The 109,221-nt window shown below is 67.3% G+C and carries 117 protein-coding genes, 3 tRNA genes and 1 pseudogene (2 of these 121 cut by a window edge); 68 read left to right on the top strand and 53 right to left on the bottom strand.

Annotation, left to right across the window (positions count from 1 at the left end; genetic code table 11):
• Together LRA89_RS07905 and LRA89_RS07900 are read right to left on the bottom strand one after the other, a co-directional pair.
• Positions 1-3,029 carry the 5' portion of an NAD-glutamate dehydrogenase domain-containing protein gene (locus tag LRA89_RS07905; RefSeq protein ID WP_230769712.1) on the bottom strand. 1,585 nt of this gene lie to the left of the window's left edge, so only the first 3,029 of its 4,614 coding nucleotides appear in the window; the start codon lies at positions 3,027-3,029; its stop codon lies beyond the left edge, outside the window.
• A 162-nt stretch (positions 3,030-3,191) separates the two neighbouring features.
• Positions 3,192-4,397, bottom strand: a complete 1,206-nt coding sequence (locus LRA89_RS07900; RefSeq protein ID WP_230769711.1) for a PAS domain-containing protein — start codon at positions 4,395-4,397, stop codon at positions 3,192-3,194.
• Positions 4,398-4,562: 165 nt separating this feature from the next.
• Here LRA89_RS07900 and LRA89_RS07895 point away from each other — a divergent pair.
• From LRA89_RS07895 to LRA89_RS07890, 3 genes and pseudogenes are all read left to right on the top strand, one after another.
• Positions 4,563-4,638: transfer RNA gene (locus LRA89_RS07895), tRNA-Thr, on the top strand.
• A gap of 65 nt (positions 4,639-4,703) precedes the next feature.
• Positions 4,704-4,973 (top strand): annotated as a pseudogene (locus LRA89_RS20610) (DUF6538 domain-containing protein); the annotation flags it as partial.
• A gap of 231 nt (positions 4,974-5,204) precedes the next feature.
• Positions 5,205-6,176: a site-specific integrase gene (locus LRA89_RS07890; RefSeq protein ID WP_230769710.1), complete on the top strand. Its 972-nt coding sequence runs from the start codon at positions 5,205-5,207 to the stop codon at positions 6,174-6,176.
• A gap of 527 nt (positions 6,177-6,703) precedes the next feature.
• Here LRA89_RS07890 and LRA89_RS07885 read toward each other — a convergent pair.
• The gene (locus tag LRA89_RS07885; RefSeq protein ID WP_230769709.1) at positions 6,704-7,294 is read right to left on the bottom strand and encodes a recombinase family protein; all 591 of its coding nucleotides are present in this window, start codon (positions 7,292-7,294) and stop codon (positions 6,704-6,706) included.
• A 104-nt stretch (positions 7,295-7,398) separates the two neighbouring features.
• Here LRA89_RS07885 and LRA89_RS07880 point away from each other — a divergent pair, with 104 nt between their 5' ends.
• The gene (locus tag LRA89_RS07880) at positions 7,399-7,602 is read left to right on the top strand and encodes a hypothetical protein (RefSeq protein WP_230769708.1); all 204 of its coding nucleotides are present in this window, start codon (positions 7,399-7,401) and stop codon (positions 7,600-7,602) included.
• A 7-nt stretch (positions 7,603-7,609) separates the two neighbouring features.
• Here LRA89_RS07880 and LRA89_RS07875 read toward each other — a convergent pair whose 3' ends face one another.
• From LRA89_RS07875 to LRA89_RS07865, 3 genes are all read right to left on the bottom strand, one after another.
• Positions 7,610-7,999, bottom strand: a complete 390-nt coding sequence (locus LRA89_RS07875) for a hypothetical protein (protein WP_230769707.1) — start codon at positions 7,997-7,999, stop codon at positions 7,610-7,612.
• Positions 8,000-8,006: 7 nt separating this feature from the next.
• On the bottom strand, positions 8,007-8,288 hold the full coding sequence (locus tag LRA89_RS07870; protein WP_230769706.1) for a hypothetical protein: 282 nt from the start codon (positions 8,286-8,288) through the stop codon (positions 8,007-8,009).
• Between the two features lie 322 nt (positions 8,289-8,610).
• A complete protein-coding gene (locus LRA89_RS07865; RefSeq protein ID WP_230769705.1) occupies positions 8,611-10,575 on the bottom strand; it encodes a glycoside hydrolase family 127 protein in 1,965 nt (654 codons plus the stop codon).
• A gap of 367 nt (positions 10,576-10,942) precedes the next feature.
• Here LRA89_RS07865 and LRA89_RS07860 point away from each other — a divergent pair, with 367 nt between their 5' ends.
• Both LRA89_RS07860 and LRA89_RS07855 read left to right on the top strand, forming a co-directional pair.
• Positions 10,943-11,464 carry a hypothetical protein gene (locus LRA89_RS07860; RefSeq protein WP_230769704.1) on the top strand — a complete coding sequence of 174 codons (522 nt, stop codon included), beginning with the start codon at positions 10,943-10,945 and terminating at the stop codon, positions 11,462-11,464.
• Positions 11,461-11,994 carry a hypothetical protein gene (locus LRA89_RS07855; protein WP_230769703.1) on the top strand — a complete coding sequence of 178 codons (534 nt, stop codon included), beginning with the start codon at positions 11,461-11,463 and terminating at the stop codon, positions 11,992-11,994. The genes LRA89_RS07860 and LRA89_RS07855 overlap by 4 nt, the downstream gene beginning before the upstream one ends.
• Before the next feature lie 315 nt (positions 11,995-12,309).
• On the opposite strand, the gene LRA89_RS07850 is transcribed toward LRA89_RS07855, so the two are convergent.
• The 3 genes from LRA89_RS07850 to LRA89_RS07840 all read right to left on the bottom strand — a co-directional run bounded on the left by LRA89_RS07850 (position 12,310) and on the right by LRA89_RS07840 (position 16,149).
• A complete protein-coding gene (locus LRA89_RS07850; RefSeq protein WP_230769702.1) occupies positions 12,310-13,092 on the bottom strand; it encodes a formate/nitrite transporter family protein in 783 nt (260 codons plus the stop codon).
• A gap of 118 nt (positions 13,093-13,210) precedes the next feature.
• Positions 13,211-15,001: an IlvD/Edd family dehydratase gene (locus LRA89_RS07845; protein WP_230769701.1), complete on the bottom strand. Its 1,791-nt coding sequence runs from the start codon at positions 14,999-15,001 to the stop codon at positions 13,211-13,213.
• A gap of 17 nt (positions 15,002-15,018) precedes the next feature.
• Positions 15,019-16,149: an aldose epimerase family protein gene (locus LRA89_RS07840; protein ID WP_230769700.1), complete on the bottom strand. Its 1,131-nt coding sequence runs from the start codon at positions 16,147-16,149 to the stop codon at positions 15,019-15,021.
• Positions 16,150-16,285: 136 nt separating this feature from the next.
• Between LRA89_RS07840 and LRA89_RS07835 the strand changes: the two genes are divergently transcribed.
• Together LRA89_RS07835 and araD1 are read left to right on the top strand one after the other, a co-directional pair.
• Entirely contained in the window at positions 16,286-17,602 is a 1,317-nt protein-coding gene (locus tag LRA89_RS07835; protein ID WP_230769699.1) for a sugar MFS transporter, read from the top strand.
• Between the two features lie 11 nt (positions 17,603-17,613).
• Positions 17,614-18,600 (top strand): AraD1 family protein, encoded by a 987-nt coding sequence (gene araD1, locus LRA89_RS07830; RefSeq protein WP_230769698.1) that lies wholly within the window; start codon positions 17,614-17,616, stop codon positions 18,598-18,600.
• A 117-nt stretch (positions 18,601-18,717) separates the two neighbouring features.
• On the opposite strand, the gene LRA89_RS07825 is transcribed toward araD1, so the two are convergent.
• Positions 18,718-19,176: an NUDIX domain-containing protein gene (locus LRA89_RS07825; protein ID WP_055758901.1), complete on the bottom strand. Its 459-nt coding sequence runs from the start codon at positions 19,174-19,176 to the stop codon at positions 18,718-18,720.
• Positions 19,177-19,280: 104 nt separating this feature from the next.
• Here LRA89_RS07825 and LRA89_RS07820 point away from each other — a divergent pair, with 104 nt between their 5' ends.
• Together LRA89_RS07820 and LRA89_RS07815 are read left to right on the top strand one after the other, a co-directional pair.
• A complete protein-coding gene (locus LRA89_RS07820) occupies positions 19,281-19,670 on the top strand; it encodes an HIRAN domain-containing protein (RefSeq protein ID WP_230769697.1) in 390 nt (129 codons plus the stop codon).
• Positions 19,671-19,711: 41 nt separating this feature from the next.
• Entirely contained in the window at positions 19,712-20,479 is a 768-nt protein-coding gene (locus LRA89_RS07815) for an SDR family oxidoreductase (RefSeq protein ID WP_230769696.1), read from the top strand.
• Positions 20,480-20,482: 3 nt separating this feature from the next.
• On the opposite strand, the gene LRA89_RS07810 is transcribed toward LRA89_RS07815, so the two are convergent.
• Positions 20,483-20,770 (bottom strand): 4a-hydroxytetrahydrobiopterin dehydratase, encoded by a 288-nt coding sequence (locus LRA89_RS07810; RefSeq protein ID WP_230769695.1) that lies wholly within the window; start codon positions 20,768-20,770, stop codon positions 20,483-20,485.
• Between the two features lie 47 nt (positions 20,771-20,817).
• Here LRA89_RS07810 and LRA89_RS07805 point away from each other — a divergent pair, with 47 nt between their 5' ends.
• The 3 genes from LRA89_RS07805 to LRA89_RS07795 are packed head-to-tail and all read left to right on the top strand — an operon-like array spanning position 20,818 to position 22,408.
• Positions 20,818-21,213, top strand: coding sequence for a metallopeptidase family protein (locus LRA89_RS07805; protein ID WP_230769694.1), 396 nt, complete (start codon positions 20,818-20,820; stop codon positions 21,211-21,213).
• Positions 21,210-21,776, top strand: coding sequence for a heme ABC exporter ATP-binding protein CcmA (gene ccmA / locus LRA89_RS07800; RefSeq protein ID WP_056498126.1), 567 nt, complete (start codon positions 21,210-21,212; stop codon positions 21,774-21,776). Before LRA89_RS07805 ends, ccmA begins: the two co-directional genes overlap by 4 nt.
• On the top strand, positions 21,773-22,408 hold the full coding sequence (locus LRA89_RS07795; RefSeq protein ID WP_230769693.1) for a heme exporter protein CcmB: 636 nt from the start codon (positions 21,773-21,775) through the stop codon (positions 22,406-22,408). Before ccmA ends, LRA89_RS07795 begins: the two co-directional genes overlap by 4 nt.
• A 121-nt stretch (positions 22,409-22,529) precedes the next feature.
• Here LRA89_RS07795 and LRA89_RS07790 read toward each other — a convergent pair whose 3' ends face one another.
• The 10 genes from LRA89_RS07790 to coxB form a co-directional block, all read right to left on the bottom strand.
• Positions 22,530-23,399 (bottom strand): class I SAM-dependent methyltransferase, encoded by an 870-nt coding sequence (locus LRA89_RS07790; protein WP_230769692.1) that lies wholly within the window; start codon positions 23,397-23,399, stop codon positions 22,530-22,532.
• Positions 23,399-24,793: a threonine synthase gene (thrC, locus tag LRA89_RS07785; protein WP_230769691.1), complete on the bottom strand. Its 1,395-nt coding sequence runs from the start codon at positions 24,791-24,793 to the stop codon at positions 23,399-23,401. Before thrC ends, LRA89_RS07790 begins: the two co-directional genes overlap by 1 nt.
• An 11-nt stretch (positions 24,794-24,804) precedes the next feature.
• Positions 24,805-25,413 carry an SURF1 family protein gene (locus LRA89_RS07780; protein WP_230769690.1) on the bottom strand — a complete coding sequence of 203 codons (609 nt, stop codon included), beginning with the start codon at positions 25,411-25,413 and terminating at the stop codon, positions 24,805-24,807.
• Complete coding sequence (locus tag LRA89_RS07775; protein ID WP_230769689.1) at positions 25,410-25,772, bottom strand: DUF983 domain-containing protein; 363 nt, start codon at positions 25,770-25,772, stop codon at positions 25,410-25,412. The genes LRA89_RS07780 and LRA89_RS07775 overlap by 4 nt, the downstream gene beginning before the upstream one ends.
• 5 nt (positions 25,773-25,777) lie before the next feature.
• Complete coding sequence (locus tag LRA89_RS07770) at positions 25,778-26,692, bottom strand: cytochrome c oxidase subunit 3 (protein WP_055760412.1); 915 nt, start codon at positions 26,690-26,692, stop codon at positions 25,778-25,780.
• Positions 26,693-26,743: 51 nt separating this feature from the next.
• Complete coding sequence (locus tag LRA89_RS07765) at positions 26,744-27,277, bottom strand: cytochrome c oxidase assembly protein (RefSeq protein WP_055758935.1); 534 nt, start codon at positions 27,275-27,277, stop codon at positions 26,744-26,746.
• A complete protein-coding gene (locus tag LRA89_RS20470) occupies positions 27,274-27,405 on the bottom strand; it encodes a hypothetical protein (protein ID WP_268795721.1) in 132 nt (43 codons plus the stop codon). The genes LRA89_RS07765 and LRA89_RS20470 overlap by 4 nt, the downstream gene beginning before the upstream one ends.
• A complete protein-coding gene (locus tag LRA89_RS07760; protein ID WP_230769688.1) occupies positions 27,405-28,301 on the bottom strand; it encodes a heme o synthase in 897 nt (298 codons plus the stop codon). The genes LRA89_RS20470 and LRA89_RS07760 overlap by 1 nt, the downstream gene beginning before the upstream one ends.
• A 549-nt stretch (positions 28,302-28,850) precedes the next feature.
• The gene (gene ctaD / locus LRA89_RS07755) at positions 28,851-30,500 is read right to left on the bottom strand and encodes a cytochrome c oxidase subunit I (RefSeq protein ID WP_055758941.1); all 1,650 of its coding nucleotides are present in this window, start codon (positions 30,498-30,500) and stop codon (positions 28,851-28,853) included.
• Between the two features lies 1 nt (position 30,501).
• Positions 30,502-31,683 (bottom strand): cytochrome c oxidase subunit II, encoded by a 1,182-nt coding sequence (gene coxB, locus LRA89_RS07750; protein ID WP_230769687.1) that lies wholly within the window; start codon positions 31,681-31,683, stop codon positions 30,502-30,504.
• A 212-nt stretch (positions 31,684-31,895) separates the two neighbouring features.
• On the opposite strand from coxB, the gene pyrE reads away from it, so the two are divergent.
• From pyrE to LRA89_RS07710, 8 genes are read left to right on the top strand one after another with little or no spacing between them, the layout of a single operon-like run.
• Positions 31,896-32,477 carry an orotate phosphoribosyltransferase gene (gene pyrE / locus LRA89_RS07745; protein WP_230769686.1) on the top strand — a complete coding sequence of 194 codons (582 nt, stop codon included), beginning with the start codon at positions 31,896-31,898 and terminating at the stop codon, positions 32,475-32,477.
• The gene (locus LRA89_RS07740; RefSeq protein ID WP_230769685.1) at positions 32,474-33,202 is read left to right on the top strand and encodes a pyridoxine 5'-phosphate synthase; all 729 of its coding nucleotides are present in this window, start codon (positions 32,474-32,476) and stop codon (positions 33,200-33,202) included. The genes pyrE and LRA89_RS07740 overlap by 4 nt, the downstream gene beginning before the upstream one ends.
• A 10-nt stretch (positions 33,203-33,212) precedes the next feature.
• The gene (acpS, locus tag LRA89_RS07735) at positions 33,213-33,614 is read left to right on the top strand and encodes a holo-ACP synthase (protein ID WP_230769684.1); all 402 of its coding nucleotides are present in this window, start codon (positions 33,213-33,215) and stop codon (positions 33,612-33,614) included.
• Between the two features lie 11 nt (positions 33,615-33,625).
• A complete protein-coding gene (lepB, locus tag LRA89_RS07730; protein WP_230769683.1) occupies positions 33,626-34,567 on the top strand; it encodes a signal peptidase I in 942 nt (313 codons plus the stop codon).
• Positions 34,564-35,202 (top strand): maleylacetoacetate isomerase, encoded by a 639-nt coding sequence (maiA, locus tag LRA89_RS07725; RefSeq protein ID WP_230769682.1) that lies wholly within the window; start codon positions 34,564-34,566, stop codon positions 35,200-35,202. The genes lepB and maiA overlap by 4 nt, the downstream gene beginning before the upstream one ends.
• A 42-nt stretch (positions 35,203-35,244) precedes the next feature.
• Positions 35,245-36,165 carry a hypothetical protein gene (locus LRA89_RS07720; protein WP_055758962.1) on the top strand — a complete coding sequence of 307 codons (921 nt, stop codon included), beginning with the start codon at positions 35,245-35,247 and terminating at the stop codon, positions 36,163-36,165.
• Entirely contained in the window at positions 36,162-36,677 is a 516-nt protein-coding gene (locus LRA89_RS07715) for a DUF2141 domain-containing protein (RefSeq protein WP_230769681.1), read from the top strand. The genes LRA89_RS07720 and LRA89_RS07715 overlap by 4 nt, the downstream gene beginning before the upstream one ends.
• A gap of 12 nt (positions 36,678-36,689) precedes the next feature.
• A complete protein-coding gene (locus LRA89_RS07710) occupies positions 36,690-37,886 on the top strand; it encodes a glycosyltransferase (protein ID WP_230769680.1) in 1,197 nt (398 codons plus the stop codon).
• A gap of 166 nt (positions 37,887-38,052) precedes the next feature.
• Here LRA89_RS07710 and LRA89_RS07705 read toward each other — a convergent pair whose 3' ends face one another.
• Positions 38,053-39,189 (bottom strand): GGDEF domain-containing protein, encoded by a 1,137-nt coding sequence (locus LRA89_RS07705; RefSeq protein WP_230769679.1) that lies wholly within the window; start codon positions 39,187-39,189, stop codon positions 38,053-38,055.
• Between the two features lie 73 nt (positions 39,190-39,262).
• Positions 39,263-41,854 carry an aminopeptidase N gene (pepN, locus tag LRA89_RS07700; RefSeq protein ID WP_230769772.1) on the bottom strand — a complete coding sequence of 864 codons (2,592 nt, stop codon included), beginning with the start codon at positions 41,852-41,854 and terminating at the stop codon, positions 39,263-39,265.
• Positions 41,855-41,955: 101 nt separating this feature from the next.
• On the opposite strand from pepN, the gene LRA89_RS07695 reads away from it, so the two are divergent.
• The 3 genes from LRA89_RS07695 to LRA89_RS07685 all read left to right on the top strand — a co-directional run bounded on the left by LRA89_RS07695 (position 41,956) and on the right by LRA89_RS07685 (position 46,417).
• A complete protein-coding gene (locus LRA89_RS07695) occupies positions 41,956-43,647 on the top strand; it encodes a M20/M25/M40 family metallo-hydrolase (protein ID WP_230769678.1) in 1,692 nt (563 codons plus the stop codon).
• A 154-nt stretch (positions 43,648-43,801) separates the two neighbouring features.
• Positions 43,802-45,418: a M28 family peptidase gene (locus tag LRA89_RS07690; RefSeq protein ID WP_230769677.1), complete on the top strand. Its 1,617-nt coding sequence runs from the start codon at positions 43,802-43,804 to the stop codon at positions 45,416-45,418.
• Between the two features lie 171 nt (positions 45,419-45,589).
• A complete protein-coding gene (locus LRA89_RS07685) occupies positions 45,590-46,417 on the top strand; it encodes an NAD(P)-dependent oxidoreductase (protein ID WP_230769676.1) in 828 nt (275 codons plus the stop codon).
• Here the strand turns inward: LRA89_RS07685 and LRA89_RS07680 are convergent.
• The 3 genes from LRA89_RS07680 to LRA89_RS07670 form a co-directional block, all read right to left on the bottom strand.
• A complete protein-coding gene (locus LRA89_RS07680) occupies positions 46,327-47,244 on the bottom strand; it encodes a DMT family transporter (protein WP_230769675.1) in 918 nt (305 codons plus the stop codon). The two genes, LRA89_RS07685 and LRA89_RS07680, sit on opposite strands and share 91 nt — an antisense overlap.
• On the bottom strand, positions 47,241-48,242 hold the full coding sequence (locus tag LRA89_RS07675) for a threonine aldolase family protein (protein ID WP_230769674.1): 1,002 nt from the start codon (positions 48,240-48,242) through the stop codon (positions 47,241-47,243). Before LRA89_RS07675 ends, LRA89_RS07680 begins: the two co-directional genes overlap by 4 nt.
• Positions 48,243-48,617: 375 nt before the next feature.
• Positions 48,618-50,882 carry a transglycosylase domain-containing protein gene (locus LRA89_RS07670; RefSeq protein ID WP_230769673.1) on the bottom strand — a complete coding sequence of 755 codons (2,265 nt, stop codon included), beginning with the start codon at positions 50,880-50,882 and terminating at the stop codon, positions 48,618-48,620.
• A gap of 136 nt (positions 50,883-51,018) precedes the next feature.
• Between LRA89_RS07670 and LRA89_RS07665 the strand changes: the two genes are divergently transcribed.
• Positions 51,019-51,381 carry a DUF4440 domain-containing protein gene (locus LRA89_RS07665; protein ID WP_230769672.1) on the top strand — a complete coding sequence of 121 codons (363 nt, stop codon included), beginning with the start codon at positions 51,019-51,021 and terminating at the stop codon, positions 51,379-51,381.
• A 433-nt stretch (positions 51,382-51,814) separates the two neighbouring features.
• On the opposite strand, the gene LRA89_RS07660 is transcribed toward LRA89_RS07665, so the two are convergent.
• Positions 51,815-52,381: an HNH endonuclease gene (locus tag LRA89_RS07660; protein ID WP_230769671.1), complete on the bottom strand. Its 567-nt coding sequence runs from the start codon at positions 52,379-52,381 to the stop codon at positions 51,815-51,817.
• A 77-nt stretch (positions 52,382-52,458) separates the two neighbouring features.
• On the opposite strand from LRA89_RS07660, the gene gluQRS reads away from it, so the two are divergent.
• From gluQRS to egtD, 5 genes are read left to right on the top strand one after another with little or no spacing between them, the layout of a single operon-like run.
• Complete coding sequence (gene gluQRS / locus LRA89_RS07655; protein ID WP_230769670.1) at positions 52,459-53,331, top strand: tRNA glutamyl-Q(34) synthetase GluQRS; 873 nt, start codon at positions 52,459-52,461, stop codon at positions 53,329-53,331.
• A 10-nt stretch (positions 53,332-53,341) separates the two neighbouring features.
• Positions 53,342-53,569 carry a twin transmembrane helix small protein gene (locus LRA89_RS07650; protein ID WP_055758999.1) on the top strand — a complete coding sequence of 76 codons (228 nt, stop codon included), beginning with the start codon at positions 53,342-53,344 and terminating at the stop codon, positions 53,567-53,569.
• A complete protein-coding gene (locus LRA89_RS07645; RefSeq protein ID WP_230769669.1) occupies positions 53,569-54,135 on the top strand; it encodes a cob(I)yrinic acid a,c-diamide adenosyltransferase in 567 nt (188 codons plus the stop codon). The genes LRA89_RS07650 and LRA89_RS07645 overlap by 1 nt, the downstream gene beginning before the upstream one ends.
• 18 nt (positions 54,136-54,153) lie before the next feature.
• Complete coding sequence (gene egtB, locus LRA89_RS07640; protein ID WP_230769668.1) at positions 54,154-55,416, top strand: ergothioneine biosynthesis protein EgtB; 1,263 nt, start codon at positions 54,154-54,156, stop codon at positions 55,414-55,416.
• Positions 55,416-56,390, top strand: a complete 975-nt coding sequence (gene egtD / locus LRA89_RS07635; protein ID WP_230769667.1) for an L-histidine N(alpha)-methyltransferase — start codon at positions 55,416-55,418, stop codon at positions 56,388-56,390. Before egtB ends, egtD begins: the two co-directional genes overlap by 1 nt.
• A gap of 89 nt (positions 56,391-56,479) precedes the next feature.
• Here egtD and LRA89_RS07630 read toward each other — a convergent pair whose 3' ends face one another.
• Positions 56,480-57,565 carry a DUF1176 domain-containing protein gene (locus tag LRA89_RS07630; RefSeq protein ID WP_230769666.1) on the bottom strand — a complete coding sequence of 362 codons (1,086 nt, stop codon included), beginning with the start codon at positions 57,563-57,565 and terminating at the stop codon, positions 56,480-56,482.
• Between the two features lie 82 nt (positions 57,566-57,647).
• Here LRA89_RS07630 and LRA89_RS07625 point away from each other — a divergent pair, with 82 nt between their 5' ends.
• The 3 genes from LRA89_RS07625 to LRA89_RS07615 all read left to right on the top strand — a co-directional run bounded on the left by LRA89_RS07625 (position 57,648) and on the right by LRA89_RS07615 (position 59,190).
• Complete coding sequence (locus LRA89_RS07625; protein WP_230769665.1) at positions 57,648-58,517, top strand: 3-hydroxyacyl-CoA dehydrogenase NAD-binding domain-containing protein; 870 nt, start codon at positions 57,648-57,650, stop codon at positions 58,515-58,517.
• 65 nt (positions 58,518-58,582) lie between these two features.
• The gene (locus LRA89_RS07620; RefSeq protein WP_230769664.1) at positions 58,583-58,993 is read left to right on the top strand and encodes a hypothetical protein; all 411 of its coding nucleotides are present in this window, start codon (positions 58,583-58,585) and stop codon (positions 58,991-58,993) included.
• A complete protein-coding gene (locus tag LRA89_RS07615; protein WP_230769663.1) occupies positions 58,990-59,190 on the top strand; it encodes a helix-turn-helix transcriptional regulator in 201 nt (66 codons plus the stop codon). Before LRA89_RS07620 ends, LRA89_RS07615 begins: the two co-directional genes overlap by 4 nt.
• 185 nt (positions 59,191-59,375) lie before the next feature.
• Here the strand turns inward: LRA89_RS07615 and LRA89_RS07610 are convergent, their stop codons facing one another.
• The 3 genes from LRA89_RS07610 to LRA89_RS07600 form a co-directional block, all read right to left on the bottom strand.
• A complete protein-coding gene (locus LRA89_RS07610) occupies positions 59,376-59,678 on the bottom strand; it encodes a YggT family protein (RefSeq protein WP_055759019.1) in 303 nt (100 codons plus the stop codon).
• 58 nt (positions 59,679-59,736) lie between these two features.
• Positions 59,737-60,633: an acetylglutamate kinase gene (gene argB / locus LRA89_RS07605; protein ID WP_055759021.1), complete on the bottom strand. Its 897-nt coding sequence runs from the start codon at positions 60,631-60,633 to the stop codon at positions 59,737-59,739.
• 257 nt (positions 60,634-60,890) lie between these two features.
• Positions 60,891-61,544 (bottom strand): queuosine precursor transporter, encoded by a 654-nt coding sequence (locus LRA89_RS07600; RefSeq protein WP_230769662.1) that lies wholly within the window; start codon positions 61,542-61,544, stop codon positions 60,891-60,893.
• Between the two features lie 137 nt (positions 61,545-61,681).
• Between LRA89_RS07600 and LRA89_RS07595 the strand changes: the two genes are divergently transcribed.
• A complete protein-coding gene (locus tag LRA89_RS07595; RefSeq protein ID WP_230769661.1) occupies positions 61,682-62,944 on the top strand; it encodes a NupC/NupG family nucleoside CNT transporter in 1,263 nt (420 codons plus the stop codon).
• Between the two features lie 84 nt (positions 62,945-63,028).
• On the top strand, positions 63,029-63,436 hold the full coding sequence (locus LRA89_RS07590) for an Hpt domain-containing protein (protein WP_230769660.1): 408 nt from the start codon (positions 63,029-63,031) through the stop codon (positions 63,434-63,436).
• Positions 63,437-63,485: 49 nt separating this feature from the next.
• On the opposite strand, the gene bfr is transcribed toward LRA89_RS07590, so the two are convergent.
• The 4 genes from bfr to purL form a co-directional block, all read right to left on the bottom strand.
• On the bottom strand, positions 63,486-63,977 hold the full coding sequence (gene bfr / locus LRA89_RS07585) for a bacterioferritin (protein ID WP_055759029.1): 492 nt from the start codon (positions 63,975-63,977) through the stop codon (positions 63,486-63,488).
• Between the two features lie 104 nt (positions 63,978-64,081).
• Positions 64,082-64,252 (bottom strand): (2Fe-2S)-binding protein, encoded by a 171-nt coding sequence (locus LRA89_RS07580; protein WP_055759032.1) that lies wholly within the window; start codon positions 64,250-64,252, stop codon positions 64,082-64,084.
• A gap of 82 nt (positions 64,253-64,334) precedes the next feature.
• The gene (locus LRA89_RS07575) at positions 64,335-65,555 is read right to left on the bottom strand and encodes a DUF418 domain-containing protein (RefSeq protein ID WP_230769659.1); all 1,221 of its coding nucleotides are present in this window, start codon (positions 65,553-65,555) and stop codon (positions 64,335-64,337) included.
• Positions 65,548-67,770 carry a phosphoribosylformylglycinamidine synthase subunit PurL gene (gene purL, locus LRA89_RS07570; protein WP_230769658.1) on the bottom strand — a complete coding sequence of 741 codons (2,223 nt, stop codon included), beginning with the start codon at positions 67,768-67,770 and terminating at the stop codon, positions 65,548-65,550. The genes LRA89_RS07575 and purL overlap by 8 nt, the downstream gene beginning before the upstream one ends.
• Positions 67,771-68,048: 278 nt before the next feature.
• Between purL and LRA89_RS07565 the strand changes: the two genes are divergently transcribed.
• Entirely contained in the window at positions 68,049-68,285 is a 237-nt protein-coding gene (locus tag LRA89_RS07565; RefSeq protein WP_230769657.1) for a hypothetical protein, read from the top strand.
• A gap of 59 nt (positions 68,286-68,344) precedes the next feature.
• Here the strand turns inward: LRA89_RS07565 and LRA89_RS07560 are convergent, their stop codons facing one another.
• From LRA89_RS07560 to aroQ, 6 genes are all read right to left on the bottom strand, one after another.
• Complete coding sequence (locus LRA89_RS07560; protein WP_230769656.1) at positions 68,345-68,620, bottom strand: hypothetical protein; 276 nt, start codon at positions 68,618-68,620, stop codon at positions 68,345-68,347.
• A 13-nt stretch (positions 68,621-68,633) separates the two neighbouring features.
• Positions 68,634-70,229 carry a phospholipase D-like domain-containing protein gene (locus LRA89_RS07555; RefSeq protein WP_230769655.1) on the bottom strand — a complete coding sequence of 532 codons (1,596 nt, stop codon included), beginning with the start codon at positions 70,227-70,229 and terminating at the stop codon, positions 68,634-68,636.
• A gap of 198 nt (positions 70,230-70,427) precedes the next feature.
• Positions 70,428-70,763, bottom strand: coding sequence for an arsenate reductase (glutaredoxin) (gene arsC / locus LRA89_RS07550; RefSeq protein ID WP_230769654.1), 336 nt, complete (start codon positions 70,761-70,763; stop codon positions 70,428-70,430).
• A 272-nt stretch (positions 70,764-71,035) separates the two neighbouring features.
• Complete coding sequence (gene accC, locus LRA89_RS07545) at positions 71,036-72,388, bottom strand: acetyl-CoA carboxylase biotin carboxylase subunit (protein WP_230769653.1); 1,353 nt, start codon at positions 72,386-72,388, stop codon at positions 71,036-71,038.
• A 1-nt stretch (position 72,389) separates the two neighbouring features.
• Positions 72,390-72,902 (bottom strand): acetyl-CoA carboxylase biotin carboxyl carrier protein, encoded by a 513-nt coding sequence (accB, locus tag LRA89_RS07540; protein ID WP_230769652.1) that lies wholly within the window; start codon positions 72,900-72,902, stop codon positions 72,390-72,392.
• A 38-nt stretch (positions 72,903-72,940) separates the two neighbouring features.
• Complete coding sequence (gene aroQ, locus LRA89_RS07535) at positions 72,941-73,387, bottom strand: type II 3-dehydroquinate dehydratase (RefSeq protein WP_230769651.1); 447 nt, start codon at positions 73,385-73,387, stop codon at positions 72,941-72,943.
• 111 nt (positions 73,388-73,498) lie between these two features.
• Here aroQ and thiS point away from each other — a divergent pair, with 111 nt between their 5' ends.
• The gene (gene thiS, locus LRA89_RS07525; RefSeq protein ID WP_082448216.1) at positions 73,499-74,503 is read left to right on the top strand and encodes a sulfur carrier protein ThiS; all 1,005 of its coding nucleotides are present in this window, start codon (positions 73,499-73,501) and stop codon (positions 74,501-74,503) included.
• Positions 74,504-74,592: 89 nt separating this feature from the next.
• Positions 74,593-74,775, top strand: a complete 183-nt coding sequence (locus LRA89_RS07520) for a CsbD family protein (protein WP_055759057.1) — start codon at positions 74,593-74,595, stop codon at positions 74,773-74,775.
• A gap of 88 nt (positions 74,776-74,863) precedes the next feature.
• Here the strand turns inward: LRA89_RS07520 and LRA89_RS07515 are convergent, their stop codons facing one another.
• Positions 74,864-76,516, bottom strand: coding sequence for a thiamine pyrophosphate-binding protein (locus LRA89_RS07515; protein ID WP_230769650.1), 1,653 nt, complete (start codon positions 76,514-76,516; stop codon positions 74,864-74,866).
• 125 nt (positions 76,517-76,641) lie between these two features.
• Here LRA89_RS07515 and LRA89_RS07510 point away from each other — a divergent pair, with 125 nt between their 5' ends.
• The 10 genes from LRA89_RS07510 to grxD all read left to right on the top strand — a co-directional run bounded on the left by LRA89_RS07510 (position 76,642) and on the right by grxD (position 83,389).
• Positions 76,642-77,343: a CoA transferase subunit A gene (locus tag LRA89_RS07510; protein ID WP_230769649.1), complete on the top strand. Its 702-nt coding sequence runs from the start codon at positions 76,642-76,644 to the stop codon at positions 77,341-77,343.
• Positions 77,344-77,483: 140 nt separating this feature from the next.
• Positions 77,484-78,374 carry an HAD family acid phosphatase gene (locus tag LRA89_RS07505; protein ID WP_230769648.1) on the top strand — a complete coding sequence of 297 codons (891 nt, stop codon included), beginning with the start codon at positions 77,484-77,486 and terminating at the stop codon, positions 78,372-78,374.
• Positions 78,375-78,380: 6 nt separating this feature from the next.
• Positions 78,381-79,016 (top strand): CoA transferase subunit B, encoded by a 636-nt coding sequence (locus tag LRA89_RS07500; protein WP_230769647.1) that lies wholly within the window; start codon positions 78,381-78,383, stop codon positions 79,014-79,016.
• A 429-nt stretch (positions 79,017-79,445) separates the two neighbouring features.
• Entirely contained in the window at positions 79,446-80,891 is a 1,446-nt protein-coding gene (gene leuC / locus LRA89_RS07495; RefSeq protein WP_230769646.1) for a 3-isopropylmalate dehydratase large subunit, read from the top strand.
• Complete coding sequence (locus LRA89_RS20465) at positions 80,888-81,010, top strand: hypothetical protein (RefSeq protein WP_268795720.1); 123 nt, start codon at positions 80,888-80,890, stop codon at positions 81,008-81,010. Before leuC ends, LRA89_RS20465 begins: the two co-directional genes overlap by 4 nt.
• A 38-nt stretch (positions 81,011-81,048) precedes the next feature.
• Positions 81,049-81,837 (top strand): N-acyl homoserine lactonase family protein, encoded by a 789-nt coding sequence (locus LRA89_RS07490; RefSeq protein ID WP_443024948.1) that lies wholly within the window; start codon positions 81,049-81,051, stop codon positions 81,835-81,837.
• Positions 81,837-82,427 carry a 3-isopropylmalate dehydratase small subunit gene (leuD, locus tag LRA89_RS07485; protein ID WP_230769644.1) on the top strand — a complete coding sequence of 197 codons (591 nt, stop codon included), beginning with the start codon at positions 81,837-81,839 and terminating at the stop codon, positions 82,425-82,427. The genes LRA89_RS07490 and leuD overlap by 1 nt, the downstream gene beginning before the upstream one ends.
• A gap of 65 nt (positions 82,428-82,492) precedes the next feature.
• Positions 82,493-82,816 (top strand): DUF1476 domain-containing protein, encoded by a 324-nt coding sequence (locus LRA89_RS07480; RefSeq protein WP_230769643.1) that lies wholly within the window; start codon positions 82,493-82,495, stop codon positions 82,814-82,816.
• 1 nt (position 82,817) lies between these two features.
• Positions 82,818-83,054, top strand: a complete 237-nt coding sequence (locus LRA89_RS07475) for a BolA/IbaG family iron-sulfur metabolism protein (protein WP_056498062.1) — start codon at positions 82,818-82,820, stop codon at positions 83,052-83,054.
• A gap of 11 nt (positions 83,055-83,065) precedes the next feature.
• Positions 83,066-83,389: a Grx4 family monothiol glutaredoxin gene (grxD, locus tag LRA89_RS07470; RefSeq protein WP_230769642.1), complete on the top strand. Its 324-nt coding sequence runs from the start codon at positions 83,066-83,068 to the stop codon at positions 83,387-83,389.
• Between the two features lie 273 nt (positions 83,390-83,662).
• Here grxD and chrA read toward each other — a convergent pair whose 3' ends face one another.
• Positions 83,663-84,835 (bottom strand): chromate efflux transporter, encoded by a 1,173-nt coding sequence (chrA, locus tag LRA89_RS07465; protein WP_230769641.1) that lies wholly within the window; start codon positions 84,833-84,835, stop codon positions 83,663-83,665.
• A gap of 180 nt (positions 84,836-85,015) precedes the next feature.
• Between chrA and LRA89_RS07460 the strand changes: the two genes are divergently transcribed.
• From LRA89_RS07460 to nadA, 5 genes are all read left to right on the top strand, one after another.
• Positions 85,016-85,384, top strand: coding sequence for a BlaI/MecI/CopY family transcriptional regulator (locus LRA89_RS07460; protein ID WP_055759085.1), 369 nt, complete (start codon positions 85,016-85,018; stop codon positions 85,382-85,384).
• Entirely contained in the window at positions 85,381-87,012 is a 1,632-nt protein-coding gene (locus LRA89_RS07455; protein ID WP_055759088.1) for a M56 family metallopeptidase, read from the top strand. Before LRA89_RS07460 ends, LRA89_RS07455 begins: the two co-directional genes overlap by 4 nt.
• Positions 87,013-87,138: 126 nt before the next feature.
• A complete protein-coding gene (locus LRA89_RS07450) occupies positions 87,139-87,996 on the top strand; it encodes an MBL fold metallo-hydrolase (RefSeq protein WP_230769640.1) in 858 nt (285 codons plus the stop codon).
• A complete protein-coding gene (locus tag LRA89_RS07445) occupies positions 87,981-88,697 on the top strand; it encodes a DUF4230 domain-containing protein (RefSeq protein WP_230769639.1) in 717 nt (238 codons plus the stop codon). Before LRA89_RS07450 ends, LRA89_RS07445 begins: the two co-directional genes overlap by 16 nt.
• Positions 88,698-88,743: 46 nt before the next feature.
• Positions 88,744-89,745: a quinolinate synthase NadA gene (gene nadA, locus LRA89_RS07440; RefSeq protein ID WP_230769638.1), complete on the top strand. Its 1,002-nt coding sequence runs from the start codon at positions 88,744-88,746 to the stop codon at positions 89,743-89,745.
• A 226-nt stretch (positions 89,746-89,971) separates the two neighbouring features.
• Here the strand turns inward: nadA and LRA89_RS07435 are convergent, their stop codons facing one another.
• Positions 89,972-90,541, bottom strand: coding sequence for a hypothetical protein (locus tag LRA89_RS07435; RefSeq protein WP_230769637.1), 570 nt, complete (start codon positions 90,539-90,541; stop codon positions 89,972-89,974).
• 102 nt (positions 90,542-90,643) lie between these two features.
• On the opposite strand from LRA89_RS07435, the gene LRA89_RS07430 reads away from it, so the two are divergent.
• From LRA89_RS07430 to LRA89_RS07405, 6 genes are all read left to right on the top strand, one after another.
• Entirely contained in the window at positions 90,644-92,323 is a 1,680-nt protein-coding gene (locus LRA89_RS07430; RefSeq protein WP_230769636.1) for a DEAD/DEAH box helicase, read from the top strand.
• A gap of 462 nt (positions 92,324-92,785) precedes the next feature.
• On the top strand, positions 92,786-94,489 hold the full coding sequence (gene rpsA, locus LRA89_RS07425; RefSeq protein WP_055759105.1) for a 30S ribosomal protein S1: 1,704 nt from the start codon (positions 92,786-92,788) through the stop codon (positions 94,487-94,489).
• Between the two features lie 182 nt (positions 94,490-94,671).
• Entirely contained in the window at positions 94,672-94,953 is a 282-nt protein-coding gene (locus tag LRA89_RS07420) for an integration host factor subunit beta (protein WP_055760438.1), read from the top strand.
• A gap of 277 nt (positions 94,954-95,230) precedes the next feature.
• Positions 95,231-95,316 (top strand) — tRNA-Leu (locus tag LRA89_RS07415).
• Positions 95,317-95,372: 56 nt separating this feature from the next.
• Positions 95,373-96,761, top strand: coding sequence for an ABC transporter substrate-binding protein (locus tag LRA89_RS07410; RefSeq protein WP_230769635.1), 1,389 nt, complete (start codon positions 95,373-95,375; stop codon positions 96,759-96,761).
• Between the two features lie 5 nt (positions 96,762-96,766).
• The gene (locus tag LRA89_RS07405; RefSeq protein ID WP_230769634.1) at positions 96,767-97,192 is read left to right on the top strand and encodes a DUF4112 domain-containing protein; all 426 of its coding nucleotides are present in this window, start codon (positions 96,767-96,769) and stop codon (positions 97,190-97,192) included.
• Here the strand turns inward: LRA89_RS07405 and LRA89_RS07400 are convergent, their stop codons facing one another.
• The 6 genes from LRA89_RS07400 to aroA all read right to left on the bottom strand — a co-directional run bounded on the left by LRA89_RS07400 (position 97,193) and on the right by aroA (position 102,147).
• On the bottom strand, positions 97,193-97,912 hold the full coding sequence (locus tag LRA89_RS07400; protein ID WP_230769633.1) for a ribonuclease T2: 720 nt from the start codon (positions 97,910-97,912) through the stop codon (positions 97,193-97,195).
• Positions 97,909-98,343, bottom strand: a complete 435-nt coding sequence (locus LRA89_RS07395; RefSeq protein ID WP_230769632.1) for a hypothetical protein — start codon at positions 98,341-98,343, stop codon at positions 97,909-97,911. The genes LRA89_RS07400 and LRA89_RS07395 overlap by 4 nt, the downstream gene beginning before the upstream one ends.
• A 37-nt stretch (positions 98,344-98,380) precedes the next feature.
• Positions 98,381-99,223, bottom strand: coding sequence for a carboxylating nicotinate-nucleotide diphosphorylase (gene nadC, locus LRA89_RS07390; RefSeq protein WP_230769631.1), 843 nt, complete (start codon positions 99,221-99,223; stop codon positions 98,381-98,383).
• A complete protein-coding gene (locus tag LRA89_RS07385) occupies positions 99,220-99,669 on the bottom strand; it encodes a hypothetical protein (RefSeq protein WP_230769630.1) in 450 nt (149 codons plus the stop codon). Before LRA89_RS07385 ends, nadC begins: the two co-directional genes overlap by 4 nt.
• 526 nt (positions 99,670-100,195) lie before the next feature.
• A complete protein-coding gene (locus tag LRA89_RS07380) occupies positions 100,196-100,819 on the bottom strand; it encodes a (d)CMP kinase (RefSeq protein ID WP_055759120.1) in 624 nt (207 codons plus the stop codon).
• Positions 100,816-102,147 carry a 3-phosphoshikimate 1-carboxyvinyltransferase gene (gene aroA / locus LRA89_RS07375; protein WP_230769629.1) on the bottom strand — a complete coding sequence of 444 codons (1,332 nt, stop codon included), beginning with the start codon at positions 102,145-102,147 and terminating at the stop codon, positions 100,816-100,818. The genes LRA89_RS07380 and aroA overlap by 4 nt, the downstream gene beginning before the upstream one ends.
• Positions 102,148-102,251: 104 nt before the next feature.
• Here aroA and LRA89_RS07370 point away from each other — a divergent pair, with 104 nt between their 5' ends.
• The 4 genes from LRA89_RS07370 to LRA89_RS07355 all read left to right on the top strand — a co-directional run bounded on the left by LRA89_RS07370 (position 102,252) and on the right by LRA89_RS07355 (position 103,942).
• Positions 102,252-102,575 (top strand): TIGR02300 family protein, encoded by a 324-nt coding sequence (locus tag LRA89_RS07370; protein ID WP_056498048.1) that lies wholly within the window; start codon positions 102,252-102,254, stop codon positions 102,573-102,575.
• 122 nt (positions 102,576-102,697) lie between these two features.
• A tRNA-Ala gene (locus LRA89_RS07365) sits at positions 102,698-102,773 on the top strand.
• Positions 102,774-103,005: 232 nt separating this feature from the next.
• Complete coding sequence (locus LRA89_RS07360; RefSeq protein ID WP_230769628.1) at positions 103,006-103,707, top strand: Crp/Fnr family transcriptional regulator; 702 nt, start codon at positions 103,006-103,008, stop codon at positions 103,705-103,707.
• An 82-nt stretch (positions 103,708-103,789) separates the two neighbouring features.
• The gene (locus LRA89_RS07355) at positions 103,790-103,942 is read left to right on the top strand and encodes a hypothetical protein (RefSeq protein WP_230769627.1); all 153 of its coding nucleotides are present in this window, start codon (positions 103,790-103,792) and stop codon (positions 103,940-103,942) included.
• Positions 103,943-103,954: 12 nt separating this feature from the next.
• Here LRA89_RS07355 and LRA89_RS07350 read toward each other — a convergent pair whose 3' ends face one another.
• On the bottom strand, positions 103,955-105,250 hold the full coding sequence (locus tag LRA89_RS07350) for an MFS transporter (protein ID WP_230769626.1): 1,296 nt from the start codon (positions 105,248-105,250) through the stop codon (positions 103,955-103,957).
• Between the two features lie 129 nt (positions 105,251-105,379).
• Here LRA89_RS07350 and pgsA point away from each other — a divergent pair, with 129 nt between their 5' ends.
• From pgsA to LRA89_RS07335, 3 genes are read left to right on the top strand one after another with little or no spacing between them, the layout of a single operon-like run.
• The gene (gene pgsA / locus LRA89_RS07345; RefSeq protein ID WP_055759134.1) at positions 105,380-105,946 is read left to right on the top strand and encodes a CDP-diacylglycerol--glycerol-3-phosphate 3-phosphatidyltransferase; all 567 of its coding nucleotides are present in this window, start codon (positions 105,380-105,382) and stop codon (positions 105,944-105,946) included.
• Positions 105,946-106,203 carry a molybdopterin converting factor subunit 1 gene (gene moaD / locus LRA89_RS07340; RefSeq protein WP_230769625.1) on the top strand — a complete coding sequence of 86 codons (258 nt, stop codon included), beginning with the start codon at positions 105,946-105,948 and terminating at the stop codon, positions 106,201-106,203. The genes pgsA and moaD overlap by 1 nt, the downstream gene beginning before the upstream one ends.
• Positions 106,200-106,637 (top strand): molybdenum cofactor biosynthesis protein MoaE, encoded by a 438-nt coding sequence (locus tag LRA89_RS07335; protein ID WP_230769624.1) that lies wholly within the window; start codon positions 106,200-106,202, stop codon positions 106,635-106,637. Before moaD ends, LRA89_RS07335 begins: the two co-directional genes overlap by 4 nt.
• 51 nt (positions 106,638-106,688) lie before the next feature.
• Here LRA89_RS07335 and LRA89_RS07330 read toward each other — a convergent pair whose 3' ends face one another.
• Complete coding sequence (locus LRA89_RS07330) at positions 106,689-107,381, bottom strand: fasciclin domain-containing protein (RefSeq protein ID WP_230769623.1); 693 nt, start codon at positions 107,379-107,381, stop codon at positions 106,689-106,691.
• 106 nt (positions 107,382-107,487) lie between these two features.
• Complete coding sequence (locus LRA89_RS07325) at positions 107,488-108,390, bottom strand: hydrogen peroxide-inducible genes activator (RefSeq protein WP_230769622.1); 903 nt, start codon at positions 108,388-108,390, stop codon at positions 107,488-107,490.
• A 129-nt stretch (positions 108,391-108,519) separates the two neighbouring features.
• Here LRA89_RS07325 and LRA89_RS07320 point away from each other — a divergent pair, with 129 nt between their 5' ends.
• Both LRA89_RS07320 and LRA89_RS07315 read left to right on the top strand, forming a co-directional pair.
• On the top strand, positions 108,520-109,062 hold the full coding sequence (locus LRA89_RS07320) for a peroxiredoxin (protein ID WP_055759148.1): 543 nt from the start codon (positions 108,520-108,522) through the stop codon (positions 109,060-109,062).
• Between the two features lie 108 nt (positions 109,063-109,170).
• On the top strand, positions 109,171-109,221 hold the beginning of the coding sequence (locus tag LRA89_RS07315; protein ID WP_230769621.1) for a carboxymuconolactone decarboxylase family protein. It continues 471 nt past the right edge of the window; only the first 51 of its 522 coding nucleotides appear in the window; its start codon is at positions 109,171-109,173; the stop codon falls past the right edge of the window.

The raw sequence follows: 109,221 nt of genomic DNA, 5'->3' as shown, positions 1-109,221 counted from the left end.
CGCTCGCTCACCCCCAGCATCGCGCGGACGGGGTCGGTGAGGGGGATCGTCTTGGCGGTGCGCGGGAACACGCCGCCGCCCTCCGAGATCAGCGAGGGATCGTAATCGGCCCAGCTCGACCGGGGCAACTGAAACAGCCGGTCGCGCTCGGTCCAGCTTGCCGCCGCATCGGGCGCGGGGTCGAGGAAGATGTGGCGATGGTCGAACGCCGCCTTCAGCCGGATCGCCTTCGACAACAGCATGCCGTTGCCGAACACGTCGCCCGACATGTCGCCGCAGCCGACCACGTCGATCGGCTGGGTCTGCACATCGGTGCCGAGTTCGAGGAAGTGGCGCTGGACCGAGATCCATCCGCCCTTGGCGGTGATGCCCATCGCCTTGTGGTCATAGCCGACGCTGCCACCGCTGGCGAAGGCGTCGCCCAGCCAGAAGCCGCGTTCGAGCGCCAGCGCGTTGGCGACGTCGCTGAACGTCGCGGTGCCCTTGTCGGCGGCGACGACGAAATAGGGGTCCTCGCCGTCGAGGATCGTCACCTGCTCAGGATGCACCACCTTGCCGTCGACGATGTTGTCGGTGATCGACAACAGGGTGCGGATGAAGATGCGGTAGCTCTCGGTCCCCTCCGCCATCCATGCGTCGCGGTTGGCGGGGGCGGGGAGTTGCTTTGGGTAGAAACCGCCCTTGGCCCCGGTCGGCACGATCACCGCGTTCTTGACGCGCTGCGCCTTCATCAGCCCGAGGATTTCGGTGCGGAAATCATCGCGCCGGTCGGACCAGCGCAGGCCGCCGCGCGCGACCGGGCCGGCGCGCAGGTGGATGCCCTCGACCCGGGGGCTGTAGACGAAGACCTCGCGCCACGGCAGCGGCTTGGGCAGGCCCGGCACCTTCGCACTGTCGAGCTTGAAGGCGAGCGCTTCGGCGGCGGCGGGGGCGAAGGCGTTGGTGCGCAGCGTGGCGGCGACGACGCCGCGATAGCTGCGCAGGATACGGTCGTCGTCGATCGCCGAGACGGCGTCGAGCCCGGCCTCGATCGCGGCATCGGCAGCGTCGATCGCTGCCTCACGATCGGTCCGCGACGGATCATGCGCGGCGTTGAACCGCTCGATCAGCGCGGTGGCGACTCCGGGCGCGCGGCGCAGCGCATCGACCACGGTGGCGAGGCTGTAGCTGACCCCGGTCTGGCGCAGATAGCGGAACCATGCGCGCAGCAGCACGACGGCGGCGGGCGCGATGCCGGCCTCGACGGTCAGGCGGTTGAAGGCGTCGTTCTCGGCGCGGTTCTCCAGCACCGCCTCGATCGCATGTTCGACCGTGGTGTAATCGAACTTCGGTTGCCCGCCCGAGGTCAACGCGACCTCGAAGTCATGGATATAGCTCTTTTCGTCGTCCTCCAGCCGGGTCGGCAGTTCCTCGACCACGCGGAAGCCGAAATTCTCGAACACCGGCACCGCATCCGACAGCGCCAGCGCGCCGCCGCGACGATAGACCTTGATGCGCAACGCCTGCCCCTCGCCGCCGATGATGCGGACCGATCGCTTGTCCGAATCGGTCAGCCCGGCCACGCGGACGATGTCGCGCGCCGCTTCCTCAGGAAGATTCGAATTGCGGTAGTTGGCGGGAAAGGCGTTGGCGAAGCGCAGCGCCATGCGCGTCGCCCCTTCGGGCACGCGCTCGGCCAGCGCCGCCTCCACCGCCGGGCGCCAGCCGCGCACCATGCGTTCGATCCGCCGGTCGAGGTCAGCGGCATCGGGCATCCGCCCATCCTGCCGCAGGTCGAGGACGTAGCGCAGCAGCGCCGCCTCGCCATCCTCCATCGCGATCGACCAGTTGAGGATCGCCGCATTCGCCGCCTGCGCCAGCATGTCGCCGATCGCGAGGCGGCGCTGCGTCGTCACATCGTCGCGCCCCAGCCAGACGAAGGCGAACAGATGCCGCCCCAGCGCCGATCGGATCAGCACGAGCCGCGAGCGCGGCCGGTCGGCGACCGACATGGCGGTCAGCGCCAGTTGTTCGAGCGATTCGGGATGCAGCGCGGTGGTCAGGTCGTGCGGCAGCGTCGAGATGGCGTGCGCCAGCGCCTTGCCGGCATGGCCCTGCGGATCGAAGCCGAACTTGGCGCGCAGCGCGGTGAGGTTGCGGCGAAGCACCGGCACGTCGGCGGGTTCGGCCTGGAGCGCGGCGCTGGTCCAGAGGCCACCGTGGATCGACAGGCCGGTGACGCGATCGCCGTCGCGAACGGGCACGAGGACCAGGTCGATCGGCGCGCGGCGGTGGACGGTCGAGATGCAGTTCGACTTGAGCAGCAGCGGCTGGACGTTGCCGGCGTCGAACCATTCGATCGCGCGTTGGCGCGAGGTGTCCGCCAGCAGCGGCACGTCGAGCCGCGCGCGCGACAGCCCGAGCCGGTCGGACACCACCCCGTCGCGCGACCAGCGTTCATGCGCCAGTTGCGTCAGATTGCCGGCAAGGAACCAGCCGAGCAGCGCGGCATCCTCGGCGGTGTCGGCACTTGCGGTCAGCCGGGCGGCATCGCCCTGCATCGCCGCCTGCATCGCCCGCCAGTCGATGACGGCGGCACGGACATGGTCGAGGTTACGTTCGATCTCGGCGATCAGCGCATGGCGGACGCGGGCGTCGGCGCGCTCCATCTCGATATAGATCATCGATTCGCGGCGGCCGTCGCCATCGATGCCGGTCAGTGTGCCGGCGGCATCACGGGTGACGCTGACCACCGGGTGAAGGATGCGGTCGATCGCGATATTGTGCGCGGCGATCGTCCCCGCGATCGAATCGACCAGGAACGGCATGTCGTCGTTGACCACCGCCAGCCGCATCCGCCGGGCGTCACCCCGGGTCAGCGTCTCCAGCGCGACGCTGACCGTGCCGGGCGAGCGGTGCGCGGCGGTGGCTGCCACGAACTGCGCCGCATCGCTCCGCGCGGCGGCGTCCAGGCCTTCGAGTTCGCCGGGCAGGGCGCTGTCGACCAGCAGCGTTTCCAGCGGGCGGGCGAGCTTGGCTTTTGGTGTCATGCGCGCGCTATGCGCCGTCGCAATGTCAGGCTCAACCCTTGTGGCAGTCGCGAACAAAATGTCGCGTTGCGGTAATTATAGTACGTAGGTGCTCGTCGTACCCGCCTGGAGGCGCGTGGCCGCCATGCACCGGAGGTCAGGCAATTCAAACGGATAGCGGTATCAGGCGGCGAGCTGGGCGATTGCGCGGGTCAGCGTCGCCGGATCGCCGTCGACCCGGCCGAGAACCGCGACCGATCCGCTGCCGGCGGCCCGCGCGAGCAGCAGCACGAACTCGTTGTCGCCCGGCGCAATCGGTACCGTCGCGACCGCCTGCGCCATACGGGCATGGTCGGCGGGTGAGGGCGACGGGCCGGCGTCGGCGATCACGTTTGCCGCCGCGAGCAGCGCGGGCAGGCCGCCGGGGTGTATCGCGACCCAGTCGCCAAACGTCCCTTGCGTTACGCCCTGGCGCTGTGCGGCCCCGAACAGCGCGACATGATCCGCCAGCCGTGCGCCGCCGAACACCAGCCGCACGACCGATTCGACGGGCGTGTCGGTTGCAGGCGGCATGCCTGCGTCGTCGAGCAACGCGGCGAAGGCGGCGGGTTCCTGCCCGGCGGCGATCATCAGGTCATAGGCCTGCGACAGCGCCTCGACCAGCGCTCCGGGCGCGCCGTTGCCGGCCAGCCGCGCACTGTCGGCGGCGGTGCGGGCGGTGGCGAGCCGGTCGGCCAAGGTATCGGTATCGGTCCGTAGCTCGCTCAGTCCCGCGCTCGGCCCATCGGCCCAGACGGCGGCGCCGGGCGTGGGACGCGGCGTGACCCGGCGCGATTCCTCCAGCTCGGCGAGCAACTGCGACTGGGTGGCCGCATCGACGACCTCCTTCCAGTTGATGACGCCGTACAGATAGTCGATCGCCTCGCCATCCGACGAAAACGGCATCAGGATGCCACGATACATCATCGGAAAGCCGCGCGTGCCGGTGAATTCGGCCTCGAAGCCGATCGGCGCGCGATTGGCGATGATCTGCAGGTAGTGATCGGTCAGCCGCGACAGCAACGAGCGCGCCGGCACCTCGCTCAACCGCGTGATCGAATCACTGGCGCCGCATTCGGTGCGCAGCGCATGGCCGAGAAAGCGGATCGCCGGGTCAGCCACGCCCGCCGTGAAATCGAGCAGCACGCTGTACGGGCCGAAATCGGCGATGCCGGCCGGATCGAGATCGGCGATCGCGGGGCAGTTCTGACCGCGCAGCAGCGCGATCCAGTGATTATAGGCGCGCACCTGCATCCGGCGTTCGTCGGTGCCGATCGCGACCGTCTCGCCGCCGATGCCGTCGCGATCGTCCTCGCCCCGCTGTTCGCCCGGTCCGCGCGCCATGTCCATCTCACCGTCCCCATGGGCGAAACCTGCCCGATCCAGCCCCTTGTGCGCCCTCCGTGGTAAACGAGCCGTAAAGCCGGGGGCGGCCCGCCAAAACATGCACGAACCGCTTGCCAGCCGCCGCCGGCCTTGGTAAGCGCCGCCGCCTGGACGCCAACCGCGTCCCACGCCGCTTTAGCTCAGTTGGTAGAGCATCGCATTCGTAATGCGGGGGTCACAGGTTCGAGTCCTGTAAGCGGCACCACCATACAGAAATCGGTAGAAAACCAATCGTTTAGGCCACAGTCTCGTTCTGACTGTAGCCCACCGGTGTTGCCCAAGACGATCACCAACCGTCAGGCAAGTGTCTTAGATCATACGAAAAGTGATGAGGCCAACTGTAGCCCACGGGTGTCGCCTAAAAAACTGCCATGCGGCTTGTGGCGTCGAGGCTCAGTCTATCAGTATCGAACGCGCGTTCCGGCTGACTTGCTCGATATCGTTGGCAAATCCCGGATAAATCGGTCGCTAAATACAGCCTCTCTCACTGTTGCCAGACGATCCGTAAAAGCGACTGCCTACGAGATTGAGAGGCAGTTTGAGGCTTTGCGGGGAATCAGCGGGGTGGCAGCGGGTCAGGACCAGCCAGCCAGTGCTGCACCGTCGATCAACCCCCATCCATTTCTTCCAAATCTGCATGGGTCCGGCAGTTTGACGTTCGCGGAGGTTTGCGAGCGGTATCTGACTGATCCGACGATCAGTAGGACAGCAAAGAGCGCAATCGTTTATCGCTCTACGTTCGCTACGATCACGGCTATCGTGGGTGGCGACATGGCGTTTGCCGCTATTTCGCGGGATGCGTGTCGAGGCGTGCTGGCGGTGCTTCGAAAGCTGCCGCCAAATGCGAGGAAGCGCTGGCCGGATTTATCGCCGCGTGAGGTCGCCGCGCAGGCCGAGAAGCAGGGCGTCGAAGCCATGAGCGTCGCCAACATCAACGAATACATGAACAAGCTATCCAGCCTGTTCAACTGGGCAGTTAAAGAAGAGCTTATCCATCGCAATCCCGCATGTGGGTTGCGGATCGTCGAGACGCAGATGGCGCGCGACAAACGACTTCCTTTCGCGATGTGGCAGCTACAGCGCATCTTCGACGCACCTGTCTACCGGGGGTGTCGAAACGATGAGAACGGATACGCATGTCAGGGGAAGAACCGGCCCCGAAGAGCCAGATTTTGGATACCTTTGATCGCGCTATGGGGTGGGCTCCGACAAGGCGAAATATGTCAGATGCTGACAAGCGATGTGCGCGAAATCGACGGCATTTTATGCTTTGTAGTGTCGGCGACAGAGGGAGATGGCAAAAGGTTAAAGACTGCGGCGAGCTATCGCGTCGTGCCTGTCCATCCCGAACTTCTGCGGATTGGCCTTGCCAAATATGTCGATGATCGTCGTCGAGCAAAAGACGAACGGTTGTTTCCCGATCTTTCGGAGGATTCGTTGGGTTTATATTCAGGAAAGTTTTCGAAGTGGTTCGCGAGATTTCTAATATCGTGCGATGCGATTAGCGATAGGACATGCTTTCATGCTTTCAGACATCGATTTCGAGATGGGTTGCGTGAAGCTAAGATCGACCGTGATGTCGCGCTAACTCTTGGTGGTTGGACTACATCTCCAGGTGCGGGCGCGGTCGCTGATTCCTATGGGCAAGGTTATAGCCCAAAGCTGCTCTACGGAGCCATTTCGACGATCACGTATCCGGGCCTTGATCTTTCTCATCTCCATACGCAGCCCATAGATGGCTGACGGGTCAGCCATCTACAGTTGGCCTCATCACTTTTCGTATGATCTAAGACACTTGCCTGACGGTTGGTGATCGTCTTGGGCAACACCGGTGGGCTACAGTCAGAACGAGACTGTGGCCTAAACGATTGGTTTTCTACCGATTTCTGTATGGTGGTGCCGCTTACAGGATGGAGCGGCGTGGCAAGGTATCCGCACTGAGGCGACTGGGGAGGCAGGAGACGGTCAGTGATGGCTGAAGCATTGTCCGAGCCATCGCGGTTTTCCCCGTCCCGATGCTGGTCAAGCGATACGGCCAAGCCTGTGCTATTGGTCATGTGGTGGAGGCTCCGCGATTGTGATTGAGCATGATGGGCGGTGCGACGACGACGGGACGGACGAGCCCTGCCCAATATGCCGGGGCGAGGTGTCACCCGAGTTCGTCGAGCGTATTAAGGCGGCAGCGGCGCAACCCGGTCAGGTGATGACCATCGCCGAGTTCAATGTGTGGTTGAGGGCCTCAACAGGGGGCTAACGGCTCTCCACTGAGATCAAGCGGCTTGCGCCATTTGCTGCTTGAGGCGGTGGACGGTCGCGACACCGACCCTGAGCTTCTTGGCCGTGGCGTTGATGCTGACGCCCTTAGTGAGGGAGCGTTTGATACGCTCAACCTTCTCAGGGTCGAGGGGCGGTCGCCCAGACCGCTTGGTGGTGCGGCTGAGCCCCGCCATGATCCTGCTGCGGATGAGTTCGCGCTCGAAGTCGGCGAACACGCTGAGCATGCCGAACATGGCGCGTCCGCTGGGCGTCGAAGTGTCGAGCGCCTGCTGGTGGAGGTAGAGGTCCACCCCCTTTGCGTTGATCTCAGTGAGGAAGCCGACGAGATTCTGAAGGGAACGTCCGAGCCGGTCCACGGCCCAGCTTGCCACCATGTCGATCTCCCGGCGTGCCACGGCCTTCATCAAGGCATCATAGCCGGGGCGCTTGTCGCGGCCTTTGGCACCGGAGATGCCGTGGTCGGTGAACTCAGCCGTGATCTCCCAGCCGTTGCGCTCAGCGACGGCGACAAGCTCGCGGCGCTGGTTCTCGGTGGTCTGGGAGTCCTGCGAGACACGGGTGTAGATGGCGATGCGCTTGGTCATTCCAGAAGGACTCGCTCCAGTTCTGGAATGCGTCAAGTAGTTCATTTAGTTCGACTATTTCTTGTTTCGGTGAAAGCATCGAGCCTCATTGAACAGGAGGTCATATGGCGCGCACGCCCATCTTGAACGCGAACCGGATCGTCATCGGCTATATCGAGGAGCAGGGTGGCGGGAAGCAGAAGGCGCTCGACCGCAACGCCATGCTGCTGGGCTATTACGACCCGAGCACCAACAGCACGCTCAACGCCAATCGCATGAAGGTCGGCACGGGCAACCAGTTGTCGGCGCTCATTGAACGAGCGCGGTGAAGGCGCGTCACTCGTCGAGATAGCAATGCTCTACTCGAAATGTGCGTGTCATGCTCTGCGGGGAGGAAGGGTTGTTCGCGGTGATATGTAGGCTGCGCAGGCATCGCCCCACCTCCCGGATGAGGTCACCTTCAAGGCACGCTACGAGTTTTCGACCACCATACCTGTCGTCGATTCCGAGCCATGCGCGGTCATAGGGCCGGTTCTCGATTTGAAGCGACACGCCAGCATCGACTTCGAAGTTCAGGGCCTGCTCCTGAGCCTCGCTCGTAAGCAGTAGGCTCAACGCGAATGCCTCTCCGGCGCTGATGTGTCGCGTCTTGGTCCAACTGCCAACCGCGCGATATAGGGTAATGGCGATGCGTTCACCGGCGAGCTTCATCTCAATGATGTCCATAGCCGCCTCAGTGAACCGTTTTACAATGGCTGCGGGCGGCGGTGATGAGCATGCCTTGCTCCGAGACGATGAGGTAGGCATTGCGGCGCTTCTCACACGCCTTGAACACGGCTGAGCCGAGTTCATTGTTAATATCGACCAGCGCTGTCTTGGTGAAGATGAGACTGTCGATACCATGTCGGGACGACCGGCGCTCGCCGTAGTGAAGTAAGGCCGATACCACGGCTTCAGTGAGGGCACGCTGCTGCAAGCGCTGAGTAAAATGCTTGGTTCGAGTAATGCCATCCATGGGAACGATCTCCTTTGATGGCTGTGCATTCTATGCATATTTGAGCGCCGGTCAAAAGCGGCAAAATCTCCTTCAACCCTAAGCGCCAGCACGGAAATCTATTGAAAGTGTCAGGTTCAGAAAGTGTGTCAGGTAAGCCATCGAGCCACTTCTTCTCGAACCAGAGCAGGATGGTATCACGTCGGCATTGCTATGTGACCGACTACGCCACCACCCGGCACAGCACCTTGTCGGACACGCTGAGAGGCAGGCGCTGGATAAGGGCGAGCCTATCGTCGCGCCTCATGGGGAGCCATTGAGTGCAGACGATAGGGTCCCCACATCACGCGGCTTCGCCGCTCCCGCCCAGTTTCCAGTAGGTCGCATAGCGTTCGTGCGCGATGCGGTGGTAGGGGATCAGCCGCACCGGCGCGCCGTCGGCGGCGGGGATCGTGAATTCCAGCGCCCCCGGGCCGGGGCGGATCGCCGCGACCAGTGCGTCGGGATTGCCGGCAAGGACCGGGACCGCGACCGGCGTGTCGTTATACTCGCCATATCTGCGTTCGCTGACGATGATGTCCGCGCCGGGCGCAAGACCCTGCCGCCCGAGCGCCCCGGCCAGCACCAGCGGGCCATGGGTGAAGGCGACGATGTCGGGCGCGGTCGGCGCGACATGGACGGCGGAGCGCAGGACCAGGCGCAGTTCGACCTCGTCGCCTTTGCGCCACGTCCGCTGCACGTCGATATAGCGGCCGGGCGTGATCGAGCGGACGGTTTCGACGCCGTTGACCAGCACGGTGGCGGTGGCGCTCCATTGCGGATGGCGCAGTTTCAGCGTGGCATCGACCGGGCGGGGCGAGGACCAGCGCAGTCGCGTGTCGGCGGTATCGGGAAACTGCGTGACCTGCGTCACGACCGCGTCCTTCGCTTGCCAGCGCACCGTCGAGGGGATGAACAGGTTCACATAGAGTGCGTCGTCACCCTGGAAATAGATCGAGTCGCGATATTTGACATGGTTTTCCATGCCGGTGCCGGTGCAGCACCAGAACGAGTCCTCCGGCGTGTGATAGAGCTTCATGTAGCCCGGCCGCGCGCCCTGGAAATAGGTCGCCATGCCGCTGTCGGGGTCCTGCGAGGCGAGGATGCCGTTATAGAGCGTGCGTTCGTAATAATCGGCATAGGCCACCTGCGGATCGTGCAGGAACAGCGCGCGGGTGAGGCGCAGCATGTTGTGCTGGCAACAGGTTTCCGATGCCTTGGCCGAAAAGACATGGTCGGCGATGTCGGCGGCGGCGAAGAAATGTTCGTTGTCGCCATGCCCGCCGGTCACGAACGACCGGGTCTGCGCGACGGTGCGCCAGAAGAAGGTCGCGGCGCTGGCATACTCGGCCTTGCCGGTCACTTCCCACAGGCGGTGATAGCCGATGATCTTGGGGATCTGCGTGTTGGCGTGCAGCCCGTCGAGATGATCGCGCTCCTTCGCCAGCGGCGCGAGGATCGCCTTTTGCGCGAAGCGTTCGGCGGTGGTGCGATAGTCGGCGTTGCCGGTCATGACATAGAGGTCGGCGAAGATCTCGCTCATGCCGCCGTGTTCGGTTTCCAGCATCGTTTCGACCTGCGCATCGCCCATCGGCCGGGTGGCGACGACTGCCCAGTCGGCGAAGCGCAACAGCACCGCGCGGGCGCCTGCGCTGTCGGCCAGCAGCGCGGCGTCACGCAGGCCGGCATAGAGTTTGTGCAGCGTGTACCACGGCACGCCGGTGATCGGATCGCCGCGCAGATGGGCGGCGATCAGTGCCGCGCCGCCCGGAAAGGCGCAGACGAGGCCGGAGTTCGCCGCCTGCTGGCACGCCGCCAGCTCGCGCGCGATATGGTCGATCCGGCGGCGATAGTCGGTGTCGCCGGTCGAGCGCCACGCCAGCGCGCAGCCCGACAGATAATGGCCCAGCGTATGGCCATGGCAGTTGATTTCGGCCCACGCCGGTTCGGATTCCCAGCCGCCATAGACCGGTGCCTTGGGGGCGAGGCCCGCGTTCCTGCGGAAATTGTGGAGCATCCGGTCGGGCACGAGCGACCGGAGATAGGCTTCGGTCTTGTGCTGCGCGTGGAGGAACGGGCTGTCGGCCAGCGTCACGTCGGCGAGGTCGAATGGCCGTAGCTTCGCCACCGGACCCTGCATCGTTGCGGGAGGTGGCGCTGCGACGGCCTGCCCGGCGGTGGTCAGAAGCGGACCGGCGGCCAGCGCGCCGCTCCCCGCATGCTTCAGGAACGCGCGACGTGACGCGCCAGTGCAGCAGGAGTCGGCCAATCCACTATCCTTCACCCAAGTATGTTATTTTGTCCGACTAATATCATGCCACGCTTCCCGGCAAAAGATGGCGAACGACCGGTGGCGTCGGAGCCGCCGAACGGTCCCAAGCCGGATCGGCATTCGGCTCTTCCGGTGCAGTCCGTCGTCGAAAACACCACCTTCCTTCGTCACCCCGGACGTGTTCCGGGGTCCACCTGGCCGCGAACGCTGTCGCAAGTGCTTCGAACGGCATCGATCGCTGCACCGTGGACCCCGGAACGAGTCCGGGGTGACGGAAATGGTCTTTGCTGGCGTCACGGCCGGCTGAATGTCGATCGGCCCTAAGCGGTTGAGGGGGCGGGACGCTTCGCCCATAAGGGCCGCCATGCGTATCCTGTTGCCCTTCGCTCCGCTCGTCCTGCTCGCCGCCTGCGTGCCGCCCGCCGCGCCGCCGGCGGCGATGCCCGATCCCGTTCCGCCGGTACGCCCCGTGGCGGTCGTCGCGCCGCCGCCCGCCGCCGGCGACTGGCGCGATGATGCGGTGACGCCGGGCGACTGGCAGTATCGTGGTCTGGGCAACGGATCGGTCGCGACCTATGGCGCGCGCGGCGGTGCTACCCTTGCGACGCTGCGCTGCGACGCGGGCGCCGGTCAGGTGACGCTGATGCTGGCGAGCAGCCGTCCCGCCCCCGGCACGATCGCGATCCGCACGTCGAGCACCCAGCGCAGCATGGCCGTGCGGCCGGTCGCGGGTGGCGTGGCGCTGACGCTGCCCGCCGGCGACCGGCTGCTCGATGCGATCGGGTTCAGCCGGGGCCGGTTCGTGATCGAAGGGGCGGGCGTCGGGCGGCTGGTGCTGCCGGCATGGGCCGAGATCCTGCGCGTGACCGAGGACTGCCGCCGGTGAAGGCCGGCGCGGCGACGGCGCTGGCGCTGCTGCTCGCCGCCTGTTCGGTCGAGCCGACGCCCGCGCCATCGCCGACGCCGACCCCTGTCGCGACGCCGACCGTCATCGCCAGCCCGCGACCGCTGGCTCCCGGCGAATTGCCTACGCCCGAACTCGACGGTGCGGCACCGCTTGCCGGCACCTGGCGGTTTCAGGCATCCGCCAGCGGCAGCGCCGCGCGCTACGACAGCGGCGAGGCGCTTCGCTTCGCGGTCCGCTGCGACCCGCAGGCGCGGCGAATCGTCTTCGTGGCGGCGGGGGAGGGCAGCGCGATCCGCCTGTTCACGCCCGATGCCGCCGCGACCTTCCCGGCCAAGCGGATCGACGGCGCGCTGGAGGCGGCGGTGACGACCGGACAAACATTCCTCGACGCGCTGGCCAAGGCGCGGACGATCGGAGTCGGCGGTGGCGACGGCCCGATCGGGCGGCTGCCCGGCGACCGGTCGATCGGCGATGTCGTGGCGCGCTGCCGTCCCGGCGGCGAGCGATGATCGGTGCAGCATGCGCGTAATTCAAGGCTTGTAACCATCGCGGCGATGGCACACATTCGGGTCGCGCTACCAGTCGGGGCGTAACGGCTTTAACTAGCGAAAGGAGGTGATCCGATGTCTCATGGTTCAGCAGTGGGTTCGGTTCAGTTCGTTCGGGAGACGCGCCGCTAGGCACAACGGATCGTGCGGGGAGTATCCTCTCCCAGCCAACGCACGGTTCGGCCACATGCGGCTCGCATGGTCTCCCGGGCTGGAACTTCCGGCCGCTGACCATGCTTGAGGTCGTCGGGTGTTGAGAGACCCCGGCGGCCTCTTTCATGTCGGCGTACCCTGACGCAGCTTGCGATGCCCCGCCGCCAGCACGATCGCGACCAGCGATCCGCCGAGAATGTTGCCGAGCGTCGCCAGCGCGACGTTGAACGCCGCCGCGCCGATCGGCACCGCCTGTGGATCGATGCCCCAGGCGATCGGCAACAGCGACATGTTCGCCACCGAATGTTCGAAACCGCCCGCGACGAACAGCGCGACCGGCCCGATCACGGCCGCGATCTTGCCGCCGATCGACTTGGCACCCGTCGCCATCCATACGCCAAGACACACCAGCATGTTGGCGAGCATGCCCGAGGCGATCAGCTCGACCCAGTCCTTGCCGAGCTTGGTGGTCGCGGTCTTGAGCGCCGCCGCGCCGACCGCGCCGTCGATCGCTTGCGGCCCGCCCGCCGCCACGAACAAGGCGGCGACCGCGATGCTGCCGACCAGATTGGCGATCCACACCACGCTCCAGTCGCGCAGCGTCTCGCCGATGGAAAGCCGGTCCTGCGCGGCAGGCAGCACCAGCATGGTATTGCCGGTGAACAACTGTGTCCCCGTCACCATCACCAGCATCAGCCCGACCGAAAAGGCGATGCCCGACAGCAACTGCACCGCGCCGCCGGGCGTGCCACCGGCCTGCGCCACCAGATAGCCGATACCGCCGAAACCGATCTGCGCCCCCGCCGCAATCCCGAGCAGCGCCATCGCGCCGAGCGGCGGCCGGGTCTTGGCCAGCATCGCATCGTCGATCGTGTCGGCCAGTTCGGCGGCGGTGGCATCGGCCATGGCGGTTCCTCTCACATCGTTATGCAAGGGAAACGACGCTGCACGGCGGTGGGTCCTTAAACCAAAAACGGCGCGGTTCGTGTCGAACCGCGCCGCCTGTGTTCGCTCGAAGCCGCGTTTAGTGATTATCGCGCGGCAGGCCCTGCGTCTGGGCGATGCGCTGATAGGCTTCGGCCCCTTCCAGAATCGCGCCGGTCGACATCTGGCCGACCACCGACCGCTGGATTTCCTGCCACGGCGTCTGCGATGCGGGATAGCGATACCCGCCAGCAGCTTCCAGCTCCTGGCGGCGAACCGCCAGTTCCTCGTCCGACAGCAGCACGTCGGCGCTGCCCTTGCCCAGATCGATCCGCACCCGGTCGCCGGTGCGCAGCAGCGCGAGGCCACCGCCCGCCGCCGCTTCGGGCGAGGCGTTCAGGATCGACGGGCTGCCCGACGTCCCCGACTGCCGCCCGTCGCCGATGCAGGGCAGGGCATGGACGCCTTCGGTGATGAGATACGCCGGCGGCCGCATGTTCACGACCTCCGCCGCGCCGGGATAACCGATCGGCCCGGCACCGCGCATGAACATCAAGGTCTCGGGCGTGATGCCGAGCGCGGGATCGTCGATCCGGTGGTGATAATCCTCCGGCCCGTCGAACACGACCGCCGGCCCCTCGAATGCTTCGGGGTCGTTCGGGTTGGAGAGGTAGCGCTGGCGGAATTCGGGGCCGATCACGCTGGTCTTCATCACCGCCGCGTCGAACAGATTGCCCTTCAGGACGATGAACCCGGCCTCTTCCTTGAGCGGCTGGCCGAACGGGCGGATGACCTTTTCATCCTCGATGGTGGCCGACCGGCAATTCTCGCCGATCGTCTTGCCGTTCACCGTCATCGCATCCTCGGCGATCAGCCCTTGGCCCATCAACTGGTTGATGACCGCCGGCACGCCACCCGCGCGGTAATAATCCTCGCCCAGATATTCGCCGGCGGGTTGCAGGTTCACCAGCAGCGGGATCTTGTGCCCCTGTTCCTGCCAGTCCTCGATCGGCAGGTCGATGCCGGTGTGCCGGGCGAGCGCCGCCAGATGGATCGGCGCGTTGGTCGATCCGCCGATCGCCGAATTGACCTTGATCGCGTTGTGGAATGCGTCGCGCGTCAGGATGTCGGAGGGTTTCAGGTCCTCGCGCACCATGTCGACGATGCGCTTGCCGGTGTGGTACGCGATCTCCTGCCGATCGCGATACGGCGCGGGGATCGCCGCCGATCCGGGCAACTGCATGCCGAGCGCCTCGGCCAGCGAGTTCATCGTCGTCGCCGTGCCCATCGTGTTGCAATAGCCGGTCGAGGGCGCCGACGACGAGACGAGGCGGATGAACTCCTTGTTGTCGATCTCGCCCGCCGCCAGCATCTGGCGCGCCTTCCACACGATCGTGCCCGAGCCGGTGCGCTCGCCCTTGTGCCAGCCGTTTAGCATGGGACCGACCGACAACGCGATCGCCGGGATGTTGACCGTGGCGGCGGCCATCAAGCACGCCGGCGTCGTCTTGTCGCAACCGATCGTCAGCACCACGCCGTCGAGCGGATAGCCGTACAGCACCTCGACGAGGCCGAGGTACGCAAGGTTACGGTCGAGGCCGGCGGTCGGCCGCTTGCCGGTTTCCTGAATCGGATGGACCGGGAATTCGAGCACGATCCCGCCCGCCTCGCGGATGCCCTCGCGCAGCCGTTCGGCCAGCACGAGGTGATGGCGGTTGCAGGGCGAAAGGTCGCTGCCGGTCTGGGCGATGCCGATGATCGGCTTGCCCGACTGCAATTCCTCCTGGCTCAGCCCGAAGTTCAGATAGCGCTCGATATACAGCGCGGTCATGTCGATATTGTCGGGGTTGTCGAACCAGGCGCGGCTGCGCAGGGGGGGCATGTCGGTCATCGAGCGGAGCTTTCGGATCAGCGGGTCGTGGAAAGGCGATAGATCATGACGTGGCGGTACGGCTTGCCCGGATCGACCCGGGCCGAGGCGAAGGTCGGCTGGTTGGGCGAATCGGGGAATTTCTGCGGTTCCAGTGCGATGCCGTCACCCATGCGATACAGATGCCCCTGCTTGCCGACATAAGTGCCGTCAAGGAAGTTGCCGGTATAGAACTGGATGCCCGGTTCGGTCGACAATACTTCGAGCACCCGGCCGCTGAGGCCGTCCTCCAGCCGCGCAGCCAGCTCGGGCGTGGGCGTCGGCCCCTTGTCGAGCACGAAATTATGGTCGTAGCCCTGACCCAGCCGGATCTGTTCGTCGCGTCCGTCGCGGATGCCGTCGGCGATCAGCCGGGGTTTGGTGAAATCGAACACCGTGCCGTGGACCGGGCGGATCTGGCCGGTCGGGATCAGCCGCGCGTCGACGGGGGTGTAGCTGCCCGCCGGGACGGTCAGCCGGTGCTGTCCGGTGCCGCCGGGCGCGCCTTCACCGCTCAGGTTGAAGATCGCGTGGTTCGTCATGTTGACGATCGTCGGCTTGGTCGTCGCCGCGTCGAACGCGATGGTCAGGTCGCCGGCATCGTTCAGCGAATAGGTGACGGCGGTGGTCAACTGCCCCGGATAGCCCTGATCGCCATCGGCGCTGACCAGCGTCAGCTTCACCGACGCGGTCGCCCCGGACTTCACGTCGGCCACCTGCCACACGCGCTTGTCGAACCCCTGGGTTCCGCCGTGGAGCGAGTTGGTCTTGTCGTTCTGCGTCAGTTGATAGCTGCGCCCGTCGAGGCTGAACTTGCCGCCGGCGATCCGGTTGGCATAGCGCCCGACGCTCACCCCGAAATAATTGGGGCGCGATTCATAGGTCGCGACATCGTCATAGCCGAGCACCACGTCGGCGCGCTTGCCGGCGCGGTCGGGGGCGACCAGCGATTGCAGCGTCGCGCCATAGGACAGGATGCGCGCCGACACGCCCTTCGCGTTGGTCAGCACGATCGCCTCGATGGCGGTGCCGTCCTTTAGCCGTCCGGCGGCTTCGCGTTTCGCATCGGCGGCCTGCGCCGAACTGATCGTCGCCGCGACCGCCACCGTGGCCAGAGCCCACCGTTTCATTGCTTCCATCTCCCCTCCGCCGCGACCGTTGACGCGGTGCCTTCCGCCATATAGTCAGACAAAAACGTTTAGGGCAAGCGGGTGTCGCCTACCGACGCCGGCCATTGTCATATAAATAAGGGGAGTTTGCGACAAGATGCCGGCACCGATCACTTCCGCGCGCGGTGTGACCGCCGCGCCGCCGGGGGGCAACTACACCTCGGCGCTGACGCTGCTCGCCAGCCTGTTCTTCATGTGGGGCTTCATCACGGTCATCAACAACACGCTGCTGCCGCATCTGCGCAGCGTGTTCGACCTGAACTATACCCAGACCACGCTGATCGAAAGCGTGTGGTTCATCGCCTATTTCTTCGCCTCGATCCCGTCGGCCAAGCTGATCGAGCGGATCGGCTATCAGAAGTCGCTGGTCATCGGATTGCTGGTGATGGCGGCGGGTGCGGCGGGCATGGTGCTGGCCGCCAGCCTGCCGTCGTACGGCGTCACGCTGGTGATGCTGTTCGTGATCGCCAGCGGCATCACGCTGCTGCAGGTCGCGGCCAACCCCTATGTCGCGGTGATCGGCCCGTCGGCCACCGCATCGTCGCGGCTCAATCTGGTGCAGGCGATGAACTCGGCGGGCACCATGCTCGCCCCGCTGTTCGGCGCGTATCTGATCCTCGGCCGGTCGAAGGGCGGCACGGCGGAGGCGGGCACGGTGCTGACGCAGGCCGAACGGATGGCCGACGCGCAGTCGGTGATCCTGCCCTATGTGCTGGTCACGATCGTGCTGGTCGTGCTGGCGGTCATCATCGCGCGCTTCCCGCTCCCCGCGATGGGATCGTCGACCAGCCGCGTCGCCAAGGAAGAGCGCCGGAAGCATTCGCTGTGGAACCACCGCAACCTCGTGTTCGGCGTGCCCGCGATCTTCATCTACCTGATCGCCGAGATCGGCGTCGCCAACCTGTTCGTGAACTTCGTCAGCCAGCCCGACATCGCCAACGTCACCAACGAACTCGCCGGGCGCTATCTGACGCTGTTGTGGGGCGGGATGATGATCGGTCGTTTCGTCGGCAGCTTCGTGATGCAGAAGGTCGATGCGGCCAAGGTGCTGGCGTTCTTCTCGATCGGCGCGTTCGTCGTGATGCTGGGTGCCACCTTCCTGAACGGGCCCGCCGCGATGTGGTCGCTGATCCTCGTCGGGCTGTTCCATTCGATCATGTTCCCGACGATCTTTACGCTCGGCATCAAGGGGCTGGGACCGCTGACCGAGGAAGGCTCGGGGCTGCTCATCATGGCGATCGCCGGCGGCGCGCTGGTGGTGGTACAGGGCTGGCTGGCCGACAAATACGGCCTGCAATGGTCGTTCCTGCTGACCGCCGCGTGCGAGCTCTACATCCTGTTCTACGCGCTGTGGGGATCGAAGGTCACGAACCCGATCGCCGATGTTCCCGCCGATACCGACGTCTTCAAGTAAGGAACCTTCCGATGACTCTCCGCCTGTTGCAGCGCGTGGCCCCCGGCCGCGCCGTCATCGCCGCGACCGACAGCGGCGCGCATATCGTTCCCGGCGTTGCCAGCGTCCGCGATCTCGCCTTGCGCGCGATCGAGGCGGGCCAGTCGATCGCCGACACCATCGCCGCGCTGGGGCAGGGCGAGGCGGTCGACCTGACCGCCTTGTTCGACGCCGGCCAGATCGGATCGCCGATCGACCACGCGGACCCGGCGCATGTCGTGATGACCGGCACCGGCCTCACCCACCTCGGCTCCGCCGAGGGGCGCGACAAGATGCACCGCGCGGCGGCCGAAGCGGCAACTCAGACCGATTCGATGCGGATGTTCCTCGAAGGGGTCGAGGGCGGCAAGCCCGCGGCAGGCGAAGTCGGCCAGCAGCCCGAATGGTTCTACAAGGGCGACGGCAGCCAGATGGTGGCCCCGGGCGGCGACTTCACCATGCCCGCCTTCGCGCAGGACGGCGGCGAGGAGCCCGAACTGGCCGGCATCTACTTGATCGGTCCCGACGGCACGCCGCACCGCATCGGCCTGACCCTCGCCAACGAGTTTTCGGACCATGTGACCGAACGCCACAACTACCTCTGGCTGGCGCACAGCAAGCTGCGTCAGGCGTCGCTCGGCCCCGAACTGCTGGTCGGCACCCCGCCCGAACACGTCGAGGGCACCAGCCGCATCGTGCGGGACGGTGAGACGATCTGGGAAAAGCCGTTCCTGTCGGGCGAGGCGAACATGTCGCACAGCCTGTCGAACCTCGAACATCACCACTTCAAATACGCGCTGTTCCGTCGTCCTGGCGACATCCATGTCCACTTCTTCGGCACGGCGACGCTGTCGTTCTCGGACGGGATCGCGACGCAGGAAGGCGACGTGTTCGAAATCGCGGCGGCCCCGTTCGTCCTGCCGCTGCGCAACACGCTGACGCGGGCGGAAGAGGCGCCGGTTACGGTCCACCAGTTGTAACAATGCTTCGTCATTCCCGCGCAGGCGGGAATCCATACACGCTGACGCCTCGAAAGAGACGCTACCGTCAGCGTCAATGGATTCCCGCCTGCGCGGGAATGACGAGGGGTATCTGGGTCATCCCCCCAGCAACGGCACGATCCGGTCGAGCAACGGCAACTGGCTCTTGAGCATCATCGTCCGCGCCTCGGCGACCGGCATCCAGCGCGCGGCATCGACTTCGGGAAAGGCGCGGCGCCGGCCGCTGCGCGGTGGCCATTCGATCTCGAACGTCATGCTGGTGATCCGCTGCGTGTCGACATCCTGTTCGGCGGCGAACGCCGACACCGACTTGCCGCCCGACTGTTTGACCACGCCCAGCGGCGCGAGCGGCCCGGCGACCGTCACCCCCAGTTCCTCGGCCACCTCGCGCCGTGCCGCATCCTCGACCGCCTCGTCGGGTTCGACATGGCCCTTGGGGATCTGCCACGCGCCGGCCTGCCGCCGCGCCCAGAACGGACCGCCGGGATGCACCAGCAGCACCGCCGGCTGCGGCTTGCGGCGATAGAGCAGAATTCCGGCACTGTGTTGCGGCATGGATCGACGGTCCCTGTTCGGGCAATCGTCTGCGTCGCCCTTGTTGCCCAACAGACGCCGCGCGCCCATTTGCGTTCCATGCCGCAGCGACGGGAGCAGATAGTTTGCGTGAACTGAGTCTGTACGTCGTCGGCGCGGACCATCCGAACCGCACGGGCAAGGGCAATCGCCGGTTCGAGATATTGCTGTGCCGGCCCGGCGAACCGGTGCTGCTGGTGCTCGAACCGCGCAACCCGGTCGATCCCGACGCGGTGATGGTGATGAGCGCGCGCGGCGTGCAGATCGGCTACCTCACCGCCGAGCGTGCGCCATGGATCGCCGGCATGTTGCGCGGCGGGCGCGAGGTGCGGGCGATCTTCCAGCAGGCGACCCGGCCGGGGGCCGCGATCCGCGTCGCGTTCAATGGCGCCACGCCGACGCTGCCCCCGGCGACCGCCCCCGCCACCGATCCCGCACCCGATTTCTGGCCCGACGAGATACCGCCCGACGACTGACGATCTTGTCGCCCGCCGCCGCCGGGCGCACAGTGCCGCGCATGGCGCGATCGATCTTCATCACCGGCGGGGCATCGGGCATCGGCCGCGCCACCGCGCAGTTGTTCGCCGCGCGCGGCTGGCGAATCGGCCTTGCCGATATTGATGCGGCGACGCTGACGCGCACCGCCGGGGACCTGCCCGCCGACACGGCGACCTTCGCCTTCGACGTGACGCAGGCGGTAGAATGGGACGCGGCACTCGCCGCTTTTGCCGCCGATGGCGCGATCGATGTCGTGTTCAACAACGCCGGCATTGCCGCCGGCGGCGTGTTCGCCGACATGGCCGTAACCGCGATCGAGCGGACGGTGGCGGTGAACCTGACCGGCGTGTTGCTCGGCGCGCATGCCGCGCACCCGTATCTGAAAGCGAGCGGCGGCTGCCTGCTCAATACCGCCTCGGCCGCCGGCATCTATGGCACCGCCGGGGCGGCGGTCTATTCGGCGACCAAGTTCGCCGTGCGTGGCCTCACCGAAGCGCTCGACGGCGAATGGGCCGCCGACGGCATCGCCGTGCGCGCGCTGATGCCCGGCTTCATCGACACGCCGCTGCTCGACGGCACGCTGACCGGGACCAACCGCACGATCCGCGAGCGCGTGCGCGAGCAGGGGCTGGAGTTCACCCCGCTGGAAACCGTGGCGCAAGCGGCATGGGACGCCGTTCATGGCGGCCCCGTGCTGGTGCCGGTCGGGCCGACCGCGCGGCGGATGCGCTTCGCCGCGCGCTGGTTCCCCGGCGCGCTGCGCAAACATATGCGGGCGCGGCGCTAAACCCTATTCGACCAGCGAATCGATCGCCTGCGCCATGTCGATGTCGCGCTCCGACAGGCCGCCCGCGTCGTGGGTGGTTAGCAAGATGTCGACGCGGTTGTAGATGTTCGACCATTCGGGATGGTGATCGGCCTTCTCCGCCAGCAACGCGACCTGCGCCATGAACGCGAACGCCTGGCTGAAATTATCGAAGGTGAAGCTGCGCACGATCGCGTCGCGCGCCGCATCGTGATCCCAATCGGGCAATCCGTCCAGCGCATCGGCGCGTTCGGCCTGGCTCAGCGGCTCCATGATCCCTCCCTTGTGTCCTCGACCCGGAGCGGCCTATTGCTTGAACCATGGCCGATCAAGCGCGAAGAGCCCCCACCGCCGGGGAGATGGAAGCGTTGGCGCGCGAGGCGCTAGCGCGTATCCCCGAACCCTTCGCCGGGCATCTCGCCAACGCCGTCCTGTTCGTCGAGGAATTCGCCGACGACGCGACCCTCGCCGAAATGGACATGGACCCCTATGAGCTGACCGGCCTGTATCGCGGCCGGCCGGTGGGCGAGAAATCGGCGTTCGACGCGATCGACTATCCCGAACAAATCCACCTCTATCGCCAGCCGTTGCTCGCCGAATGGTGCGAAACCGGCGTCGATCTCCACGACCTGATCCGCCACGTCATCGTGCATGAGGTCGGCCATCATTTCGGCCTGTCCGACGACGACATGCACGCGCTGGAGGACGGCGATTGACCCTGCTCGCTTTCGCGGGCGTGACGGCTAGGCGCGGGGGGCGGGTGTTGTTCGCCGATCGATCGTTCGTGCTGGCGGCGGGCGACGCGCTGCTGGTGCAGGGGCCGAACGGCGTCGGCAAGTCGACGCTGGTGCGGATCGCCGCCGGCCTGCTCGCGCCTGTCGCCGGAACGGTGACGCGCGGTGGCACGACCGCTTTGCTGACCGAAGGCACCGCGCTCGACGCCGAACAACCGCTGGCGGCGGCGCTCGGCTTCTGGGCGGCGCTCGACGGCACGCGCGATCGGGTGGCCCACGCGATGGCGACGATGGCGATCGACACGCTCGGCGACGTGCCGGTGCGGATGCTGTCGACCGGGCAGAAGCGCCGCGCCGCCATCGCCCGCGTCATCGCCGCCGCGGCACCATTGTGGCTGCTCGACGAGCCGGCCAATGGCCTCGACGCCGCCTCGCTCGACCGGCTGGAAGCGGCGATTTCCACCCACCGCGCGGGTGGCGGCGCGGTGCTGGTCGCCAGCCATGTGGCCGTAGCGCTGCCTGATGCCGAAGTGCTGGCGCTGTGATCGCGCTTACGTTGCGCGAAGTGCGCCGCGCGTGGAGCGGCGGCGGGCTGTTGCTCCCGGTCGCGTTCTTCCTGCTCGTCGCCACGCTGTTTCCCTTCGCGGTCGGGCCGGATGCGGCGCTGCTCGCGCGGATCGGCGGCGGGGTCGCGTGGGCGGCGGCGCTGCTCGCCGCGCTGCTGCCGATCGAGCGGCTGATCGCGCCCGACCTCGACAGCGGTGTCGTCGACCAACTGGTCGCGCGCGGGTGGAGCGACACCACCATCGCGCTCGCCAAGACGATCGGCCACTGGCTTGGCTTCGCGCCCGCCATGCTGCTCGCCGCCGCCCTGTCCGCCGCATTGCTGGGCATGGATGGGCGGACGCTGTTGCTGGTCGAGGCCGGGTTGCTGATCGGCACGCCGGGTCTGGCGGCGCTGGCGGTGGCGACGGCGGCGCTGGTCGCGGGCCTGCGCGGCGGCGGCGCGGTCGCCGGGCTGGTGATGCTCCCGCTCGCGCTGCCGCTCGTCATCTTCGGCGCGGGCGCGGTCCAAGGCGGGGCAGGGGCGCTGAAACTGCTCGGCGCGACCAGTCTGCTACTGTGCGTCGGCGGCCCGATCGTGGCCGGGGCGGCGCTCAGGATCGGGCGGAGCTGACGGCGGGTCGATCTACCTCGCAACAAACGTCATCCCAGCGAAGGCTGGGATCTCCCGGTAACAGCGTGTGACAGGAGCCGCTTGAGGTCCCAGCCTTCGCTGGGACGACGTAAGGTGCAGCTTAATCTCGGCGCCACCGCGCGAAGATCGCGGTCGGTAGCACCAGCCCGCGCGTCTCCTCGCGCACGCCCAGTTCGCCGCATTCCACCGTACCGTCCAGATCGCCCAGCGCCTGCCGCAGCAGTTCGCCGATCGCCAGCGCCGACATCCGCACGGCATAGACCGTCAGGAACAGGAAGCGTGATTCGCTGTCGAGCAACTGGCGGCATTCGGCGATGAGGCCGGGGAGATGTTCCTCCAGCTTCCACACCTCGCCGTTGGGGCCGCGCCCCCATTTCGGCGGATCGAGGATGATCCCGTCATAGCGCCGTCCGCGCCGCACTTCGCGGGCGACGAACTTGCCGGCATCCTCGACCAGCCAGCGCACCGGCTTGTCGCTCATGTCCGACAAGGCGGCATTGCCGCGCGCCTGTTCGACCGATTTCTTCGACGCATCGACATGCACGACCCGCGCGCCGGCCGCTGCCAGCGCCAGCGACCCGACGCCGGTATAGCCGAACAGGTTGAGGCATTCGGGATCGGTCGCCCCGTCGATCCGCCCGCGCATCCAGTCCCACACCGGGGCCATGTCGGGGAAGAAGCCCAGATGACGGAACGGCGTGTTGCTCGCCGAGAAGCGCACCTCGCGCCACGTCAACGGCCAGTCGCGCGGGGGTTGCTTGAAAAACTGCCAGCGCCCGCCGCCATCCTCGTCCGATCCGGGGACGAACTCGCCGTGCGCGTCCCACTCGGGCAGCGCCGGGGCCCACATCGCCTGCGGTTCGGGGCGGATGAAACGATACGGCCCATAGCGTTCGAGCTTGCGACCATGGCCGCAATCGATCAGCCCGTAATCGCCCCATGGCTCGCCGATGAGTGCGATCGGGTCCATCAGCTACGCGGCGTCGCGCGCTCGGCGATCCACGCCGTCACCGCCTCGAACGTCGCGGGCAGGGTGACATAGCGTTCCTCGCGCTCGAACAGGTCGCCGACCCGGCCGGGCAGCGTCGCGCGGCTGCCGATCGCGCGTTCGACCGCGTCGGGGAATTTGGCCGGATGCGCCGTCGCCAGCGTCACCATCGGCGCATCGATCTCAGCATCCTGCGCGGCTGCAAAGGCGATGGCGGTATGCGGATCGAGGATCTCGGCGGCATGGTCATACGCCCAGCGCATCGCCTGCGCCATGCGATCGCCATCGACTCGCGCACTCTGGAACAGCGTCGCCGCGCCCTGGCTCTGCGCATTGGTCAGCCGCATCGCGCGCGCGCCTTCGAACCCGCGCATCTGTTCGCCCAGCGCTCGCCCGTCGCGCCCGCCCAGATCATGGAGCAGCCGCTCGAAGTTCGAGCTGACCTGAATGTCCATCGACGGCGTGGCGGTCGGCGTCACCTGCGCGCTCGAATAATCGCCGCTGGTCAGCGCGCGGTGGAGGATGTCGTTGACGTTGGTCGCGACGATCAGCTTCGCGATCGGCAACCCCATCTGCGCCGCGACGTATCCGGCGAACACATCGCCGAAATTGCCGGTCGGCACCGAAAAGGCAATCGCCTTGTCCGGTCCGCCCAGCCGCACGGCGGCGTAGAAGTAATAGACTACCTGCGCCATCAACCGTGCCCAGTTGATCGAATTGACCGCCGACAGCTGGAACCGCCCCGAGAAACCGGGGTCGTTGAACATCGCCTTGACCAGCGCCTGTGCGGTGTCGAAGTCACCCTCGATCGCGATATTGTGGACGTTGGGCGACAGCACCGTCGTCATCTGCCGCCGCTGCACGTCGGACACGCGGCCCGCCGGGTGCAGCATGAAGATGTCGATGTTCTCGCGCCCCGCCACCGCATCGATCGCCGCCGAGCCGGTGTCGCCGCTGGTCGCGCCGACGATCGTCAGCCGCTGCGACGTGCCGGTCAGGAAATTCTCGAACAACAGCCCCAGCAATTGCAGCGCCACGTCCTTGAACGCCAGCGTGGGGCCATGGAACAGCTCCAGCAACCACTGGTCATGGTCCAGTTGCACCAGCGGGGTGACGGCGGCGTGCGAGAAGCGGCCATAGGCCTGCTCACACAGCTCGCGCAGTTCGGCTTCGCTCAGCGAATCTCCGACGAACGGCAGCATCACCCGCACCGCCGTCTCGGCGTAGCTGAGGCCGGCCATCGCCGTAATTTCGTCGTGCGTCAGCACCGGCCACTGGGTCGGCACATAGAGGCCGCCGTCGCTGGCCAATCCGGCGAGCGTCGCGCCCGCGAAATCGAGGTCGGGCGCATCGCCCCTGGTGCTGACATACCGCATGGGCTGCGCGGTTAGCGGCTGCGGCGGCGAAGTGCCAGCAAGTATATGATGACCGCGCCCAAGGCGAAGGCAAACCACTGGATCGCATAGGCGAGGTGATGGTCGGGCAGGTTCGCCGGATTGGGCCGGCGACTGGGCGACAGGCCGGGGGCGGCGGTGTCCGACACGATCAGCGGTTCGGCCGGAGCCGCCCGCCCGATCATCCGGTCGAAGAGAGTAGGGCCGCCGGGCATCTGGCTGAGCGTGCCGGTGATCGCCCCACCGCGCCAGTCCGGCCGGACCTTCGGATCGGCCGCGACCCCCATGTCGAGCCGGAGGCGCTGGCCATTGGGGCTGCGACAGGCGACGATGTGGCGATAGCCCGGCTGGTCGTCGACGCTGCGCCCCGCCGCCATCGTCCAGTCGCCCGGCGTCGCGCAGGTCGCGGTGACGCGGGCGAACAGCGATTCGTCAGTGATCCGCGCCGGCAGCGGCATCGGTGGACGATCGAGATTGGCGGTGGCGCGCGCGATCAGCGCTTCCTTCTCGCCGCGCCGCTGCACCTGCCACAGCCCCAGCGCGACCATCGCCGCGACCGCCAGCAGCACGACGATCGTCGGCAGTACGGGCACCCGCTTCATCGCCCGCCCCGGCCTTCGCGCGCGTCGCGGCTGTATTCGAGCGCGAGCAACACGCCCTTGGCAACGCGCAGCGATTCGACGACCCCGCCGATCGTCAGCGGGACCCACAACAGCGCATGGACCCACCACGGCGGCCCCGCCGCCAGTTCCAGCCAGATCGCCGCCACGGTGACGATCGTCCCGATGCCGAGCGTCAGGAACGCCGCCGGTCCGTCACCCACGTTGAACGCGGCGAAATCCAGTCCGCACGCGCTACAGCGCGGCGCGAAGGCGAGCAGTCCGGCGAACAACGTCGCCTTGCCGCAGCGCGGACACAGGCCGCGAACCCCGCAGGCGACGGGGGTCGCAGGCCCGGTCATATCGCTCAACCGCCGTGGATCGGCGCGCCCCAGCCGCCCCAGACATAGATGACGACGAACAGGAACAGCCACACCACGTCGACGAAATGCCAATACCATGCCGCCGCCTCGAAGCCGAAATGCTGCTTCGGGGTGAAGTCGCCCTGATACGCCCGCAGCAGGTTCACCGCGAGGAAGATGGTGCCGACCAGCACGTGAAAGCCATGGAACCCGGTCGCCATGTAGAAGGCGGCGCCATAGTTCAGCCCTTTGAACGGCATCGGCGCATGGATATATTCATACGCCTGAATGCACGAGAACAGCGCGCCGAGCAGGACGGTGATCCACAGCCCCTTCTTGACGCCGTCGTTCTCGCCGACGCCGATCATGCCCCACACGCCCTTCAGCGCACCGCCGCGCTGGTTGTGGATCAGCGCATGGTGTGCCCACGTCACCGTCGTGCCCGACAGCAGCAGGATGAAGGTGTTGAGCAGCGGCAGTTCGAAGGCGTTGAGCACCTCCAGCCCTGCCGGCGGCCATTGCGCCGCGACCGCCGTGCTGCCTGCCTCGATCAGCGAGACGCCCTCTTCGTGGTTATACTGGACGGCGGCGGGGAACAGCGAAAAGTCGAACCACGACCAGAACCAGCCGACGAAGAACATGACTTCGGAGGCGATGAACAGGATCATGCCATAGCGCAGATGCAACTGCACCACCGGGGTATGGTCGCCCGCCTTCGCCTCGCGGATCACGTCGACCCACCAGAACGCCATGCACGACAGCGTCGCGATCAGCCCCGCGCCGAACACCAGCCCGCCAAGCGGCGCTTCGTTCATCCACATGATGCCGCCGGCGGCCAGGATGAACGCCGCCATCGAACTGGCCAACGGCCAGATGCTGGGCGGCAGAATGTGGAAATCGTGGTTCTTCGCGCCTGCCATCATCCGTCCCTTGTTCCGCCGCCCCTGTCTCCGGGGTATTTGTCCGCGACCCTAACCGCTCGTCTTGCCTGAATCCACCGGGTAAAATGTGTAACTGAGCGTGATGGCGCGAATGTCCTTCGCGTCGGGGTCGGCCAGCATCTTGGGGTCGACGAAGAACACCACCGGCATCCGCACCTTTTCACCCGGTTGCAGCGTCTGCTGGGTGAAGCAGAAACACTGGATCTTGGTGAAATATTTGCCCGCCTGCGCCGGCGTCACGTTGAAGGTCGCGGTGCCGGTGACCGGGCGGCCCGACACGTTCTTCGCGGTGAAGAACGCCATGTCGCGCGCGCCGATGTCGACCGTTTCCGACGCGCGCTCGGGCTTGAACTCCCACCCCAGCGCGGGGTTGATGTTGGCGTCGAAATGCACCGCGATCCGGTCGCCGACCGCGCCGGGCGCCTGCTCCCCGCGCTGCGTCGTGCCGTTGAACCCGGTCGCCTGACAGAACATGCGATACAGCGGCACGCTGGCGAACCCGACCCCGGTCATGCCGACTACGGCGGCGGCGGCGAACAACGCGGTGCGCAGGTTGCGGGTCATGTGCCCATTCCGGCCTGAATCTTCACGATGGTGATCGCGAACAGCAGCACGACAAGGCCGCCGAGGATCCACGCCATCACCTTGGCCCGTTCGCGCTGCCGTGCGCGGATACGATCGTCGTCCTGCATCAGAAAGCCCATCGGTCGGCGACCAGCGCGCCGAACATCGCGAAGAGATAGAGGATCGAGAAACCGAACAGCCGCTTCTCGGGCTTCATCGTGTCGGGCGTCCCGGTGGTCCGCATCGCCACCTGCGCCGCCATCAGCGCGAAGACCGCGGTCAGCAAGAGCGACACCAGCCCGTAGAACATGCCCGTAAGCCCGAGCGGCCACGGCGCCACCGCCACCGCCACCATCGGGATGGTATAAAGGCCGATCTGCACCCGCGTCATCCGCTCGCCCGCCACGACCGGCAGCATCGGCACGCCGGCATTGGCGTAATCGGTCTTCACGAACAGCGCAAGCGCCCAGAAATGCGGCGGGGTCCACAGGAACACGAGCGCGAACAGCAACAGGGGCAGAAGCGCCACCTGTCCGGTCGCCGCCGCCCAGCCGATCAGCGGCGGAAACGCGCCCGCCGCCCCGCCGATGACGATGTTCTGCGGCGTGCGGCGCTTGAGCCACACCGTATAGATCAGCACGTAGAACAGGATCGAGACGGCAAGGATCGCGGCGGAGGGCCAGTTCACCGCCAGCCCCATCAGCGCGACCGAAAAGACGGAGAGGCCGACGCCGAAGTGCAGCGCCGACTGCCGGTCCATCCGTCCGGCGGGCAGCGGCCGCCCCTGCGTCCGCTTCATCAGCGCGTCAATGTCGGCCTCGTACCACTGGTTCAGCGCCCCCGCCGCGCCCGCGCCCAGCGCGATGCACAGCACGGCGGTGAAGCCGATCACCGGATGGATCAGTACCGGCGCGGCGAGCATGCCGCACAGCCCGGTAAAGACGACCAGCGTCATTACCCGTGGCTTGGTCAGCGCCAGGAAGTCGCGCCAGTCGGCGGGCAGGAGGATCGTCTGCGCGGTCATTCCCATCCTATAGAGCGTTGCCGGCGCGGGGGAAAGCGCCGTACGTGACCCTCGTCCTTCCGGCGCAGGCCGGAATCCATGGGTGGAGTGACGGCAATGATGAAGCCGCCAACATTCGGCACAAGGAACCTTGGAGCCGATCGACATTTAGTCGCGTGTCGTCACCCCGGAACGAGTCCGGGGTGACGAAAGGGGCGACTGTATCGGGCGAAAATAACCAAGACTGGCCGGAACTGCTGGGACCGATCGAAATTCGGCCAGACGGCGGCTCAGGCGCCTCCCCTCCCTGACGGGGAGGGGCCGGGTGTGGGTTGGCCCGAGAGGAAACGTAAACGCTCCACGACCGGCCGACCCACCCCCAACCCCTCCCTGTCAGGGAGGGGAGAAGATCAGGACGGCATTTCGTTGAATGTCGCGTCCGACCTGAATGTCGATCGACCCCGGCTTTTGTAGGAAGGACGATCAGGGGACGGTTTCGTCACGCCGATACGCAAAACGCCCCGGGATCGCTCCCGGGGCGCTTCGTGTCGCCGATTTTGCCGGAAAGGCTCAGTCCACCTTGGGCAGCGTCTCAAACTGGTGGAACGGCGGTGGCGAGGACAGTGTCCATTCCAGCGTCGTCGCGCCATCGCCCCACGGATTGCCCGCTGCCTTGCGACCGGCCGCCAGCGAAATCACGATGTTGACGAAGAAGAACACCATGCCGATTGCCATGATGACATAGCCCATCGAGGCGATGTGGTTGTAGTAGGCATAGGCGTCCGGGTAATCTGGGTAGCGCCGCGGCATGCCCTGCGCGCCGAGGAAGTGCATCGGGAAGAACATCACGTTCACGCCGATGAAGAATACCCAGAAGTGCAGCTTGCCGAGCAGTTCGTTGTACATCTTCCCCGACATCTTTGGGAACCAGTAGTAGAAGCCGGCGAACAGCGCGAACACTGCGCCCAGCGACAGCACGTAATGGAAATGCGCGACGACATAATAGGTATCGTGCAGCACGTCGTCGACGCCACCGTTGGCCAGTACCACGCCGGTCACGCCGCCGACGGTGAACATGAAGATGAACCCGATCGCCCACAGCATTGGCGTGGGGAAGCGCAAGCTGCCGCCCCACATCGTCGCGATCCACGAGAAGATCTTGATGCCGGTCGGCACCGCGATAATCATCGTGGCGGCGGTGAAATACATCTTGGTATTCACGCTCAGGCCGGTGGTGAACATGTGGTGCGCCCACACGACGAAGCCGACCGCGCCGATCGCGACCATGGCATAGGCCATGCCGAGATAGCCGAACACCGGCTTCTTGCTGAACGTCGCGACGATGTGGCTGACGATGCCGAAGCCCGGCAGGATCATGATATAGACTTCGGGGTGGCCGAAGAACCAGAACAGATGCTGGTACAGGATCGGGTCGCCGCCGCCCGCCGGATCGAAGAAGGTCGTGCCGAACTTGCGATCGGTCAGCAGCATCGTGATCGCCGCCGCGAGGACGGGGAGCGACAGCAGCAGCAGGAACGCCGTCACCAGTACCGACCACACGAACAGCGGCATCTTGTGCAGCGTCATGCCCGGCGCGCGCATGTTGAAGATGGTGGTGATGAAGTTGATCGCGCCGAGGATCGACGAGGCGCCCGCGAGATGGAGCGACAGGATCGCCATGTCGACGCTGGGTCCGGGCTCGCCATAGGTCGACAGCGGGGCATAGACCGTCCAGCCGGTGCCCGCCCCGTCGCCGAACATCGTGCTGCCCAGCAGCAGCGCGAAGGCGGGGATGATGAGCCAGAACGAGATGTTGTTCATCCGCGGGAACGCCATGTCCGGCGCGCCGATCATGATCGGCACGAACCAGTTGCCGAACCCGCCGATCATCGCCGGCATCACCATGAAGAACACCATGATGAGCCCGTGCGCGGTGATGAGCACGTTCCAGAAATGGAGCGCCTGATCGCCTTCATGGCCTGACAGCCACGGCAGCCACTGGATACCCGGCTCGGCGAGTTCGAGGCGCATCAGCCCCGAGATCGCCCCGCCGATGATGCCTGCCACGATCGCGAAGATCAGGTAGAGCGTGCCGATGTCCTTGTGGTTCGTCGACATGAACCACCGGGCGAAGAAGCCCGGTTTATGGTCGGCATCGTGATGGTGCGCATGATCGTCGTGCGCGAACGCATGGTGGCCGGGAAGGGCGGTATCGGTCATCTTACTGGTCCACGTTGCCGACGCCGCCGCCGTTGCCGGTGGCGCGCTGGGTGGAGGGAGAGGCGGCCTCGGTCGCGTTGACGACCGGCCCGTCCGCCGCATTGCTGGCGTTCGAGGTCGCGTCGGCGGTATCGGCGCCCGGCTGCGGGATCACCGCGCTGGTCGGCGCGGCGGCCTGCGCGGCGCTCGGCAGCGTGCCGCCCTTGGCGCGGATCCACTGGTCGAACTGCGCCTGCGACACCGCTTCGACCGCGATCGGCATATAGGCGTGGCGCGCCCCGCACAGCTCGCTGCACTGGCCGAAATACAGGCCCGGCTTCTCGATGGTGAAGCTGGTTTCGTTCAGCCGGCCGGGCACCGCGTCGAGCTTCACCCAGAACGCCGGCATCGCCCAGCTATGGATCACGTCGCTGGCGGTGGTGATGAGCCGGATCGGGCGGTTGACGGGCAGCACGATCCGGTTGTCGACCGCGAGCAGGCGCGGGCCGTCCGCGGCCGTGCGGAACCGCTGGCCCGGACCCACGTCCTCCTTTTCCTTCAGCATGTTGGCCGTGACCGACACGCCGCCGTAGTCGGGATATTCGTAGGACCAGAACCACTGGTTGCCGATCGCCTTCAGCGTCACCGCATTGTCGGGCGCCGGCTTGAACTGGCGCGCGAGCAGCCCGATCGACGGCACCGCGATCGCCGCGAGGATCAGCACCGGCGCGGCGGTCCAGATGACCTCGATCACGGTGTTGTGCGACGTCTTGGACGGGACCGGGTTCGCCTTCTCGCGGAACCGGAACGCGACATACCCGAGCAGGAACAGCACCAGCAGCGAGATGGCGACGATCACCGGCATCAGGATGTTGTTGTGAAACGCCTTGGCCTCGCGGCCGGTCGGCGTGAACTGCTCCTGCAGGTCGACCACCCGGTCGGTCGGCTGGCCGATCCCCGGCGTCGCGACCATGCGCGGCGACCCGTCGTCGTTCTTCATCGGATCGGCGACCGCCGCCGGGGCGGGCGCGTCGGCGGTCGCCGCCGGAGCCGCCTGCGCGGTCGGATTGGCTGCCGCCGATCCGGGGGGCGGTGCGCCCGCCTGTGGCGCGGTCGCGGTCTCGCCGCTGCCCGGCGTCACCGCCGCCGGTTGCTGGGCATGGGCACCGCCCGCCAGCGCGGCGGCCGCCGCCAAGATCAACATCCTCGTCCCAAAGCTTCGCATCGTGTCGTGTCACCCCGTTGTGTGGCACGCGGCACGCTTCTTGATCGGCATGGTCGCGTGCGGCGGGCGTTTGGAATCCCTACGCCACAGGGCTATACGCGGCATGTCGTCCGGCCTCAAGCGATGGTTGCAGAGCATGTGCCGCCGGGCGTAGAGGCGCGGCGACTGGCAGACACGGGACGAAGGCAGCCATGAACGACGACGCGATCCTCGACGAATTCCGCGCGGCGCAGGCGCTGCTCGAAGGACATTTCATCCTGTCGTCGGGGCTGCGCTCCTCGCGCTACCTGCAATGCGCCCGCGTGCTGATGGACCCGAAGCGCGCCGCGCGGCTGACCGACGAACTGGTCCGCCGCCTGCCCGCCGACGTGCGCGAGTCGATCGATGTCGTCATCGCGCCGGCGATGGGCGGGGTGATCGTCGGGCACGAGATGGGCCGGTCGCTCGGCACGACTGCGATGTTTCTGGAGCGGCCGACCGGCACCTTTGAACTCCGCCGCGGCTTCGCCATCGATCGCGGCACCCGCGTGCTGATGATGGAGGATGTCGTGACGACCGGCCTGTCGTCGCGCGAGGCGATCGCCGCGATCCGCATGGGCGGCGGCGAGGTCGTGGCCGCCGCGTCGCTGGTCGACCGCTCGAACGGATCGGCCGATCTGGGTGTGCCGTTCTTCCCGCTGATCCGCCTCGACGTGCCGAGCTATCATCCCGACGCGCTCCCCGCCGATCTCGCCGCGATTCCCGCGATCAAGCCCGGCAGCCGCGCGGCATGACCGGACCTTTACGCCTCGGCGTCAACATCGATCACGTTGCGACCGTGCGCAATGCGCGCGGCTCGGGCTATCCCGATCCGGTGCGTGCCGCGCTGGTCGCCGCCGACCACGGTGCCGACGGCATCACCGCGCATCTGCGCGAGGATCGCCGCCACATCACCGATGACGACATCGCCCGCCTGTCGAGCGAGCTGACCGTCCCGCTCAACCTCGAGATGGCGGCTACGCAGGAAATGCTCGGCATCGCGCTGCGCCACCGGCCGCACGCCGCCTGCATCGTCCCCGAAAAGCGCGAGGAGCGTACGACCGAAGGCGGCCTCGACGCCGCTGGACAGCACGACCTGCTGGCGCCGATGGTCCGCGACCTGGGCGCGGCGGGCATCCGCGTGTCGCTGTTCATCGAACCCGCCGCCGATCAGATCGCCGCCGCCATCGCGCTCGGCGCGCCGGTGATCGAATTGCACACCGGCCGCTATGCCGAACTGTCGGGCGAGGCGCAGGTCGCCGAACTGCGCCGGATCGCCGATGCCGCAGCACTCGCCGCCAAGAACGGGATCGAGGTCCATGCCGGCCACGGCCTGACGTTCGACAATGTCGTGCCCATCGCCGCCATTCCGCAGTTGCGCGAACTCAACATCGGCCATTTCCTGATCGGCGAGGCGATTTTCGACGGCCTAGGGCCGGTGGTGCGGCGGATGAAGGGGTTGATGGAGGACGCCCGATGAGGACCGGGGCATGATCGTCGGCCTCGGCTCCGACCTTTGTAACATCGAGCGGATCCAGGCGTCGCTCGACCGGTTCGGCGACCGTTTCGTCCAGCGTGTCTTCACCGAGGTGGAGCAGGCGAAGGCGGCGCGCCGCCCGTTCACCCGCGCCGGCACGTTCGCCAAACGCTTCGCCGCCAAGGAAGCCTTTTCCAAGGCGGTCGGCACCGGTTTCGCGCAGGGCGTGTTCATGCGCGACATCGGCGTGGTCAACGCCGCCTCGGGCGCACCGACACTGGCGCTCACCGGTGGTGCTAAAGCACGACTTGACGCGATGATCCCTGCGGGCCACGTCGCGCGGGTACATCTGACGATGACCGACGATCATCCCTGGGCGCAGGCGTTCGTCATCATCGAAGCCATCCCCCAGTAGAAGGACGTTCGATGGCCGACCCCATGGCGCTGGACAGCGGCAGCAACCGTGCCGCTCCCGTGATGCCCGCCGCCACCCCGTCCAAGCGGCTGGACTGGAAGGGCGAACTGCGCGGACTGTTCTGGCTGCTGCTGGTGGTGCTGGGCTTCCACAGCTTCGTCGCCAAGCCGTTCTACATCCCGTCGGAATCGATGCTGCCGGGGCTGCGCGTCGGCGACCGGCTGGTCGTCAGCAAATATGCCTATGGCTGGTCCTATGTCTCGCCGACGATCCCCAATCCGGTGGCGATGGTCCGCGACGTGATCCTCCACGAACCGCAGGCGACGTGGAGCGTGCAGTTGCCCGCATGGCATGGCCGCCTCTGGGGATCGCTGCCGACGCGCGGCGACGTGGTGATCGTGAAGCCGCCGGGCAGCAACACCGATCTCATCAAGCGCGTCATCGGCCTGCCCGGCGACCGGATCGAGGTGGCGGGCGGCGTCGTCTACATCAACGACATCGCGATTCCGCGGAAAGCGATGGGCGACGCGATGATCCCGGTCGACGCCAATACCCGCTGCGACGCCGCGCAATATCCCGGCGCGCTGGTGCGGACCGACAAGGGCGAATTCTGCCGCCTGCCGCTGTACCGCGAGACGCTGTCGAACGGGCGGCAGTACGACACGATCGACTATCGCTATTCGCAGGGGGACAATTACCCCGCGACCGTCATCCCGGCGAACCATGTGTTCCTGATGGGCGACAACCGCGACAACAGCGCCGACAGCCGCTTTCCCGAATCGGAGAATGGTCTGGGTGGCCCGGTGCCGTGGGAGAATATCGGGGGGCGCGCCGAATTCCTCACCTTCTCGCTCGACGGATCGACCAGCCTCGATCCGCGGACGTGGTTCTCCTCGTTCCGCCCGGGCCGCGCCGGCACCTCGCTGGTGCCGGCCACGGGCAAGGCGGAGTGAGCGGCACCACGCTCCACGATTATTTCCGCTCGTCGGCGGGATACCGCGTCCGCATCGCGCTGAACCTGAAGAACGTGGCATATGAGCGGGTCGAGGTGTCGCTGCTGAACGGCGAACAGCGCTCGCCCGGCCATCTGGCGCGCAACCCCCAGGGGCTGGTGCCCGCGCTCGAGATTGGCGGGGGCACGGTGCTGACCCAGTCGCTGGCGATCCTCGACTGGCTCGACCATGCGCATCCCGAACCGCGCCTGTTCCCTGCCGATCCGATCGCTCGGGCGCGGGCGATGGCGCAGGCGCTGGTGATCGTCGCCGACATCCACCCGATCGACAATCTGCGCGTCCTCCGCCGGCTGGAGACGCAGTTCGGCGCGGACGCGGCGGCCAAGGCCGACTGGTATCGCCACTGGATCGCGCAAGGGTTCGACGCGCTGGAGGTACAGGCCCCGGCCGATGGCTTCTTCGGTGGCGACACCCCGAACGTCGTCGACTGCTGCCTCGTGCCGCAGTGCTACAACGCCCGGCGATTCGACCTCGACGTCGCGCGCTGGCCGCGCCTTGCCGCCATCGACGCGCGCGTCGCCGGACTGCCGGCGGTTGCCGCCGCCCACCCGGATGCGGTGGCGTCGCGCGCTTGATGCTATGCAGTCGTGAACAGGCAGGATAGGTCAACGGGCGCGATGGCGCTCGATCCTTCCCCCCCGCCGGCCGGCCCGGAACCCGATCTGGCCGGGCTGGTCCCGCTCGAACGCATCCGGCGGCGCTGGCCGCGCATGCTCGGCGCGTTGCTGTCGGGGCTGATGATCCTCGGGCTGGCGTGGGAATTGTTCGACCATGGCTGGGCCGGGGTCGAACTCGCCGCGCCCGATTCGCCGTGGTTCTATCTTTTCTTCGCCGCCGCCTATCTCTCGCCGCCGCTGTTCGATTTCATCATCTTCCGCCGCTTGTGGAAGCTGCCGTTCGACGGGTTCGGCGCGCTGGTGCGCAAGCGGATCGCGAACGACGTCGTCATCGGCTATTCGGGCGATGTGTTCTTCTATGCGTGGGCGCGCGCGCGGTTGAAGATGGTCACGGCCCCGTTCGGCGCGGTGAAGGACGTGACGATCCTGTCGGGCATCGCCGGCAATATCGTGACCGTCGCGATGCTGCTCCTTGCGCTGCCGTTCGCGTTCGAGCTGTTCACGGCCGCGCAACTGCGCATGCTGGCATGGTCGGCGGGGGTGGCGATCGGCATTTCGGGCTTGCTGCTGCTGTTTTCCAACCGGGTGTTCTCGCTGCCCGCGCGGGTGCTCGGCTGGATCTTCGGCGTGCATTGCGCGCGCCTCGTGCTCGGCTCGCTCGCCTTTGGCATCGCCAGCTATTTCGCGATGCCGGGGGTGTCGATCAAATGGTGGTTGTTTCTGGCGGCCGGACGGCTGGTGGTCGCCCGTCTGCCACTGTTGCCGAACAAGGACCTTCTTTTCGCCAACTTCGCGATTATTTTCATAGGCCATGGCGAAGCCCTCTCCGATCTCGTCGCGTTCGTCGCGACGCTCACCCTTGCCACCCATGTGGTATTGATGGCGGCATTCGGGCTTCCGGCACTGGCGAGGAAAGAATGATGCGATTGCCCCTGATGGCGGCGGGCCTGGCGCTGGCCGCCGTGTCGCCCGCAGCCGCCCAGTCGATCGGCAGTGATGGCGCCGCGTGCAACGGCGGGCAGGGCCCGGCGATCCGGGTGAACGTCACCGGCCTGAAAGACCGCACCGGACGGTTGAAGCTCGAACTCTATCCGGCGAACGAGGCGGATTTCCTGAAGGACGACCGCGACCTGCGCGCCGAGGGCAAGTTCTTTCGCCGCGTGTGGGGCGACATGCCGGCATCGGGCGCGGTGCAGATGTGCATCAAGGCGCCGTCACCCGGCCGCTACGCGCTGCTGTTCACCCATGACCGCGACGGGCGCAACAAGTTCAATTTCATGCGCGACGGTGCCGGTTTCGTCGGATCGGGCAAGCTCGGCCGCGCCCGGCCGAAACTGGCGCAGGCGATCGTCACCGTGTCCGCAGGCGTCGTGACGGTGAACGTCCGCGCGCAATATCTGCGCGGCCTCGGCGGCTTCGCGCCGCTCGACTGATCGATCCCGGACATGCGCGTCGTCGACGTCAACGAATTCTATTCGCCGACCGGCGGCGGGGTTCGCACCTATATCGATCACAAGATGACGATCATGGCCGAACTCGGCCACGAACTGATCGTCATCGCCCCCGCCAAGGCCAATTCGGTCGAGGAACGCCCCGGCGGCGGCCGCATCCACTGGGTCAAGGCGCCGACGCTGGTGCTCGATCCCAACTACGGCATCTTCGTGCGCGGGCATGCGATCCACGCGCTGCTCGACGAACTGCACCCCGACGTGGTCGAGGCGTCGAGCCCGTGGCGTCCGGCCACCATCGTCGCCGACTGGCCGGGCGATGCGGTGAAAGTCTATTTCGCGCACAACGACAATGTCGGCGCCTATCCCTTGCGCTGGTTCGAGAAGCTGGCCAGCCGCGAGCGGATCGAGGACGCCTTCATGTGGTGGACGCGCTACATGGCGAAATATCTGGCGAAGATGGACGCCTTCGTCACCAACGGCCCCGCGCTCGAAAAACGCCATGCCGCGCGCGGCCTGACGGTCCATGCCTCGATGCCGCTCGGCATCCAGCGTGGCTTCTTCTCGCCCGAACATCGTGACGAAGCGCTGCGCGCCTCGCTGCTCGACCAGCTCGGCCTGCCCGAACACGGCCATCTCCTGCTCGGCCTTGGCCGGCATCATGCCGAGAAGCGCTGGCCGATGATCTTCGACGCAGTCGAGATGGCGGGCGATCACATGCCCGTCGGCATGGTCCAGATCGGCAGCGGCGTGCATACCCGCCGCCTCGAACACCGGTTGAAGGACAGCCCGCATATCCAGCTCTTCCGCCCGGTGTACGACCGCGTCCGCCTCGCGCGGATCATGGCGAGCTGCGACGCGCTGATCCATGGATCGGACGCCGAACCCTTCGGCCTCGTCGCGCTGGAAGGGCTGGCGTCGGGCCTGCCGCTGATCGTGCCCGACGAGGGTGGCTGTGCCGAGATCGCCGAGCCGGACTTCGCCGAAACCTATGCCGCGCGCGATCCGCGATCGGCGGCGGACGCGATCGCGCGGATGTTCGCGCGCGACTATCCGACGGTAAAGGCCGCCGCCGATGCCGCCGCCGCCCGCGTCCGCACCGACCGCGACCATGCGATCGACCTGATGCGCTATTACGAGGGGCTGGTCGCGGACAAGGCGCGGCGCTTCCCGAAATGGTTCGCGCGCCCCTGACGACTGCGGGTCAGAGCCTGTCCGAAAATTCGCGGTAAAGCGAATTTCAAGGCGGTGCCGGCCCGCTCTCCCTCCCGACCACCCACAGCGTATCCTGAATGGGTGGTCGGGAGGGGGAGCGGGCCGGCACCGCAAAATGCGTTTCGACGCATTTTCGGACATCCTGTCATGCGGCGCAGGGCACGCCCGACCGCCGCGCCTGTTTCGCCGCATACAGCGCGTCGTCGGCCGCCTGCATCGCGCCCTGCAACGTCGCCGATCCGGCGGGGCAGTGGGCGATGCCGATGCTCGCCGACCATGGCGGCACGTTTGCCGGACCATGCGGCGCGGTGCCCAGGTGGCGGCGCAGCGTGGCGGCCAGCACTTCGTCGTCGGGCATGAACAGGATCAGGAACTCGTCACCGCCCAGCCGGACCACCTCGGCGGCATGGGCATCGGCCCAGTGCCGCAGATGCGCGGCGAAATCGACCAGCAACCGGTCGCCCGCCGCATGGCCGCACCGGTCGTTGACCCCCTTGAACCCGTCGAGGTCGATCATCGCCACGCCGGCCCCCGCCGCCGCCCGCGCCGCTTCGCCATCGCCCAGCCAGCGACGGTTGTAGAGGCCGGTCAGCCCGTCGCGCCACGCCGCCTCGCGCAGCCGCTCCATCGCCACCATGCCCGGCATCGCCAGCAGCACCAGGTCGATCGCGACCATCAGCACCGGCTGCGTCATGCGCAGATAGGACGCTATCGCGTCGTTGCCCTCGCGCCCGATATAGACCGAGGCGAGGACCGTCGCATAGCTCGGCAGATGCGCCAGCAGCGCCACCCCGACCGCGCGCAACCACCTACCGACGCGCCGCGCCACGGTGCCCGCGAACAGCGACGCGCCGCATCCTCCCAGCACGACCGTCAGCATCATGCCGCCGACCATGCGCTGCAACGGCGATCCGCCGGGGGTCGTGCCACCCGACGACAGGAACGCGGCCGCCAGATACCCGGTCGGCGGCAGCGCCAGCAGGACAACGATCCACCACCGCCACGCCGGCATGCCGGCAAAGGCGCGCATGCCCACCAGCGTCAGCACCGTCGCCCCGCCGAGCAGGCCGAACAGGACGCCACCGATCGCCGGCACGATCGGCTTCGTCAATTCGCTCAGCCCGACGACGCCGACGATGTAACAGATGCCGCTCGCCGCCCAATATCCCCAGTAACGCTCGGCCGGCTGGCGCAGGCGCAAGGCGAGGAACGTCGCGGTGAAACACAGGCTGACGACGACCGCGCACAGGCTCAGCGTGGTTTCATCGGGCACCCGGAACACCGGCACGGTCCTTTTCGCATCGCATTGATTCGAAAAAGACTAACCGGGATTGATTGACGAGGGGTGAAACCGCTTACCCCAGCGACTTGCCCACCTGCTCCAGCATATCCTTGGACAGTCCGGGCACCGACAGGATGCGCTCCAGCTCAGCGCGCATTCGCTGGCCGCGCGCCGCGTCGAATCGCCGCCACCGCGCGAGAGGGGGCAGCATCTTGGCGGCGGTCTGCGGGTTGATCCGGTCGAGCGCGATCAACCGGTCGGCGAGGAAGCGGTATCCTGCGCCATCGATCCGGTGGAACGCCTTCTGGTTCATCGCGAACGCGCCGATCAGCGCGCGGGCGCGGTTGGGATTGGTCAGCGTGAAGTCGCGGTGCCCGGCCAGTTCCTCGACCTGTTCAAACGCATCGGGGCGGGTCGACAGCGCCTGCGTCGTGAACCATTTGTCGAGCACCAGCGGATTGTCGCGATACCGGTTGTAGAAGATGTCGAGCGCGGCGATGCGCGCGTCGGCATCCGAATTGACCAGCGTCATCAGCGCACCCTGCCGGTCGGTCATGTTGTCGGCGGCATCGAACTGGGCAAAGGCGATGTCGGCGGCATCGGCCGCGCCCGATGCGGCGACATAGCCCAGCGCCACGGTGCGTAAGCGCCGCTTGCCCTTGGCATCGGGGGTATAGGCGAAACCGTCGGGCGCGGCGGTGGCGGCATAAACCTCGCGCCAGTCGGCGATCAGCGCCCGGCCGATGTCGGCCCGCAGCGCCTCACGCGCGGCGAAGATCGCATCGGGATCGACGATACCCATCTGGTCGCCGACGAAACTGTCGGACGGCAGCAGCACCGCCTCGGCCACGAACGCGCGGTCGAGCCGGTCGTCGGCAAGGGTGTTCGCCACCGCCTGCACCACCGCGTCATGCTCGCCGCGCCCGCCCGCGACCGATGCGACCAGCGTGTCGAGCATCAGTTGCTGCATCGCCTCGTATCGCGCGAACGGATCGTCGTCATGCGCGCTCAGGAAGGCGAGGTCGGCCGAACTGCGATCGGTTTCGACGATGACGGGTGCCGAAAAGCCGCGGTTGATCGACAGGATCGGCCGCTCGGCCACCACTTCGAAGGTGACGCTGGCGGTTTCCTCTTCCAACAGCACCAGATGCTCCTCGCTCGCCGGCTCGCCCGTCTCGCCGCCGAACAGCTTGACCCTGAGCGGCAGGACCATCGGCCGCTTCACCTCCTGTCCCGGCGTCGGCGGCACCATCTGCCGGAGCGTCAGCGTGGCGCGCCCGCCGCCAGCGGTATGCTTCAGCATCGCCGAGACGCGCGGTGTCCCCGCCTGTTCGTACCAGCGGCGAAAACGCGACAGGTCGACGCCTGAGGCTTCCTCCATCGCGACCACGAAATCCTCGCAGGTTGCCGCCGTCCCGTCGTGGCGCGCGAAATACAGGTCGGTGCCGGCGCGGAATGCCTGTGGCCCCAGGATCGTCGCGATCATCCGCACGACCTCCGCCCCCTTGTTATAGATGGTGGCGGTGTAGAAGTTGCTGATCTCCTGATACGCATCGGGCCGGATCGGGTGGGCCAGCGGCCCGGCATCCTCGGGGAATTGCGACGCGCGCAGCGACCGGACATCCTCGATCCGCTTGACCGCCGCCGATCCCTGATCCGCCGAAAACCCCTGATCGCGGAACACGGTGAAGCCCTCTTTCAACGAGAGCTGGAACCAGTCGCGGCAGGTGATGCGGTTGCCCGACCAGTTGTGGAAATATTCGTGCGCGACCACGGCAGCGATGCCGTCATAGTCGTAATCGGTCGCGGTATCGGGGTCGGCGAGGATGTAGCGGCTGTTGAAGATGTTCAGCCCCTTGTTCTCCATCGCCCCGAAATTGAAATCATCGACCGCGACGATGTTGAACACGTCGAGGTCATATTCACGCCCATAGACCCGCTCGTCCCACGCCATCGACGTTTTCAGCGCGTGCATCGCATGGTCGGTCTTGGCCAGGTCGGCGGCGCGGACCCAGATGCCCAGTTCCACCTCGCGCCCCGACGCGGTGACGAAATGCGACCGGTTGGCCACCAGATCGCCCGCCACCAATGCGAACAGATACGATGGCTTGGGGAAGGGGTCGTGCCACTCCGCCCAGTGCCGCCCGTCGTCCAGATCGCCCGCGCCCACCGGATCGCCGTTCGACAGCAGCACCGGGAAGCGCGCCTTGTCGGCGGTCATCCGCACCCGGTAGCGCGCCAGCACGTCGGGCCGGTCGGGGAAGAAGGTGATGCGGCGGAACCCCTCCGCCTCGCACTGGGTACACAGATTCCCGCCCGAGGCGTACAGTCCCATCAACTGGGTATTGGCCTGCGGTTCTATCACCACTTCGGTCGTCACCTCATGCGCGTCGCCGGTGAGCGGCACGACCAGCACTGGCCCGTCCATATGCCAGCCATCGAACGGCACGCCGTCGACCTTCACCACGCGCGGGGTCAGCCCGTCGCCGTCCAGCCGCAACGGCTCGTCGCCATGCCGCACCACCGACAGCGTCGCGGTGACATGCGTGCCGCGCGGATCGAGGTCGAAATCCAACGCCACGTCGCGCACCTGCCATGGGGGCGCGCGATACGCATCACGCCGGATGACGGGCGGGGCGATCGGGGTGCGCGTCGCGTCGAGCATAAGCATAGGAACTTCCGTTGGTGCCGGCGGCAGCCGGCGCGTTGCACGCCGCCCCGACTGGCGGTACGCCTGTATCTATGATCGCTTGTCGAAGGATTCCAATGTTCCGTCCAGCCTTGTCGCTTGGTCTTTTGTTCAGCACCGCCGCGCTCGCCCAGACGCCGCCTGCGCCCGCACCCGCCACGCCCGCCGCGCCGACCGCCGCCGAGGTTCAGGCGAGCAATGCCCAGATCAACGCCGTCCTGCCGCCGGCGCAGGCGGCGATGAAGGCGCATGTCATGTTCCTCGCCAGCGACGCGATGCGCGGCCGCGACGCGGGATCGAGCGAATTCGACATCGCGGCGCAATATGTCGCCTCGCAATTCTATGCGGCGGGGCTGCGCCCGGCGGGCGACGACGGCAGCTATCTCCAGCGCGTGCCGCTCCTCAAGGTCGGCCCGGCCGACATGGGCAAGCTCGCCCTGAACGGTCAGCCGCTGACCTTCGGGCAGGACTATCTGCCCGGCGTCAATCCGGCGTCGGCGCAGACCACGCTGGCGGCACCGGTCGTCTATGTCGGCTATGGCGTGTCGTTGCCGTCGCGTGACGATTACGCCGGGCTCGACGTGCGGGGCAAGATCGTCGCGGTGGTGCGCGGCGCGCCCGAGGGGCTGGACAGCGAGGAAGCGGCGCATTTCGGTGGCCTGCCGACCAAGGCGGCGATTGCGAAGGCGAAGGGCGCGGTCGGGATCATCGCGCTCCAGACGCCCGAAGCGGCGGTACGCATGCCGATGGGCAAGACCGTCGCCACCGCGCAGCCGACCAGCGTCACCTGGGCCGAAGCCGATGGCCGTGGCCACATCATGGGCGACGGCGTGCCGACACTCGCGACGCTGTCGGCGGCGGGTGCCGAAAAGCTCTTCGCCGGTTCTGGCACCACCTGGGCGAAGGCCGCCGCGGCGCTCTCGGCCAAGGGCAAATTCCGCGGGCTGGCGTTGAAGCCCCGCCTCGACGTGGCGATCAACACCGCCACCACCCCGTTGCCCAGCTACAACGTCGCCGGCATTCTGCCGGGCAGCGATCCCACGGTCGCGCCGGAGACGGTCGTGCTCTCCGCGCATCTCGACCATGTCGGCATCGGCAGCCCGAATGCGAAGGGCGACACGATCTACAACGGCGCGATGGACAATGCGGTCGGCATCGCCTCGCTGATCGAGGAAGCGAAGCGCTTCAAGACGGCGGGCAAGGCGCCGCGCCGCTCGATCCTGTTCCTCGCGGTCACGGCCGAAGAGAAGGGCCTCGTCGGCTCCGACTATTTTGCGCACAACCCGACGATCGCGAAGGTCATCCCCGGCGGCACGATGGTCGCCGACGTCAATCTCGACATGCCGATCATCACCTACAAGTTCACCGATGTCATCGCCTTCGGCGCGGCGCGATCGAGCCTGGGCGACATCGTCAAGCGCGCGGCGGCGCAGGCCGGGGCCAGCTTCTCGCCCGATCCGATGCCCGAAATGGCGCTGTTCGTCCGCTCGGACCATTATCGCTTCGTGCAGCAGGGCGTGCCCTCGGTCTTTCTGTGGCCGGGCACGTCGGGGCCGGGCAAGGCGGCGGTCGATGCGTTCTTCAAGAACAACTATCACCAGCCCTCGGACGAGGTCGTGCAGGGGCCGCCGATCGACTGGGAATCGGGCGAACGCTTCATCAACGTGAACTACCAGATCGCCCGCGACATTGCCGACGCCCCCCAGCGCCCGGCGTGGAACAAGGGTGATTTCTTTGGCACGCTGTATAACGGGTACGGCGCGAAGTGAGGGACGGGGGGCGATAGTCCTCCTGTCCGCAAACGTCGCCCCAGCGCAGGCTGGGGCCTCCCGGTGACGAAGGTCGCGCTCCGCCACCGGGAGATTCCAGCCTGCGCTGGAATGACGATGGTTGTCGTGTTCGCGACCTGAAGGATAACCCCCCATGCGCCTCCTGCCCCTAGCGCTGCTCCTCGCCTCCACCGGCGCGCTCGCCCAGACCGCACCGGTCCTCCCGCCCGATCAGGCGGCGATGCGCGCGCATGTCGCGTTCCTCGCCAGCGACGCGATGCAGGGGCGCGAGCCCGGCACCCCCGAATATGACCGCGCGGCGGCCTATGTCGCCGATCAGTTCCGCGCGGCTGGCCTGCAACCTGCCGGCGACGACGGCGGTTATCTGCAAAAGGTGCCGCTCGCCGCGCTGGTGCCGGCGGGCGAGGGGCGGCTGACCGCGCCCGGTCGCCCGGCGCTGACCTTCGGCACCGACTATATCACCCCGACCAGCTTCCGCGACGCCGACTTCCGTCGCGGCGGCGAGGTGGTGTTCGTCGGGCGCGGCGTCGTCGATGCGACGCATGGGGTCGACGACTATGCGGGCCTTGATGTGCGGGGGAAGATCGTCGCCTATCTCTACGGCGCGCCCGCCGGCCTGCCGAGCGAGATCCGCGCCCATCTGGCCAGCAGCGATTCGAAGCGCGCGACGGCGGCGGCGAAGGGCGCTACGGCCGTGATCGCGATCGAGAATGCCGAACAGGCCAAGCGCTATCCCTTCAGCTACATCGCCGGCATCTGGCGTGCGAAGCGGATGACGTGGGTGAGCAAGGACGGCGTGCCGCACGTCGTCGCCCCCACCGCGCAGGCGGTCGCTGCGCTGAGCGCCACCGGCGCGGCCAAGCTGTTCACCGGCACGAAGATCGACTGGGCGGCGGTGGTAAAGGCCGATGCGGCGGGCCAGCCGATCCCGCGCGGGGCCACCGGCGTGCGCGTGTCGACGCAGCAGCGCGGGGTCGTCACCCGATTCGACAGCAGCAATATCGTCGGCAAGCTCCCCGGCAGCGACCCAGCCTTGCGCGACCAGTATGTCGCGCTGTCGGCGCATCTCGACCATATCGGCGTCTCGACCGATCCCGACCTGCCGGCCGGCGCGGACCGGATCAACAACGGCGCGATGGACAATGCCGCCGGCACCGCCGCGATGATCGAGGCGGCCAAGCTGTTCGCCACCGACGTGAAGAAGCCGCGCCGCAGCCTGTTGTTCGTGAGCGTCACCGCCGAGGAAAAGGGCCTGATCGTCAGCGATTATTTCGCGCAGAATCCGACGGTGCCCAAGGGCAGCATCGTCGCCGACGTGAACCTCGACATGCCGATCCTGACCTATCGCTTCGAGGACCTCGTCGCGATCGGCGCGGACCATTCGACCGTGGCGCAGGCGGTCGGCCGCGCCGCCGCCGCGCGCGGGCTGAAACTCACCCCCGATCCCGAACCGGAGGAAGCGATCTTCGTCCGGTCGGACCATTACAGCTTCGTCAAGGCGGGTATCCCGGCGGTATCGCTCGACACCGGTCCCGCCGGCCCGGGCAAGGCGGCGATCGCCGACTTCCTCGAACATCGTTACCACCAGCCGGGCGACGACATGACCCAGGCGTTCGACTGGGCGGCGGGGCGCGCGTTCGTGGGGCTCAACCACGACATCGCGCTCGACCTCGCCGATGCGGACGCCCGCCCACGCTGGAACAAGGGCGATTATTTCGGCCTGCTCTATAATGGCTATGGTGCGAAGTGATCGGTTGATGGGGGTGTTGACGATGACCGCGCATCCACCCCCATCGTCACCCCGGACTTGTTCCGGGGTCCACGGGTCCGCAAGCGCCGTGGTCGCTGCGTGCTCGGCACGGTGGACCCCTGAACAAGTCCGGGGTGATGGCGGGATCGGAACGAACAAAAGCGAACGACCATGCGCCTCCTGATCTTCGGCATGGGCTACACCGCCCGCGCCATCGCCGACCGGCTGGAGCCGCACGGCTGGCGCGTCGCCGGCACCACCCGCGACGGTCGCGATGGCACCATCGCCTTCGCCGACCATGATCGGGTGGCGTTCGAGGCGCGCGCCGCCACCGCCATCCTGTCGAGCATCCCGCCCGATGCCGATGGCGATCCGGTGCTGAATGCCTACCGCGATCTGCTGGGCGGTCCGGTCCTCGCCTATCTCTCCTCGACCGGGGTGTATGGCGATGCCGGCGGCGGCTGGGTCGACGAGGCATCGCCCATCGCCGGCCGCCGCGCCAACCGCAACGCCGCCGACGTCCAATGGCTGGCGATGGGCGCGCGCGTGTTCCGCCTGCCCGGCATCTACGGCCCCGGCCGCTCGCCGCTCGACCGGGTGGCGGAGGGCAAGGCCCACCGCGTCGACCTGCCCGATCAGGTGTTCAGCCGCATCCATGTCGCCGACATCGCCGATGGCGTCGCGCGCGGCCTCACCGCGCCCGCCGGCGCCTACAACCTCGCCGACGACCTGCCATGTTCGCAGAACGAGGTCGTCGCCTATGCCGCCGCGCTATTGGGCCTAGCCCCGCCGCCGTTCGTGGCCTTGGAGACGCTCAGCCCGATGGCCCGCGCCTTTTATGCCGAGAACCGCCGCGTCGCGAACGGCAAGGCCAGGCGCGTGCTCGGCTGGACCCCGGCCTATCCTGACTACCGGTTCGGCCTGCGTGCCTTGAGCGCCACCACCAGCCCGGCCAGCGCCAGCGCCGCGCCGGCCCCGGCCAGCAGCGACCACCGATAACCCTCGAACAGGGTCGACAACAGCATCGCGATCACCGGCACGATCACGCCGTTATACGCCGCCTTGGCCGGGCCGATCACCCGGATCAGACCGAAATACAGCGTGAACGCCACCGCCGACGCGACGATGCCGAGGTAGAACAGCCCGGCGACATAGCTCCACCGCCAGTCGAACACCGGCGCCCCCACCGTCGCCCCGGCATAGGCCGCGTCGATCGTGGCACCGATCAGCATCGCGATCCCCAGCACCGGCACCATCGGATAGGCCCGCGCGGTCGGCGTCGCCTGCATCACATTGGCCGCCGATGCCGCGAACACGCCCGCCAGCGCGATGCCCAGCCCCAGCAGCACCTCGCTCCCGCTCTCGGGACGCACCCGTGCTTCGTGCAGGAACAGCAGCGCGACGCCGCACAGCGCGATGCCCGATCCGACCAGCAACTGCCCGCCCATCCGTTGCCCCAGAAAGACGCGCGCCAGCACCGCATTGGGCACGATCAGCAACGCATACATCAACGCCACCAGCCCGGAGGTGATGTGCAGTTCGGCGCGATAGACGAAATTGAAGTTCAGGCAGAATTGCGCGAGCCCAAGGCCCGCCGCGAACAGCCACCCGCGCCGGTCAAGCGCGAACCGGTCGCCGCGCATCGCCGCCCATGCCAGCATCGTCACCCCCGCGATCACGAAGCGATACGTGACGGACCAGGATGCCGGCACCACGCCCAACTGGTCACGGATGACGATCCACGTCGATCCCCAGATCAGCGTGACGATGCCGAACGGCACCAGCACGGCGGCGCTCGCCGAACGGGGCGGGGCGGCGTCGTTCACAGCGCCGCGATCGCGCGGGCCAGTGGTGCCACGACGTCGGCCCCCTGATCCCACGCCACCACCAGCCGCGCCTGCCCCACGCCCCAGTCGTAGAAATCGAACCCCTGCGCGCGCAGACCGGCAGCCTCCTGCACGTTCAATCGCACGAAGACCTCGTTCGCCTGCACCGGATGCACCAGCCGCGCGCTCGCGGCTTGCGCCAGCATCGCCGCCCCGGCATTGGCGGTGCGCGCGTTGGCCAGCCACACGTCGTCGTCCAGCATCGCCAGCAACTGCGCCGCGAGGAACCGCCCCTTCGACGCCAGCAACCCGGCACGCTTGCGGCGATATTTCGCGACCTTCGCCAGTTCGGGGCGGAAGAACACCAGCGCCTCGGCCGACATGCCGCCGTTCTTGATGAAGCCGAAGCTCAGCGCATCGACGCCCGCTTTCCACGTCACCTCGGCGGGCGTGCAGCCGAGATGCGCCACCGCATTGGCGAAGCGCGCGCCGTCCATATGCAGCCCCAGCCCGCGTTCTCGCGCCATTGCGCCGATCGCTGCGACCTCTTGCGCGGTGTAGACGCACCCTGCCTCGGTCGCTTGCGTGATCGAGATCGCGTGCGGCTGCACCTGATGTACGTCGTCGCGCACCGTCGACAGGAACGCGGTGATCGCATCCGGGGTCAGCTTGGCCTGCTCGCCGCCCAGCAGCATTAGCTTGGCGCCATGGGTGTAGAATTCAGGCGCGCCGCCCTCGTCGTTCTGGATATGGGCGTCCGCGTGGCAGACGATGCCGCCATGCGGCGGACACATCGCGGTCAGCGCAAGGCAGTTGGCGGCGGTGCCCGACGGCACCCACAACACCGCGACCTCGCACCCGAACAGCTCGGCGAACCGCGCGTCGAGCCGCCGGCTCAGCGCATCGCCGTCATAAGCGGTATCCTGCCCGTTTGCCGCGACGATCGCGTTCAGGACGGCGGGATGGGCGGGGGCGGCATTGTCCGAAAAGAAGCGCATGACCAGCGCCTTGGAACGCGGGCGGGCAGGGGTCAACAATTGCCCGAACCCGTCTGTGGGTCCCGGTACGAAGTGGGATGGCGATAGGGGTACGATGGGGGAGGGTCGGGCCTACAAACCCAAACCGTCACCCCGGACCTGTTCCGGGGTCTACCTGTCCGCGAGCGTTGCTACCGGAAATCGCTGCGGCAGCGTGTGCGGACCGGTAGACCCCGGAACAAGTCCGGGGTGACAAAGGGGAATCGCCTCACACTCTCTCGTCATTCCCGCGAAGGCGGGAATCCATAGACGCAACGGTTGCGGCCCAAGACCCCACGTCAGCGTCTATGGATTCCCGCCTGCGCGGGAATGACGAAAGATGCCCCGAAAAACCCCCTACTGCTCGCCCTCATCCTCCGGGGCGCGGCGGTCCTCGGGCGGTGGCGGGCCGTCGTTCTCGCGCCGCCGTTCCTCGCGCGGGTTGAACCGGACCTGCCCGTCGCGATCGAGCGACACGTCGAACCCCGGCCCCTCCATCGTCACTGGCCCCTCGTCGGGGATGCCCAGCGCTTCCTGTACCGCGTCGATCGCATTGTCGATTGGTTCGGGTTCGGCCACCACCGGTTCGGGCGCGCGCAGGTCGAGCGCCTGGCGCATGAAGTCGCGCCAGATCCGCGCGGGCAATCCGCCACCGGCCAGCCCCGGATTGGGCGTATTGTCGTCGTTGCCCAGCCACACCCCGGCGACGATCCCGCCGGCATAGCCGATGAACAGCGCGTCGCGGCTGTCCTGCGTCGTCCCGGTCTTGCCGAACGCCTCGACGGGCAGGTTCGCGGCGCTGCCCGTGCCATGCCGGATCGATGCCGCCAGCAGCGTGCGCATCCCCTCCAACTCGTGCTTGCCCAGCGACTTGCGCGATGAGCGCAGCTTGTCGAGCCAGCTCGGCTCCTGTTCCTCCGCCAGCCCGCGCGGCACGACCGGTGCCTCGCCGGCGGCGATCGCGGCATAGGCGCTGGTGAGTTCGAGCAGCGATACGGTCGAGGTGCCGAGCGCGATCGACGCCTCGTTGGCGATCGGCGTGGAGATGCCCAGATCGCGCGCGGCGCGGATCACGTTCTTGACGCCGACTTCCTTGGTCAGCCGCGCGGCGGCGACGTTGCTCGATCGCTGGAACGCGCGCGTCAGGCTGATCGTCCCCTGATAGCGCCCGTCGCTGTTCTTCGGGCTCCACTCGCCGATCGTCACCGGTTCGTCGAGCACGTCGCTGTCGGGGTCGAGGCCCGAGCGCAGCGCGGCGAGGTAGACGAACAGCTTGAAGGTCGACCCCGGCTGCCGCCGCGCCTGCACCGCGCGGTTGAAGGGACTCGCGCGGTAATCCTTGCCGCCGACCATCGCGATCACCCGCCCGTCGGGCCGCATCGCGACGATTGCCACCTGCGTCTGCTTCAACCCTGCGTTCCGCACCGCCCGCTCGGCGGCGCGCTGCATCTTCACTTCCAGCGTGGTCGTGACCTTGCGATCCGCGCCGATCCCGCCGGCGCGGTCGCGCGCCTGCGGCAAGACCCAGTCGGCGAAATAGGTGCCCGACGGCAACGTCCGGGTGCCGCCGACGCGCAGCACGGCCGGCTGGACGCGGTCGGCCTCGGCCGGCGTCAGATAGCCCGCCGCTTCCATCGCGCCGACGACCACCTTCTGCCGCGCGCGCGCGCCCTTCAAATTGTCGGTCGGGGCAAGCCGCGACGGCGCCTTGACCAGTCCCGCCAGCATCGCCGCCTGTCCGACGGTCAGGTCCTTGGGCGCGCGGCTGAAATAATGGCGCGCGGCGGCGTCGAGGCCGTACGCATTGTCGCCGAAATAGGCGTTGGACAGATAGCGCGACAGGATTTCGCCCTTGGTCAGCCACGCTTCCAGCCAGAAGGCGATCATCACTTCGCGCAGCTTGCGCGCCGCCGTCCGGTCCGAATCAAGGAACGCATTCTTGGCGAGCTGCTGGGTGATCGTACTCGCCCCCTGCCGCACGCCGCCCGCCGCGGTGTTGGTCCACAGCGCGCGCGCGATGCCGCGCGGGTCGACGCCCCAATGGGTGCGGAACCGCCGGTCCTCGATCGCCATGAACGCTTCCGTCACATGCGCGGGAAGTTTGGCGGCGTCGACCGGCTTGCCGATGTTCGCGCCGCGCTCGGCGATCGGTTTCCCCTCGGCCGACAGCAAGGTGATCGACGGCGGGGCAGGGGGTTCGAGCGATTTGGACAGCGGCGCGGTCAGCGCCAGCCACGCGATCGCGATCACCAGCAGCACGATGAGGATGCCCAGACCGCGCATCGCCCAGCGCAGATACCAGCGCAGCGGCCGTTTGCGCCGGGGTGGCTCCGCACCGCCGCCGCCATCGCCACCACCGCCACCGCCGCCCGCGCCGGGGAACGACCGGTCGAACGCGGCAAGCGCGCCGTCGAACGCATCGATCCGCTGCCGCCTTGTCCCCGGATCGTCGCGCAGCGTGCGCGGCGGCTCGACCGGCGCTCCGTCCAGCGTCCGCCTGCGCGCCAGCGCCTCGCCCGACAAGGGCCGGGACAGCCGCCCGATGTCGCCCGGCGCGATCCTCGGGTCGGGCGACTCCCCGGACGGAGCGTGGTCGGTACGGGAAACGCGGCGCCGGAACATCACACTGTCCTATTGGGATAGGACAGCGCGCGCAAGCGGCGTTGCGGCGGGCCGAACCGTCCGCCGCGCACCCTCGCCGGAACCGCCGGGTGCTGCCACGCGCTGGGCCCTCCACAATCACTGGAGACAAGCGACCATGGACGACGATCGCATCTGGAGCTTCGAGGAAAGCCTGTGGACCGCCGATGCCGCGCATTACGAGGAATCGGTCGACGACGAATGTCTCATGGTCCTGCCCGCCCCGCCGTTCGTGTTCACCGGCAAACAGGCGATCGACGCGGTAAAGGACACCCCGCGCTGGGACAAGGTATCGCTGACCGACCGCCAGGTCGCCCGCCCGCAGGAAGGGCTGATCGTCGTCGCCTACAAGGCGGAAGCGCACAAGGGCGGCGACGCGTATCTGGCCTATTGCACCTCGACCTATCGGTGGATCGAACACGGCGTCTGGACCGTCGTCCAGCACCAGCAGACCCCGCCGCTCACCTCGAAGGGCGAATAGCCGCTACGCCGAACCGGACGCCATCCCGGCGCAGGCTGGGATCTCCCGCGGCTTCTGCCCGACAGGAGTCGCGAGAGGACCTACTCATCCGAACAAAACGTCGCCCCAGCGAAGGCTGGGGCCTCTCGCGGCTCCTGCCTCGCCCTAGAGCCGATCGACATTCAGTCAGGCGTGACGCCAGCAAAGACCATCTCCGTCACCCCGGACTGGTTCCGGGGTCCACAGTGCGGCGATCGATTCCGCTCGAGGCACTTGCCACAGCATGCGCCGCCAGGTGGACCCCGGAACAAGTCCGGGGTGACGAAGGACGGTGGGGTTTCCGACTACGGGCTGCACCCAAATAGCTGAATGTCGATCGGCCCAAGCCCTGGGAGATCCCAGCCTTCGCTGGGATGACGCCGGGTGGCAGTGGCGCGATCCGGCCGCGCCCCCATCACGCCTCCAGCTCGACATCCCAGTACAGCCAGTCGTGCCACGTCTCGTGCAGATGGCCCGGCGGGAAGCGTCGGCCCTGTTCCTGCAACTGCCAGCTCGTCGGGCGGATCGGCGCGACATACAGCGGCATCGCCGCCTGCTTGGGCGTCCGGCCCCCCTTGCGCAGGTTGCACGGCGCACAGGCGGTGGCGACATTTTCCCATGTCGTCCGGCCCCCCTGCGCGCGCGGGATGACGTGATCGAACGTCAGGTCGTGCGCCGCCCCGCAATACTGGCAACTGAACCGGTCGCGCAGGAACAGGTTGAAGCGGGTGAACGCCGGAAACTCCGACGGCCGCACATATTGCTTGAGCGCGATCACCGACGGCAGCTTGATGCTGGCCGACGCGCTGCGCACCTCGCGCTCATATTCCGCGACGATGTCGACGCGGTCGAGGAACACCGCCTTCACTGCCGTCTGCCACGGCCAGACGCTCAAGGGATAATAGCTCAATGGCGTATAGTCCGCGTTGAGCACCAGCGCGGGACAGCCATCGGGATGGCGGAGGCGATCGGGATGGTACATGAAGTCCCCCTCGCGTAAAGGTCGCAGCCGATATGATCAGCATCGATTACGCTGGCATGACAGCACGGCGCGACCCCATGAGTCAAACCGGTGGCGTCGTCACCCGCTTTGCCCCGAGCCCCACCGGGCCGCTCCACCTCGGCCACGCGCTCGCCGCGATCGAATCGCATGATCGCGCTCGGGTGTCGGGCGGCCGTTTCCTGCTGCGGATCGAGGATATTGACACCGGCCGCAGCCGCCCCGAGCATGTCGCCGGCATCCTTGCCGATCTCGACTGGCTCGGGCTGGCAAGGGACGGCGAGGTAGTGTTCCAGTCGCAGCGGATGGCGCAGTATGCCGCCGCCCTCGATCGGCTGCGCGCGCAGGGCCTGCTCTACCCGTGTTTCTGCACCCGCGCCGACATCGCCCGCGAGGTAGCCGACAGTGCGTCGGCCCCGCACGGCGCGGACGGGGTGCGCTACCCCGGCACCTGCCGCGCGCTGCCCCGCGACCCCGCGCTGCTCGCCCGCCCGCACGCATGGCGGATCGACATGGCTCGCGCGGTGGCGATCGCCGGTCCGCTGACATGGACCGACGAGATCGCCGGCACGATCGCCGCCGATCCGCTCGCCTCGGGCGACGTTGTCCTCGCGCGCAAGGACGCCGGCACCAGCTATCACCTCGCCGTCACCGTCGACGATGCTGCGCAGGGCGTCACCCATGTCGTGCGCGGGGTCGACCTGTTCCACGCTACCCCTATCCACCGGCTGTTGCAGGCGCTGCTCGACCTGCCGGTCCCGACCTGGCGCCACCATCCGCTACTGACCGGCCCCGATGGCCAGCGCCTCGCCAAGCGCAGCGGCGCGCCCGCGCTGGCGCTGCTGCGCGCGAGCGGCGTCGACGGACCGGCACTGGCCGACGATCTGCGCGCCGGCCGGCTACCGCTTGGCATCGGCACCACAAGTCCCTAGCTTCAGGTCCATGAACACCTTCCTCGTCCTGTTGCTGATCGCGGCGATGATCGCGGTCGTTGTCGCGCTCGTCCGCGGCATCGTGTCGTTCCTTGCGCAAGGGAGCGCCGAGGTGCGCGGCGAGGGGCCGAGCGAACACGCCATCAAATCGAACAAGATGATGCAGGCCCGCGTGCTGTTTCAGGCGATCGCGATCCTGATCGTCGTCGTGCTGCTGTTCGTCGCCGGCCGCACCTGATGGTCAAACTCAACCGGATCTACACCCGCACCGGCGATGCGGGGACGACCGGCCTTGTCGACGGATCGCGCGTGGCGAAGGATGCCGCCGTGGTGCAGGCGATGGGCGATGTCGATGAAGCCAATTCGGCGCTTGGCCTCGCCATCGTCGCATTGAGGGACGATCCCGCCATGGCGACCTTGCTGACGATCCAGAACGACCTGTTCGACGTGGGAGCGGACCTTGCCACCCCCGCCGGCATCGACGGTGCGCTGCGCATCGTCCCCGGTCAGGTGACGGCGATCGAGGCGGCGATCGACCGGGTCAACGCCGACCTCACGCCGCTCACCTCGTTCATCCTGCCCGGCGGGACGGGTGCTGCCGCCGCGCTGCACCTCGCCCGCGCCATCGTCCGCCGCGCTGAACGCTCGGCGGTTGCCGCCGATCATATCGCGCGGCTCAACCCAGATTTATTGGCCTATCTCAATCGCTTGTCTGATTTCCTGTTCGTGTTGGCCAGAAAGCTGAACAAAAACGGCACATCGGACGTTTTATGGGTGCCTGGAGGGGAGCGTCCCCGGCCATAGCAGCGGGAGCAGGCCGGAATGCAGTCGATACCGGCCTCCGCCACTGCGCCATGTCTATGGCTCACCGATCGGTTCCGCGCCGTCCGCGCGCTTACCGACTCGCTCGCCGCGCCGCTGTCCGACGCCGATGCCAGTGTGCAGTCGATGGACGATGCCTCGCCGGTCAAATGGCATCTCGCGCACACCACTTGGTTTTTTGAAACTTTCGTCCTGCGCGACCATGCCCTCGGCTACACGCTGCACGACGACCGGTTCCCGTTCCTGTTCAACAGCTATTACGAGGCGGAGGGCCGTCGCCACGCCCGCGCCCGGCGCGGCATGATTACCCGGCCGTCGCTGGACGAGGTACGCGGCTATCGTGCCGCCGTCGACGCCGCGCTGATCGCCGCCTTGCCCGATCTGCCGCCCGCCGCGCTCGAACTGGTGGCCTTGGGATGCCATCACGAGGAACAGCATCAGGAACTGCTGCTGACCGACATCCTGCATCATTTCAGCGAAAACCCGCTCGAACCGGCGATGTTCGCCCCCGAACCCAAGCGCCCGGTCGCGGTGCCGCCGCCGATCGGCTGGGTCGAACACCCCGGCGGTATCGTCCAGGCCGGCCATTGCGGCGAAGGCTTCGCGTTCGATTGCGAAGGCCCGCGCCACGACACGCTGCTCCACCCCCATGCCATCGCCGATCGCACCGTCACCAACGGCGAATGGGCCGCGTTTATCGCCGATGGCGGGTACACGACCCCGAAGCTGTGGCTCGCCGATGGCTGGGCATGGGTGCAGGCCAATCGCATCGATGCCCCGCTCTATTGGGAACGGCGCGGCGACGTCTGGACCCGCTTCGGACTCGACGGGCGCCGCGCGATCGATCCCGCCGCGCCTGTCACCCATGTCAGCTTCTTCGAGGCCGACGCCTACGCTACTTGGGCCGGCGCGCGCCTGCCGACCGAATTCGAATGGGAGGCGCATGCCGCGTCCCATGACCCGGGGGGTGGCAACCAGCTCGACGCCGCCGGCCCGGTCGAACCGCGCCCCGCCGCGCACGGCCCCGCCTTCTTCGGCGACGTGTGGCAATGGACCGGCAGCGCGTACCGTCCCTATCCCCGCTTCCGCGCGGTCGAAGGCGCGGTCGGCGAGTATAACGGCAAGTTCATGAGCGGCCAGTTCGTGCTGCGCGGATCGTCGTGCGCCACCCCGCGCGGCCATGCCCGCACCTGCTACCGCAACTTCTTCTATCCCCACCAGCGCTGGCAATTCACCGGCGTCCGGCTCGCCAAGGATCTGTGATGCTGCTGACCGACGAAGCGCCGATGGCGACCCGCGCCGACCCCGCGTTCCGCGCCGACGTGCTCGCCGGGCTGCGCTTGCCGCAAAAGGCAATTCCGGCGCGCTGGTTCTACGACCGGCGTGGGTCGGAGCTGTTCGAGGAGATCACCGCGCTTCCCGAATATTATCCGACGCGCGCCGAAACCGCGATCCTTCACACCATCTGCCCCGAACTGGTCGGTGCGGTGGGAGAGGGGGTCGCGGTGGTCGAATTCGGCTCGGGCTCTTCGGTCAAGACGCCGATCGTGCTCAACTGCATCGAACCGGCCGCCTATGTCCCGATCGATATTTCGGGCGACTTCCTGCGCAGCTCATCCGCCACGCTGGCGAAGCAGTTTCCCGGCCTGCCGGTGCTGCCGGTCGAGGCCGATTTCATGAAGCCGGTGCCGCTTCCGGCGGAAGTAGCGGATATGCCCAAGCTAGGCTTCTTTCCCGGATCGACGATCGGCAACATGGAGCCGCAGGCCGCGACCACGTTGCTGGCGGCGATGCGCGACTGGCTGGGCGAGGGGGCGCTGCTGCTGATCGGCATCGACCGGATCAAGGACACCGCCGTCCTCACCGCTGCCTATGACGATGCCGCCGGCGTCACCGCCGCGTTCAACCTGAACCTGCTGGAGCGCATCAACCGCGAACTGAATGGCAATGTGCCGATCGACGCCTTCGTCCACGAAGCCCGCTGGAACGACGATGCCGCGCGCATCGAAATGCACCTGAAGGCGGTGCGCGACATCCGCTTCACCATCGACGGCCACGACCTGTCGATGACGGCGGGCGAGACGATCCACACCGAAAACAGCCACAAATACAGCGACCGTGACGCCCGCCTGTTGCTGCGTGCCGGCGGCTGGACTCCCCGCCAGCAATGGTGCGGCACCGACGGTGCTTTCTGCGTGATCCTCGCCGAAGCCCGCCCCTTGCCCATCGCGCCCTGACGCAAGGGAGGCATCGTCGTCCCGGCGAAGGCCGGGATTTACCATGCCACAACCGCAAAACCGTTACCGGATGCGCAAAAGCGCAACCTTCACCGCACCACCCGTGCCGTCCAGGTGCGGATGAAGTCGATGCTCCCGCGGCATTCCTCCATCTCGCGCCGCTCGATCAGGCGGAACCGTGCCCCGTCCCATGCGAAGCGCTGGCCGATCCCGCAATCGCCCAGCCCACGCCCCTTGGCATCGCTCGACAGTATGTCGTCGGTGAAATCGACGTTGATGAGGAACGGCACGTTCGCCGCCAGCCCCAGCGACTCGCCGTCGAACACCGTCGGCGTATCGAACGCCGCCGGTACCGCCTTGCCCGCCGCGACCACGAATACCGCCGTGACGATATTATACGCCCCGGTCAGGCACGGCACCAGCGCCAGCGTCCGCCCCCCGCCCAGTGCCTTGGTGGTGACGTCGGGCAGGTCCTCGCCCTCGCACTTCGCGTTCAGCCGCATCGCCTTGACCAACTGCGGGTCGAGCAGCGCCGCCTCGCCCCGAATTGTCGGGGCCAGCACCACCGGCAGCGCCGGGGCCGCCCGGTCGTCGGGGCGGTTCCCCTTGGCGACCAGCGCCCCGGTCGTGCCGGCGCGACCCTGCTGCGCATCCGCCCAGCGCAGCGCCGCCGACGCCCCGGTCAGCGACAGCGTGCCGATCGCCCGCCCGTCGCCACCGGTGATCGCCGCTGATCGTCCGCCCGCGATCACGCGGGCGATCGTCGCCGCCGGCGCGCCGGTCCACTGGGTGAACTCGTCCGCCCGCGCGCCGCCGCGCACCACCGCCACGTCATCGACCGTGATCGTCAGCGGCAGGCGCGGTTCGCCCTCGCTCTGTACCCGCACCCGGATCGCCCCGTCCGGCCCGGCCGCCCGCTCGATCGACAACAGCACCGGCGGTGCCGGGGCATCCTCGTTCATCAATGCGTTCGCCTGGCAGCCGCCACCATTGTCGCAGCCGACCGTCCAGTCGGTAAAGGTCTTGAGCGTGCCCGGTGCCGGCAGCGTACGGCTGTCGACCACCGCGTCCGGCGATGCCGCCGGGGCGGTGCCGTTGCCGCCGGCGTCGCGATCGTTCGATTGCCCACAGGCGAGGAGGGGCAGGGCGAGGAGAACTGACAGGAGCGCGCGCATGGGCGATGCGTTACCGCCATGGACGAACGACGCAAACCCGCTATCGCGGGCGACAGGGCAGAATAGCCGAGAGAGGTAGCATATGCAGACGGTTGGAGTGATCGGTGCCGGACAGATGGGTGCTGGCATCGCGCAGGTATCGGCGCAGGCGGGCTATGCCGTGCGGCTGTCCGACGTCTCGGTCGACCGGGCTCAGGCGGGCAAGGACGGCATCGCCAGGCAGCTCGCCCGCGCGGTGTCGAAGGAAAAGCTGACCCAGCCGCAGGCCGACGCCGCGCTGGAACGGATCACGCCGGTCGGCGATCTCGCCGCCATGGCCCCGTGCGATCTGGTGATCGAGGCCGCGACAGAGCGTGAGGCCATCAAGCGCCAGATTTTCGAGACCGTCGGCAAGGCGCTGTCCGACACCGCGATCCTCGCGAGCAACACCTCGTCGATCCCGATCACCCGGCTGGCGCAGGCTTCGCCCGATCCGGCGCGTTTCGTGGGCGTGCATTTTTTCAATCCCGTGCCGGTGATGGGCCTGATCGAACTGATCCGCGGCCTCGCCACCAGCGACGCGACCGTCGCGGCGGTCGAGGCGTTCGGCCAGAGCTTGAACAAGCGCATCGTCCATGCCAACGACGCGCCCGGCTTCATCGTCAACCGTGTGTTGATGCCGATGCTCAACGAAGCCTGTTTCGCGCTGGGTGAGGGCGTGGCGACGATCGCCGACATCGATGCGGCCTGCCAGTTGGGGCTGAACCATCCGATGGGGCCGTTCACGCTGGCCGACTTCATCGGCCTCGACACCTGTCTGGAAATCACCCGCGTGCTGTTCGAGGGGACGGGCGATCCCAAATTTCGCCCTGCGCCGCTGCTGGTGAAATATGTCGAGGCCGGCTGGTACGGCCGCAAGGTCAAGCGCGGCTTCTACGACTATAGCGGCGCGGAACCGGTGCCGACTAGGTAAAGGAGGCTTGACGTAAAGCGAGCTTGTCATGTAAAGCGTCCTTCACAATAGTGGAGGACGCCGACATGCCCATGCCGCCTGAAATCAAGCGTTACACCGTCCGGCTACTGAGCGTCATGACGCTCTACGGTGTCGCGCTCGTAGGGGTGAACCTGTGGTTCCGCTACAGCCCACCCACCGGCGCGCTGGCATACCTCGCCGCGATCCTGCCCGCGGTGCCGATCGCGCTGGTGTTCGTGGTGATCGGACGGCTGCTGGTGGAGATGCGCGACGAATATCTCCGCGCGCAGATGGTCCGCGATATTCTGGTGGCGACCGGCGTCACCCTGTCGATCACCACCGCGCTGGGGTTTCTCGAAGGGTTCGAGCTGATCGGCCATGTCCGGGGCTATTACGCCGCGACGATCTGGTTCGCCGCGCTGGGCGTCGCGACCTGCACCCGCACCCTCGCCAGCCTGCGACGGCAGCCTGCATGAACAATCACCTGAAAACACTACGCGCCGAGCGCGGCTGGTCGCAGCAGCATCTGGCCGAACGGCTCGACGTCTCGCGCCAGAGCGTCAATGCGATCGAGACGGGCCGCTACGACCCGTCGCTCCCACTCGCCTTCCGCATCGCCGAACTGTTCGACCTGCCGATCGAGGCGGTCTTCGTCAGCCCGTCGCGCGGTTAGAGTGGTTTCCGATCAGATTGGATCATCGTCACGGAGCCGGTTCCGGTTCGGGGCAAGGCGCGAGGAGGGCGCGATGCCGAAGCATCGTGACCGACGAGCAACGCAGCCCCGGATCGAAACCGGCCCGCCGCGCACGCGGTCGCCCGCAGGGCGATGACGATGGTTCAATCTGGTCGGAAACCACTCTAGATGAACATCCCCACCGTATTGCGCGCGATCGCGGGAATGATGATGCGATCGACGATCTGGATCAGGATCAGCACCACGAACGGCGCGAAATCCATTGCCCCGAAGTCGGGAAGGATGCGCCGGATCGGGCGATAGATCGGCTCGGTCAGCGTCACCAGACCACTGTAGAGCTGACGGACCACGTCGTTCTGCGTGTTGATGACGTTGAACGACAGCAGGATCGACAGGATCGCCTGAACGATGATGATCCACCACAGGATGTTCAGGAGCACCTGGACGATTTCGAGCAAGACGTTCAACGCAGCACCTTTCGAATGACGGCCTGACTATAGGGCGTGCGGGGCGGCACTCCAAGCCTCAGGCGCGAACCAGCGTGCCTGCACCCTGTTCGGTAAAGATTTCGAGCAGCATCCCGTGCGGCACCCGACCGTCGAGGATGACCGCCGCATCGACGCCCTTGGCTACCGCATCGACGCACGTCTCGACCTTGGGGATCATGCCGCCCTTGATCGTGCCGTCGGCCTGCAACGCGGCGATACGCGCGGGGTCGAGGTCGCGCAGCAGCTCGCCCTGCTTGTCGAGCACGCCCGCGACATCGGTCAGCAGGAAGAAGCGCGACGCCCCCATCGCGCCTGCGATCGCGCCGGCCATGGTATCGGCGTTGATGTTGTAGGTGTGGCCGTCTGCGCCCAACGCCACCGGGGCGACGACCGGAATGAAACCGTCGCGCGCGAGGCTGTGGAGGATCGTCGGGTCGACATTGCTGGGCGTGCCGACGAAGCCCAAGTCGACATGGCGCTCGATGCCCTGCGTCCGGTCCGGCTCACTGCGGTTGACCTTTTCGGCGGTGACGAGCTGCGCGTCCTTGCCCGAAATGCCGACTGCCTTGCCACCCGCCTGCGCGATCCACGCGACGATTTCCTTGTTGATCTTGCCAGCCAGCACCATTTCGGCGACCTCGGCAGTGGCGGCGTCGGTGACGCGCAGGCCATCGACGAAGCGCGATTCGACGCCCAAGCGCTTGAGCATCGCGCCGATCTGCGGCCCGCCGCCGTGGACGACGACCGGGTTGATGCCGACCGCTTTCAGCAGCACGACGTCCTCGGCGAAATCGCGCGCCAGTTCGGGGTCGCCCATCGCGTGCCCGCCATATTTCACCACGAACGTGCGGCCCGCATAGCGTTGCAGATACGGCAGCGCCTCGGTCAGCGTTTCCGCCTTGGCGAGCATGCGGGGGTCGGGTGCGTTCGTCATGGCCGCGCCTTTAGCGGCCTATCGCGGGCGAGGGAAGAAGTTGGGTTCACGCGGAGGCGCGGAGTGAAGAAGGGAAGTGAATTTTCGCGCAGAGGCGCAGAGGCGCAGAGAGGGTGTGGACCGGAAGAGTTCGGCCTGTTCGGCGAAGCCTCTCGCTTCGCTGCATCGGCAATCAGAGAGCCGCTATCGCAGCAGGCGCAACCTCTCTGCGCCCTCTGCGCGAAAACCTCTTCTTCTCCGCGTGAACCAAAAACCGCTTACCGGACCCGATCGAGCCACCGCCCAAGGCCGACGAACGCATAGATCAGCGGCGGCACCAGCACGATCGACAGCACGACCTTGGCCAGCATCTGCCCGACCACCAGCTCGCCGATCGGGAACACGCCATAGAAGGCGACCGAGATGAAGATCAGCGTATCGACGATCTGCGACAACACGCTGGCGATCGCCGCGCGCAGCCACAGCAACTTGCCCTCGCCGCGTTTCAGCCAGTCGAAAATCGTGACGTTCAGCGTCTGCGAGATGCCATAGGCGAGGATACCCGCCCCCCAGATGCGCGGCGTGGCGCGCATCATCAGGTCGAACGCCGCCAGCCGCTCGGGCTCCATCGATTCCGACGGCGGGACCGCCAGCACGACCAGCAGCAGCACGATCGAGGTGACGAGCGGAATGAACCCGAACTGCACCAGCCGGTTGGCGACCGAACGGCCATGCAGTTCCGCCACCGCGCTCGACACCGCGACCAGCAGCAGGAAGGCGAAGATGCCCGCCTCCACCGCCAGCGGCCCGATCGCGACCTGCTTGTTGCCCAGCACCCCGGCGATGCACACCATGCCGCCGTAGAAGATCGAGAGCAGGAACAGCGACCGCGGCATGTTGATGGTCGCAGGGGCGGAGGAGGGTGTCGTCATGGCCCCTGCTATCGCCCAAATCGCCCGTATGCAAAAGCGTTTGTCGCGGCTGGCGTCCGTGGACGTGCCATGGCATGTCACGCTGGTTTGGGCCGTCCCGCGGAGGCGGGCGGCGGGGTAGGGTAGTTCAGCTTCACATGACACGGTTTCTCATCGGCGTCGCCGGCATCATCGTGATTCTCGCGATCGCCGTCGCGCTGTCCACCAACCGCCGCGCCATCCGGCCGCGCGTCGTGGGATCGGCCTTCGCGCTCCAGGCCGGGATCGCCGTGCTGGTTCTCTATACGCCATGGGGCAAGGGCGTGCTCGGCTTCCTGTCGGGTGGGGTTGCCAATCTGCTGGGCTATGCCAATGCCGGCACCACCTTCCTGTTCGGGCCGCTGGCCCGGCCCGAGATCGGCGGCACCAGCTTCGCCATCGCCGCGCTGCCGGTCATTATCTTCTTCGCCTCGCTGGTGTCGATCCTCTATTATCTCGGCATCATGCAGTTGGTGGTGCGCTGGATCGGGGGCGGCATCGAAAAGGTGATCGGCGTCAGCAAGGTCGAATCGCTGTGCGCTGCCGCCAACATCTTCGTCGGCCAGAGCGAATCGCCGCTCGTCATCCGCCCCTATCTCAGCGGCCTGACCCCGGCACAGTTGTTCACGGTGATGACCAGCGGTATGGCCGGCGTGGCGGGGACGATCCTCGCCGCCTATGCCTCGATGGGCATCCGCATCGATTTCCTGCTGGCGGCCAGCTTCATGGCCGCGCCGGGCGGCATATTGATGGCCAAGATCATTATGCCCGACACGCCCGAGCCGCTCGCCGGCGAATTGCCGCTGGGCGACGACCGCGAGGCCGAAGCGATCGCGCTGGCCGAGGCGACGCATGACGAGGAGCGCCCGGCGAACCTCATCATGGCGGCGGCACAGGGGGCGCAGACCGGCGTCAAGCTGGCGGTCGCGGTCGGCGCGATGGTGCTGGCGTTCGTCGCGCTGGTCGCGCTCGCCAACGGGCTGCTCGGCGGGGTGGGCAACTGGTTCGGGGTCGCCGACCTCAGTTTTCAGCGGCTGCTCGGCTATGTCTTCGCGCCGGTCATGTTCCTGCTGAACGTGCCGTGGAGCGAGGCGGGGATCGCTGGCGGGCTGTTCGGGCAGAAGGTCGTGCTGAACGAATTCGTCGCCTATATCTCGCTCGGCGAAGCGGGTAGCGCGCTGTCGGCGCGGACGATCGCGATCGTCACGTTCGCGCTGTGCGGTTTCGCCAATTTCTCGTCGATCGCGATCCAGATGGCGGTGACGGGCAGTCTGGCTCCCAACCAGCGGCCGATGATCGCCCGGCTCGGCATTCGCGCGCTGATCGCGGGCAGTCTTGCCAATCTGATGTCGGCGGCGCTGGCGGGGTTGCTGATCGCCTGATTGTAACCCTTTGTTTACCGGGGTTCCGGTAGCCTTCGTGCGGGTCTTCGTGCGGGGCCATAACGGGTGGCAAGGGCAGGCGTGATGGAGCAGGGGCTGATCGATGCGGGGGCGCTTGCGGCCGCGCGCGCCGAGCTTGGCGGCAACTTCGTCCGCATTCTCGGCTATTTCCGCGAAGACGGCGTGAAATCGGTTTCGGCGATCGAATCGGCGATGCGCGATTCGAATGCGGCGGCGATGGTGTTGCCGGCGCACACATTGAAAGGCGAGTCGCGCCAGTTCGGCGCGGAAACGCTGGCGGATATTGCCGAAGGGATCGAGACGATCGCACGAAGCTGCGTCGAGGCGCACGACGATCCGTCCGAGGCGCTGGAGCATGTCGCCCGGCTGCGTCCGTTGTTCGACGCGACGCTGGCGGTGCTGGAGCGGACCAGCAACCCGCTCGCCACGCGCCGGCCCGCCGGTTTCGGACGGCGCGTCGCCGTCATCTGACCGGGCCGGGACCCGACCGCATCCCCAGGATACGGTCGGGGTTAGTCCCTCAGCCTTCCATCTTGTCGTATTCCGACTTCGAGTTGAGCTGGATGTAGTTGTGGATGCCCATGCGTTCGATCATCTCGAACTGGGTTTCCAGCGTGTCGACATGCTCTTCCTCGTTCATGAGGATTTCGGCGAACAGGTCGCGGCTGACGAAGTCGCGCACGCTTTCGCAATAGGCGACGGCTTCACGCAACTGCGCCACCGCCTCGACCTCGATCGCGAGATCGGCCTTGAGCACTTCCTCGACCGTCTCACCGACGCGCAGGCGGCCGAGCAACTGGAAATTGGGCAGGCCGTCGAGGAACAGGATGCGCTCCGCCAGACGGTCGGCGTGCTTCATCTCGTCGATCGATTCATGCCGTTCGAACTGGGCGAGCTTGTAGACGCCCCAATGGTCGAGCAGGCGATAGTGCAACCAATATTGGTTGACCGCCGTCAGCTCATTCCTGAGCGCCTCGTTGAGAAATTCGATGACCTTGGCGTCGCCCTTCACGGATACCGTCCCTTATCTGATGATCGGTATAGTTCTACGCGCATCGCCGGCAATGTGACAGCCAAAAATCGGCGGAAATCCGCGACTTTGGGCGGTTGCGAACGCTACGCAGCCGCGCGTTCCGAATCGATAATGGCTCGCGCGAACGGGACGCACTGACCGCATTTCGCCTGGCAGCCGAGCGCGCGATAGGCCTGGCAGGTGGTGTTCGCACCACAGCGCGCCGCGTGGCGGACATCGCGTTCCCGAATGGCATTGCAGACGCACACGACCATGATCGACCCCTCGCTCTGGACAGGGGCTTGATAGCGCTAGTGCAAATCGGTCGCAACACTTATTGCGTTTCAATCGCAAGTTTCAGGGGGTGGTGATCCGTATCGGTTGTACCTGCCACCGCGACAACGACCGCCACAGCCACTCGAACGGGCCATAGCGAAAGCGCGACAGCCACCACGGCGACCAGAGCAGCATGGCGAGGCACATCGCCGCGACGAACGGATAGAGGCCCGCGCGCGAAAAGCGTCCGAACAGGCCCAGCCCCCAGCCATAAAACAGGAAGCACATCACGATGCTGGTCGCGAGATAGTTGCTGAGCGCCATCCGCCCGACATCGGCCAGCCGCCGTGCCAGTGGTCGCTGTGCCCGGCCGAGCAGGACGAGGACGGCCGCCCAGCCGGCGATCATGATCGCGCGGGGCACGATCGCCAGCACCAGCGGCCCCGCCGCGATCGCCAGCGTGTCGAGGTCGCGCGACGCCATCCATGCCGCGATCAGCGCATAACCGCCACCGCCGAGGCCGATTCCGGCGATGGCCCAGCCGAGATAGCGCCGCTGCGACCACGCGCCGGTCAGCATGCCCGATCGCAGCGCGGCCATGCCGAACACCATGTACGCAAGAGTTTCGCACCCGATGAGGACGGTGTTCGACAGGTTGATCGCCAGTTGGTTCAAATTATGCGCGACGATGCCGCCGAACCCGCCGCGGAACAGCGCCAGTTGCGCGGCGATCGTGGCGGGATCGGGCACGCCGAAGCCTTCCTCAAACTCGCGAAGGCTGGCGGCGGCCTGCGCGGTATGGGCCTCTGTCATCGTGAGATACGACAGCGGTATCGACCCCATGAGCAGCAGATCGACGACGCTCAGCGCCACGCCGAACGCGACCAGCCGCCACGGTTCATGATGGCGGAACAGGAACGCGACCGAACCGATCAGCGCGTAATGAACGAGGATGTCGCCCGACCACAACAGCACGGCATGGGCCAGCCCCAGCACCAGCAGCCACGCCATGCGCCGATAATGGACTAGCGCCGCATCGTCCCCGGCGCGATCGGCGATCAGCAGCAGCGAAGCGCCGAACAGGAACGAGAACAGCCCGCGCATCTTGCCGTCGAACGCGACGAATACCGCATAATAGGTCCAGCGATCCGCCGGCCCGTCCAGCCCATAGGCGCGCGGCGACAGATACGCCGCCTCCGGCATCGCGAACGACACGATGTTGAGGAATACTATCCCCATCACCGCCACCCCGCGCACCGTATCGAGCGTGGCGATACGGTGCGCGGCGGGGTCGTCAGCCAAGGGCGGTGTCAGCACCCATGAGCGCCGGGAAGAAGCCCTCGTGCGCGGTGCGCAGATCGGCGAGCGATACCGCGAAATCGCCGTCGGCCATTTCGAAGATGATCCGGCTGCCGATGGTCCGGCCGATCGGCTCGGCATCGACCCCGGCCTTTTCCGCACCCTGCAGGAAGCCCAGCAGCGCATGGTCATGGACCGTGACGATATAGACGCCCTGATCCTCGGCGAACAGCGAGCGGGCGATGTCGTCGAACGGCAGCTTGCGGTCGAGGATCGCACCGACGTTCCCGGCGAGTGCCATTTCCGCGACCGTTACCGCGACGCCGCCGTCGGACACGTCATGGCACGCGGTTATCTGACCCGACAGGATCGCCTGGCGAATATAGCCACCGGTGCGGCGCTCGCCATCGAGGTCGACCGGCGGTGGCGGGCCTTCCTCACGGCCGTGCAGTTCGCGCAGCCACAGCGACTGGCCGAGCGGGCCGGTACGGTCGCCAACGCGCAGGATGATGTCGCCGGTCTGCTTGAACGCGATCGTCGCCGACTTTTCCCAGTCCGCCAGCAATCCGACGCCGCCGATCGCCGGGGTCGGCAGGATCGCCGATCCCCCGCCGGTCGCCTTCGATTCATTGTAGAGCGACACGTTGCCCGACACGATCGGGAAGTCGAGCGCGCGGCACGCCTCGCTCATTCCGTCGAGGCAGCCGACGATCTGGCCCATGATTTCGGGACGCTGCGGGTTGGCGAAGTTGAGGCAGTTGGTGACGGCGAGCGGCGTGGCCCCCACGGCGGTCAGGTTGCGATACGCCTCGGCGATCGCCTGCTTCCCGCCTTCGACCGGATCGGCGAAGCAATAGCGCGGGGTGCAATCGGTGGTCATCGCCAGCGCCTTGCGCGTGCCATGCACCCGCACCACCGCCGCGTCGCCGCCGGGGCGCTGCACCGTGTCGGCACCGACCATGTGGTCATACTGTTCCCAGATCCAGCGGCGGCTGGCGATGTCGGGCGATCCCATGAGCTTGAGCAGATCGGCGGCCGGATCGGTGGATTCGGGCACGTCGGTCAGTTCGGCGGGCTTTGGCGTTGGCACATGCGGCCGGTCGTAGAGCGGTGCGTCGTCGGCAAGCGGCCCCAGCGGAATGTCCGCCACCACATCGCCCTGCCATTTCAGCACCATGCGGCCGGTGTCGGTGACATGGCCGATGACCGCGAAGTCCAGTTCCCATTTGTCGAAGATCGCCTTGGCGAAATCCTCGCGGCCGGGTTTCAGCACCATGAGCATCCGCTCCTGGCTTTCCGACAGCATCATCTCGTACGGGGTCATGCCGCGCTCGCGTTGCGGCACGTCGTCCATGACCAGTTCGATGCCGACCCCGCCCTTCGACGCCATCTCGACCGAGGAGGAAGTGAGACCGGCAGCACCCATGTCCTGAATCGCGACGATCGCGTCCGACGCCATCAGTTCGAGACACGCCTCGATCAGCAGCTTTTCGGTGAAGGGATCGCCGACCTGCACGGTCGGGCGCTTCTCCTCGGCATCCTCGCCGAAATCGGCCGAGGCCATGGTCGCGCCGTGGATGCCGTCGCGTCCGGTCTTCGACCCGACATAGACGATCGGATTGCCGATGCCGCTCGCGGCCGAATAGAAGATCTTGTCCGTATCGGCGATGCCGACGGTCATCGCGTTGACGAGGATGTTGCCGTCATACGCCGGGTGGAAATTCACCTCGCCGCCGACGGTCGGCACGCCGACGCAATTGCCATAGCCTCCGATGCCGTGGACCACGCCCGCGATCAGATGGCGCATCTTAGGATGATCGGGCCGGCCAAAGCGCAGCGCGTTGAGGTTCGCGATCGGGCGCGCGCCCATCGTGAACACGTCGCGCAGGATGCCGCCGACACCGGTCGCCGCGCCCTGATAGGGTTCGATGTACGACGGGTGGTTGTGGCTCTCCATCTTGAAGATCGCCGCCTGTCCGTCGCCGATGTCGATGACGCCGGCGTTCTCGCCCGGACCGCAGATGACCTGCCGCCCGGTCGTCGGCAGCTTCTTGAGGTGGATGCGGCTGGACTTATAGCTGCAATGTTCCGACCACATGACCGAGAAGATGCCGAGTTCGGTCAGGTTCGGCTCGCGCCCCATGGCGTGAAGCACGCGCGCATATTCTTCGGGGCTCAGGCCGTGTTCGGCGACGATCTCGGGCGTGATCTGGGTCATGGCCAGCGCCTCTAGCGCGCGCGGGTCGCGGGTGCCAGCGGGTTTCGTGCGTGGCGTGGTGCGGCGATCGTTGTGCGTATGCAGCAACTTCTGGCATGACTATGTTGCCCAAGTACTTCCGTGCGTTGCAGCAAAGCTACAATCGCTGCGCAACCGCATCGATTGCGGCGGATTTCGGGCAATTCGATTGTCCCATGAACGGAACCCGTTATCGTTTTGTTGGTCGGTAACCGACGTCGCACGTCGTGGCGTCGGGCCGAGGCAAGGGAGATAATGCTATGGTTTCGAAGTTCCTCACCGCGCTTGCTGCAACTGCGCTGGTCGCCGCGCCGATCGCCGCCAATGCCCAGAACGCATCGGCACTGTCGGTCGCCAAGTCGGTCCGCGCGAGCGCGCCGCAGAAGGCGTCGAACAAGCTGGCCGGCGGTGGTCTGGTGTTCCTGCTGCTCGCCGCGGCGATCGTCGCGGGCGGCGTGTACATCGCGGTCGACGACGACAATTCGGACAGCAACTAAGTCCGGGGTCGGTGCGGGGAGCCGGCGGCTCCCCGTATTCCGGCATCGTCCGCGCCTGTTCAGGCGGACGCATCCGCCTTTGATCGCCGCGTGGCGGCGCGGATACACGACTCGGCGGCAAGTCCGAGCATTAGCACCGCGAACGCGCGGTCGTTCCATGCCGCCGCCGCGAAATCGGCGTGCCACCAGCGCAGGCCAAGCAGCAGAAAGCCGATCAGCGTCGCGCCGTTGAGAATTTGCACCGTTCGTTGCGGAACATGCGGCTGGAGGACCGGCAACGAGGTTGCCGCCATGGTCCATGCGAGCCCCGCCACGATCCACGCCAGCATGTCCATCACTGCGCCATTGTCATGATGGTTGACCGGTATCGCGCCTGTTCCACGCCTGCCACAACATCATGCCGACCAGCGTGCCGCCGGCCACCACGCCGCCGACCGCGACCGCCGTCACCACCGGCGACAGTGTGTTGTCGGCGCGGTGGAGGTGCGGGCGGTGCTTGGCCAGCCGGCGCAGCAGCGGCTTGCGGGTCGAGAAGGCCTCGAACATCTCCTCGGGACCTTCGGGATCGAGGACCTTGTTGTCGGCGAGCCATTCCATGACGCCGTTGAGATCGGGGATTTCATAGGGGCGCAGCGAGCGGCCGTCCCCGCGCAGTTCCTCGATCGTCGCGATCAGCGAGTTGGTGCGCGCCAGCGTGTCCTGCACCACTTCACAGGTCACGTCGAGATGCTCGGCCAGCAGCGAATCGCGGATGCCGGCGATGGTGCGGCGCTCGTCGGCATTGGCGTGGCGCGTCGCGTCGATCGTCACGTCGCATTCGGTGTCTAGCCGCAGCGAACGGTTGTTGAAGTTGGACGAGCCGACGCGCAGCAACTGGTCGTCGATCACCGTCACCTTGGCATGGACATAGATCGCCGTGCCGCCGGCGGTGAAGGGATGATAGAGCCGCAGCCGGTCGTGCCGGTCGCGTTCCTTGAGCGCCTGGAAGATCCGGGCGCGCGCCGAATCCATCGCGATCGGTTCCAGCCAGCCCTCGGCGGTGGTTGGGTTGACGATCACGACCTCGGGGCCATCGGCCTCGTCCAATCGGCGGGCGATCGCCTCGGCGACCTTGCGCGAGGCGAAATACTGGCTCTCGGCATAGATGAAGCGTTCGGCGCGGGCGATCAGGTCGAGGTAGAGCGCCTCGATCTCGTGGACGGGCACCTGTTCGGCCATCTCGGGGATGGTGCGGGCAATCGCGACCTCGACATCGGTGAAGTCGGCCTCCAGCCCGTCGGGCCAGCAGCCGCCGGCGTCGGTCGGCCGGGGCAGGTCCTCGCCGCCCGACACCTGCCAGCGGGCGCGGCACATGTCGCCGAGCGCAGCGGCGATCGGCCCTTCCAGGGCGGTGGTGACGTCGTGCCACGGCTTGTAGGGGGTGCCGTCGGGTTCGATCCTGCGGGGATCGTCGTCGATATGCTCGCGCGTGTCCCAACGGTCGACGGTCATGTCGATGCCGCCGCAGAAGGCGACGTCGTCGTCAATCACGACCACCTTCTGGTGATGCGATCCGGCGACCGGATGATGCCCGTCGAGCCGGAGGTGGACCTGGGGATCGTTGATCCATTTGGCGATGCGCAGCAGGGTCTGGCCGTGGAACAGCGTCTTGATCGCGCCGGTATCCCACCGCAGGATATGGACCTGGAGTCCCGGCGTCCGGCGGACCAGCCAACTGATGAATTCGCCAACCTTTTCCGGGCCTTCGGTCGCCGCATCGGTCTTGAAGCGGATGCGCGCGTCGAAATCCCAGCCGATCAGCAGGATTTGTTTGCGGGCTTTGAGCATCGCGGCGCGGGCGGCGGCGAAATAATTGTCGGCATCGACCAGCACGGTCGCGCGGGTCGCCTGCTCGATCCGCCAGCAGTTGCGGTTCGGGTCGAGCGGAGGGGTATGAAGCGCCATGGCCGATGCAATGACAGGCAAACGTTACGGTTCCAAGCGATTACGGCGGGTTAGTCGAATGCGCCCGGTCCAAAGTTTACAAAGTTTACACTAACGACGTGTTTCGTTGCTGTTCCTGCCTCCCCCGATCGATGCGCTGGCCCATGCCGCACGCGAAGGCGGCGAGCATGGCAGGGCGCGCCGCTGTAGGACAGCGCTTCAGAGCAGGTCGAGCAGCCGTTCGGGTGGACGGGCGATCACGACGCCCTTGTCGGTCGCGACGATCGGGCGTTCGATCAGGATCGGATGCGCGGCCATCGCGGCGAGGATCGCGGCGTCATCGGCACCCTTCAGCGCTTTCGCTTCGGCTTCGCCGGTGCGCAGCGCTTCGCGCGCGGTAATGCCGGCGCGGGCGAACAGGGCGCCGAGGGTTTCGGCGTCGGGCGGGGTCTTGAGATAGTCGACGACGGTCACGGTCGCGCCGGCTTGGGTGAGCAGCGCGAGCGCGGCGCGCGATTTCGAGCAGCGCGGGTTGTGATAGATCGTCGCGTTCATGGTTCCTGCCCTACCTGCACGGAAACGACGCCCCGGCGAAGGCCGGAGCCTGAACCAAGGCCGATCGACATTCATGTCCCTATCGTCACCCCGGACCTGTTCCGGGGTCCACCGGGCCGCGAACGCTGTCGATAGAAGCTCGAACCGCACCGTTTGCCGCACCGTGGACCCCGGAACAGGTCCGGGGTGACGACGCGCGAATGAAAGTCGATCTGCCTTGGAATGACGTCGGGTTCCGGCGGGGAGGACCGTGCCCTCCCCGCCGGAACCGGTCAGTCCGGGTTGCGGGCCAGCCATTCCTCCAGCCACTTGATCGTATAGTCGCCCTGGTTGAACTGCGGATCGTCGATCAGCGCCTGATGCAGCGGGATGGTGGTCTTCATCCCCTCGATCACGAATTCCTCCAGCGCGCGGCGCAGGCGCATGATGCAGCGTTCGCGGGTGGTGCCATAGACGATCAGCTTGGCGATCATGCTGTCGTAATAGGGCGGCACGCGGTAGCCGGCGTACAGGCCGCTGTCGACGCGGACGTGCATCCCGCCGGGCGCGTGGAAATGCTTCACAGTGCCGGGCGAGGGGGCGAAGGTCTTCGGGTCCTCGGCATTGATGCGGCATTCGATCGCATGGCCGTGGAAGCGGACCTGTTCCTGACCACAGGTGAGGCCGTGCCCCTCCGCCACGCGAATCTGTTCGCGAACCAGATCGATGCCGGTAATCATCTCGGTCACGGGATGTTCGACCTGAAGCCGGGTGTTCATTTCGATGAAATAGAACTCGCCGTTTTCCCACAGGAATTCGATCGTGCCAGCACCACGATAGGCCATGTCGGCCATCGCCTTCGCACAGACCATGCCCATGCGGTTGCGCTCTTCCTCCGACAAGACGGGGGAGGGGGCTTCCTCCAGCACCTTCTGGTGGCGGCGTTGCAGCGAACAATCGCGTTCGCCCAGATGGATCGCATGGCCGTTGCCGTCGCCGAACACCTGAAATTCGATGTGGCGCGGATTGCCGAGATATTTCTCCATATAGACGGTGGCGTCGCCGAACGCCGCCTTCGCCTCGGAGCCGGCCTGCTGCATCAGCGTTTCGAGCTGGTCCTCGGAATTGCAGACCTTCATGCCGCGACCGCCGCCGCCCGATGCCGCCTTGATGATGACCGGATAGCCGATCGATGCGGCGATCGCCTTGGCTTCCTCGACATCGGCGATCGGGCCGTCGGAGCCGGGGACGAGCGGCAGGCCGAGCTTGCCGGCGGTGCGCTTGGCCTCCACCTTGTCGCCCATCACCCGGATATGTTCGGGCTTCGGGCCGACGAAGATCAGATTGTGCAGCTCGACGATCTCGGCGAACTTGGCGTTTTCCGACAGGAAGCCATAGCCCGGATGGATCGCGTCCGCACCGCTGATCTCGGCCGCCGAAATGATGTTGGGGATGTTGAGATAGCTGTCGGTCGCCGACGGCGGGCCGATACAGATCGCCTCGTCCGCCAGCCGCACGTGCATCGCGTCGGCATCGGCGGTCGAATGGACCGCGACCGTCTTGATGCCCATTTCATGGCAGGCGCGGTGGATGCGCAGCGCGATTTCGCCGCGGTTGGCGATCAGCAGTTTCTTGATGTCGGGCATGTTATTCGACGACCACCAGCGGCTGGTCGAATTCGACCGGCTGGCCGTTCGATACCAGGATCTGCGTCACGGTGCCCGCCGCCGGGGCGACGATCGGGTTCATGACCTTCATCGCCTCGATGATGACCAGCGTGTCGCCGGCCGATACCTTTTGGCCCACCGCGATGAACGGCTTGGCTTCGGGATTGGCCGCCAGATAGACGGTGCCGACCATCGGCGAGGTGACGGGGGGCACCGCGCTGACCGGGGCGACGGCGGCGGCGGCCTCGATCGTGGTCGCAGGCGCGGCCAGTTGCGGCTGGACCGGGGCGGGGGCATAGGCCGGGGCATAGTTCGCCGCCTGCACCGGCGCGGGCTTGCGCACCACGCGCACCTTGCGCGCGCCGTCCTCCACCTCGACCTCGGTCAGATCGGTTTCGTCGAGCACCTGCGCCAGCGCGCGGACCAGATCGATGTCGACGCGCATCGCGTGGCTGGTGAACGGCGTTCCTTCGCCCTGATTGTCGTCTGCCATGCCTACCCCTTAACAATTCTCAAAAAACCGCGCCTGTGTCAGATGCGGGCGGCCGCTTCAAGCGCGACCAGATAGGAGAGCGCGCCGAACCCGGCGACGGTGCCCCGTGCCGCGCGCCCGATGAAACTGGTGTGGCGGAAGTCCTCGCGCCGGTGCGGGTTGGACAGATGGACCTCGATCACCGGGGTCCTGACCGCCTTGATCGCGTCATGGATCGCGACCGAGGTGTGGGTGAAGCCGCCGGCGTTGAGCAGCACCGCCTTCGCCCCTTCCGCCTGCGCCTCGTGCAGCCAGTCGATCAGATGGCCTTCGTGGTTCGACTGGCGCAGGTCGATGGCGAGGCCGAGTTCGCGCGCGCGATCCTCCAGCATGCCGGCGATGTCGTCGAGCGTGTCCTGCCCATAGATTTCGGGCTCGCGCAGGCCCAGCAGGTTCAGATTCGGGCCGTTCAGGACATAGACGGTGGCGGGCGCGGGGGATGGCACGGGCGGCGGCTTTCGGTTGCGGGTGCGCGGGCGCGGTCCCTATATGCAGCGCACCATACCCGGACCGGGGGGCGCAAGTCGAGACTTTGGCGTGCCCCGACAGGAGACGACATGCACAGCGACGGCACCATCACCATCACGGTCAACGGCGAGCACAGGCGGATTCGCGACGGGATCACGCTGGCCGAGCTGGCCGCGCAGATCGGACTGGTGCCCGAAAAGGTCGCGGTCGAGCGCAATCTGGAGGTCGTGCCACGATCGACGCTGGCGCAGGTCGTGGTCGAGGATGGCGACGATCTGGAGATCGTCCACTTCGTCGGCGGTGGCGATCATGGGGCCAAGGTGGCCGATGATCGCTGGAGCGTGGCGGGCCGGACGTTCCGTTCGCGGCTAATCGTGGGCACGGGAAAATACAAGGATTTCGAACAGAACGCCGCCGCCGTCGCCGCATCGGGTGCCGAGATCGTGACCGTGGCGGTGCGCCGCGTGAACGTCAGCGATCCCAAGGCGCCGATGCTGACCGACTATATCGATCCGAAGAAGATCACTTATCTGCCCAACACCGCCGGGTGTTTCGATGCCGACAGCGCGATCCGCACGCTGCGCCTCGCACGCGAGGCGGGCGGGTGGGACCTCGTCAAGCTGGAGGTGCTGGGCGAGGCGCGCACGCTGTACCCCGACATGGTCGAGACGCTGCGCGCGACCGAGGTGCTGGCCAAGGAAGGGTTCCTGCCGATGGTCTATTGCGTCGACGATCCGATCGCCGCGAAACGGCTGGAGGATGTGGGCGCGGTCGCGATCATGCCGCTGGGCGCGCCGATCGGGTCGGGGTTGGGCATCCAGAACCTCGTGACGATCCGGCTGATCGTCGAGGGGGCGAAGGTGCCGGTGCTGGTCGATGCCGGGGTTGGCCAGGCGTCCGATGCGGCGGTGGCGATGGAGCTGGGCTGCGACGGCGTGCTGATGAACACCGCGATCGCCGAGGCGAAGGACCCGGTGCTGATGGCCGCCGCGATGAAGGCGGCGGTCGAGGCCGGGCGCATGGGCTATCTGGCGGGGCGGATGCAGCGGCGGCGCTATGCCGATCCGTCGAGCCCGCTCGCCGGGCTGATATGAATTAAGTTTAATGGAACCCGTGGTGGTGATGGCAGTTTGTATCATCGCAATCCAGCGAGGGAAACCTCGCCAACCCGCAGGAGCCAATCATGGGTGAATTCACCGACAAGCTCGCCGCCGCCGGCAACAAGATCGCCGGCAACGTCAAGGAAGCCGTAGGCAAGGCGACCGACAACGAGCGGTTGGAAGCCGAAGGCGAGGCCCAGCAGGCCAAGGGCACCGGTCAGGATGTCAAGGGCAGCGTCAAGGGCGCGCTCGGCGACAAGATCTGAGCCGTACGGCACCGCGTATCGCCGACGTAGTGGCGAATGGTGTCAAAGAGCCGCTCCGGAAAACCGGGGCGGCTCTTTTCGTTTCGGCCTATCGCGCGCGGATCGCGGCGATGGTGGTGCCGTGGGTGATGACCTCGATATCGGTTTTCAGGTGGAGCAGGCGGACGCCGCTTCGCGCCAGCGCCCGGTCGAGCGCGGGGGCGAACTCCGCCGTCGTGCCGACGGTTTCGGCCCAGCCGCCATGGGCGCGGGCGAGCGCGGCGAAATCGGGGTTGGCGAGCGCGGTGCCGCTTAGGCGCGCGGGGTATTCGCGTTCCTGGTGCATGCGGATCGTGCCGTAGCCGCCGTTGTCGACGAGGATGACGAGCAGGTCGGCGCCATGCTGGACGGCGGTGGCCAGTTCCTGCCCGTTCATCAGGAAATCGCCGTCGCCCGCCACCGCGACCGCCAGTTTGTCGGGTTCGCGCAGCGCGGCGGCGACGGCGGCGGGGACGCCATAGCCCATCGCGCCGCAGGTCGGGGCGAGCTGCGTGCCCGACCAGCCATAGTGCCAATAGCGATGCCACCAGCCCGAGAAATTGCCCGCGCCGTTGCAGATGATCGTGTCGTGGCCCGACAGCCGCTCGCGCATCGCCGCGACGCATTGGCCGAGGTCGAGCGTGACGTCGCGCGGCGCGGGGGTCGACCATGCGAGCCATTCGGCATGGGCTTCGGCACCCGAGGGATGCGGATTGGCCGGCGGTTCGGCGCGGGCGAGCATGTCGGCGAAGGCGAACGGATCGGCGGCGATAGCGATGTCGGTGCGGTAGACGCGGTCGAGTTCGGCCGGGTCGGGATGGACGTGGATCAGCGTCTGGCCCGGATGGTCGGGGGTGATGAGGGTGTAACCGTCGGTGGTCGCCTCGCCCAGTCGCGCGCCGACGACGAGCAGCAGGTCGGCGGCCTTGATCCGCTGCACCAATTTGGGCGAGGGGCCGTAGCCGAGGTTGCCGGCCCAGGCGCGGGTATCGTTGGCGATCGCGTCCTGCCGGCGGAACGCGCCGGCGACGGGCATGCCCCAGTCCTTGGCGAAAGCGGCGAAGGCGGCGCCGGTCGCCTTGTCCCAGCCGGCACCGCCGACGATCGCGACCGGGCGTTCGGCGCGGCGCAACTGACCCAGCAGGTCGGCGAAGTCTGCCGGGTCGAGCGTGGGTTCGAGTTTCGCCAGCGCTGGCCGGTCGGCGACCACGGCTTGCTCGACCAGCATGTCCTCGGGCAGCGCGATCACCACCGGGCCGGGGCGGCCGGAGGTCGCGGTGCGCCACGCGCGGGCGATATATTCGGGGATGCGCGCCGGATCGTCGATGCGCAGCACCAGTTTGGCCAAGGGAGCGAACATCGTCAGGAAATCGACTTCCTGAAACCCCTCCCGGTCGCGCATCGCGCGGTCGACGTCGCCGATGAACAGCAGCATCGGCACCGAATCCTGCATCGCGACATGCACCCCGATCGAGGCGTTGGTGGCACCAGGGCCGCGCGTGACGAAGGCGACGCCGGGCTTGCCCGTAAGCACCGCATCGGCACAGGCCATGAAGCCGACGCCGCCTTCCTGCCGGCAGGTCACGAGATCGATGGCGGGCGTGTCGTGCAGCGCGTCGAGCACCGCGAGGAAGCTTTCGCCCGGAACGTGGAAGATGCGGTCGCAGCCATGGATGCGCAGCGCGTCGACGAGGATGCGGCCGCCGGGTCGTGGACTTGTCATGACCCCACGCTATCGCCTGCGCCAGAGCAGCGCCAGTATTCGACGAAATCGAAGGCCGGTCCGGCTGCTTGACCCGGTGTGGCCCCCATGCCTAATCCGATCCGAGCGACCAGAGGAGAGAGCGAGTGAAGAAGCTGTACCCCGATGCCACGGCGGCGCTGGACGGATTGCTCCACGACGGCATGACGATCTGCGCGGGCGGCTTCGGCCTGTGCGGCATCCCCGAACGGCTGATCGACGCGATCGAGGCCTCGGGGGTCAAAGGCCTGACGATCGCCAGCAACAACGCCGGGATCGACGGGCAGGGTCTGGGCAAGCTGCTGCGCAGCCGACAGGTCGCCAAGATGATTTCGAGCTATGTCGGCGAGAACAAGGAGTTCGAGCGGCAGTATCTCTCGGGCGAGCTGGAGGTCGAGTTCTGCCCGCAGGGTACCCTGGCCGAGCGGTGTCGCGCAGGCGGCGCGGGGATCCCGGGCTTCTACACCAAGACGGGCGTCGGCACGCTGGTGGCCGAGGGCAAGGAAGTGAAGTCGTTCGACGGGGAGGACTATATCCTCGAACGCGGCATCCGCGCCGACCTGTCGATCATCAAGGGGTGGAAGGCCGACGAGAGCGGCAATTTGATCTTCCGCAAGACGGCGCGCAATTTCAACCAGCCGATGGCGACCGCCGCCAACCTCTGCGTCGCCGAGGTCGAGGAGGTGGTGCCGGTCGGCAGCCTCGATTCCGACACGATCCACCTGCCGGGCATCTATGTGAAGCGGATGATCGTCGGCAGCCCGTACGACAAGCAGATCGAGTTCCGTACCGTGCGGGAACGGGCATGATGCGGTTGGACGAGCGTGTTCCGCAACCACGCCGTCACCCCGGACCTGTTCCGGGGGCCGCTGATCCACGGCCACAACGCGCGTTGCCTTCGCGGCACGGTGGACCCCGGAACAAGTCCGGGGTGACGATGGGGCGGGGGATGATCCGCGCGCTTGCTACAGGCGCTGCGGCGTTCGCGCTGTCGGGGTGTGTCGTCGCGGTCGGCAACCAGTCGGCCCCGCCTGCCCCCGCGACCGTCGCGGGCGTGCCGGCGGGGATGCAGTATCTCTATGGATCGGGCGAGGCGGCGGCGGCCAGTCGCCAGACCTATGCCGCGCTGGTGCGCTATGTGCAGCAATATCAGCGTGACCGCATAACGCTGCGCCGGATGCCGTTGCAGGCGGTGCTGACGCCGGGCGCGACGCTGGCCGAGCCGGGGCAATTGCCCTGCACCGGGCCGGCGGCCGTCGTGTTCGACGTCGACGAAACCGTGCTGCTGAACACCGGTTATGAATATTCCGACGCGCGCGGCGGGCTGTCGTACGATGCGACGCGCTGGGAACGGTGGGAGCGGTCCGACGGACGCGCGACGCAGGCGGTGCCCGGCGCGGTCGAGGCGCTGGCGGCGCTCAGGGCGGCGGGGGCGACCGTGGTGTTCAATTCCAACCGCAATGCCGCGACCGCACGGTTCACCGAAGCGGCGCTCCATCGGGCGGGCCTCGGCCCGGCGAAGCATGGCGAAACGCTGTTCCTGAAAGGCGATACGCCGGGCGGGTCGGCCAAGGATGCGCGGCGGGCGATGATCGCGAAACGCTATTGCGTCGTAGCGCTGGTCGGCGATCAGCTCGGCGATTTCAGCGACCTGTTCAACGCCGGGCTGAAACCGGCCGAGCGGCGCGCGGCGGCCAATGCGCCGGCGATCGCCAGTCTGTGGGGCAATGGCTGGTTCGTGCTGCCCAACCCCGTCTATGGCACCGCGCTGGCGGGCGATTTCGACGATGTGTTCCCCAATGATCTGCGCTGGAGCGATCCCGGCGCGCGCAAGGAGTAAGCCCGCATGGCATGGACCCGCGACGAAATGGCGGCACGCGCCGCGCGCGAGCTGAAGGACGGTTTCTACGTCAACCTCGGCATCGGCATCCCGACGCTGGTGGCGAATCATATCCCCGAGGGGGTCGAGGTGACGCTCCAGTCGGAGAACGGGATGCTCGGCATCGGGCCGTTCCCTTACGCCGGCGAGGAGGACCCCGACCTCATCAACGCCGGCAAGCAGACGATCAGCGAACTGCCGCAGTCGGCCTATTTCAGCAGCGCCGACAGTTTCGCGATGATCCGCGGCGGGCACATCGACCTGACCGTGCTGGGCGCGATGGAAGTGGCCGAGAACGGTGACATCGCCAACTGGATGATTCCGGGCAAGATGGTGAAGGGCATGGGCGGGGCGATGGACCTCGTCGCCGGGGTGAAGAAGATCATCGTGGTGATGGAGCATGTCTCCAAGAACGGCGATGCGAAGTTCATCCCCGCATGCACGCTGCCGCTGACCGGCAAGGGCGTGGTCGACATGATCGTCACCGATCTGGCGGTGTTCCAGCGGGCGGACCATGACAGCCCGTTCCGGCTGATCGAATGCGCGCCGGGCGTGACGCGCGAGGATGTTCGGGCCAAAACCACCGCGGCCTATGTTGAGTAGGAAAGCCGGGTTCACGCGAGGGCGTTGAGACGCGAAGGTGGAAGGGTTGTTCGCGCGGAGGCGCGGAGGTGCGGGAAGAAGGTAGTTTTCGCGCAGAGGCGCAGAGGCGCGGAGAGGTTGCGTTCCGGGCGGCTGTGGTTTGTCGGGCGAAGCCTTTATGTTCGTTGCGGCGGTGGTGAAGGGTCGCTGTCGCGACTGCCTTGTGCCGCACACGGTCTCCGCGCCTTCGCGTGAACCAGACTATCGCCCTGCCGTATCGTGCAGCCTGACCCCCACGGTAGCGTCACCTCGACAATGGCGATGGTCATCGCCACGCCTGTCATCGCATCGGCGAACCGGTAGCGGTTTTGGGTCCCCGAACCGGGTCTTTACGCAAGGAAATGTTGCCTTGCCTTTCGATCGGGCGCGTTTTCGGTTAACGGCAGGGCCATGAGCAACACCCCGCGCACGCTGTACGAGAAAATCTGGGACGATCATGTCGTCGAACGCCGCGACGACGGCACCTGCCTGATCTACATCGACCGGCATCTCGTCCACGAAGTCACCAGCCCGCAGGCGTTCGCCGGGCTGCGCGCCGCCGGGCGGCGGGTGCGCCGGCCCGACCTGACGCTGGCGGTGCCCGACCATAATCTGCCGACGACCGCGCGCAGGGATGCGGCGGGCAACCGCCTGCCGATCGCCGATCCGGCGAGCGCCAGCCAACTGGCGGCGCTGGAGGCGAACGCGCCCGATTTCGGCATCCGCTATATCGACGCGACGGCGGCCGAGCAGGGGATCGTCCATGTCGTGGGGCCGGAGCAGGGCTTCACCCTGCCGGGCACGACGCTGGTGTGCGGCGACAGCCATACCAGCGCGCACGGGGCGCTGGGCGCGCTGGCGTTCGGCATCGGCACCAGCGAGGTCGAGCATGTGCTGGCCACGCAGACGTTGCTGCTGCAACCGTCCAAGACGATGGAGATCCGCGTCGACGGGACGCTGGGGTACGGTGTGTCGGCCAAGGACGTGGTGCTGGCGATCATCGGCAAGACGGGTGCTGCGGGCGGCACCGGCTATGTCGTCGAATATACCGGTGAGGTCATTCGTGCCCTGTCGGTCGAGGGGCGGCTGACGGTCAGCAACATGTCGATCGAGGGTGGCGCGCGTGCCGGCCTGATCGCGCCCGACGAGACGACCTTCGCCTATCTGAAAGGCCGGCCGATGGCGCCGCAAGGCGCGGACTGGGACCGGGCGGTCGAATATTGGCGGACGCTGCCGACCGACGTGGGCGCGGTGTACGACAAGGTCGTGCGCCTCCACGCCAGCGACATCGCGCCGTCGCTGACCTGGGGGACCAGCCCCGAGGATGTGGTGCCGATCACCGGCGTCGTGCCGTCGCCCGACAGCTTCGCCGATCCGAGCAAGCGCGTCGCGGCGCAGAAATCGCTCGATTACATGGGGCTGACGCCGGGCACGCGGATGCAGGATGTGCCGGTCAGCTATATCTTCATCGGCAGTTGCACCAACAGCCGGATCGAGGATCTGCGCGCGGCGGCCAGCGTGGTGAAGGGGCGGCGGGTCGCAGGCGGCGTGAAACAGGCGCTGGTCGTGCCCGGATCGGGGCTGGTCAAGCGGCAGGCCGAGGCCGAGGGGCTCGACCGCATCTTTACCGAGGCGGGGTTCGAGTGGCGCGAGCCGGGCTGTTCGATGTGTCTGGCGATGAACCCCGACAAGGTGCCGCCGGGCGAACGCTGCGCTTCCACCAGCAACCGCAATTTCGTAGGGCGGCAGGGACCGGGTGCCCGCACCCACCTGCTCAGCCCCGCCATGGCGGCGGCGGCGGCGGTGACGGGGCGGCTGGCCGATGTGCGCGAACTGGTGACGGAGCAGATGGCATGAAGCGGGTGTTGATGGCGTTGATCGCGGGCGCGGTGCTGAGCGGCATGGCGGCGGCCTATGCGTCGAGCGTGCGCCCGACGGGCAAGCCGATCACGCCGCGCGAGGATGCGCGTTCGTGATCGCACGGATCGCGGCGGCCGCCGCGCTGCTGCTGACGATGGGGCAGGCACCCGCTCCCAAGGCGGCCGACGTCGAGCTGTGGCGGCTGGATTGTGGCGGCGTGCAGGTCAACGACCTCAACGCCTTTTCCGACACGCTGGCCTATACCGGCCGGACCAAGCGGCTGGTCGCGAGCTGTTATCTGATCCGGCATGGCGGCGACTATATGCTGTGGGACACCGGGCTGCCCGAGGCGGTGCTGGGCAAGGCGCCGAACGGCACCGACGCGATGTCGCCGGTGCTGACCACCACGATCAAGCGGCAACTGGCGCAGATCGGCGTCGCGCCCGAAAAAATCGGCCGCGTCGGCATCAGCCATTATCATTTCGACCATAGCGGACAGGCGGCGGGCTTTCCCGGCGCGACGCTGCTGATCGGGCAGGGCGATGTCGACGCGCTGAAGGCCGGCACGCCGGGCACGAGCGCCGAACCGCTCAAACCGTGGTTCGGCGGCGGATCGAAGATCGAGGGTGTCGAGGGCGACAAGGACGTGTTCGGCGACGGCAGCGTCACGATGCTGACCATGCCCGGCCACACGCCGGGGCATCACGCGCTGCTGGTGCGGTTGAAGGGTAAAGGGCCGGTGCTGATTTCGGGCGATACCGCGCATTTCCGCGAGAATTTTGACAGCAATGGCATTCCGCCGTTCAACGTCGACCGCGCGCAGTCGCTCGCCTCGCTCGACCGGTTCAAGCGGCTGGCCGGCAATCTGAAGGCGACGGTGATCCTGCAGCACGAGGCGGGAGACGTGGCGAAGCTGCCCGCCTTTCCGGCATCGGCCCGCTGATGGAACCGGTGGTTCATGTCGAGGGGCGCGCCTATCCGTGGGGCGCCAAGAATATCGACACCGACATCATCATCCCGGCGCACTGGCTGAAAACCACGACCCGCGAGGGGCTGGGCCAGGGCGCGTTCGAGAGCGTGCGCGCCGAGCCGGGCAACCTGTTCGACGATCCGCGCTATGCCGGCGCGCCGGTGCTGATCGCGGGTGAGAATTTCGGCTGCGGCTCCAGTCGCGAACATGCCGCATGGGCGCTGGGCGACATGGGCGTCCGCGCGGTGATCGCGCCGAGCTTCTCGGACATTTTTTCGGGCAACGCGATCAAGAACGGCATCGTCACGGTCGTGCTGCCGCAAGACGCGGTCGACCGGCTGGTCGAGGTGGCGCGCGAGCATACGGTCGCGGTCGACCTCGAGACGATGACGGTCACGACGCCGTTTCAGGATCGCTTTACGTTCGAACTCGACCCGTTCCGGCGCAAGTGCCTGATCGAAGGGCTCGACGAGATCGGCATGACGCTGGCGCGGGATGCGGCGATCGGCGGATACGAGGCGCAGGTTGCGACGGCGCGGCCGTGGCTGAACGGTGGTGGCTGACGCTACGGCGTTGCACGGGGGCGTCGGCGGACCTATCTGGTGCGTAACGACCACAGGGGACCGCCATGACCATGTTCGACGACCGGGAACGCGCTTTCGAGGCGAAATTCGCGCGCGACGGTGAGATGGCGTTCCGCGTGACCGCGCGGCGCAACCGGTTGCTGGGGCATTGGGCGGCTAGCCGCATGGGGCTGACCCCGGAAGAAACCGATGCCTATGCGACTGCCGTCGTGCAGGCCGATTTCGAGGAAGTCGGCGACGAGGACGTGGTGCGCAAGCTGGTGTCGGACCTGACCGCCGCCGGCGTATCCTTTGAGGAAGCCGAGATCCGGCAGGCGATGGCCGATGCCGAGGTCGAGGCGCGTCGCCAGTTGCTGGAGAGCATGTGACATGCCGATGGCAGCCGAGGACATTCAGGCGCTGATCGTCGCCGCCATTCCCGATGCGGTGGTCGAGATCACCGATCTGGCCGGTGACGGCGACCATTATGCCGCGCGCGTCACCTCCGAACAATTCCGTGGGCTGAGCCGCGTCGCGCAGCAGCGCGCGGTCTATGCCGCTTTGGGCGGGCGCATGGGCGGCGTGCTCCATGCGCTGCAACTGACCACCGCCGTTCCGGCGGCCTGAGGACCATGAGTATGACCGACGACACGAACGCCCGCATCGATGCGGTGGTGAAGAACAATGACGTGGTGCTGTTCATGAAGGGCAGCCCGCTGTTCCCGCAATGCGGTTTCTCCAGCCGGGCGGTGGCGATCCTGAACCACCTGAACGCCGAATTCGAGAGCGTCGACGTGTTGCAGGATCAGGGCATCCGTCAGGGCATCAAGGCCTATTCGGACTGGCCGACGATCCCGCAGCTTTATGTCGGCGGCGAATTCGTCGGCGGATCGGACATCATGATGGAGATGTACGAGAGCGGTGAGCTGGCGGAGCTGATCGGGGGCGACAAGGTGGCCTGATTCCGGCGACAGCGTTGCAGGCGGAAGGCCCGGCGGCACGATGGTGCGGTCGGGCTTTTTGCTGTGCGTTGGAGAGGCCCCGGGTTGGGCGGATCGGCGACTGGAGGAAACCGATCCGCCCGTCGAGGCGCGAACGCATCGGGGTACGCCAGGCGATGCAGTCGCCGTGCCAGTTGCCGCCGATGGCGGATTCATGCCGGGTGTAATCGTTAACGCGGTTCGGCGGGGTGGCGTGATCGTAAGATTTTCCGACAGTCGGGCGCGTGCGGCATGTCACAACGGCAGCAGCGCGCCGGCGAGGAGGCCGGCGGCGAGGATCGCGGGCGTTACCCACGTTCCTTTCAGCCGGATCGCCCCAAGCAAGGCTGTCACGAACAGGACGATGGCGATGGGCAGCCATGTCACCCGGCCGGCGGTGGCGATGGCGAGACCGGCGAAGGTCGCGGCGATGATGCCGATGACGGCGGCGGCAACGCCGGTCAGCGCGCGCTGCAAGGCCGGATGGGCGACGATCGCCTCCAGCCGTTCGTAGAAGATCAGCGAGAAGGCGAAGGCGGGCAGGAACATGCCCGCCGTGATCGCGAGCGCGCCGGCCAGTCCGCCGCTGACATAGCCGACGAAGGTCGCGAAGATCACGAGCGGCGCGGGCAGCAGTCCGGCGATGGCGATGCCGTCGAGGAACGCCGCGTCGCCGATCCAGCCGCGCCCGACGGTATCGGCGCGGACATAGGGGATGGCGGTATAGGCCCCGCCGAAGGTCAGCAGCCCGCCCTTCAAGCCGGCGAGGAACAGCAGACCGACGGTCGGCGTCGTGGCGGCGAGCGTCGCCGGACGAAGGCCGAACGGCTGGACGAGCAGCGTGACGGCGACCGCCAGCGCGACGATGCCGACCACGACCAACCGCCGCGCGATCAGCGTATAGGCCGCACCCGCCGCCGCAAGCACGATCCAGAACGGCGCGCCGGCGAGCGTCGCGGCGAAGGCGGCGAGTGCGACGAGGCCCAGCGCCGGCCCTTCGATGACATGCCGGCCGATCCGCCACACCGCGCGGGCGATCACGGCCAGCACGACGATCTGTAGCCCCAGCAGCGGCCCGGCGAACGCGCCCATTCCGGCGACGAAGCGGACATAGGCCCAGCCGGCGGCGAGCATCAGCACCAGTCCGGGCAGCATGAAGCCAAGCCCGGCGAGCAGCCCGCCGATCCGCCCGCGCGCGATCATGCCCATATGGACGCACAGCTCGTGCGCCTCGGGGCCGGGCAGCACCTGCAGCACCGCGAGCAGCCGGTTGAAGCGGGCGGGATCGATCCAGCGTTCGCGCGTCACCAGCGCGTCGCGCAGCATCGCGATCTGCACCACCGGCCCGCCGAAGGCGAGCGCGCCGAAGCGGAGGAATTTGAGGAACAGTGCGATCAGGCCGATCGCGGGCGGGGCAGGGTTCGGCATCATACGCTCCGACACGTCGCGCCGGGGCACGACGACAGGAGCGGAGCTTGGGCGGACGGGCCGCCTGAACGGGCGTCCGCTATTGGCCCGTGCCGCCATCTTTCCGCGCGATCCCGCCGGCGTCAACGGCAATGAAGTTTACGCTTGTAATCGTAACGACCACGGGTGTAGTCATAGCCTATGGCCGAACGAATCAGCGATGCCGAGCATGCCGTGATGGAAGTGCTCTGGGACGAAGCCCCGCTCACCGCGCAGGAGGTGGTCGAACGCGCCGCGCCGAGCCGGGGATGGAGCGCCAACACCGTCAAGACGCTGCTCGGGCGACTGCTCGCCAAGGACGTGGTCGGGGCGGAAGAGGATGGCCGGCGCTATCGCTATCGTCCGCTGGTGGCGCGCGAGGAATATGTCGCGGGTGAATCGCAACGGTTCATCGACAAGCTGTTCGGCGGGAGCCTGACCCCGCTGGTCGCCCATCTGGCCCAGCGGGACCAGTTGAGCGCGAAGGAAATCGACGAGATCGAAGCTCTGTTAAAGGCGCTGAAACAATGATCGGATGGGCGGTGGAAACGCTGGCGGCGACGACGCTGCTGATGCTGCTGGTGCTGGCGGTCCGGGGGCCGGTCGCGCGGCGCTTCGGGCCGCAGGTGGCCTATGCGCTGTGGGCGCTGCCCGCGCTGCGCATGATCCTGCCGCCCATTCCCGATGCGTGGCGTCCGGTGGAGTTCCAGCCGATCGGCGCTGCAACCGAACCGGGCGTGGTGATGCTGGGCGTACCGGTGATTGATGTGCCCGCGTTGCCGCAGGGGTGGGGGATGGCCGACGTGCCGCTGGCGGTGGTCGCGCTGTGGTTTCTCGGCACGATCGGCTTCGTCGGATGGCATGTCGTGCAGCACCGCCGGTTCTGCGCGAAGGTGCTGGCGTCGGGCCGGTCGAAGGGGGTGGCGGGGGGCCATGTCCGCATGATCGAGACGCCGCATGCCGCAGGTCCCCTCGCCTTCGGGGTGGTCCGCCGTTACGTCGCGATGCCGATCGATTTCCGCGAACGCTATGACGATCGCGAACAGGCATTGGCGCTGGCGCACGAGCTGGGCCACCATGCGCGCGGCGACCTTGCCGCCAACTGGGCGGCGCTCGTCATCCTTGGCTGCCACTGGTTCAATCCGGTCGCGTGGCGTGCGTTCCGGGCGTTCCGCGCCGATCAGGAGATGGCGTGCGACGCGATGATCCTCGCCCGCGCCACGCCGGGGGTCCGCCATGCCTATGCCACCGCCATCGTCAAGTCGGCGCATGGCCAGGCATTGTCGGCCGCCTGCCACCTTCACAGCGTCAATGAACTGAAAGGGAGACTCGTCATGTTGTCGAAGCATCGGGTGATGTCGCCCGCCACCCGCCGCATCGCCGGCACCGCCACGCTGGCGCTGGCCGTCGCGGGGCTTGGCCTCACCGCATCGGGGACGCAGGCCGCCGAGACGATCCGCACCAAGGTGGAACATGCGACCGGTGTCGAGATCGCCGATGTCGAGGCGCAGGCCGCCGAGGCGCTGGCCCCGGTCCGCGCACTGGCGCCGATCGTACCGGCGCAGGCCGCCCCGCTGCCGGTGGCGCCGGTCGCCGGGCCGAACCCGGCCGCGCGTCCTGCCACACCTGCCGGCCCGGCCACGGCATCGCAGCCTGCCGCGCCGGCGCGTAGCGAGGTGCGCAAGATCATGGTCCGCCAGATCGGCGACGACGGCACGGTGCTGAGCGAGAGCCTGACAGATATTCCTGAGATCGTGAGCGCCAATTGCGGCACCGGCGGCCCGGCCGGCGCGGACCGGCAGGTGACGATCACCCGCACCGAGAACGGCCGGGCCAAAACGATCGTGTGTCAGGACCGCGTCCAGCGTATCGCGAGCGTCGCGACGAGGGAGGCCGCGTTCGCCGAACGCTCCGCCGCCTTCGCCGAAGCGCAGTCCGAAGCAGCCGGTCGCCGTGCCGCCGCCGCCGGCGTACGCGCCGAGGCGCAGGGCCGGATGGCCGCCCTTTCAGGCCTGCGCGCCGGAATGGCCGCGCTGCGCGCCGCCCGCGCCTCGATCTTCGCGCAGACCGATATGCCTGCCGATGCCCGCCGTGAGGCGCTGGCCGGCATCGACGAGGGGATGCGCGAATTGCAGGCCGAAATGGCCGATCAGGACTGATCCGGTTTCCCCGAACGTCCTGCCCCGTTCGTTCGGTGGAAAGGGGGCCGGCCGCCAGAGGTGGTCGGTCCCCGTTCTCGTACCGGCGGTTGCATAAGCGGGGTCGCGCCGCCATCTGCCAAGCCAATGGCCGACTTTCCCCCCGGTATCGCCCAGCCGCTCGAACCGCTGGTCACGCGGCTGCTGGCGCGCAATGCCTCACCCTATACCCATACGGGCACGCAGAGCTTCATCGTCGGCGGCAGCGGCGCGGTGGCGGTGATCGATCCGGGGCCGGACGATCCGGCGCATCTGGACGCGATCCTGAACGTGGTGGCCGGGCGCGAGGTCGCGGCGATCCTGTGTACCCATACCCACCGCGACCATAGCCCCGGTGCGGCCCCTCTGGCGGCCCGGACCGGGGCGGCGATCATCGGCTGCGCGCCGCTGACGATGGACGATGTCGGCCCGCGCGCCGATGCGGCGTTCGACACCGGATACCGCCCCGACCGGGTGCTGCACGATGGCGAGGCGGTGGCGGGCGACGGCTGGACGCTGATCGCGGTGGCGACGCCGGGGCATACCTCCAACCATCTGGCGTTCGCGCTGCCCGAAAGCGGTGCGCTGTTCAGCGGCGATCATGTCATGGGCTGGTCGACGACGATCGTCTCGCCGCCCGACGGTGACATGGGCGAGTATATGGCCAGCCTCGACAAGCTGCTCCAGCGCGACGACCGGGTCTATTATCCGGCGCACGGGGGTGTGGTCGAGAACCCGCGACGGCTGGTGCGCGGGATGCTCGGCCACCGCAAGCAGCGCGAGGGGCAGATCTTGCGCGGTCTGGAGCGTGGGCTGGCGAGCGTGCCCGAATTGGTGGCTGCGATGTATGTCGGGCTGGATGCGAAGCTGGTCGGCGCGGCGGGGCGATCGGTACTGGCGCATCTGATCGATCTGGAGCGGCGTGGGATCGTGGGGCTGGAGGGCGAGCAATGGCGACGCATGTGAGGCCGGGCGTGCTGCGCACCACGGTAGCGCTGGTGCTGGCAGTCGTCGTCGGGGTCGGGGCGTGGCTCGGCTATCAGCGCTATGCCGAGCGTTATGCGGTGACGACCGAGCCCGACAGCGGCGAGGCAGTGACGCGGATCATCACCGCGCGACTGTCGGGCAGCAGCAGTTTGAAGGTCGCGACCCTCTCTGGCACGTTGCAGGCGCGCGCCACCGACACGCGGGCGTTCGGCTTCCTGAAATCGGATCAGGTGGTGAAGATGCCTTATTCGGTCGACTATTTCGTCGATGTGTCGCGCATCACGTCGGCCGACGTCACCTGGTCGCCCGAAAGCCGGACGCTGGTGGTCGACGCGCCCGACGTGACCGTCGCGGCACCCAATGTCGACGAGGCAGCGCGGACGCTGGTGCGCACGCAGGGGCTGTACGTCAGCCGCGAGGCATCGGAGGCGTTGTTCCAGCGCACCTCCGCCGCCGCGCAGGCCAAGGCGCGGGCCGAGGCGCGTAGCCCCGAACGGCTGGCGCAGGCACGCGAGAAGGCGCGGGCTGCGCTGGGGACGCTGCTTGGCGCGCCGCTCGCGACGCTGGGGTACGGCGATGCGCGGGTGCTGGTGACGTTTCCGGCCGAACGCGGCCGGCGCGGGGGTGAGCGCTGGGACGTTTCGGCCGATCCGGCGGACGTGGTCGCCAATCGCCGATGACAAGCCATGCCGGTGCCGCTAGGGGCGGCACTTCAGGGAGACGATGATGAACGCGCGCACCGAACTGCCCACCGGCACCGACCTGCTGGCCGAGATCGACCGGTTGCGCCGGGAGCGCAATGCGGTGATCCTCGGCCATTATTACCAGCGGCCCGAGATTCAGGACCTTGCCGATTTCGTCGGCGACAGCCTCGACCTCAGCCGCAAGGCGGCGGCGACCGATGCCGATGTCATCGCGTTCTGCGGCGTGCGCTTCATGGCGGAGACGGCGAAAATCCTGTCGCCCGACAAGACCGTGATCCTGCCCGACATGGATGCTGGCTGTTCGCTGGAGGATAGCTGCCCGCCCGAACAGTTCGCGGCATTCCGCGCGCAGCATCCCGATCATATCGCGCTGACCTACATCAACTGTTCGACCGAGGTGAAGGCGCTCAGCGACATCATCGTGACCTCGTCGTCGGCGGAAAAGATCCTGTCGCAACTGCCCGCCGATCAGAAGGTGATCTTCGGGCCGGACCGCAACCTCGGCGGGTATCTGACGCGCAAGACCGGGCGCGAGATGCTGTTGTGGCCGGGCGTGTGCATCGTCCACGAGGCGTTCAGCGAGACCGAACTGCTCAAGCTGAAGGCGCAATATCCGACCGCGCCAGTCGCGGCGCATCCCGAATGCCCGGCGATCATCCTCGACCATGCCGATTATGTCGGATCGACCAGCGGCATCCTCGCCTATGCCGCCGATTTCGCCGGCGACACGCTGATCGTCGCGACCGAGCCGCATATCATCCACCAGATGGAAAAGGCGCTGCCGCACAAGCGCTTCATCGGCGCGCCCGGCGCGGACGGCAACTGCAACTGCAACATTTGCCCGTATATGGCGCTCAACACGCTGGAGAAGCTGTACATCGCGCTGCGTGACCTGAGCCCGCGGATCGAGATCGAGGAAGGGCTGCGGTTGAAGGCCAAGGTGTCGCTCGACCGGATGCTGGCGATGGCGAGCGGGACGGTGGGGCTGGGCGATCTGGGGCCGTTGCGCGTTATCGGGGACTGATTTCTGCGGGTTCACGCGAAGCAGTAGAAGCTTTGGTTCACGCGGAGGCGCAGAGGCGCGGAGAGGTTGCTTACGCGGCTATAGCTTGCCGCGTAAGCGGCCGTGATCGCTCGTTGCAACCCCGGGTTTAGAGGCGTTGCCGGACAGGCGACAGCGCCATGCGCGCAACCTCTCTGCGCCTCTGCGCGAACCAACCTTCTTCGTGCCTTCGCGCCTTCGCGTGACCCTATTGCGCCGGCAGCACCTCGACGCTCGCGCGTTGCCGGGCCAGCACGTCGGGGTCGCTCGCCAGCGCGTGGAGATAGGCGTGACGTTCGGGGGTGCCGCGTCTGAGCGCTTCGAGGTGTTCGCGCTGGTCGCGGGTCAGGGTGAAGCGGACATAGCCTTTTCCGGTCAGGCACTGGTCGGTCGTCGTCTGGAGCGCGGTGCGGACTTCACGGAAGCGGGCGCGGGGATTGGCCCCTTCGGTGATCCGCGCCACCTGCTGCGCGGTGTTGAGTGCCACCGGATCGATCTCCAGCATGCCCGCGCCGCTGGACGAAGGGGGCGGCGCGGCACCACCGCCCGACGGCTGGTTGGTCAGCACCGAATCGAGCTGGCGCGAGGCGGTGATGAGCGTCTTGACCGCCTTCATCTGCGACACGTCGGTCGACAGCCCGGCGCGACCGCATTCGACCGCATCGGTGCGATACTGGTCGAGGCTCACGCCGGCCCGGCCCCAACTGCCACGCGGCGGATCGGCGGCCAGCGCAGACCCCGACAGGCACAGCGTTGCCAGCGTCAAACGTGCGATCATGACGACTCTCTCCCGATTTCCGTGCCTGCCTAACGCAGCGAGTGGGCAAGAACAACGCGCGCGGCCTTGCCGTGGCCGCAATTTAGGGCCATCTGGCGCAGCATGCCCTTTTCTAAGTTGCCCGAACCGCTCGCCGCGGCGCTTTCCGCGCGTGGTTATGAATCCCCGACCGCCGTCCAGGCCGCCGTCCTGACGCCCGAAGCCGAAGGGCGCGACCTGCTGGTTTCCGCCCAGACCGGATCGGGCAAGACCGTCGCCTTCGGCCTCGCCATCGCGCCCGACCTGCTCGACGCGGAGGCGAAGATGCCGCGCGCGGGCGCACCGCTGGCGCTGGCGATCGCGCCGACGCGCGAACTGGCGCTTCAGGTCGCGCGCGAACTGCAATGGCTGTACGGCGAGAACGGCGCGCGCATCGTGTCGTGCGTCGGCGGCATGGACGCGGCGCGCGAACGCCGCAACCTGAGCCACGGCACCCATATCGTCGTCGGCACGCCCGGCCGCCTGCGTGACCATCTGGAACGCGGCGCGCTCGACCTCTCGGCGCTCAAGGTCGCCATTCTGGACGAGGCCGACGAGATGCTCGACATGGGGTTCCGCGAGGACCTCGAGGGCATTCTCGACCGCACGCCCGCCGAGCGGCGGACGCTGCTGTTCTCGGCGACGCTCGCCAAGCCGATCGTGGCGCTGGCCAAGCGCTACCAGAAGGATGCGTACCGCATCGACACGCGCGAGGCGGAGCGCGGCCACGGCGACATCAGCTATCAGGCGATGACCGTCGCGCCGAACGATATCGAGAATGCGGTCGTCAACCTGCTGCGCTTGCACGAGCCGGACACCGCCTTCCTGTTCTGCGCCACGCGCGAGGCGGTGCGGCATCTCCACGCCAATCTGGTCGAGCGCGGGTTCGATGCGGTGGCGCTGTCGGGCGAGCATTCGCAGTCGGAGCGCAACCATGCGTTGCAGGCGTTGCGCGATCGCCGGGCGCGGGTGTGCGTGGCGACCGACGTGGCGGCGCGCGGGATCGATCTGCCGTCGCTCAGCCTCGTCGTCCATGTCGAGCTGCCGCGTGATGCCGAGGCGCTCCAGCACCGGTCGGGCCGGACCGGCCGCGCGGGCAAGAAGGGTATCGCCGCGCTGATCGTGCCGTTCCAGCGCCGTCGCCGGGTCGAGGGGTTGCTGCGCGACGCGAGGATCAACGCGGAATGGATCGGCGTGCCGACCCCCGACCAGATCCACGCCGCCGACCGCGAGCGGCTGCTCGCCAAACTGGCCGAGCCGGTCGAGTTCGACGAGGCCGATGTCGAGCTGGGCGCGCGGTTGCTGACCGAGAAGTCGCCCGAGGATATCGCCGCGCTGCTGGTGCGCGCCTATCGCGCCAAGCTGCCCGCGCCCGAGGAATTGTCGGCGGGTGGCGCGCCCGAACGTCGCGAGCGGCCGGAAGGCCCGCGCGCGGGCTTTGAGGATACGGTGTGGTTCCGCATGAACGTCGGCCGGCGGCAGAATGCCGATCCGCGCTGGCTGTTGCCGCTGCTGTGCCGTCGCGGGCACATCACCAAGAGCGAGATCGGCGCGATCCGCATCGGCAACGAGGAATCGGCGTTCGAAATCCCCAAGGCGATCGCGGCCAAGTTCGTCGCCTCGGTCAAGCGGACGGCGACGCCCGATGAGGATCTGATGTTCGAGCAGATGGCCGGCCCGCCGGCGATGCCGCAGCGCCGCCCGCAGGGCGCGCCGCCGCGGCATGCGGCCAAGCCGTACCGGCCGGGCGCGCGGCGGAGCTGACCGAGGTTTCCACGCGGAGGCACGGAGGCCAGAAGTAAAAGGTTGGTTCGCGCGGAGGCGCGGAGATGGTGTGATACGGGCGGCGGTTGTCTGTCCGGCGCAGCCTCCCGTTTTCGTTGCCAGGGAGGGCGAAGGCCGCTGACGCGGCATTCGTCATCCGCGCGCTCAACCTTCTCCGCGCCTCCGCGCCTCCGCGTGAACCGATCTTCTTTCTTCTTCGCGCCGAAGTCCTCCCGTTGCACGCTATTGCCAAAAAGCGTATGGCGCGCCGGTTCGACGAGTGCAGACTCGCGAAGGCCGGGCGTGTCATGCGCCCATTCCGCACCGCCGGGCCACGCCTTTCGCGACAAAGGACTCGCCGGATGCCGCAATCGACGTTCGGTCGCTGCGGCACTCCCGGTCAAAGACCGCCGGATTCAACCGGCCGGCCGGAAACAAGTACGTTTAGGAATTAATATCTGTATGGCCAGCATGGCAAATCCCACCCGTGACGATTTTGCGTCGATGCTCGACGACATGTTCGGTGCTTCGGAAAGCTTCGAGGGCCGTGTGGTCATCGGCACCGTCACCGGCATCGAGAACGATCTGGCGGTCATCGACGTCGGTCTGAAGTCGGAAGGCCGCGTGCCGCTGCGCGAATTCGCAGCACCGGGCCAGAAGGCCGATCTGAAGGTCGGTGACGAAGTCGAGGTCTATGTCGACCGCGTCGAGAATGCGAACGGCGAAGCGATGCTCAGCCGCGACCGCGCCCGCCGCGAAGCCGCATGGGACAAGCTGGAAACCGAATTCGCCAAGACCGCGCGCGTCGAGGGCGTCATCTTCGGCCGGGTCAAGGGCGGCTTCACCGTCGACCTGTCGGGCGCTGTCGCGTTCCTGCCGGGTTCGCAGGTCGATATCCGTCCGGTGCGTGACGTCACCCCGCTGATGGACATTCCGCAGCCGTTCCAGATCCTGAAGATGGACCGCAAGCGCGGCAACATCGTTGTGTCGCGTCGCGCCGTGCTGGAAGAAACCCGCGCCGAGCAGCGTTCGGGCCTGATCCTGTCGCTGGCCGAAGGCCAGATCATCGACGGCGTCGTCAAGAACATCACCGATTACGGTGCGTTCGTCGACCTGGGCGGCATCGACGGCCTGCTGCACGTCACCGACCTGAGCTACAAGCGCGTCGGTCATCCGTCGGAAGTGCTGAACATCGGTGACACGGTGAAGGTGCAGATCATCCGCATCAACCGCGACACGCAGCGCATCTCGCTCGGCATGAAGCAGCTCGAGAGCGATCCGTGGGATGGCGCCGGTGCCAAGTATCCGATCGGCGCCAAGCTGTCGGGCCGCGTCACGAACATCACCGAATATGGTGCGTTCGTCGAACTGGAGCCGGGCATCGAGGGCCTCGTCCACGTTTCGGAAATGAGCTGGACCAAGAAGAACGTCCATCCGGGCAAGATCGTCTCGACCTCGCAGGAAGTCGACGTCATCGTTCTGGAAGTCGATCAGGACAAGCGCCGCATCTCGCTGGGTCTCAAGCAGGCACAGGCCAATCCTTGGGACAAGTTCGCCGAGGATCACCCGGTCGGGTCGACCGTCGAGGGCGAAGTCAAGAACGCGACCGAATTTGGTCTGTTCATCGGTCTGGACGGCGATGTCGACGGCATGGTCCACATGTCGGACATCGCATGGGGCATTTCGGGCGAGGACGCGCTCAACCTGCACCGCAAGGGCGAGACGGTCCAGGCCGTCGTGCTCGCGGTCGAGCCGGACAAGGAGCGTATCTCGCTCGGCATGAAGCAGCTCGAGCGTGGTGGCCCGGTCGTCGCGCAGGCGGGTGATCGCCTGAACAAGAACGCGATCGTGACCGTGACCGTGCTCGAAGTCCGCGACGCGGGCCTCGAAGTGCAGCAGGGCGACGATGGCGCGACCGGCTTCATCAAGCGCACCGACCTTGGCCGTGACCGTGACGAGCAGCGCCCCGAGCGCTTCCAGGTCGGCCAGAAGTTCGACGCGATGGTGACGGGCTTCGATCGTTCGAAGAAGCCGACCTTCTCGATCAAGGCGATGCAGATCGCCGAGGAGAAGCAGGCCGTGGCGCAGTACGGTTCGTCCGATTCGGGCGCGTCGCTGGGCGACATTCTGGGCGAGGCGCTCAAGGCGCGCACCGAACAGAAGTAAGTCCGCTTCCGGTCCACCAACCGGCGAAAATGACGGGGCGCTTCCACTACGGAAGCGCCCCGTTTTTCGTTCATTCAAAAGACCAATTGGCAGCGCGACTACATATAAGTTAAGCGTCACAATCGTATAACGGGCGTGGGGCGCGGCCGCCGGGTGATCGGGGCGTGCAAGTCGAGGGCAAGATGATCCGATCCGAACTGGTGCAATTGGTCGCGCAGGATAACCCCGGTCTGCCGCAGCGGGACATCGAACGGATCGTCGCCACCTTCTTCGATTCGATCGTCGAGCGGCTGCGCGACGAAGGCCGCGTCGAACTGCGCGGCTTTGGTGCCTTCTCCACCCGCGCGCGCGACGCGCGCACCGGCCGCAACCCGCGCACCGGTGAATCGGTCGAGGTCGACGCCAAGCGCGTGCCCTATTTCAAGCCCGGCAAGGAAATGCGCGCGCGGCTGAACGTAGCGTAAGGCGGCGGCGGATAGCGGCGCTACCCGCAGACTCGCCGCACGCCGGCCGGCCTTACTGCAAGCAAGGTTCGACGTGACGACATGGGCTTTGCCGCGGCGCGAAGGGGGTCTGGGACAGCCTCCAACGGCACGCGATTTTCCGCCAAGTCATTGTCAAAACCGCTGGCGTATCGCGCTGTCATGCGCGTAGATCGCATGACGTCGGACGGCCTTTCGGTCGCCGGCCGGCTCGACACGGTGACGATCAAGCTGCGCTTGCTCTGCTCTGTGTCAGCGCGCGGACGTGGCGAAATCGGTAGACGCAGCGGACTTAAAATCCGCTTCCCCCAGGGAGTGTGGGTTCAAGTCCCACCGTCCGCACCAACGGCAACCGTACTCGCGACTGGCGGCGGTCCTGCGATCCGTGGCATTGGCATGGCATGCGCTGCCGTATCCTTCTGCCGCTGTTCCTCATGCTCTCCGCCTGCGACCGGGGTGCCGACGATCGGCCGGTGGTGGTCAGCGTCGTGCAGGAGGGCCGGGGTGGCGATGCCGAGCGGGCGGTGCTGCGCGGCGCGGTGGCGCAGGGGCTGGTGCGGTTCGATGCGGCGGGTCAGGTCGAACCGGCGATCGCCGCGCGGTGGAACATGCTCGATGGTGGGCGCAGCTATATCTTTCGTCTGGGCGATGCGACGTGGAGCGACGGGCGACCCGTTACCGCGGGCCAAGTGGTGCAGGCGCTGCGCCATGCGGTGCGGCCCGATGCCGGGCACCGGTTGAGCCCGTTCCTGCGATCGATCGACGAGATCGTCGCGATGACGCCGCAGGTGATCGAGGTGCGGCTGAAACGGCCGAACACCGAATTGCTGACGCTGCTGGCGCAACCCGAACTGGCGGTGATCCGAGGGCCGCATGGCAGCGGACCGCTGCGCCGGTTGCAGCGCGCGGGCGTGTGGCTGCGCGCGCCGGCCGATCCCGACGCGCCGCCGCCGGTCGCCGCCGACGAAATCCGGTTGCGCGGGGAACGGGGCAGCCGTGCCATCGCGCGGTTCGTCGAGGGGCGCTCCGATCTGGTGCTTGGCGGGGGCGTGGCCGACTGGCCGATCGTCCGCGCCGCCGCGCCGACGCCGGCGGACATCCGGGTCGATCCGGCGCGCGGGCTGTTCGGCTTCGCCTTTGCCGCGCGTAGCGGGTTCCTGTCGCAGCCGCTGGGGCGTGCGGCGGTGGCGATGGCGTTGCAGTCGGGCGAACTTCCGGCGGCGATCGATGCAGGGTGGGGTGGGGCGACGACGGTGCTGCCCGAACGGCTCGATTCGGCGAGCGATCCGGCGTTGCCGCCGTGGCGGAACCTGACGACCGAACAGCGTTGGCAGACCGCGCGGGCGCAGGTGGCGGGGTTCGCGGGGCCGGTGAGCGTGCGCGTGGCGCTGCCCGACGGGCCGGGGGCGACATTGCTGTGGGGGCGGACGGCGCGGGCGCTTGCTCGGATCGGCATCGCGGCGCGGCGGGTGGCGATCGATGCGCCGGCCGATCTGCGGCTGATCGATCAGGTCGCGCCCTATGACAGCGCGCGCTGGTATCTCGCCAATGCGTGCCGACCCTGTTCGATCGAGGCGCTGACGCTGATCGCCGGCGCGCGCGATGCCGCGACGCTGGAGGTGCGTGCCGATCGGCTGGCGGCGGCGGACGCGGCGCTGGCGGCGGATGTCGCGTTCGTGACGCTTGCGCGGCCGTGGCGCTGGTCGCTGGTCGCGCGGCGGCTGGGCGCGTTTCAGACCAATGCGCGCGTGGTCCATCCGTTGAACCATCTGCGTCGCGATCCCAGATAGGGCGCATGGCCAAGCCGACCCGCATCTCGCCCGACATGTTCGACCGCATCGCCGGACACCTCGACCGTGATCCTGCCGCCGTTCGCCGCCGGGTGGTGGCGATCGAGCGGCTGATGGAACGATCGATGACGTTGCCCGGCACGAATCAGCCGGTGGGGCTCGATTTCCTGCTGAACCTGATTCCCGTGGTCGGCAGCTTCATCGGCGCGGCGATGGGCAGCTATATGCTATGGGAAGCGCGCAATCTGGGCATGTCGAAGTGGCAGATGACGCGGATGGCGGGCAATGTCGGCGTCGACTGGGCGCTGGGCGCGATTCCCTTGGTCGGGGCGATCCCCGATTTCTTCTTCCGGTCGAACACGCGCAATCTGGCGATCATCCGCAAGCATCTCGACCGCCACCATCCCGCGACGGTGACGGTCGAACGGTAATCATCCCGCGTCGCGGCCACCGCGCCAGATCTTGATCGGGGTGGCGGGCGTCACGCCGCCCTGATGCGCCGGGCAGCGGGCGAAGCGCCGTCGGGTGTCGAGGCACAGCCATACCTCGTCGAGCCAGCCGCGCTGGTTGGTGGTGATCCGCATCGAATCGGCCGTGATACCCGGATTGGCGCGGGCGATGGCGGTGGCGAACTGCCCGGCGGTGAGGCCGGGGCGGCGTGACAGGGCCATCATGTCGGGAAAGCGCAGCCGCTGGAACAGCGCGCGCGATTCGTTGAAATAGGCGATCGGGGTCACGCCCATGCAGGTGCCGTGCTTGGCATATTCATGCTGGAGCAGTTGCGCCGAGGGGGTGACGCACAGGTTCTGGCGGATCACCGCGTCGGGCAGGATCGGCGCGACGCTGCAATATTGCGGCCATGTCTTGCCCGTGCCGTCGGGCCACAGGCCGTGGAGGGTGAAGCCGAAGCGGTTGTCGCCGCCGCACTGGAAGCCATCGCGCGCATTGTCGCGGCGGGTGCGGCAATATTCGGGGCTCCACGTGATCGCGAGCGTGTAGCTGCCGATCGGCAGGACCCGGCGCGGTTGCCGGGGGCTGGGGCCGTCGGGGCGGGGGCGTTCGACCTGCGCGGGGGCGCTGCACTGGAGCGTTTGCGCCCCGGCCAAGGCGGGTGCCAGCAGTGCGGCGAGGGTGAGCGCGAGGCGCTTCATGCGACGTCCTCCGGGTAGGTGTGGTCGAACCATGGCCGGGCGTCGCGGCGGAACAGCGCGATGACCGCGATCAGTTGCAGGACGACGGCGACCATCCGCAGGATGCCGGTCGTGTCGCTCGCCACCGTGCCCGACGAGATGCCCAGCAGCAGGCTGCCGAGCGACAGCGCGGTGAAGGCGGTGACGATCCATTTGGCGACCGTGCTGCCGCGTCTAGCGACAAGATACCACAGCAGTAGCGAGATCAGGACGCCCGCTCCGGCAAAGATCGCCGCCAGCACGACTCCCGCCGAGCGGACCGGCGCGAACGACGGATCGGTTTCGATCATCGCCATCAGTTGCGGCCATTGCAGGATCGTGCCGATCAGGCCGACGACGATCGCCAGCAGATAGAAGCGATCGAACCGGACGATCGAAGCCGGACGCACCATGTGCGCTTTCCCCAAATGATTCGTGATGCCGCCCGGGTTATGGGGCGTCGAGCGTGAAATCCAGCCCGATATCGGCTGCCGGGGCGGATTGGGTGAGGCGGCCGACGCTGACATAGTTCACGCCGGTTTCGGCGATGGCGCGGATCGTGTCGAGCCGGACGCCGCCCGACGCTTCGGTGGGCACGCGCCCGGCGACGCGCGTCACCGCTTCGCGCAGGGTGGCGGGAGCCATGTTGTCGAGCAGCAGATGGGTGGCGCCGGCGGCGATGGCGGGGTCGATCTGGTCGATCGAATCGACCTCGACGATGATCCGTTCGATCCCGGCGGCGACCGCGCGGGCGGTGGCTTCGCCGACCGATCCGGCGACGGCGATGTGGTTGTCCTTTATCATCGCCGCGTCCCACAGCCCGATGCGGTGGTTGGTGGCGCCCCCCATGCGGGTGGCGTATTTTTCGAGGCGGCGGAGACCCGGAATGGTCTTGCGGGTGTCGAGCAGCGTCGCGCCGGTGCCCTCGATCGCGGTGACATAGGTCGCGGTGAGCGTCGCCACGCCCGAGAGATGCTGCACGGTGTTGAGCGCCGAGCGTTCGGCGGTGAGCAGCGCGCGGGCGTTGCCGCGCAGCCGCAGCAGGGCGGTGCCGGCGGCGACCCGGTCGCCGTCCGCCACCAGCGGTTCAAGTTCGGCCGAGGGGTCGAGATGGCGGAAGAAGGCGGCGGCGATGTCGAGGCCGGCGACGGTGATCGCGTCGCGGCTGTCCATGACGCCCGAGAAGATCGCATCGGCCGGGATGACGGCGGCGGCGGTGATGTCGCCCGCCTCGCCCATATCCTCGGCAAGCGTGGCGCGAATGAAGGTGGAGAGGTCGAAACCGGGGATCATCGGTATAGGTCCTTCGTATCGGTTTGGGCGGTATCGGCCAAGGCCCGGGCGGCGGCGATATCCTCCGGGGTGTAGGTGGCGATGCGCCTGCCATGGTGTTCGGCATATCGTCTGGGCAGGAGTTTTACCCGGCCATCCGCCTTGCCGCTGCGGCTGTCGCGCAGGTCGCCGCGGAATCGATCGATCGGTAGCGCATACACCGTATAGCTACCGCCATCATCCTCGACCGCGACCAGCGCAATCGTGATGCGCTCGAGCATCGCGGTGGTGATGCCGAACGAGGTGTTGGCGTGACGGCAGGATTTGATGACGGCTGGCTGGCCCTGCCAGTCGACCTCGTTCGATCCCGCGCGTCGCTGCCTTGCGGGCAGGAGATGCGCGATTGCCCGTCCCATCGCGCGGCCATAGGCTGCTGCCTCGGCACCGCTTTGCCGATCCTGTGGCATGTCGCTCGCTCCTGTCCTGCCGCGATATCATCGGGTTTTGCGCCGGCCGTTTCGGGCCAAAGTTTACAAAGTTTACACTAGTGGCGCTTGTCACTGTGTCTGTTTCCCCGCCGGTCGACGATGCGCGATGCCAGAGCAGATCGACTTTCAGCCACTGCCCTGGCCTTTAGTCGTTCCCGAGCAGGCAGGAACCCATAGATGCAATGGGTCCGATTCTATCGCCGGCATCTGCGTGTATGGATCCCCGCCTGCGCGGGGATGACGCGGAGATTCGAGGGCAAATTTCTCCTGTCGAAATTGCGTATCGATCCCGCTTAGGGCGGCGGGCCGGTGTAGGAAAGGCTCCGCCCGGAATGGAGCGACATTCAGTGAGGCGGCTGCTTTCTCCCCTCCCTGACAAGGGAGGGGGCGGGGGTGGGTGGGCCGGTTGTGGAACGCACACATTCCCTCACGAGCCGACCCACCCCTAGCCCCTCCCTTGTCAGGGAGGGGAGAAAGCAGCCGCCTTGTTCAATCTCGACCGAGCCTATTTCGCCCGCTGCCCCTCGACGATGGCGATGGCGCGGTCGACCGCGGCGTCGATCGAGAGGAAGCTGGTGTCGAGCGGGGCGGCGTTGGCGGCCATCACCAGGGGCGCGGTGCTGCGGCCCGAATCGCGCTCGTCGCGGGCGCGGATGTCGGCCAGCACGCGGTCGTAGAGCGTCGTGGGATCGGTTTTCAGCAGTTCGGCATGACGGCGCTTGGCGCGGATCGACGGGGTGGCCTTCACGAACAGCTTGGCATCGGCATCCGGCGCGATGACCGTGCCGATGTCGCGCCCGTCAAGCACCGCGCCGCCCGGTTGCTGGGCGAAGCGGCGCTGGCGGTGGAAGAGGGCGGCGCGCACCAGTGGGTGGGCCGAGACGATCGAGGCGGTCTTGCCGGCGTCGTCGGTGCGCAGCCAGGGATCGTCCAGCAGCGTGTCGGGAAAGTCGCATGCCGCCACCCCGTCCGCCTCGCGCGTCGGGTCCATCCCCTCGCGCAGCACGGTCGCGGCGACCGCGCGGTAGAGCAGGCCGGTGTCGAGGTGCGGCAGGCCATAGTGGCGCGCCAGCGCGCGGGCGATGGTGCCCTTGCCCGAGGCGGCGGGGCCGTCGACCGCGATAATCACAATGGTGCGCCAAGGCCACGCAGCAGCGTGGTGAAGGTGGGAAAGCTGGTCGCCACCGGGGCCATGTCGTCGATGGTGACGGGTTCGCGGCTGACGAGGCCGGCGACGACGAAGCTCATCGCGATACGGTGGTCGAGCTTCGCGGCGATGGTGCCGCCGCCGGGCAGCGGATCGCCGCCGGTGCCGTCGATGATGAGGCCGTCCTCGGTCTCCTCGACGGTCGCGCCGATCGCGCGCAGCCCTTGCGCCATCGTCGTGATACGGTCGCTTTCCTTGACGCGCAGTTCTTCGAGGCCCCGGGTAACGGTGCGGCCCTTGGCCAGTGCGGCGGCGACGAACAGGATCGGAAATTCGTCGATCATCGCCGGGGCGACCGCCGGATCGACGTCGATCCCGGTGAGCGCGGAGGCGCGGACGACGAGGTCGGCGACCGGCTCGCCGCCGACGTCGCGCGGGTTTTCAAAGGTGATGTCGCCGCCCATCGCGCGCAGCACGTCGAACAGCGCGGCACGGGTGGGGTTCAGGCCGACGTTGGTGATCGTCACGTCGCTGCCCGGCACCAGCAGCGCCGCGACGACCGGGAAGGCGGCCGACGACGGATCGCCCGGCACCACGATCGTCTGCGGCTTCAATTCGGCTTCGCCATGGAGTTCGATGACGCGGCCCTTCGGCGTCTGCTCGACGGTGAGCTTCGCGCCGAAACCGGTCAGCATCCGCTCGCTATGGTCGCGGGTCGGCACCGGCTCGACGACGCGGGTGATGCCCGGCGTGTTGAGCCCGGCGAGCAGGATCGCCGACTTCACCTGCGCCGAGGCGACCGGCAGGGTATAGTCGATCGGCACGGCGGGCACGATGCCGCGCAGCATGAGGGGGAGGCGACCGCCGGGGCTGGCGGTGATCTCGGCACCCATCTGGCCGAGCGGATCGATGACCCGGCCCATCGGCCGCTTGCTGAGCGAGGCGTCGCCGACGAAGGTCGCGGTAATCGCGTGGGAGGCGACGAGGCCCATCAGCAGCCGGGTGGAAGTGCCCGAATTGCCCATGTCGAGCTGCGTGGCCGGTTGCAGCAGCCCGCCAACGCCGACGCCGTCGATCGTCCAGACTCCGTCGGCCCCGCGCACGATCTGCGCGCCCATCCAGCGCATCGCGGCGGCGGTGGACAGCACGTCCTCCCCCTCCAGCAGCCCGGTCACGCGGCTGGTGCCGACCGCCAGCGCGGAGAGCATCAGCGAGCGGTGGCTGATCGACTTGTCGCCGGGAACCGGGGCAGTGCCCTTGAGCGGACCGCTGGCGGCGACGGCGAGGGGGGTGGGGGTGGTCGCGTGCATCGGGCGCGGCTTTGACAGCGCGTGCCCGCTATGGCAAGGCGCTGCCCGATGCGGGGCTGATAGCCCCCTTTTTTTACACAGCACCGAAAGGTTTGGGGCTACCCATGGTGAAGCCGGAATGGGGTACGAAGCGTACCTGCCCGAAATGCGCGACGCGCTTCTATGATCTTGGCAACGACGAACCCGTCACCTGCATCAACTGCGGCGTGCACTGGACCCCGGAACCGATCCTGAAGTCCAAGCAGCCGATGCCGTTCGAGCAGGTGAAGCCGGGCGTCGAGAAGGAAGGCGCGAAGGACGCCGATCTGGGCGACGATCTGGACATCGAGGGTGACGACGAGCCGTCGGCCGACGACGATGTCGACCTGGGCGGTGACGACGATCTGGGCGTCGACACCACCGACGAGGACAGCGACGCCGAGCGTTGATGTTTTTTCGGGGCGGCAGGCGCAAAAAGGCGCTTGCCAAACCGGCGCCCTCCGCATAGAGGGCGCTCCTCCCCGACGGGGACGCGACCGCCGCCGACCAGCAGCGGTGTCGTGAAAAGGATGGGGCCGTAGCTCAGCTGGGAGAGCGCTGCAATGGCATTGCAGAGGTCAGGGGTTCGATCCCCCTCGGCTCCACCAATTCTTTCAAGAACCCCGCAGCGATGCGGGGTTTTTTGTTGTGGATGGCAGGCCGGGTTCCGGCGCAAGGCATTGATTTATCCCTGTTATCCGATGGTTGGCGGGTCGGCGTGACCGATCGGAAAAAGCGATGAATTTTCGCCGCTTAAACCAGTATATCGTGCGGTCGCGGAACAGCCGTTAGCTGACGTGCCCTATGACCGGGGCCAATATCGTACCGCGGCGCACAAGATTGCACGCCTATTCAGGACTGAACGATGCCGATCGCCGGCAGATCGACACGCTGCTCGACCAGCGGCGACAGGTAGTGCCCGCGCGGCGCGACGTGCTGGGCGAGGGCGAGGTGCCGCGCTTCGTCCATGTCGTGCTGGAGGGGTGGGGCTGTCGCTATCGCCAGATGTCGGACGGGCGGCGGCAGATCCTGTCGGTGATCCTGCCGGGCGACGTGTTCGACGTGACCGGGCAGGTGGCGATCCGCATGGATCACGCGATCGGCGCGATCACGCAGATGACCGTCGCCGAAGTATCGGCGGAGGCGCTCCACGACCTGCAACTGCATGTTCCGGCGGTGGCGCAGGCGGTGCGGTGGAACGGCCATGTGACGACCGCGACACACCGCGAATGGATCGTGAGCCTGGGGCTGCGATCGGCGCGCGAGCGGATCGCGCAACTGTTCTGCGAGGTCTATTTCCGGCTGAACCTGATCGGCCTGTGCCCGACGCAGGCGTGCGAATTTCCGCTGACTCAGGCCGATGTGGCGGATGCGACCGGGCTGACCCCGGTTCACGTCAACCGGATGGTGCAGGAAATGCGGCGCGACCGGTTGATCGAATGGGCGGGCAAGTCGCTGACGATCCTCGACCTCGATGCGCTGTGTGAGATCGCGCAGTTCACGCCGGCCTATCTCCATCTGGAACATGCCGTGCCGGCATGAGACGGCGGCTGTCCCGGAACTGGACGATGGGCGCGTATTTGGGGCGGGGCGAAATCGTAAACGGATTGTTAACGATGTCGCCATGCTACAGCGCTCCCCCCGCCGCCACCCGTTCCGCAGCCGCTTGGTCGGGGAGCGCGTCGAAACCGCCGTCCGCGCGGGCGACGACGATCTGAAGCTGTTCGCGGTGAGCTTCACCGCGTTCTTCATCTGCTTCTACACGTTCCTGCTGTAGACCCGGTTCGGCCTATTTTTCCTCGCAGGCGCGGTGCAGGCGCCATGCGAGCCATGCCGAGATCAGGCACATCGCCGCCACGATCAGCAGCATGTCGATCGGCCCGAGGCCGGCCGAGGTCAGCAGGATCACCCCGACCGCGCCGAGCGACATCGACGCGCAGTTGACGACGTTGTTGGCGGCCACCGTCCGCGCGGTCTGGTCCTTGGTCACGGTGGTGGTCAGGAAGGCGTAGAGCGGCACCACGAACATGCCGCCGAAGATCGCAATCATCGCCAGCGTGAGCAGCACGAACAGCGACTGCGGATGGGTCACGAACGCCCATGCGCCATAGAGCGTGCCGGCCGGCGCCGGGGTCCACGCACGCGCCTGAAGCGCGAAGGCCAGTACGCATACCGCCATCGCGATGACCGACGCCGGCGAATATCGCGCCGAGATGCGTCCCTTGAGCATCGCGTTGATGATGACCGACCCTATCGCCACGCCGATCGAGAAGATGGCGATGGTGAGCGAGGCGACCTGCTTGTCGGCGGTCAGCACGTTCTTCACCAGCACCGGGAAGATCACGATCAGCACCGACCCGATCGTCCAGAAGAAGCTGATCGCGACGATCGCGAGGAACAGGCGGCGGATGTGCATCGTCGCCGCGATCAGGTGCCACGACGCGGTCAGGGGGTTGTAGTTGATTGTCAGTTCGGGGCCGCTGCGCGGGGCGGGGGGCACCATCCGCCCGGTGAACCAGCCGAGGATCGCGACGACCACGACGAGCCCCGCCGCCCATTCGACGCTGACCCAGCCGGCGACGATCGTGCCGGTCAGCACCGAGAGATACGTCGCGGCCTCGACCAGCCCGGTGCCGCCCAGCACCTGATCCTCCTTCAGATGCTGTGGCAGGATGGCGTATTTGATCGGTCCGAAAAAGGTCGAATGGACGCCGAGCAGCACGACGGCGCTCAGCATCATCACCACGCCCACCGTCGGATGGCCGCCGCGCGCGACGAGCATGCCCGCCGCGCCGTACAGCATGATGCCGATCTCCACCGTCTTGACGATGCGGATGATCTTCGCCTTGTCGTGGTTGTCGGCGAGCTGTCCCGACAGCGCCGACAGGAGTACGAATGGCAGGATGGCAAGGCCGGTGGCCAGTGCGTTGAAATTCTGTTCGCTCGCCGGATCGCCGAACAACTGGTACGTCGCGAACAGCACCATGGCGTGCTTGTAGAGATTGTCGTTGAACGCGCCCAGAAACTGGGTGGCGAACAACGGCAGGAAACGGCGCTGCGTCAGCAGGCCCAGCGCATTGTTCATTCTGACTTCCTGGCCCGGAACGGGAGATCGCGCAGGCGGTGTAGCCGAGCGTGGGCCGCCGCTTCAATCGCCGATTATCGTGAGCCTTGCCCTTGGCGGGATTTCAAACAGTCTCTAAGGCATGGGCCAGTGCTGACGCTTCCCAACATCCTGACGCTGTCGCGTATCTTTGCGGTGCCGCTGCTGGTCGCGCTGCTGTGGTGGCCGACGTGGCAGGCGGGCTATGCCATCGCCTTCGCGCTGTATTGCCTGATGGGCATCACCGATTATTTCGACGGCTATCTGGCGCGCGCGCAGGGGACGGTGTCGAAACTCGGCGTGTTCCTCGATCCGATCGCCGACAAGATCATGGTCGCCGCCGTCATCCTGATGCTGGTCGGCACGCGGCACGACGTGGCGATCATCACCGGTATCCACCTGATCGCCGCGCTCGTCATCCTGCTGCGCGAAATCGCGGTGTCGGGGTTGCGCGAGTTCCTGGCCGGCATTCAGGTGTCGTTGCCGGTGTCGAAGCTCGCCAAGTGGAAGACGACGCTGCAACTGGTGGCGCTCGGCGCGCTGATCCTCGCCGGGGCGGTGCCGCAACATGGCTTCGTCCATGTCACCGGGCTGATCTGCCTGTGGGGCGCGGCGGCGCTGACCGCGATCACCGGCTGGGACTATCTGCGGGTCGGCCTGAAGCACATGGACAGTTGATGGCGATCGACGTGTTGTATTTCGCATGGGTCCGCGAATCGATCGGGACCGGGGCGGAACGGGTCGAGGTCCCGGACACGGTGACGAGTGTCGCCGGCCTGATCGACTGGCTTGCCGTCCGAAGCGAGGGCCACGCCACTGCCTTCGCCGACCGCGACCGGTTGCGCGCGGCGGTGGATCAGGTGTTCGTTAGCCTTGACACCGCGATCGCCGGTGCGCGCGAGGTCGCGATCTTTCCACCGGTGACGGGCGGATGATCCGGGTGGTGGTGCAGGAAGCACCGATCGACATCGCCGCCGAACACGCCGCCGCCGAAGCGCCGGACGCGGGTGCGGTCGCGACCTTCACCGGGCTGGTGCGCGGCGACGACGGCGTCACCGAACTGGCGCTGGAACATTATCCCGGCGCGACCGAGCGCGCGCTGGAAACCCTGTGTCACGAAGCGGTCGACCGCTGGAGCCTTGCCGGGGCGACGATCATCCACCGCGTCGGGCCGATGGTGCCGGGCGACCGGGTGGTGTTCGTGGCGACGACCGCGCGGCATCGCGGGGCTGCGCTGGACGCCTGCGCGTTCCTGATCGACCGGCTCAAGACCGGGGCGCCGTTCTGGAAGCGCGAACGGCGTGGCGGCGATGCGCGCTGGGTGGAGGCTCGCGCCGGCGATGATGCGGCGGCGGCGCGCTGGAACTGAAACGGGGCCGGCACAAGGCCGACCCCGTCCTGTACGCCAAAGCCTGGGGTCTTAGCCGAGCTTGGGGGCCAGCACGCCGTTCACGACATGAACGATACCGTTCGACTGGTTGACGTCATATTGCGTGACATAGCTCTTGCCGCCGTTGACGTCGGTCAGCACCAGCGCGCCGTTTTCCAGCGTGGCCTTCAACGGCTGACCTTCGACCGTGGTCAACGTGGCGGTGCCGCCGCCAGCTTCGATCTGCGACTTGAGCGCCGCCGAGTCGAGCTTGCCCGCGACGACGTGATAGGTCAGCAGCTTGGTCAGCGACGGCTTCTGCTCGGGCTTGAGCAGCGTGTCGAGCGTGCCGGGGGCGAGGCGGCCGAACGCTTCATCGGTCGGGGCGAACACGGTGAACGGACCCGGACCCGACAGTGTCGCGGCCAGACCGGCGGCCTGCACCGCCTTTACCAGTGTGGTGAGGTTGCTCGCCTTCGACGCATTGGCGACGATCGTCGCAGTGGGCAGCATCGGCGCGCCGCCGACGATGACCGGTGCGGCATTGGCGGTGACGCCGGCGTCGACCTGCGCGCCGGTCTGGACCGTGCCGAGCGGCGTGCGGACCGTGGCGGTGGTGCCGGTGCGGGCACCCGTGGTCGCGGTGGTGCCGGGCTGGGCCGGCTGCGGCGTGGTCGTCTGGGCATGGGCGACGCCGGCCAGCGACAGGGCGAGGGCGGCAGTGGAAATCGAAGCGCGAATCATGGGAATCTCCCGTGGCTGCGTGGAAATGGACGCGGTGCGCCGATGGCACCGACGCGGGAAATACGGTTGGCTTGGCCGAACGGTTCCCTCGCGCTCCTAATCCAGATCAACCGCGCGCGGCGGCGAGCACCTCGGCGAGCAGGCGGAAGTCGCGTTCGCGCGGCGAGGCGCGCCGCCATACCAGCGCGATCCGGCGCGAGGCATGGTTCGATTCGATCGGCCGTGCCATCACCCCGGTATTGTCGAGGATACCGGCATCGATCGCCATTTGCGGCAACATGGTGGTGCCCAGCCCGTTGTCGATCATCTGCACGATGGTGTGGAGCGATGTGCCCATCATCATCGCCTGTCCCCGCGTTTCGGGGTGTTCGCAGGCGCGCAACGCATGGTCCTTCAGGCAATGGCCGTCCTCGAGCAGCAGCAGCCGTTCGGGGTCAATATCCTCGGCGACCAGCGACCCGGCGGGCAGCGCCGGTTCCCCCTGCGGCACCGCCAGCAGCAGCCGGTCGTCGAACAGCGGGGCCACCTCCACCTCGCCGCAGCCATAGGGGAGGGCGAGCAGCACGCAATCGGTGCGGCCGTGGTGCAGCCCTTCGCACGCCGCCGCGCTCGGCTCCTCGCGCAGATAGAGTTTGAGGTCGGGATAATCGGCGCGCAGGCGCGGCAGCAGGCGCGGCAGCAGGAACGGCGCGATCGTCGGGATCACGCTCATCCGCAGATCGCCCGACAGCGGCCGGCCGGCGGCGCGCGCCATGTCGGTCAGTTCCTCGGCCTCGCGCAATACCTTGCGCGCCTTGTCGACGATGCTCTCGCCCAGCGGCGTGAAGCGCACGACGCGGCGGGTGCGTTCGACCAGCGTGATGCCGATCAGCGTTTCCAGTTCGCGGATGCCCGCCGACAGCGTCGACTGGGTCACGAACGATGCCTCGGCGGCGCGCCCGAAATGGCCCGCGTCGCGCAGCGCGACCAGATATTGAAGCTGTTTGAGCGTCGGCAGGTAGACGGACATGCCAGCCTATTTATCGGCTGCGTCGATCAATCCCAAGGGCAATTTCGATTGGAACGGTCCATGGCGGACCCTATATCGCGTTGCAGCAATTCATGGTGCCGCAACGCACCACAACGAAAGGGCCACCCGATGCTGACCGTAGGCGATACGCTCCCCGATTTCACCGTTCCCGTCCAGCAGGGCACCGACGCGCTGCCCGCCGGCGAGACGCTCCGCCACGATGCGTTTCCCGGCAAGTGGAAGGTGCTGTTCTACTGGCCGAAGGACTTCACCTTCGTCTGCCCGACCGAGATCGTCGGCTACAGCGAGCTGAAGGACGATTTCGCCGATCGCGACGCCGTGCTGATCGGCGCGTCGACCGACACCGCGCACGTCCACCTCGCGTGGCGCAAGTCGGACCCCGATCTGGCGGCCGCCGACTTCCCGTGGATCGCCGACAATGGCGCGGTGCTGGCGAGCAAGCTCGGCATTCTCGACAAGAACGAGCATGTCGCGTTCCGCGCGACCTTCATCATCGATCCCGACAACGTCATCCAGGCGGTGCAGGTCAACGGGCTGAACGTCGGCCGCAACCCGCAGGAGACGCTGCGCGTGCTCGACGCGCTCCAGACCGACGAGCTGTGCCCGTGCAACTGGAACAAGGGCGACGACGTCCTCCAGGTCGCGGCCTGATTTTGGCGGGGCGGGCCGAGGTCCGCCCCACTCTTCGACACCCCAGCGCAGACCCGGCCCTTGCGCCCGGTCGGCTGGGGTGTTGCGTATCTGACGGAGATTACTTCCATGTCGCTCAAGGAATTCGCATCGGCGCTGCCCGATTTCGCCAAGGACATT

Source organism: Sphingomonas sp. Leaf4 (assembly GCF_920939515.1).
Taxonomy (GTDB): domain Bacteria; phylum Pseudomonadota; class Alphaproteobacteria; order Sphingomonadales; family Sphingomonadaceae; genus Sphingomonas.
Note: the sequence above shows the minus strand (reverse complement) of the source record. Positions and strands in the feature narration are given on the sequence as shown.

Excerpts from the sequence above, each read along its gene's own strand:
- purL (WP_230769658.1), bottom strand. The coding sequence starts at position 67,770 with ATGACCCAGATCACGCCCGAGATCGTCGCCGAACACGGCCTGAGCCCC.
- LRA89_RS07395 (WP_230769632.1), bottom strand. The coding sequence starts at position 98,343 with ATGGTGCGTCCGGCTTCGATCGTCCGGTTCGATCGCTTCTATCTGCTG.
- LRA89_RS07740 (WP_230769685.1), top strand. The coding sequence starts at position 32,474 with ATGACCGGACCTTTACGCCTCGGCGTCAACATCGATCACGTTGCGACC.
- LRA89_RS07505 (WP_230769648.1), top strand. The coding sequence starts at position 77,484 with ATGATCCGCGCGCTTGCTACAGGCGCTGCGGCGTTCGCGCTGTCGGGG.
- nadC (WP_230769631.1), bottom strand. The coding sequence starts at position 99,223 with ATGATCCCCGGTTTCGACCTCTCCACCTTCATTCGCGCCACGCTTGCC.
- LRA89_RS07385 (WP_230769630.1), bottom strand. The coding sequence starts at position 99,669 with ATGCCACAGGATCGGCAAAGCGGTGCCGAGGCAGCAGCCTATGGCCGC.
- arsC (WP_230769654.1), bottom strand. The coding sequence starts at position 70,763 with ATGAACGCGACGATCTATCACAACCCGCGCTGCTCGAAATCGCGCGCC.
- aroA (WP_230769629.1), bottom strand. The coding sequence starts at position 102,147 with ATGCACGCGACCACCCCCACCCCCCTCGCCGTCGCCGCCAGCGGTCCG.
- LRA89_RS07615 (WP_230769663.1), top strand. The coding sequence starts at position 58,990 with ATGAACAATCACCTGAAAACACTACGCGCCGAGCGCGGCTGGTCGCAG.
- LRA89_RS07435 (WP_230769637.1), bottom strand. The coding sequence starts at position 90,541 with ATGATCGCACGTTTGACGCTGGCAACGCTGTGCCTGTCGGGGTCTGCG.
- pepN (WP_230769772.1), bottom strand. The coding sequence starts at position 41,854 with ATGCTCGACGCGACGCGCACCCCGATCGCCCCGCCCGTCATCCGGCGT.
- LRA89_RS07775 (WP_230769689.1), bottom strand. The coding sequence starts at position 25,772 with ATGACCGGGCCTGCGACCCCCGTCGCCTGCGGGGTTCGCGGCCTGTGT.
- coxB (WP_230769687.1), bottom strand. The coding sequence starts at position 31,683 with ATGTTGATCTTGGCGGCGGCCGCCGCGCTGGCGGGCGGTGCCCATGCC.
- LRA89_RS07560 (WP_230769656.1), bottom strand. The coding sequence starts at position 68,620 with ATGGACATGCTGGCGTGGATCGTGGCGGGGCTCGCATGGACCATGGCG.
- LRA89_RS07710 (WP_230769680.1), top strand. The coding sequence starts at position 36,690 with ATGCGCGTCGTCGACGTCAACGAATTCTATTCGCCGACCGGCGGCGGG.
- egtD (WP_230769667.1), top strand. The coding sequence starts at position 55,416 with ATGCTGCTGACCGACGAAGCGCCGATGGCGACCCGCGCCGACCCCGCG.
- LRA89_RS07620 (WP_230769664.1), top strand. The coding sequence starts at position 58,583 with ATGCCCATGCCGCCTGAAATCAAGCGTTACACCGTCCGGCTACTGAGC.
- LRA89_RS07850 (WP_230769702.1), bottom strand. The coding sequence starts at position 13,092 with ATGGCCGATGCCACCGCCGCCGAACTGGCCGACACGATCGACGATGCG.
- LRA89_RS07480 (WP_230769643.1), top strand. The coding sequence starts at position 82,493 with ATGACCATGTTCGACGACCGGGAACGCGCTTTCGAGGCGAAATTCGCG.
- LRA89_RS07455 (WP_055759088.1), top strand. The coding sequence starts at position 85,381 with ATGATCGGATGGGCGGTGGAAACGCTGGCGGCGACGACGCTGCTGATG.
- LRA89_RS07500 (WP_230769647.1), top strand. The coding sequence starts at position 78,381 with ATGGCATGGACCCGCGACGAAATGGCGGCACGCGCCGCGCGCGAGCTG.
- LRA89_RS07900 (WP_230769711.1), bottom strand. The coding sequence starts at position 4,397 with ATGGACATGGCGCGCGGACCGGGCGAACAGCGGGGCGAGGACGATCGC.
- leuD (WP_230769644.1), top strand. The coding sequence starts at position 81,837 with ATGGAACCGGTGGTTCATGTCGAGGGGCGCGCCTATCCGTGGGGCGCC.
- LRA89_RS07825 (WP_055758901.1), bottom strand. The coding sequence starts at position 19,176 with ATGCCGCAACACAGTGCCGGAATTCTGCTCTATCGCCGCAAGCCGCAG.
- LRA89_RS07335 (WP_230769624.1), top strand. The coding sequence starts at position 106,200 with ATGATCCGGGTGGTGGTGCAGGAAGCACCGATCGACATCGCCGCCGAA.
- LRA89_RS07490 (WP_443024948.1), top strand. The coding sequence starts at position 81,049 with ATGGGGCAGGCACCCGCTCCCAAGGCGGCCGACGTCGAGCTGTGGCGG.
- LRA89_RS07355 (WP_230769627.1), top strand. The coding sequence starts at position 103,790 with ATGCTACAGCGCTCCCCCCGCCGCCACCCGTTCCGCAGCCGCTTGGTC.
- LRA89_RS07780 (WP_230769690.1), bottom strand. The coding sequence starts at position 25,413 with ATGAAGCGGGTGCCCGTACTGCCGACGATCGTCGTGCTGCTGGCGGTC.
- LRA89_RS07630 (WP_230769666.1), bottom strand. The coding sequence starts at position 57,565 with ATGCGCGCGCTCCTGTCAGTTCTCCTCGCCCTGCCCCTCCTCGCCTGT.
- LRA89_RS07370 (WP_056498048.1), top strand. The coding sequence starts at position 102,252 with ATGGTGAAGCCGGAATGGGGTACGAAGCGTACCTGCCCGAAATGCGCG.
- LRA89_RS07875 (WP_230769707.1), bottom strand. The coding sequence starts at position 7,999 with ATGGACATCATTGAGATGAAGCTCGCCGGTGAACGCATCGCCATTACC.
- LRA89_RS07790 (WP_230769692.1), bottom strand. The coding sequence starts at position 23,399 with ATGGACCCGATCGCACTCATCGGCGAGCCATGGGGCGATTACGGGCTG.
- thiS (WP_082448216.1), top strand. The coding sequence starts at position 73,499 with ATGCACAGCGACGGCACCATCACCATCACGGTCAACGGCGAGCACAGG.
- LRA89_RS07460 (WP_055759085.1), top strand. The coding sequence starts at position 85,016 with ATGGCCGAACGAATCAGCGATGCCGAGCATGCCGTGATGGAAGTGCTC.
- LRA89_RS07590 (WP_230769660.1), top strand. The coding sequence starts at position 63,029 with ATGGAGCAGGGGCTGATCGATGCGGGGGCGCTTGCGGCCGCGCGCGCC.
- LRA89_RS07400 (WP_230769633.1), bottom strand. The coding sequence starts at position 97,912 with ATGAAGCGCCTCGCGCTCACCCTCGCCGCACTGCTGGCACCCGCCTTG.
- LRA89_RS07520 (WP_055759057.1), top strand. The coding sequence starts at position 74,593 with ATGGGTGAATTCACCGACAAGCTCGCCGCCGCCGGCAACAAGATCGCC.
- LRA89_RS07685 (WP_230769676.1), top strand. The coding sequence starts at position 45,590 with ATGCGCCTCCTGATCTTCGGCATGGGCTACACCGCCCGCGCCATCGCC.
- LRA89_RS07810 (WP_230769695.1), bottom strand. The coding sequence starts at position 20,770 with ATGGAGCCGCTGAGCCAGGCCGAACGCGCCGATGCGCTGGACGGATTG.
- LRA89_RS07715 (WP_230769681.1), top strand. The coding sequence starts at position 36,162 with ATGATGCGATTGCCCCTGATGGCGGCGGGCCTGGCGCTGGCCGCCGTG.
- LRA89_RS07690 (WP_230769677.1), top strand. The coding sequence starts at position 43,802 with ATGCGCCTCCTGCCCCTAGCGCTGCTCCTCGCCTCCACCGGCGCGCTC.
- LRA89_RS07320 (WP_055759148.1), top strand. The coding sequence starts at position 108,520 with ATGCTGACCGTAGGCGATACGCTCCCCGATTTCACCGTTCCCGTCCAG.
- LRA89_RS07845 (WP_230769701.1), bottom strand. The coding sequence starts at position 15,001 with ATGACCGACATGCCCCCCCTGCGCAGCCGCGCCTGGTTCGACAACCCC.
- LRA89_RS07665 (WP_230769672.1), top strand. The coding sequence starts at position 51,019 with ATGGACGACGATCGCATCTGGAGCTTCGAGGAAAGCCTGTGGACCGCC.
- nadA (WP_230769638.1), top strand. The coding sequence starts at position 88,744 with ATGAACGCGCGCACCGAACTGCCCACCGGCACCGACCTGCTGGCCGAG.
- araD1 (WP_230769698.1), top strand. The coding sequence starts at position 17,614 with ATGACTCTCCGCCTGTTGCAGCGCGTGGCCCCCGGCCGCGCCGTCATC.
- accC (WP_230769653.1), bottom strand. The coding sequence starts at position 72,388 with ATGCCCGACATCAAGAAACTGCTGATCGCCAACCGCGGCGAAATCGCG.
- LRA89_RS07660 (WP_230769671.1), bottom strand. The coding sequence starts at position 52,381 with ATGTACCATCCCGATCGCCTCCGCCATCCCGATGGCTGTCCCGCGCTG.
- LRA89_RS07675 (WP_230769674.1), bottom strand. The coding sequence starts at position 48,242 with ATGCGCTTCTTTTCGGACAATGCCGCCCCCGCCCATCCCGCCGTCCTG.
- ctaD (WP_055758941.1), bottom strand. The coding sequence starts at position 30,500 with ATGACCGATACCGCCCTTCCCGGCCACCATGCGTTCGCGCACGACGAT.
- LRA89_RS07475 (WP_056498062.1), top strand. The coding sequence starts at position 82,818 with ATGCCGATGGCAGCCGAGGACATTCAGGCGCTGATCGTCGCCGCCATT.
- pyrE (WP_230769686.1), top strand. The coding sequence starts at position 31,896 with ATGAACGACGACGCGATCCTCGACGAATTCCGCGCGGCGCAGGCGCTG.
- LRA89_RS07555 (WP_230769655.1), bottom strand. The coding sequence starts at position 70,229 with ATGGCGCTTCATACCCCTCCGCTCGACCCGAACCGCAACTGCTGGCGG.
- LRA89_RS07670 (WP_230769673.1), bottom strand. The coding sequence starts at position 50,882 with ATGTTCCGGCGCCGCGTTTCCCGTACCGACCACGCTCCGTCCGGGGAG.
- grxD (WP_230769642.1), top strand. The coding sequence starts at position 83,066 with ATGACCGACGACACGAACGCCCGCATCGATGCGGTGGTGAAGAACAAT.
- LRA89_RS07410 (WP_230769635.1), top strand. The coding sequence starts at position 95,373 with ATGCGCTGCCGTATCCTTCTGCCGCTGTTCCTCATGCTCTCCGCCTGC.
- thrC (WP_230769691.1), bottom strand. The coding sequence starts at position 24,793 with ATGCGGTATGTCAGCACCAGGGGCGATGCGCCCGACCTCGATTTCGCG.
- LRA89_RS07350 (WP_230769626.1), bottom strand. The coding sequence starts at position 105,250 with ATGAACAATGCGCTGGGCCTGCTGACGCAGCGCCGTTTCCTGCCGTTG.
- LRA89_RS07405 (WP_230769634.1), top strand. The coding sequence starts at position 96,767 with ATGGCCAAGCCGACCCGCATCTCGCCCGACATGTTCGACCGCATCGCC.
- argB (WP_055759021.1), bottom strand. The coding sequence starts at position 60,633 with ATGACGAACGCACCCGACCCCCGCATGCTCGCCAAGGCGGAAACGCTG.
- LRA89_RS07600 (WP_230769662.1), bottom strand. The coding sequence starts at position 61,544 with ATGACGACACCCTCCTCCGCCCCTGCGACCATCAACATGCCGCGGTCG.
- accB (WP_230769652.1), bottom strand. The coding sequence starts at position 72,902 with ATGGCAGACGACAATCAGGGCGAAGGAACGCCGTTCACCAGCCACGCG.
- LRA89_RS07885 (WP_230769709.1), bottom strand. The coding sequence starts at position 7,294 with ATGACCAAGCGCATCGCCATCTACACCCGTGTCTCGCAGGACTCCCAG.
- LRA89_RS07580 (WP_055759032.1), bottom strand. The coding sequence starts at position 64,252 with ATGGTCGTGTGCGTCTGCAATGCCATTCGGGAACGCGATGTCCGCCAC.
- moaD (WP_230769625.1), top strand. The coding sequence starts at position 105,946 with ATGGCGATCGACGTGTTGTATTTCGCATGGGTCCGCGAATCGATCGGG.
- LRA89_RS07625 (WP_230769665.1), top strand. The coding sequence starts at position 57,648 with ATGCAGACGGTTGGAGTGATCGGTGCCGGACAGATGGGTGCTGGCATC.
- LRA89_RS07330 (WP_230769623.1), bottom strand. The coding sequence starts at position 107,381 with ATGATTCGCGCTTCGATTTCCACTGCCGCCCTCGCCCTGTCGCTGGCC.
- LRA89_RS07760 (WP_230769688.1), bottom strand. The coding sequence starts at position 28,301 with ATGACCGCGCAGACGATCCTCCTGCCCGCCGACTGGCGCGACTTCCTG.
- LRA89_RS07595 (WP_230769661.1), top strand. The coding sequence starts at position 61,682 with ATGACACGGTTTCTCATCGGCGTCGCCGGCATCATCGTGATTCTCGCG.
- LRA89_RS07650 (WP_055758999.1), top strand. The coding sequence starts at position 53,342 with ATGAACACCTTCCTCGTCCTGTTGCTGATCGCGGCGATGATCGCGGTC.
- gluQRS (WP_230769670.1), top strand. The coding sequence starts at position 52,459 with ATGAGTCAAACCGGTGGCGTCGTCACCCGCTTTGCCCCGAGCCCCACC.
- LRA89_RS07695 (WP_230769678.1), top strand. The coding sequence starts at position 41,956 with ATGTTCCGTCCAGCCTTGTCGCTTGGTCTTTTGTTCAGCACCGCCGCG.
- LRA89_RS07770 (WP_055760412.1), bottom strand. The coding sequence starts at position 26,692 with ATGGCAGGCGCGAAGAACCACGATTTCCACATTCTGCCGCCCAGCATC.
- LRA89_RS07765 (WP_055758935.1), bottom strand. The coding sequence starts at position 27,277 with ATGACCCGCAACCTGCGCACCGCGTTGTTCGCCGCCGCCGCCGTAGTC.
- LRA89_RS20465 (WP_268795720.1), top strand. The coding sequence starts at position 80,888 with ATGAAGCGGGTGTTGATGGCGTTGATCGCGGGCGCGGTGCTGAGCGGC.
- LRA89_RS07430 (WP_230769636.1), top strand. The coding sequence starts at position 90,644 with ATGCCCTTTTCTAAGTTGCCCGAACCGCTCGCCGCGGCGCTTTCCGCG.
- LRA89_RS07645 (WP_230769669.1), top strand. The coding sequence starts at position 53,569 with ATGGTCAAACTCAACCGGATCTACACCCGCACCGGCGATGCGGGGACG.
- LRA89_RS07815 (WP_230769696.1), top strand. The coding sequence starts at position 19,712 with ATGGCGCGATCGATCTTCATCACCGGCGGGGCATCGGGCATCGGCCGC.
- LRA89_RS20470 (WP_268795721.1), bottom strand. The coding sequence starts at position 27,405 with ATGCAGGACGACGATCGTATCCGCGCACGGCAGCGCGAACGGGCCAAG.
- LRA89_RS07450 (WP_230769640.1), top strand. The coding sequence starts at position 87,139 with ATGGCCGACTTTCCCCCCGGTATCGCCCAGCCGCTCGAACCGCTGGTC.
- LRA89_RS07325 (WP_230769622.1), bottom strand. The coding sequence starts at position 108,390 with ATGTCCGTCTACCTGCCGACGCTCAAACAGCTTCAATATCTGGTCGCG.
- LRA89_RS07840 (WP_230769700.1), bottom strand. The coding sequence starts at position 16,149 with ATGAAACGGTGGGCTCTGGCCACGGTGGCGGTCGCGGCGACGATCAGT.
- leuC (WP_230769646.1), top strand. The coding sequence starts at position 79,446 with ATGAGCAACACCCCGCGCACGCTGTACGAGAAAATCTGGGACGATCAT.
- LRA89_RS07880 (WP_230769708.1), top strand. The coding sequence starts at position 7,399 with ATGGCGCGCACGCCCATCTTGAACGCGAACCGGATCGTCATCGGCTAT.
- LRA89_RS07445 (WP_230769639.1), top strand. The coding sequence starts at position 87,981 with ATGGCGACGCATGTGAGGCCGGGCGTGCTGCGCACCACGGTAGCGCTG.
- LRA89_RS07515 (WP_230769650.1), bottom strand. The coding sequence starts at position 76,516 with ATGACAAGTCCACGACCCGGCGGCCGCATCCTCGTCGACGCGCTGCGC.
- LRA89_RS07890 (WP_230769710.1), top strand. The coding sequence starts at position 5,205 with ATGGCGTTTGCCGCTATTTCGCGGGATGCGTGTCGAGGCGTGCTGGCG.
- LRA89_RS07870 (WP_230769706.1), bottom strand. The coding sequence starts at position 8,288 with ATGGATGGCATTACTCGAACCAAGCATTTTACTCAGCGCTTGCAGCAG.
- chrA (WP_230769641.1), bottom strand. The coding sequence starts at position 84,835 with ATGCCGAACCCTGCCCCGCCCGCGATCGGCCTGATCGCACTGTTCCTC.
- LRA89_RS07860 (WP_230769704.1), top strand. The coding sequence starts at position 10,943 with ATGCGTATCCTGTTGCCCTTCGCTCCGCTCGTCCTGCTCGCCGCCTGC.
- acpS (WP_230769684.1), top strand. The coding sequence starts at position 33,213 with ATGATCGTCGGCCTCGGCTCCGACCTTTGTAACATCGAGCGGATCCAG.
- lepB (WP_230769683.1), top strand. The coding sequence starts at position 33,626 with ATGGCCGACCCCATGGCGCTGGACAGCGGCAGCAACCGTGCCGCTCCC.
- LRA89_RS07835 (WP_230769699.1), top strand. The coding sequence starts at position 16,286 with ATGCCGGCACCGATCACTTCCGCGCGCGGTGTGACCGCCGCGCCGCCG.
- LRA89_RS07420 (WP_055760438.1), top strand. The coding sequence starts at position 94,672 with ATGATCCGATCCGAACTGGTGCAATTGGTCGCGCAGGATAACCCCGGT.
- egtB (WP_230769668.1), top strand. The coding sequence starts at position 54,154 with ATGCAGTCGATACCGGCCTCCGCCACTGCGCCATGTCTATGGCTCACC.
- LRA89_RS07565 (WP_230769657.1), top strand. The coding sequence starts at position 68,049 with ATGGTTTCGAAGTTCCTCACCGCGCTTGCTGCAACTGCGCTGGTCGCC.
- rpsA (WP_055759105.1), top strand. The coding sequence starts at position 92,786 with ATGGCCAGCATGGCAAATCCCACCCGTGACGATTTTGCGTCGATGCTC.
- LRA89_RS07805 (WP_230769694.1), top strand. The coding sequence starts at position 20,818 with ATGGCCGATCAAGCGCGAAGAGCCCCCACCGCCGGGGAGATGGAAGCG.
- LRA89_RS07720 (WP_055758962.1), top strand. The coding sequence starts at position 35,245 with ATGGCGCTCGATCCTTCCCCCCCGCCGGCCGGCCCGGAACCCGATCTG.